At 44.7% G+C, this 115343-nt stretch carries 115 protein-coding genes, 1 tRNA gene, 1 riboswitch and 4 other annotated features (2 of these 121 running past the window's edge); of the genes, 98 read left to right on the top strand and 18 right to left on the bottom strand.

Going from position 1 to position 115343, the window contains the following annotated elements; all coding sequences use genetic code 11:
• The 5 genes from dnaB to thrS form a co-directional block, all read left to right on the top strand.
• On the top strand, window positions 1-302 hold the 3' end of the coding sequence (dnaB, locus tag bslm_RS14050) for a replicative helicase loading/DNA remodeling protein DnaB (RefSeq protein WP_003229464.1). The gene continues 1117 nt to the left of window position 1, outside the view; only the last 302 of its 1419 coding nucleotides appear in the window; its start codon lies beyond the left edge, outside the window; it ends in the stop codon at window positions 300-302.
• 27 nt (window positions 303-329) lie between these two features.
• Entirely contained in the window at window positions 330-1265 is a 936-nt protein-coding gene (gene dnaI, locus bslm_RS14045) for a primosomal protein DnaI (RefSeq protein WP_003229466.1), read from the top strand.
• A 33-nt stretch (window positions 1266-1298) separates the two neighbouring features.
• Window positions 1299-1940 (top strand): TVP38/TMEM64 family protein, encoded by a 642-nt coding sequence (locus bslm_RS14040; RefSeq protein ID WP_003229468.1) that lies wholly within the window; start codon window positions 1299-1301, stop codon window positions 1938-1940.
• A 78-nt stretch (window positions 1941-2018) separates the two neighbouring features.
• A complete protein-coding gene (ytxC, locus tag bslm_RS14035) occupies window positions 2019-2864 on the top strand; it encodes a putative sporulation protein YtxC (RefSeq protein ID WP_003229471.1) in 846 nt (281 codons plus the stop codon).
• A 397-nt stretch (window positions 2865-3261) separates the two neighbouring features.
• Window positions 3262-5193, top strand: coding sequence for a threonine--tRNA ligase (thrS, locus tag bslm_RS14030; protein ID WP_003229473.1), 1932 nt, complete (start codon window positions 3262-3264; stop codon window positions 5191-5193).
• Between the two features lie 40 nt (window positions 5194-5233).
• On the opposite strand, the gene bslm_RS14025 is transcribed toward thrS, so the two are convergent.
• Entirely contained in the window at window positions 5234-6016 is a 783-nt protein-coding gene (locus bslm_RS14025; RefSeq protein ID WP_004398978.1) for an HAD family hydrolase, read from the bottom strand.
• A 166-nt stretch (window positions 6017-6182) separates the two neighbouring features.
• Here bslm_RS14025 and lytS point away from each other — a divergent pair, with 166 nt between their 5' ends.
• From lytS to lrgB, 4 genes are all read left to right on the top strand, one after another.
• On the top strand, window positions 6183-7964 hold the full coding sequence (lytS, locus tag bslm_RS14020; RefSeq protein ID WP_003229477.1) for a two-component system sensor histidine kinase LytS: 1782 nt from the start codon (window positions 6183-6185) through the stop codon (window positions 7962-7964).
• Window positions 7942-8667, top strand: a complete 726-nt coding sequence (gene lytT / locus bslm_RS14015; RefSeq protein ID WP_003229479.1) for a two-component system response regulator LytT — start codon at window positions 7942-7944, stop codon at window positions 8665-8667. The genes lytS and lytT overlap by 23 nt, the downstream gene beginning before the upstream one ends.
• A gap of 133 nt (window positions 8668-8800) precedes the next feature.
• On the top strand, window positions 8801-9241 hold the full coding sequence (lrgA, locus tag bslm_RS14010; protein WP_014477620.1) for an antiholin-like murein hydrolase modulator LrgA: 441 nt from the start codon (window positions 8801-8803) through the stop codon (window positions 9239-9241).
• Between the two features lie 21 nt (window positions 9242-9262).
• Window positions 9263-9958: an antiholin-like protein LrgB gene (gene lrgB / locus bslm_RS14005; RefSeq protein ID WP_003229482.1), complete on the top strand. Its 696-nt coding sequence runs from the start codon at window positions 9263-9265 to the stop codon at window positions 9956-9958.
• A gap of 31 nt (window positions 9959-9989) precedes the next feature.
• Here lrgB and bslm_RS14000 read toward each other — a convergent pair whose 3' ends face one another.
• Window positions 9990-10652, bottom strand: a complete 663-nt coding sequence (locus bslm_RS14000) for a hypothetical protein (protein ID WP_041851081.1) — start codon at window positions 10650-10652, stop codon at window positions 9990-9992.
• A 257-nt stretch (window positions 10653-10909) separates the two neighbouring features.
• Window positions 10910-11040 (top strand) — a sequence feature (ribosomal protein L20 leader region).
• Between the two features lie 58 nt (window positions 11041-11098).
• Between bslm_RS14000 and infC the strand changes: the two genes are divergently transcribed.
• From infC to bslm_RS13980, 4 genes are read left to right on the top strand one after another with little or no spacing between them, the layout of a single operon-like run.
• Entirely contained in the window at window positions 11099-11620 is a 522-nt protein-coding gene (infC, locus tag bslm_RS13995) for a translation initiation factor IF-3 (protein WP_010886591.1), read from the top strand.
• Window positions 11621-11632: 12 nt separating this feature from the next.
• Complete coding sequence (gene rpmI, locus bslm_RS13990) at window positions 11633-11833, top strand: 50S ribosomal protein L35 (protein ID WP_003222418.1); 201 nt, start codon at window positions 11633-11635, stop codon at window positions 11831-11833.
• A 31-nt stretch (window positions 11834-11864) separates the two neighbouring features.
• A complete protein-coding gene (gene rplT / locus bslm_RS13985; RefSeq protein ID WP_003222420.1) occupies window positions 11865-12224 on the top strand; it encodes a 50S ribosomal protein L20 in 360 nt (119 codons plus the stop codon).
• 56 nt (window positions 12225-12280) lie between these two features.
• Window positions 12281-12550: a DUF1294 domain-containing protein gene (locus bslm_RS13980; protein WP_003229490.1), complete on the top strand. Its 270-nt coding sequence runs from the start codon at window positions 12281-12283 to the stop codon at window positions 12548-12550.
• Window positions 12551-12565: 15 nt separating this feature from the next.
• Here bslm_RS13980 and ysdB read toward each other — a convergent pair whose 3' ends face one another.
• Window positions 12566-12958, bottom strand: coding sequence for a sigma W pathway protein YsdB (gene ysdB / locus bslm_RS13975; RefSeq protein ID WP_003229493.1), 393 nt, complete (start codon window positions 12956-12958; stop codon window positions 12566-12568).
• 183 nt (window positions 12959-13141) lie between these two features.
• Between ysdB and bslm_RS13970 the strand changes: the two genes are divergently transcribed.
• The 14 genes from bslm_RS13970 (at window position 13142) to bslm_RS13910 (ending at window position 28482) form a co-directional block, all read left to right on the top strand.
• Window positions 13142-14227, top strand: coding sequence for a M42 family metallopeptidase (locus tag bslm_RS13970; protein ID WP_003229495.1), 1086 nt, complete (start codon window positions 13142-13144; stop codon window positions 14225-14227).
• A 198-nt stretch (window positions 14228-14425) separates the two neighbouring features.
• Window positions 14426-15397 (top strand): arabinan endo-1,5-alpha-L-arabinosidase AbnA, encoded by a 972-nt coding sequence (abnA, locus tag bslm_RS13965; RefSeq protein ID WP_003229496.1) that lies wholly within the window; start codon window positions 14426-14428, stop codon window positions 15395-15397.
• A 177-nt stretch (window positions 15398-15574) separates the two neighbouring features.
• Window positions 15575-17065 carry an L-arabinose isomerase gene (araA, locus tag bslm_RS13960; RefSeq protein WP_003229499.1) on the top strand — a complete coding sequence of 497 codons (1491 nt, stop codon included), beginning with the start codon at window positions 15575-15577 and terminating at the stop codon, window positions 17063-17065.
• A gap of 13 nt (window positions 17066-17078) precedes the next feature.
• Window positions 17079-18761, top strand: coding sequence for a ribulokinase (gene araB, locus bslm_RS13955; RefSeq protein ID WP_003229500.1), 1683 nt, complete (start codon window positions 17079-17081; stop codon window positions 18759-18761).
• A gap of 16 nt (window positions 18762-18777) precedes the next feature.
• Window positions 18778-19467: an L-ribulose-5-phosphate 4-epimerase gene (gene araD, locus bslm_RS13950; RefSeq protein ID WP_003229501.1), complete on the top strand. Its 690-nt coding sequence runs from the start codon at window positions 18778-18780 to the stop codon at window positions 19465-19467.
• A complete protein-coding gene (araL, locus tag bslm_RS13945; RefSeq protein ID WP_015251501.1) occupies window positions 19445-20263 on the top strand; it encodes a sugar-phosphatase AraL in 819 nt (272 codons plus the stop codon). The genes araD and araL overlap by 23 nt, the downstream gene beginning before the upstream one ends.
• The gene (gene egsA, locus bslm_RS13940; protein ID WP_046160723.1) at window positions 20260-21444 is read left to right on the top strand and encodes a sn-glycerol-1-phosphate dehydrogenase; all 1185 of its coding nucleotides are present in this window, start codon (window positions 20260-20262) and stop codon (window positions 21442-21444) included. The genes araL and egsA overlap by 4 nt, the downstream gene beginning before the upstream one ends.
• A 30-nt stretch (window positions 21445-21474) precedes the next feature.
• Window positions 21475-22776 (top strand): arabinooligosaccharides ABC transporter substrate-binding protein AraN, encoded by a 1302-nt coding sequence (locus tag bslm_RS13935; RefSeq protein ID WP_046160722.1) that lies wholly within the window; start codon window positions 21475-21477, stop codon window positions 22774-22776.
• A 35-nt stretch (window positions 22777-22811) separates the two neighbouring features.
• Entirely contained in the window at window positions 22812-23753 is a 942-nt protein-coding gene (locus bslm_RS13930) for an arabinooligosaccharides ABC transporter permease AraP (protein ID WP_014480514.1), read from the top strand.
• Window positions 23754-24599, top strand: a complete 846-nt coding sequence (gene araQ, locus bslm_RS13925) for an arabinooligosaccharides ABC transporter permease AraQ (RefSeq protein WP_014480513.1) — start codon at window positions 23754-23756, stop codon at window positions 24597-24599.
• 18 nt (window positions 24600-24617) lie between these two features.
• A complete protein-coding gene (gene abfA, locus bslm_RS13920; protein ID WP_046381261.1) occupies window positions 24618-26120 on the top strand; it encodes an alpha-L-arabinofuranosidase AbfA in 1503 nt (500 codons plus the stop codon).
• Between the two features lie 151 nt (window positions 26121-26271).
• Window positions 26272-28068: a carbon starvation protein CstA gene (gene cstA, locus bslm_RS13915; RefSeq protein ID WP_046381260.1), complete on the top strand. Its 1797-nt coding sequence runs from the start codon at window positions 26272-26274 to the stop codon at window positions 28066-28068.
• A complete protein-coding gene (locus tag bslm_RS21705; protein WP_080262655.1) occupies window positions 28011-28199 on the top strand; it encodes a hypothetical protein in 189 nt (62 codons plus the stop codon). Before cstA ends, bslm_RS21705 begins: the two co-directional genes overlap by 58 nt.
• Window positions 28114-28482 carry a VOC family protein gene (locus tag bslm_RS13910; RefSeq protein WP_225510034.1) on the top strand — a complete coding sequence of 123 codons (369 nt, stop codon included), beginning with the start codon at window positions 28114-28116 and terminating at the stop codon, window positions 28480-28482. The genes bslm_RS21705 and bslm_RS13910 overlap by 86 nt, the downstream gene beginning before the upstream one ends.
• A 38-nt stretch (window positions 28483-28520) precedes the next feature.
• On the opposite strand, the gene bslm_RS13905 is transcribed toward bslm_RS13910, so the two are convergent.
• From bslm_RS13905 to sspI, 4 genes are all read right to left on the bottom strand, one after another.
• The gene (locus tag bslm_RS13905) at window positions 28521-29855 is read right to left on the bottom strand and encodes a (Fe-S)-binding protein (protein WP_046381259.1); all 1335 of its coding nucleotides are present in this window, start codon (window positions 29853-29855) and stop codon (window positions 28521-28523) included.
• On the bottom strand, window positions 29852-31264 hold the full coding sequence (gene glcD / locus bslm_RS13900) for a glycolate oxidase subunit GlcD (protein ID WP_046381258.1): 1413 nt from the start codon (window positions 31262-31264) through the stop codon (window positions 29852-29854). Before glcD ends, bslm_RS13905 begins: the two co-directional genes overlap by 4 nt.
• A 102-nt stretch (window positions 31265-31366) precedes the next feature.
• Window positions 31367-32473 (bottom strand): CdaR family transcriptional regulator, encoded by a 1107-nt coding sequence (locus tag bslm_RS13895; RefSeq protein WP_046381257.1) that lies wholly within the window; start codon window positions 32471-32473, stop codon window positions 31367-31369.
• A gap of 68 nt (window positions 32474-32541) precedes the next feature.
• On the bottom strand, window positions 32542-32757 hold the full coding sequence (gene sspI / locus bslm_RS13890; RefSeq protein ID WP_021480275.1) for a small acid-soluble spore protein SspI: 216 nt from the start codon (window positions 32755-32757) through the stop codon (window positions 32542-32544).
• Window positions 32758-32875: 118 nt separating this feature from the next.
• Here sspI and bslm_RS13885 point away from each other — a divergent pair, with 118 nt between their 5' ends.
• On the top strand, window positions 32876-33622 hold the full coding sequence (locus bslm_RS13885) for a TrmH family RNA methyltransferase (protein WP_015714484.1): 747 nt from the start codon (window positions 32876-32878) through the stop codon (window positions 33620-33622).
• Between the two features lie 66 nt (window positions 33623-33688).
• Here the strand turns inward: bslm_RS13885 and bslm_RS13880 are convergent, their stop codons facing one another.
• Entirely contained in the window at window positions 33689-33895 is a 207-nt protein-coding gene (locus bslm_RS13880) for a hypothetical protein (RefSeq protein ID WP_015714483.1), read from the bottom strand.
• 82 nt (window positions 33896-33977) lie between these two features.
• Between bslm_RS13880 and pheS the strand changes: the two genes are divergently transcribed.
• Both pheS and pheT read left to right on the top strand, forming a co-directional pair.
• A complete protein-coding gene (pheS, locus tag bslm_RS13875; RefSeq protein WP_046381256.1) occupies window positions 33978-35012 on the top strand; it encodes a phenylalanine--tRNA ligase subunit alpha in 1035 nt (344 codons plus the stop codon).
• 15 nt (window positions 35013-35027) lie between these two features.
• Entirely contained in the window at window positions 35028-37442 is a 2415-nt protein-coding gene (gene pheT, locus bslm_RS13870) for a phenylalanine--tRNA ligase subunit beta (RefSeq protein WP_046381255.1), read from the top strand.
• Between the two features lie 191 nt (window positions 37443-37633).
• On the opposite strand, the gene rnhC is transcribed toward pheT, so the two are convergent.
• Window positions 37634-38575, bottom strand: coding sequence for a ribonuclease HIII (rnhC, locus tag bslm_RS13865; RefSeq protein WP_003245949.1), 942 nt, complete (start codon window positions 38573-38575; stop codon window positions 37634-37636).
• Window positions 38576-38708: 133 nt separating this feature from the next.
• Between rnhC and zapA the strand changes: the two genes are divergently transcribed.
• The 14 genes from zapA (at window position 38709) to bslm_RS13795 (ending at window position 55084) form a co-directional block, all read left to right on the top strand.
• Window positions 38709-38966, top strand: a complete 258-nt coding sequence (gene zapA, locus bslm_RS13860) for a cell division protein ZapA (RefSeq protein WP_003229534.1) — start codon at window positions 38709-38711, stop codon at window positions 38964-38966.
• Window positions 38967-38972: 6 nt separating this feature from the next.
• Entirely contained in the window at window positions 38973-39506 is a 534-nt protein-coding gene (locus bslm_RS13855) for a CvpA family protein (RefSeq protein WP_003229537.1), read from the top strand.
• Between the two features lie 73 nt (window positions 39507-39579).
• Complete coding sequence (gene polX / locus bslm_RS13850; protein ID WP_003229538.1) at window positions 39580-41292, top strand: DNA polymerase/3'-5' exonuclease PolX; 1713 nt, start codon at window positions 39580-39582, stop codon at window positions 41290-41292.
• 20 nt (window positions 41293-41312) lie between these two features.
• The gene (locus bslm_RS13845) at window positions 41313-43670 is read left to right on the top strand and encodes an endonuclease MutS2 (protein WP_003229541.1); all 2358 of its coding nucleotides are present in this window, start codon (window positions 41313-41315) and stop codon (window positions 43668-43670) included.
• Window positions 43671-43684: 14 nt separating this feature from the next.
• Window positions 43685-44089: a DUF350 domain-containing protein gene (locus bslm_RS13840; protein ID WP_003237674.1), complete on the top strand. Its 405-nt coding sequence runs from the start codon at window positions 43685-43687 to the stop codon at window positions 44087-44089.
• Window positions 44090-44277: 188 nt separating this feature from the next.
• Entirely contained in the window at window positions 44278-45960 is a 1683-nt protein-coding gene (lcfA, locus tag bslm_RS13835) for a long-chain-fatty-acid--CoA ligase LcfA (RefSeq protein WP_004399166.1), read from the top strand.
• 104 nt (window positions 45961-46064) lie between these two features.
• Window positions 46065-46649, top strand: a complete 585-nt coding sequence (gene fadR, locus bslm_RS13830) for a fatty acid metabolism transcriptional regulator FadR (protein ID WP_003229547.1) — start codon at window positions 46065-46067, stop codon at window positions 46647-46649.
• Between the two features lie 14 nt (window positions 46650-46663).
• The gene (locus bslm_RS13825) at window positions 46664-47440 is read left to right on the top strand and encodes an enoyl-CoA hydratase (RefSeq protein WP_003229549.1); all 777 of its coding nucleotides are present in this window, start codon (window positions 46664-46666) and stop codon (window positions 47438-47440) included.
• A 14-nt stretch (window positions 47441-47454) separates the two neighbouring features.
• Window positions 47455-48228, top strand: a complete 774-nt coding sequence (etfB, locus tag bslm_RS13820) for an electron transfer flavoprotein subunit beta (protein ID WP_014480500.1) — start codon at window positions 47455-47457, stop codon at window positions 48226-48228.
• A 35-nt stretch (window positions 48229-48263) separates the two neighbouring features.
• Entirely contained in the window at window positions 48264-49241 is a 978-nt protein-coding gene (gene etfA, locus bslm_RS13815) for an electron transfer flavoprotein subunit alpha (RefSeq protein WP_003229553.1), read from the top strand.
• A 214-nt stretch (window positions 49242-49455) separates the two neighbouring features.
• Entirely contained in the window at window positions 49456-50943 is a 1488-nt protein-coding gene (gene abfB / locus bslm_RS13810) for an alpha-L-arabinofuranosidase AbfB (RefSeq protein ID WP_026009861.1), read from the top strand.
• Between the two features lie 322 nt (window positions 50944-51265).
• Entirely contained in the window at window positions 51266-51580 is a 315-nt protein-coding gene (gene trxA / locus bslm_RS13805; protein ID WP_003222500.1) for a thioredoxin, read from the top strand.
• A gap of 135 nt (window positions 51581-51715) precedes the next feature.
• Complete coding sequence (gene uvrC, locus bslm_RS13800) at window positions 51716-53488, top strand: excinuclease ABC subunit UvrC (RefSeq protein ID WP_044052482.1); 1773 nt, start codon at window positions 51716-51718, stop codon at window positions 53486-53488.
• A 64-nt stretch (window positions 53489-53552) separates the two neighbouring features.
• A riboswitch (Lysine riboswitch) is annotated at window positions 53553-53732 on the top strand.
• Between the two features lie 125 nt (window positions 53733-53857).
• Window positions 53858-55084: an aspartate kinase gene (locus bslm_RS13795; RefSeq protein WP_003229564.1), complete on the top strand. Its 1227-nt coding sequence runs from the start codon at window positions 53858-53860 to the stop codon at window positions 55082-55084.
• 43 nt (window positions 55085-55127) lie between these two features.
• Here bslm_RS13795 and bslm_RS13790 read toward each other — a convergent pair whose 3' ends face one another.
• On the bottom strand, window positions 55128-55574 hold the full coding sequence (locus bslm_RS13790; protein WP_003222508.1) for a YslB family protein: 447 nt from the start codon (window positions 55572-55574) through the stop codon (window positions 55128-55130).
• A 292-nt stretch (window positions 55575-55866) separates the two neighbouring features.
• On the opposite strand from bslm_RS13790, the gene sdhC reads away from it, so the two are divergent.
• The 12 genes from sdhC to bslm_RS13730 all read left to right on the top strand — a co-directional run bounded on the left by sdhC (window position 55867) and on the right by bslm_RS13730 (window position 64788).
• Complete coding sequence (gene sdhC / locus bslm_RS13785; RefSeq protein WP_003222512.1) at window positions 55867-56475, top strand: succinate dehydrogenase cytochrome B558; 609 nt, start codon at window positions 55867-55869, stop codon at window positions 56473-56475.
• 33 nt (window positions 56476-56508) lie between these two features.
• Complete coding sequence (gene sdhA, locus bslm_RS13780) at window positions 56509-58269, top strand: succinate dehydrogenase flavoprotein subunit (RefSeq protein WP_003229567.1); 1761 nt, start codon at window positions 56509-56511, stop codon at window positions 58267-58269.
• A gap of 2 nt (window positions 58270-58271) precedes the next feature.
• A complete protein-coding gene (gene sdhB, locus bslm_RS13775; RefSeq protein WP_003229569.1) occupies window positions 58272-59033 on the top strand; it encodes a succinate dehydrogenase iron-sulfur subunit in 762 nt (253 codons plus the stop codon).
• A 60-nt stretch (window positions 59034-59093) separates the two neighbouring features.
• Window positions 59094-59537 (top strand): acyl-CoA thioesterase, encoded by a 444-nt coding sequence (locus tag bslm_RS13770; protein ID WP_015251520.1) that lies wholly within the window; start codon window positions 59094-59096, stop codon window positions 59535-59537.
• A 115-nt stretch (window positions 59538-59652) separates the two neighbouring features.
• Window positions 59653-59877, top strand: coding sequence for a spore germination transcription factor GerE (gene gerE, locus bslm_RS13765; protein ID WP_003184172.1), 225 nt, complete (start codon window positions 59653-59655; stop codon window positions 59875-59877).
• A 243-nt stretch (window positions 59878-60120) separates the two neighbouring features.
• Window positions 60121-60561 carry a MarR family winged helix-turn-helix transcriptional regulator gene (locus bslm_RS13760; protein WP_003229573.1) on the top strand — a complete coding sequence of 147 codons (441 nt, stop codon included), beginning with the start codon at window positions 60121-60123 and terminating at the stop codon, window positions 60559-60561.
• Between the two features lie 7 nt (window positions 60562-60568).
• Window positions 60569-61387, top strand: coding sequence for a glutamate racemase (racE, locus tag bslm_RS13755; RefSeq protein WP_015251521.1), 819 nt, complete (start codon window positions 60569-60571; stop codon window positions 61385-61387).
• 114 nt (window positions 61388-61501) lie between these two features.
• On the top strand, window positions 61502-62602 hold the full coding sequence (gerM, locus tag bslm_RS13750; RefSeq protein WP_003229578.1) for a spore germination protein GerM: 1101 nt from the start codon (window positions 61502-61504) through the stop codon (window positions 62600-62602).
• 110 nt (window positions 62603-62712) lie between these two features.
• Window positions 62713-63450, top strand: coding sequence for a ribonuclease PH (gene rph / locus bslm_RS13745; RefSeq protein WP_003246039.1), 738 nt, complete (start codon window positions 62713-62715; stop codon window positions 63448-63450).
• A gap of 12 nt (window positions 63451-63462) precedes the next feature.
• The gene (locus tag bslm_RS13740) at window positions 63463-64059 is read left to right on the top strand and encodes an XTP/dITP diphosphatase (protein ID WP_010886588.1); all 597 of its coding nucleotides are present in this window, start codon (window positions 63463-63465) and stop codon (window positions 64057-64059) included.
• 15 nt (window positions 64060-64074) lie between these two features.
• On the top strand, window positions 64075-64584 hold the full coding sequence (locus bslm_RS13735) for a metallophosphoesterase (protein WP_046381254.1): 510 nt from the start codon (window positions 64075-64077) through the stop codon (window positions 64582-64584).
• Between the two features lie 130 nt (window positions 64585-64714).
• Window positions 64715-64788 (top strand) — tRNA-Arg (locus bslm_RS13730).
• Between the two features lie 63 nt (window positions 64789-64851).
• Here bslm_RS13730 and bslm_RS13725 read toward each other — a convergent pair.
• From bslm_RS13725 to cotQ, 3 genes are all read right to left on the bottom strand, one after another.
• A complete protein-coding gene (locus bslm_RS13725) occupies window positions 64852-65673 on the bottom strand; it encodes a YsnF/AvaK domain-containing protein (protein WP_003229586.1) in 822 nt (273 codons plus the stop codon).
• A 183-nt stretch (window positions 65674-65856) separates the two neighbouring features.
• Window positions 65857-66312 carry a GNAT family N-acetyltransferase gene (locus bslm_RS13720; protein WP_004399128.1) on the bottom strand — a complete coding sequence of 152 codons (456 nt, stop codon included), beginning with the start codon at window positions 66310-66312 and terminating at the stop codon, window positions 65857-65859.
• Window positions 66313-66480: 168 nt separating this feature from the next.
• The gene (cotQ, locus tag bslm_RS13715) at window positions 66481-66816 is read right to left on the bottom strand and encodes an inner spore coat protein CotQ (protein WP_004398743.1); all 336 of its coding nucleotides are present in this window, start codon (window positions 66814-66816) and stop codon (window positions 66481-66483) included.
• A 447-nt stretch (window positions 66817-67263) separates the two neighbouring features.
• Window positions 67264-67510, top strand: a binding site (T-box leader).
• Window positions 67511-67631: 121 nt separating this feature from the next.
• Here cotQ and ilvB point away from each other — a divergent pair.
• From ilvB to yihA, 13 genes are all read left to right on the top strand, one after another.
• A complete protein-coding gene (gene ilvB / locus bslm_RS13710; RefSeq protein ID WP_004398643.1) occupies window positions 67632-69356 on the top strand; it encodes an acetolactate synthase large subunit in 1725 nt (574 codons plus the stop codon).
• Complete coding sequence (gene ilvN, locus bslm_RS13705; protein WP_004399096.1) at window positions 69353-69871, top strand: acetolactate synthase small subunit; 519 nt, start codon at window positions 69353-69355, stop codon at window positions 69869-69871. The genes ilvB and ilvN overlap by 4 nt, the downstream gene beginning before the upstream one ends.
• 23 nt (window positions 69872-69894) lie before the next feature.
• Window positions 69895-70923, top strand: a complete 1029-nt coding sequence (ilvC, locus tag bslm_RS13700) for a ketol-acid reductoisomerase (protein ID WP_003222549.1) — start codon at window positions 69895-69897, stop codon at window positions 70921-70923.
• Window positions 70910-72466, top strand: a complete 1557-nt coding sequence (locus tag bslm_RS13695) for a 2-isopropylmalate synthase (RefSeq protein ID WP_009967929.1) — start codon at window positions 70910-70912, stop codon at window positions 72464-72466. Before ilvC ends, bslm_RS13695 begins: the two co-directional genes overlap by 14 nt.
• A 20-nt stretch (window positions 72467-72486) precedes the next feature.
• Window positions 72487-73584: a 3-isopropylmalate dehydrogenase gene (leuB, locus tag bslm_RS13690; protein ID WP_004399139.1), complete on the top strand. Its 1098-nt coding sequence runs from the start codon at window positions 72487-72489 to the stop codon at window positions 73582-73584.
• 49 nt (window positions 73585-73633) lie between these two features.
• Window positions 73634-75052 (top strand): 3-isopropylmalate dehydratase large subunit, encoded by a 1419-nt coding sequence (gene leuC / locus bslm_RS13685; protein ID WP_003229604.1) that lies wholly within the window; start codon window positions 73634-73636, stop codon window positions 75050-75052.
• Window positions 75053-75064: 12 nt separating this feature from the next.
• Entirely contained in the window at window positions 75065-75664 is a 600-nt protein-coding gene (gene leuD / locus bslm_RS13680; protein WP_003229606.1) for a 3-isopropylmalate dehydratase small subunit, read from the top strand.
• Between the two features lie 118 nt (window positions 75665-75782).
• Window positions 75783-76787, top strand: coding sequence for a DNA damage checkpoint antagonist DdcA (gene ddcA / locus bslm_RS13675; RefSeq protein WP_003229609.1), 1005 nt, complete (start codon window positions 75783-75785; stop codon window positions 76785-76787).
• Between the two features lie 227 nt (window positions 76788-77014).
• Window positions 77015-78289, top strand: a complete 1275-nt coding sequence (gene tig, locus bslm_RS13670) for a trigger factor (RefSeq protein ID WP_003229611.1) — start codon at window positions 77015-77017, stop codon at window positions 78287-78289.
• Window positions 78290-78560: 271 nt separating this feature from the next.
• On the top strand, window positions 78561-79823 hold the full coding sequence (clpX, locus tag bslm_RS13665; RefSeq protein ID WP_003229613.1) for an ATP-dependent protease ATP-binding subunit ClpX: 1263 nt from the start codon (window positions 78561-78563) through the stop codon (window positions 79821-79823).
• Window positions 79824-79974: 151 nt separating this feature from the next.
• On the top strand, window positions 79975-81633 hold the full coding sequence (lonB, locus tag bslm_RS13660; protein ID WP_004398923.1) for an ATP-dependent protease LonB: 1659 nt from the start codon (window positions 79975-79977) through the stop codon (window positions 81631-81633).
• A gap of 180 nt (window positions 81634-81813) precedes the next feature.
• Window positions 81814-84138 (top strand): endopeptidase La, encoded by a 2325-nt coding sequence (lon, locus tag bslm_RS13655; RefSeq protein WP_003229618.1) that lies wholly within the window; start codon window positions 81814-81816, stop codon window positions 84136-84138.
• Window positions 84135-84722, top strand: a complete 588-nt coding sequence (gene yihA, locus bslm_RS13650) for a ribosome biogenesis GTP-binding protein YihA/YsxC (protein WP_003229621.1) — start codon at window positions 84135-84137, stop codon at window positions 84720-84722. Before lon ends, yihA begins: the two co-directional genes overlap by 4 nt.
• Before the next feature lie 21 nt (window positions 84723-84743).
• On the opposite strand, the gene bslm_RS13645 is transcribed toward yihA, so the two are convergent.
• Window positions 84744-85241 carry a hypothetical protein gene (locus bslm_RS13645; RefSeq protein WP_003229624.1) on the bottom strand — a complete coding sequence of 166 codons (498 nt, stop codon included), beginning with the start codon at window positions 85239-85241 and terminating at the stop codon, window positions 84744-84746.
• Between the two features lie 228 nt (window positions 85242-85469).
• On the opposite strand from bslm_RS13645, the gene hemA reads away from it, so the two are divergent.
• From hemA to cotN, 8 genes are all read left to right on the top strand, one after another.
• Window positions 85470-86837 (top strand): glutamyl-tRNA reductase, encoded by a 1368-nt coding sequence (gene hemA, locus bslm_RS13640; protein ID WP_004399038.1) that lies wholly within the window; start codon window positions 85470-85472, stop codon window positions 86835-86837.
• Between the two features lie 7 nt (window positions 86838-86844).
• Window positions 86845-87675, top strand: a complete 831-nt coding sequence (locus bslm_RS13635) for a cytochrome c biogenesis protein (RefSeq protein ID WP_003222575.1) — start codon at window positions 86845-86847, stop codon at window positions 87673-87675.
• A gap of 32 nt (window positions 87676-87707) precedes the next feature.
• Complete coding sequence (hemC, locus tag bslm_RS13630) at window positions 87708-88652, top strand: hydroxymethylbilane synthase (protein ID WP_080481013.1); 945 nt, start codon at window positions 87708-87710, stop codon at window positions 88650-88652.
• Window positions 88642-89430 carry a uroporphyrinogen-III synthase gene (hemD, locus tag bslm_RS13625; RefSeq protein ID WP_029727111.1) on the top strand — a complete coding sequence of 263 codons (789 nt, stop codon included), beginning with the start codon at window positions 88642-88644 and terminating at the stop codon, window positions 89428-89430. Before hemC ends, hemD begins: the two co-directional genes overlap by 11 nt.
• The gene (gene hemB, locus bslm_RS13620) at window positions 89427-90401 is read left to right on the top strand and encodes a porphobilinogen synthase (RefSeq protein ID WP_003229631.1); all 975 of its coding nucleotides are present in this window, start codon (window positions 89427-89429) and stop codon (window positions 90399-90401) included. The genes hemD and hemB overlap by 4 nt, the downstream gene beginning before the upstream one ends.
• A gap of 29 nt (window positions 90402-90430) precedes the next feature.
• Window positions 90431-91723: a glutamate-1-semialdehyde 2,1-aminomutase gene (gene hemL / locus bslm_RS13615; protein WP_003229633.1), complete on the top strand. Its 1293-nt coding sequence runs from the start codon at window positions 90431-90433 to the stop codon at window positions 91721-91723.
• A 130-nt stretch (window positions 91724-91853) separates the two neighbouring features.
• Window positions 91854-93581, top strand: a complete 1728-nt coding sequence (spoVID, locus tag bslm_RS13610) for a spore coat morphogenetic protein SpoVID (protein ID WP_046381253.1) — start codon at window positions 91854-91856, stop codon at window positions 93579-93581.
• A 32-nt stretch (window positions 93582-93613) separates the two neighbouring features.
• Complete coding sequence (gene cotN, locus bslm_RS13605; RefSeq protein WP_046381252.1) at window positions 93614-94639, top strand: spore coat protein CotN; 1026 nt, start codon at window positions 93614-93616, stop codon at window positions 94637-94639.
• A gap of 18 nt (window positions 94640-94657) precedes the next feature.
• Here cotN and bslm_RS13600 read toward each other — a convergent pair whose 3' ends face one another.
• Window positions 94658-94849, bottom strand: coding sequence for a hypothetical protein (locus tag bslm_RS13600; protein WP_003222590.1), 192 nt, complete (start codon window positions 94847-94849; stop codon window positions 94658-94660).
• A 165-nt stretch (window positions 94850-95014) separates the two neighbouring features.
• Window positions 95015-95237: a binding site (T-box leader), on the top strand.
• A gap of 59 nt (window positions 95238-95296) precedes the next feature.
• Between bslm_RS13600 and valS the strand changes: the two genes are divergently transcribed.
• From valS to rpmA, 16 genes are all read left to right on the top strand, one after another.
• A complete protein-coding gene (valS, locus tag bslm_RS13595; protein ID WP_046381251.1) occupies window positions 95297-97939 on the top strand; it encodes a valine--tRNA ligase in 2643 nt (880 codons plus the stop codon).
• 59 nt (window positions 97940-97998) lie between these two features.
• The gene (locus bslm_RS13590) at window positions 97999-99291 is read left to right on the top strand and encodes a bifunctional folylpolyglutamate synthase/dihydrofolate synthase (RefSeq protein ID WP_046381250.1); all 1293 of its coding nucleotides are present in this window, start codon (window positions 97999-98001) and stop codon (window positions 99289-99291) included.
• 139 nt (window positions 99292-99430) lie between these two features.
• Window positions 99431-100177, top strand: a complete 747-nt coding sequence (locus bslm_RS13585; RefSeq protein WP_069704049.1) for a prepilin peptidase — start codon at window positions 99431-99433, stop codon at window positions 100175-100177.
• Between the two features lie 133 nt (window positions 100178-100310).
• The gene (gene spoIIB, locus bslm_RS13580) at window positions 100311-101309 is read left to right on the top strand and encodes a stage II sporulation protein SpoIIB (RefSeq protein ID WP_046381249.1); all 999 of its coding nucleotides are present in this window, start codon (window positions 100311-100313) and stop codon (window positions 101307-101309) included.
• A 152-nt stretch (window positions 101310-101461) separates the two neighbouring features.
• Window positions 101462-102031, top strand: coding sequence for a Maf family nucleotide pyrophosphatase (locus tag bslm_RS13575; protein WP_024572904.1), 570 nt, complete (start codon window positions 101462-101464; stop codon window positions 102029-102031).
• Between the two features lie 36 nt (window positions 102032-102067).
• Entirely contained in the window at window positions 102068-102763 is a 696-nt protein-coding gene (gene radC / locus bslm_RS13570; RefSeq protein ID WP_014480455.1) for a RadC family protein, read from the top strand.
• 91 nt (window positions 102764-102854) lie between these two features.
• Window positions 102855-103868 (top strand): cell shape-determining protein MreB, encoded by a 1014-nt coding sequence (mreB, locus tag bslm_RS13565; protein ID WP_003229650.1) that lies wholly within the window; start codon window positions 102855-102857, stop codon window positions 103866-103868.
• 30 nt (window positions 103869-103898) lie between these two features.
• Window positions 103899-104771, top strand: a complete 873-nt coding sequence (mreC, locus tag bslm_RS13560) for a rod shape-determining protein MreC (RefSeq protein WP_009967915.1) — start codon at window positions 103899-103901, stop codon at window positions 104769-104771.
• Window positions 104768-105286 carry a rod shape-determining protein MreD gene (gene mreD / locus bslm_RS13555; RefSeq protein WP_004398811.1) on the top strand — a complete coding sequence of 173 codons (519 nt, stop codon included), beginning with the start codon at window positions 104768-104770 and terminating at the stop codon, window positions 105284-105286. The genes mreC and mreD overlap by 4 nt, the downstream gene beginning before the upstream one ends.
• A 52-nt stretch (window positions 105287-105338) precedes the next feature.
• Window positions 105339-106019 carry a septum site-determining protein MinC gene (gene minC / locus bslm_RS13550; RefSeq protein ID WP_004398901.1) on the top strand — a complete coding sequence of 227 codons (681 nt, stop codon included), beginning with the start codon at window positions 105339-105341 and terminating at the stop codon, window positions 106017-106019.
• A 1-nt stretch (window position 106020) separates the two neighbouring features.
• Entirely contained in the window at window positions 106021-106827 is an 807-nt protein-coding gene (gene minD, locus bslm_RS13545) for a septum site-determining protein MinD (protein WP_014664846.1), read from the top strand.
• Between the two features lie 148 nt (window positions 106828-106975).
• Window positions 106976-107770, top strand: a complete 795-nt coding sequence (gene spoIVFA, locus bslm_RS13540) for a stage IV sporulation protein SpoIVFA (protein ID WP_046381248.1) — start codon at window positions 106976-106978, stop codon at window positions 107768-107770.
• A complete protein-coding gene (gene spoIVFB / locus bslm_RS13535) occupies window positions 107763-108629 on the top strand; it encodes a stage IV sporulation intramembrane metalloprotease SpoIVFB (RefSeq protein WP_004398649.1) in 867 nt (288 codons plus the stop codon). The genes spoIVFA and spoIVFB overlap by 8 nt, the downstream gene beginning before the upstream one ends.
• 57 nt (window positions 108630-108686) lie before the next feature.
• Window positions 108687-108762, top strand: a sequence feature (ribosomal protein L21 leader region).
• 13 nt (window positions 108763-108775) lie between these two features.
• A complete protein-coding gene (rplU, locus tag bslm_RS13530; RefSeq protein WP_003229668.1) occupies window positions 108776-109084 on the top strand; it encodes a 50S ribosomal protein L21 in 309 nt (102 codons plus the stop codon).
• A 2-nt stretch (window positions 109085-109086) separates the two neighbouring features.
• Window positions 109087-109425, top strand: a complete 339-nt coding sequence (locus bslm_RS13525) for a ribosomal-processing cysteine protease Prp (protein WP_046381247.1) — start codon at window positions 109087-109089, stop codon at window positions 109423-109425.
• A 12-nt stretch (window positions 109426-109437) separates the two neighbouring features.
• Window positions 109438-109722, top strand: coding sequence for a 50S ribosomal protein L27 (gene rpmA / locus bslm_RS13520; RefSeq protein WP_003222623.1), 285 nt, complete (start codon window positions 109438-109440; stop codon window positions 109720-109722).
• 120 nt (window positions 109723-109842) lie between these two features.
• Here rpmA and bslm_RS21420 read toward each other — a convergent pair whose 3' ends face one another.
• Window positions 109843-109965 carry a hypothetical protein gene (locus bslm_RS21420; RefSeq protein WP_003229671.1) on the bottom strand — a complete coding sequence of 41 codons (123 nt, stop codon included), beginning with the start codon at window positions 109963-109965 and terminating at the stop codon, window positions 109843-109845.
• A gap of 77 nt (window positions 109966-110042) precedes the next feature.
• Between bslm_RS21420 and spo0B the strand changes: the two genes are divergently transcribed.
• Genes spo0B through pheA form a run of 4 tightly spaced genes read left to right on the top strand, consistent with a single transcriptional unit; the run spans window position 110043 to window position 113319 of the window.
• Window positions 110043-110621 (top strand): sporulation initiation phosphotransferase Sop0B, encoded by a 579-nt coding sequence (gene spo0B, locus bslm_RS13515; protein WP_004399131.1) that lies wholly within the window; start codon window positions 110043-110045, stop codon window positions 110619-110621.
• Window positions 110622-110654: 33 nt separating this feature from the next.
• On the top strand, window positions 110655-111941 hold the full coding sequence (gene obgE / locus bslm_RS13510; RefSeq protein WP_003246161.1) for a GTPase ObgE: 1287 nt from the start codon (window positions 110655-110657) through the stop codon (window positions 111939-111941).
• Between the two features lie 60 nt (window positions 111942-112001).
• The gene (gene thrR, locus bslm_RS13505) at window positions 112002-112445 is read left to right on the top strand and encodes a transcriptional regulator ThrR (protein ID WP_003222630.1); all 444 of its coding nucleotides are present in this window, start codon (window positions 112002-112004) and stop codon (window positions 112443-112445) included.
• Between the two features lie 16 nt (window positions 112446-112461).
• Window positions 112462-113319, top strand: a complete 858-nt coding sequence (gene pheA / locus bslm_RS13500) for a prephenate dehydratase (protein ID WP_014477545.1) — start codon at window positions 112462-112464, stop codon at window positions 113317-113319.
• A gap of 23 nt (window positions 113320-113342) precedes the next feature.
• Here pheA and bslm_RS13495 read toward each other — a convergent pair whose 3' ends face one another.
• Together bslm_RS13495 and nifS are read right to left on the bottom strand one after the other, a co-directional pair.
• Window positions 113343-113885 carry a transcription repressor NadR gene (locus bslm_RS13495; RefSeq protein ID WP_004398582.1) on the bottom strand — a complete coding sequence of 181 codons (543 nt, stop codon included), beginning with the start codon at window positions 113883-113885 and terminating at the stop codon, window positions 113343-113345.
• Window positions 113845-115032 carry a cysteine desulfurase NifS gene (gene nifS, locus bslm_RS13490; RefSeq protein WP_046381246.1) on the bottom strand — a complete coding sequence of 396 codons (1188 nt, stop codon included), beginning with the start codon at window positions 115030-115032 and terminating at the stop codon, window positions 113845-113847. Before nifS ends, bslm_RS13495 begins: the two co-directional genes overlap by 41 nt.
• 102 nt (window positions 115033-115134) lie before the next feature.
• Here nifS and nadB point away from each other — a divergent pair, with 102 nt between their 5' ends.
• Window positions 115135-115343: the 5' end (the start) of an L-aspartate oxidase gene (nadB, locus tag bslm_RS13485; RefSeq protein ID WP_046381245.1), read on the top strand. 1387 nt of this gene lie beyond the right edge of the window; only the first 209 of its 1596 coding nucleotides appear in the window; it begins with the start codon at window positions 115135-115137; its stop codon lies beyond the right edge, outside the window.

The raw sequence follows: 115343 nt of genomic DNA, 5'->3' as shown, positions 1-115343 counted from the left end.
ACTATATCCAAAAAATCGCTTCGCATTGGGCACGCAAAAAGGTGAAAACGGTCAGGGAAGCGATGAAGCTCGCAATAGAAGAAAACCGCCAGTATCTTGAATGGGCTGAGGGAAAAACAAAGTCTTCGAAACGAAACCAAAAAGTGATTCGTGAAGAAAAGCTTCCTGATTGGATGACAGAAAAGGAAACAGCGTCCGATTCAGAATCCGGACAGCAGAAGCTGCATCCGCAGGATTTGGAAGAACAGAAGAAAAAGATGATGGAAGAAATGCAAAAACTGAAAAAATACTCTGCCTATTAAAGACAGAGATGCGGGGTGAAGGAATAGATGGAACCAATCGGCCGTTCCCTGCAGGGCGTAACCGGCAGGCCGGATTTCCAAAAACGTCTTGAACAAATGAAGGAAAAAGTCATGAAAGATCAAGATGTTCAAGCATTTTTGAAGGAAAACGAAGAAGTGATTGACCAAAAAATGATCGAAAAGAGCTTAAATAAGCTTTATGAATATATCGAACAAAGCAAGAATTGCTCCTATTGTTCGGAAGATGAAAACTGCAACAATTTGTTGGAGGGCTACCATCCGAAGCTTGTTGTCAATGGGAGGTCTATTGATATCGAGTATTACGAATGTCCAGTCAAACGGAAGCTCGACCAGCAGAAGAAACAACAGTCTCTTATGAAAAGCATGTATATCCAGCAGGATCTTCTTGGAGCGACGTTCCAGCAAGTTGATATCAGTGACCCAAGCAGACTCGCGATGTTTCAGCATGTTACAGACTTCCTGAAAAGCTATAATGAGACGGGAAAAGGGAAAGGATTATATTTATACGGGAAATTTGGGGTAGGAAAAACGTTTATGCTCGCTGCAATTGCCAATGAGCTGGCGGAAAAAGAGTATTCCTCCATGATTGTTTATGTGCCTGAATTTGTGAGAGAGCTTAAGAATTCGCTGCAAGACCAGACATTGGAAGAGAAGCTCAATATGGTAAAGACCACACCCGTATTAATGCTTGATGACATCGGAGCAGAATCAATGACAAGCTGGGTAAGGGATGAGGTCATCGGAACGGTGCTTCAGCACAGAATGTCCCAGCAGCTGCCAACGTTCTTTTCTTCTAATTTCTCACCTGACGAGCTGAAGCATCATTTTACGTATTCGCAGAGGGGAGAAAAAGAAGAAGTAAAAGCTGCAAGATTAATGGAGCGGATATTATATTTGGCTGCTCCGATCCGCCTTGACGGAGAAAACCGCCGACATCCATAATTGCTGTGGTTCAAAGGGGAAGGAACTGAGGGTATGAAACGAAAAACGGCTGTCAAATGGCTGGCAGTGCTTGCAGGTGCTGGTTTACTCTATTGGGGAAATAAAACGTATTTGAATGTATCGCCGAAAGAAATCAGGGTATGGGTATTGTCGTTCGGAGTCTTTGCACCTCTGATGTTTATCGGGATATCCATCGTCAGGCCACTTGTTTTATTTCCGGTGTCTGTTATTTCAATAGCTGGCGGACTTGCGTTTGGCCCGCTTCTCGGCACGCTTTATACGTTATTCGGTTCGATGTGCGCTTCAGCTGTTTCGTTTTTTGCGGCTGGTTTGTTTTCGGCGAAAAAGAACGGGCATTACGAAAGGCTTGAAGCCATACAGAAGCAAATGGAGGATAACGGATTTTTCTATATCTTTCTTTTGAGAATCCTGCCGATCAATTTTGATTTCGTCAGCTATGCGGCAGGCCTTTCCAATGTCAAAGCGCTGCCGTATTTTGCCGCAACGGCTGTGGGAATCATCCCTGGGACGATTGCGCTTAATGTGCTGGGTGCGAGCTTTTTGGCTGGCAATCTGCCCGCTTTCTTTATGGTGCTCGCTTTGTATATCGTGTTTATCTCATTGCCGTTCATCTTCAGAAAGAAAATGCAAAACTTGTTCCAAGAATCAAATTAAGATTTGCCAATGACCTTTACGTCTATTTTAAAAACATCCCCCATATACTTGTAACAGATGCCGTAAGGGGGGACAAACATGCTTGAAATAATCTTTGAAGATGACCATGATGCAGCCGCTTTTTTACATCTCATTCAGCATTCGGACGATCGGAACAATATCATTGTCCGTGAAGGTATACGAAAAATCGGGATTGAAAAAGCGAATCCGGCTTTTCCTATTCAGCGTTTTATGGAGCCGATTCTGGTCAAATTTTTTTTGGAATGCAAAGAAGACGAGCATATGCTGTCATTGATTGAGGAAACGTATTGTTTCACGGACCAGGATGAACAGCAGCAAATCCTTCAGCTCGCACACAGTATTATTGAAGGTGAAGCAGACGATCTTCCGTTTGAGCCGCTGAAGCTTTCACGGAAACAATCAATTTTGGATGAACTCCAAACGATCTGTTTAGAGGAAGGAGTATTTTACATTCGCTCCTTTCAGACCTTCCGACTTGGATCATACTATAAGCAGCTGAGAGATATTACAGAAGCAGCGATTGATGAATATAAGATGGAACAGGAATATCAAAACTTTATTCAAACACTCAGAGACTATGTGGACGCCAAACAGCCGCGAATCAAAAAAGTGCATATTGTCCATGATGGTTCCTTTACATTATGGGAGCTGCGCTATGTGCCGGAACGGGAAAAAATGAAATACATAGACAGAAGATTTGTCCGGGATCATCCTATGTATATTGATTCTCATTTGCTCGCGCCGCTGATTTCCATTGCGCCTGATGAAGTCGTGCTTTATACCGACCAGCCCGAGCACATGATGGCAAGGACCATTCAAAACGTATTTCAAGAGAGAGTGGAAATGCTCCCGCTGCATGCTTTTACAGATGCAGAAATACCGGTGAAGCACTCGGAAGGATGAGGGCCGGCAGCCTGTCTATTTAAGGCTGTCGGTTTAAAAAAAAGGAAACGCGATCGTGTTGATTTTTTGGATTGAACAATTTATAATACATAGGAGATTAAGAAAGACACACGTATTGATAAGGACACGAAGGAATGATACCGGCTCAAAGAGAGGGAAGCCCTGGCTGCAAGCTTCCCAGCTAAGGACCATTCGCTTTACCGCCTTTGAACTTCAGCTGTGAACCTCTTGAAAAGGAACAGTAATGGCTGACGGGAACTCCCGTTACAGAGCTTAGAGCCGCAGGTGCCGTGTATTGGCTTTGCGGAAAAAAGGGTGGAACCACGATTCCGTTTATTCAACCTCGTCCCTTTCATAGGGGGCGGGGTTTTTATATGCAAAAAAAGGAGTGACAAAGATGTCAGATATGGTAAAAATCACATTTCCTGATGGAGCAGTCAAGGAGTTTGCGAAAGGAACAACAACAGAAGATATCGCGGCATCCATCAGTCCGGGATTAAAGAAAAAGTCATTAGCCGGAAAACTGAACGGAAAAGAAATCGATTTGAGAACGCCGATCAATGAAGACGGTACAGTGGAAATCATTACAGAAGGCTCAGAAGAAGGTCTTCAAATTATGCGCCACAGTGCGGCTCACTTGCTGGCTCAAGCGATTAAACGCATCTACAAGGATGTTAAATTCGGCGTCGGTCCGGTTATCGAAAACGGTTTTTACTACGATGTAGAAATGGACGAAGCGATTACACCGGAGGATCTGCCGAAAATCGAGAAAGAAATGAAAAAAATCGTTAATGCGAACCTTCCGATCGTTCGAAAAGAAGTCAGCCGTGAAGAAGCGAAAGCCCGTTTTGCGGAAATCGGCGACGACCTGAAGCTTGAACTATTGGATGCGATTCCTGAAGGAGAAACCGTTTCGATCTATGAGCAAGGCGAATTCTTTGACCTGTGCCGCGGCGTCCATGTTCCTTCAACCGGAAAAATCAAAGAATTTAAGCTGTTAAGCCTTGCAGGCGCATACTGGCGCGGTGACAGCAAAAACCAAATGCTTCAGCGCGTATATGGTACAGCTTTCTTCAAAAAAGCTGATCTTGAAGAGCATCTTCGTATGCTAGAAGAAGCGAAAGAACGCGACCACAGAAAGCTTGGCAAAGAATTAAAGCTGTTCGCGAACTCTCAAAAAGTCGGACAAGGCCTGCCGCTTTGGCTGCCAAAAGGCGCAACAATCCGCCGCGTCATCGAGCGCTACATTGTCGATAAAGAAATCAGCCTCGGCTATGAGCACGTATACACACCTGTGCTAGGCAGCAAAGAGCTGTATGAAACATCAGGACACTGGGATCATTATCAGGAAGGCATGTTCCCTCCGATGGAAATGGACAATGAAACACTTGTATTGCGTCCGATGAACTGTCCGCACCATATGATGATTTACAAACAAGACATTCACAGTTACCGCGAGCTTCCGATTCGTATTGCAGAGCTTGGAACGATGCACCGCTATGAAATGTCAGGTGCGCTGTCAGGACTTCAACGGGTACGCGGAATGACGTTAAATGATGCACACATCTTTGTGCGCCCGGATCAAATTAAGGATGAGTTTATCCGTACAGTCCGTTTAATCCAGGATGTTTATGAAGACTTCGGTTTAAGTGATTACACATTCCGTCTGTCTTACCGCGATCCGGAAGATACAGAGAAATATTTTGATGACGATGAAATGTGGAACAAAGCGCAATCCATGCTGAAAGAGGCAATGGACGAAATCGGCCACGACTATTACGAAGCAGAAGGTGAAGCGGCATTCTACGGACCTAAACTTGATGTTCAGGTGAAAACTGCGATCGGAAAAGAAGAAACACTGTCTACGGTTCAGCTTGATTTCTTATTGCCGGAACGTTTCGACCTGACATACATCGGTGAGGACGGCAAGCAGCACCGTCCGGTTGTCATTCACAGAGGTGTCGTTTCAACAATGGAACGCTTTGTTGCTTTCTTAATCGAAGAACACAAAGGCGCGCTGCCGACATGGCTTGCACCGGTTCAGTTCCAAGTCATCCCGGTTTCTCCGGCTGTGCATTTAGACTACGCGAAAAAAGTGCAGGAACGCCTGCAATGTGAAGGCCTGCGTGTTGAAGTCGACAGCCGCGATGAAAAAATCGGCTACAAAATCCGTGAAGCGCAAATGCAAAAAATCCCGTACATGCTGGTGGTCGGTGACCAAGAAGCAGAAAACGGAGCGGTAAACGTGCGTAAATACGGAGAACAGAACTCTGAAACCATTTCACTTGATGAGTTTGTGAAAAAGGCAGTAGCTGAAGCGAAAAAATAAAATAAAAAAGCATGATCTCATTGAAGAGATCATGCTTTTTTTATTTCTCTAATATAGGAAACAAATCATGAAGGCTGCTGATGATGTAATCAGGCTTTACGTCAGTTTCGTTTTTCTTATCAGTCCGGTTGATCCAAACGGTTTTGATTCCGGCTCTTGAAGCGCCTAAAATATCAGTATTCAAATTATCGCCGACCATGATGGCATCGTCTTTTTCAATATTCATCAGCTTAAGGCAGTGTTCAAAAATTGAAACATCCGGCTTGCCCTTGCCGAATGCGCCCGAGATGACGATTTCATTGAAGTAAGGAGCGAGCTCAGGCACGCCGGCAAGCTTCTCCTTTTGCAGACTAGGATCGCCATTTGTCAAAAGCAATAATTCATACTTGCCTTTTAATTGATCGAGTACAGCAAAAGTTTCATCATATACAAACGGGCGCTTTCTGCGCTCTGCCGCAAAAAACTCTCCCAAGTATTCGCCATATGCAGGATCATCGATCCCAAGCGCTTTCAGTCCGTTGGTCCATGCATTTCTTCTGTACTCCGGCACAATCTTGTTCAGCTTTTGAAAGCCTTCACTGATTGGCTCTGAGAAATTGGACCACAGTCCTTCAAACGGGTTAATGCCGATCATCACTGTATATGGATACGTCTCATATGACATGTACAATTCTCTCGCCGCTTCGCGAACAGCTGCTTCGAATTCCTCAGGGGCAAGGCCATATTTTTTCTCCGCCTGTAAGCAAGTTTCTGCAAATGTTGTTCTGACGCTTTTTTCGTCCCAAAGTAGTGTATCATCTAAATCAAAAAATACGGCTTTCATGATCTTCTCCTCTGCTTCAGATTCAAATCTTTCTGCCAAAAGGCTCATGTTTTATTTTACAATAGATAAAAGCCTTGTGAAATATGTTTTCAGACGATTTTAAAAAAACAGTCAGCCGCAAAACGAAAACATGCTAGAATGAAAACGGAAAGAACAGGTGACATGAATGATTCATTTAATGATTATGATGCTGGAGAGAGTGGGGATTATTGTTATATTAGGGTTCATTCTCGCCCATACGAAACTTTTCAGACAAGCTCTTCAGAATCAGGACGGCTATAAAGGAAAAGCGATTTTAATTTCTATTTTTTCTCTTTTCAGCATCATCAGCAATTATACAGGCATCGAAATTCAAAGAAATATGATTGTAAACAATGACTGGGTGTTTACGATAGATCCATCGGGCTCTATCGCGAATACCCGTATTTTGGGCGTGGAAATCGGGGGCCTTCTCGGAGGTCCTTTTGTAGGGGCTGGGATCGGCATACTTGCGGGCCTGCATCGTTTTTCACTCGGTGGCAGCACGGCCTTAAGCTGTGCCGTCTCATCTATTTTAGCGGGTGTTCTTGCAGGCTTGATCGGCAGGTATTTTACGAAGCGATATCGAATGCCGACACCGCGCATCGCCGCTCTTGTGGGAATCGGCATGGAGTCACTGCAAATGATCATTATTTTGCTGATGGCAAAGCCGTTCAGTGACGCTTGGGAGCTTGTCAGCATGATCGGAATTCCGATGATACTCATCAATGGAACAGGCAGTTTTATTTTTCTGTCTATTATTCAAGCGATCATTCGCAAGGAAGAACAGGCAAGGGCTCTCGAAACGCATCGAGTGCTTACGATTGCTGATCAGACACTTCCATTTTTCCGCCAAGGATTAAATGAAAACTCCTGTAAAAGTGTAGCGGCTATTATCCATAAGCTGACAGGAACAGATGCGGTGTCTCTCACTGACAAAGAAAAGATCCTTGCGCATGTCGGTGCGGGAATGGATCACCACATCCCATCGAAAAGCTTGATCACCGGCCTGTCCAAAAAGGTGATTAAAACAGGGCATATTATGAAGGCGATTTCGCAGGAAGAGATTGAATGCACGCATGCTGAATGCCCTTTGCACGCTGCAATTGTCCTACCGCTGACATCGAACGGCAATACAATCGGCACCTTAAAAATGTACTTTAAAAGCCCGGCAGGCCTGAGTCAGGTAGAGGAGGAACTTGCCGAGGGGCTGGCCATGCTGTTTTCGACACAGCTTGAGCTTGGGGAAGCAGAGCTGCAAAGCAAACTTCTCAAGGATGCTGAAATTAAAGCGCTTCAAGCACAGGTGAATCCGCATTTTTTATTTAATGCGATCAACACGATTTCTGCGTTATGCCGTACAGATGTTGAAAAAACCCGTAAGCTCCTATTGCAGCTCAGTGTTTATTTTCGTTCAAACCTTCAAGGAGCGAGACAGCTGCTGATTCCGCTCTCAAAGGAGCTGAACCATCTTAACGCCTATTTGTCATTAGAACAGGCGCGTTTTCCCGGGAAATATAAAATTGAGCTTAATATCGACAGCAGACTGGAGCAGATTGAAATCCCTCCGTTTGTTTTGCAGGTGCTTGTCGAGAACGCGCTTCGGCACGCGTTTCCGAAAAAACAAGACATATGCAAGGTTACAGTCTGTGTCTTATCTGATGATGCATCCGTCTATATGAAGGTGGCGGATAACGGACGCGGAATTCCGCCGGACGTCTTGCCGGAACTGGGGAAGAAACCGTTTCCGTCTAAGGAGGGAACCGGTACAGCGCTTTATAACCTAAATCAGCGGCTGATCGGTTTATTCGGACAGCAGGCTGCACTGCATATCAGCAGTGAGGTTCATAAAGGGACAGAGGTTTCCTTTCAAGTGCCAATGCAACAGATGAAAGAGGGAGAAGAACATGCTCAGGGTGTTAATAGTTGATGATGAGATGCTGGCAAGGGATGAACTGGCTTACTTGCTTAAGCGGACCAATGATGAAATGGAAATCAATGAAGCGGAAAATATCGAATCCGCTTTTGACCAAATGATGGATCAAAAACCTGATTTGCTGTTTTTAGACGTTGATTTATCCGGAGAAAACGGTTTTGATATCGCAAAGCGATTGAAGAAAATGAAGCATCCTCCTGCTATTGTGTTTGCGACAGCGTATGACCAGTATGCGCTCAAAGCGTTTGAGGTGGACGCTCTTGATTATTTAACCAAGCCTTTCGATGAAGAAAGAATTCAGCAAACGCTGAAAAAATATAAAAAAGTCAATCGGGATATTGTAGAAACAGAGCAAAACAGCCATGCCGGCCAGCACAAGCTCGCGCTATCTGTGGGGGAATCGATTGTGATTGTGGATACGAAGGACATTATCTATGCCGGAACAGAAGATGGTCATGTCAATGTAAAAACCTTCGATCATTCTTATACGGTCAGCGATACACTCGTTGTGATTGAGAAAAAGCTGCCGGATTCTGATTTTATCCGCGTCCATCGGAGCTTTGTCGTGAATACCGAATATATTAAAGAAATTCAGCCATGGTTTAATTCAACGTATAATCTGATCATGAAAGACGGATCGAAAATACCGGTCAGCCGGACATATGCGAAGGAATTGAAAAAGCTGCTCCATATTTGATGGGCGGCTTTTTGCATTTCACCCATTTGATTCTGCAACTCAGACCCGCTATTCGGCATGTTATCTTGTAAGCGCTTTATAACAGGGGATTCTTATTTATAATGAGGGTACCAAAGAGAAAGAGGTGAAGAAAATGAGTGCTAAAAAAGTGTACGGGTTTTTAACACAAGCATTTATTTTTGCCGTCATTATGCTGGTTTCAAATATGATTGCCGCTATTGTCCCAATACCTATCCCGGCATCGGTTGTAGGGTTGGTCTTATTATTTCTCCTATTATGTTTGAAAGTCATTAAACTGGAACAAGTGGAGACGCTCGGAACGTCTTTAACCTCTCTGATCGGATTTTTATTTGTTCCGTCAGGTATATCTGTTATGAATTCGCTTGGTGTGATGCAGCAATACGGCCTGCAAATTGTTCTTGTCATTCTGCTCGCAACGATTATTCTGCTGGGGGCTACGGGATTGTTTTCTCAGCTGATTCTTTCGCTGAGCGGAAAACGCAAAACCGCAGCGGACATGAAAACAAAAACAGTGCAAAGCCCGCAGAACAATAACGAACTCGTTCACCATTAAGGGAAACAGGAGGTTCTTCACATGGAAAGCACAATGAGTCCTTATTTTGGGATTGTCGTATCACTTGCTGCATTCGGCATCGGCACCTTTTTATTTAAGAAAACGAAAGGCTTCTTCCTTTTCACTCCTTTGTTTGTTGCCATGGTGCTGGGGATCGCATTTTTAAAAATCGGCGGTTTTTCCTACGCGGATTATAATAACGGGGGAGAGATCATTAAGTTTTTCCTTGAACCGGCAACGATCGCATTTGCAATTCCTTTGTACAAACAAAGAGATAAGCTTAAAAAATACTGGTGGCAAATCATGGCCTCCATTATTGCCGGCTCTATCTGCTCTGTCACGATTGTTTATCTGCTCGCTAAAGGCATTCATCTCGATTCGGCCGTAATGAAAAGCATGCTTCCGCAGGCGGCTACAACGGCAATTGCGCTTCCTTTATCAAAAGGCATCGGGGGCATCAGCGACATCACAGCCTTTGCGGTCATCTTTAACGCTGTCATCGTATATGCGCTCGGAGCATTGTTCTTGAAGGTGTTTAAAGTGAAAAATCCGATTTCTAAAGGATTGGCTCTTGGAACATCCGGACATGCACTTGGTGTAGCGGTCGGGATTGAGATGGGAGAAGTTGAAGCTGCGATGGCAAGTATTGCTGTTGTCGTAGTAGGAGTGGTAACGGTTCTGGTCATCCCTGTGTTCGTGCAGCTGATCGGAGGATAAGCCAAGGCTGAATGCCTTGGCTTTTTTTATTTTATGGTGCGTCTTCGGGATCGATATACCCTTGTTTAATGCCCCATTCTACTTGATCGTCATGCCACTTTTTTCGTTCTTCATAACCATAACCATCGTCATCAGGAAGCTCTGAAGCTGGCTGTTGAATGGTTTTATCTGTCTGACTCGAGGAAGATGGTGGATTTTTACTATTAGATGAGGGTGCCTCAGTCTGCTGCCGTTGTGCCTGTGATTGCCGCTTTTTCTCAGCGTTCGCTTTCTGCTCTTTTTGGATTGCTGCCTGCCGCTGTCTTTCAAGTTCAGCTTGTCTTTTTGCTTCCGCTAATCGCTGATTCTCCGCCGCCTGCTGCTCTGCTAATCGCTGTCTCTCCGCTTTTTCCTCCTGCTGTTTCTTTCGTTTCGCCTCCCGCTCTTTTTCAAGCTTTTTCTCGGCGGCGATTTGTCTTTGCTTTTCAGCTTCTTCTTTTGCCTTCCGCTTTCCTAACTCAGTAGCAAGTGGACTCTCGAACTTCATGTCCAATGAAACGGGTTTTAGTTTTTTTAGCTCTTTCTCCAGCCCCTTTTGAGGAAATGCTGCAGTTGTCTTAACAGTTTCGACTTTTGATTCGGAAGATGTGCTGCTATTCGAGCAACCGGTTAATATCAATGTGAAAAATAAAGCAAGCTGTATCAGTTTGTTCATGTGTCAGGCTCCCTTCTGCTTCTTATATCGGTCAGAGATTAACTTTGTTTTACATTTCTTCCTGTCGGTGGTTTTGTTGTAAATTGCGAAATAAGGGGGGAATTGTTGGTTCTTTGTATTCTGGGTGGGGATGAAAGATTTTCTTTTTCTCTCTTGCGCTCATAGAAAACCCATGTTACAATGTAAAAGTTGTTCCGGATAAGTCGTCCTTGACTAAAGATCCGGTATTGTGTAGAATAGTTATTGAATTGAATATAAATCACAAGCAGAAGCACCCGCTTCTCACCTGATTGACACATGCATGTAGTTGGCAGGTTGACCGTACATTTTTATTGATACAGATGTTCGTAGTGTGGGTGTTTTATAATGCCCACACTTTTTGTTTGCCTGCAAAATGCATTCAAAATGAGTTGTGAATCAATTCGAAGAAACTATGGAGGTGGCTCATTATTAGCAAAGATCAATTGGTTAATGAGGGTATCCGTGCACGTGAGGTCCGTTTAATCGGACAAAATGGCGACCAGCTTGGAATCAAGTCCCGTCAGGAAGCACTTGAAATCGCCGGCCGCGCAAATCTTGACCTTGTGTTAGTTGCAGCGAATGCAAAACCGCCTGTCTGCCGAATCATGGACTACGGTAAGTTCCGATTTGAGCAGCAGAAAAAGGAAAAAGAAGCACGCAAGAATCAAAAAATCATTAACTTAAAAGAAGTTCGGTTAAGTCCGACAATCGATGAGCATGACTTTAACACGAAATTGCGCAATGCGATTAAATTCCTTGAAAAAGGCGATAAAGTGAAAGCTTCTATCCGCTTTAAAGGACGCGCAATCACTCATAAAGAAATCGGTCAGCGTGTATTAGACCGTTTCTCCGAAGCATGTGCTGAGGTTGCGACAGTCGAAACAAAACCAAAAATGGACGGCCGCAGCATGTTCTTAATGCTCGCACCGAAAAACGAAAAGCAATAAGGAGGAAATCCCATGCCAAAAATGAAAACTCACCGCGGATCTGCTAAACGTTTTAAAAAGACAGGTTCTGGGAAGTTAAAACGTTCTCACGCGTACACAAGTCACTTATTCGCCAACAAATCTCAAAAGCAAAAGCGTAAGCTTCGCAAGAGTGCTGTTGTAAGCGCAGGAGACTTCAAACGTATCAAACAAATGCTTGCTAACATCAAGTAATCGGATAAGGAACAATTAGGAGGGAAATTCAATGCCAAGAGTAAAAGGCGGAACTGTTACACGTAAGCGTCGTAAAAAGGTTCTTAAATTAGCAAAAGGTTATTTCGGTTCAAAACATACATTATACAAAGTAGCTAACCAGCAGGTCATGAAATCTGGAAACTATGCTTTCCGTGACCGTCGTCAGAAAAAACGTGATTTCCGTAAACTTTGGATCACTCGTATCAACGCAGCTGCTCGCATGAACGGCCTTTCTTACAGCCGTTTAATGCACGGTCTTAAGCTTTCTGGTATCGAAGTAAACCGTAAAATGCTTGCTGATCTTGCTGTAAACGATCTTACTGCATTCAATCAGCTTGCTGATGCTGCTAAAGCTCAATTAAACAAGTAATCATATAGAGCCGCTCTCCAGCAGAGCGGCTTTTTCTATATAAAGGATGAGGCAACATGATTATTGCTGCTTATTTGGTGTTGATTAATCTGTGCGGTTTTTGGGTGATGGGCATTGACAAACGCAAAGCGCAGCAGCACAAGTGGAGAATTTCTGAAGACCGGCTGTGGCTGATAGCCATCGTGTTTGGAGCGCTCGGTGTCTGGCTTGGCATGCAAACCTTCAGACATAAAACGAAACACGCTTCTTTTAAGTACGGAGTACCGCTTCTTCTGGTAATAGAAGCGATTCTCATCGCTATTTACTACAGCCCGTTTGATTTATAAAAAGCAGAAAAGCGTTTAACGCTCTTCTGCTTTTTTTGCGAGTTTAATGGGCTGGTCCCAGTCAATCTTACAATTTGGATATCGTTCCAGCACTTTTTCTTCAATGTTCTCAAAATCTTTTGCAGAGAAATGTTTCAGCTTCTCAGGAGATTCTGTCCAGACAAAGATCGTGTGAATAAACAGCGGATGATCCTTGGAAGGAATATGCTTTTCTCCCTCAAAAAGCACGCCTTTATACGTCAGCTGAAAATTCTTCCGGGTATTGTTTTGTTCATCAATAATATAAAAATGTTCTTTTGATTGGGCCAGCTTAAGCCTTCTCTTAGGATTCGCGACATATTTGACCACGGCATAAATACAATAAGCAAAAAGTGCAAGCAAAATAATCCTTAGAACCATGACAAACATTGTGTGAAGGCACCTCCCTTATGGTGATGATCTGATGTAATACGAAAAGCATAGAAAAAGGTTTCACTTTTTCTAAAAGAAAGCTGTAAAAACATATACCCGATTTTCAAGTGAAATAGTCGTATGGTTAGCGCCATGTTTTGTATAATAAGAATGCAGGACTGATGAAGGAGGGTTTGGAACATGGCAAAATTAGATGAAACATTGACCATGCTGAAAGATTTAACAGATGCAAAAGGCATACCGGGCAATGAAAGAGAAGTAAGGCAAGTGATGAAATCATACATAGAACCATTTGCTGATGAGGTGACAACAGATCGCCTGGGCAGTTTAATTGCCAAAAAAACTGGTGCAGAAAACGGCCCGAAAATTATGATCGCCGGACATTTGGATGAAGTCGGCTTTATGGTGACACAAATCACAGATAAAGGCTTTATCCGTTTTCAAACCGTTGGCGGCTGGTGGGCTCAGGTTATGCTTGCTCAGCGCGTCACCATTGTCACAAAAAAAGGAGAAATCACAGGGGTTATCGGATCTAAGCCGCCTCATATTTTGTCTCCTGAAGCAAGAAAAAAATCAGTGGAAATAAAAGACATGTTTATTGATATTGGAGCTTCAAGCCGGGAAGAAGCCTTGGAGTGGGGTGTACTTCCGGGAGATATGATCGTTCCGCATTTTGAATTTACGGTCATGAACAATGAAAAATTCCTACTCGCAAAGGCCTGGGACAACCGCATCGGCTGTGCGATTGCTATTGATGTGTTAAGAAACTTACAAAACACAGATCATCCAAATATAGTGTATGGCGTCGGAACCGTGCAGGAGGAAGTCGGGCTGAGGGGAGCGAAAACGGCTGCACACACCATTCAGCCTGATATTGCGTTTGGCGTTGATGTAGGGATAGCAGGAGACACGCCTGGCATTTCCGAGAAGGAAGCGCAGAGCAAAATGGGCAAAGGCCCGCAGATTATCGTTTACGATGCATCCATGGTCTCTCACAAAGGTTTGCGCGATGCAGTTGTAGCCACTGCGGAGGAAGCCGGCATTCCGTACCAATTTGATGCCATTGCCGGCGGCGGAACTGATTCGGGTGCCATCCATTTGACGGCAAATGGCGTTCCTGCGCTGTCCATTACCATTGCAACCCGCTACATTCATACGCACGCGGCCATGCTGCATCGTGATGATTATGAAAACGCGGTAAAGTTAATTACAGAAGTCATTAAGAAGTTAGACCGAAAAACGGTTGACGAAATTACGTACCAATAAAAGATACGGAAGAATCCGCCTATTGAGGCGGATTCTATTTTTTTGTCTGTACAAATTACAGCATAGTGACTACAATAAAGGGGATACCGAAAATTTCCTGAACATGACGATATACGATACGCAGCTCGATTTGACAGGAAGGGAGGATAAATAATCTAATTTGTAAGCGCTTTCTAAAATAAAGGAGGTTGAACAAAATTGAAAAAGAAAAAAACATGGAAACGCTTCTTACACTTTTCGAGTGCAGCTCTGGCTGCAGGTTTGATATTCACTTCTGCTGCTCCCGCAGAGGCAGCGTTTTGGGGTGCATCCAATGAGCTGCTTCATGACCCGACTATGATTAAAGAGGGGAGCTCATGGTATGCGCTCGGAACAGGGCTTACTGAAGAACGGGGACTGCGGGTTTTGAAGTCTTCAGACGCTAAAAATTGGACCGTACAAAAATCCATTTTCACTACACCGCTATCGTGGTGGTCCAATTATGTGCCGAATTATGGCCAAAACCAGTGGGCGCCGGACATCCAATACTATAACGGCAAGTACTGGCTATATTATTCCGTTTCTTCTTTTGGAAGCAATACATCTGCCATTGGCCTGGCATCTTCAACAAGCATCAGTTCGGGGGGCTGGAAGGACGAGGGCTTGGTGATCCGTTCGACAAGCTCAAATAATTATAACGCCATTGATCCGGAGCTGACATTCGATAAGGATGGCAACCCGTGGCTTGCATTCGGCTCGTTTTGGAGCGGCATTAAGCTGACTAAGCTCGATAAGAGTACAATGAAGCCTACAGGCTCGCTCTATTCGATTGCAGCTAGACCGAATAATGGAGGTGCCTTAGAAGCTCCTACTCTTACGTATCAAAATGGATATTACTATTTAATGGTTTCATTTGATAAATGCTGTGACGGGGTAAACAGTACGTACAAAATTGCTTACGGAAGATCCAAAAGCATTACAGGCCCTTATCTTGATAAAAGCGGAAAAAGCATGCTTGAAGGCGGAGGCACCATTTTGGATTCGGGCAATGACCAATGGAAAGGACCTGGAGGCCAGGATATTGTGAACGGAAACATTCTTGTTCGCCATGCCTATGATGCCAATGACAACGGCATTCCAAAGCTTCTCATCAATGATTTGAATTGGAGCTCGGGCTGGCCGTCCTATTGAATTAAAAAGCCGGGCTCTGCCCCCGGCTTTTTTTAAAAGAAAAGATTGACAGTATAATAGTCAATTACTATAATAAAATTGTTCGTACAAATATTTATTTATAGGTTTATTTTCTATCATTAGTACGTATCTTTTGTATTTGAAAGCGTTTTATTTTATGAGAAAGGGGCAGTTTACATGCTTCAGACAAAGGATTATGAATTCTGGTTTGTGACAGGAAGCCAGCACCTATACGGGGAAGAGACGCTGGAACTCGTAGATCAGCATGCTAAAAGCATTTGTGAGGGGCTCAGCGGGATTTCTTCCAGATATAAAATCACTCATAAGCCCGTCGTCACTTCACCGGAAACCATTAGAGAGCTGTTAAGAGAAGCGGAGTACAGTGAGACATGTGCTGGCATCATTACATGGATGCACACATTTTCCCCTGCAAAAATGTGGATAGAAGGCCTTTCCTCTTATCAAAAACCGCTTATGCATTTGCATACCCAATATAATCGCGATATCCCGTGGGGTACGATTGACATGGATTTTATGAACAGCAACCAATCCGCGCATGGCGATCGAGAGTACGGTTACATCAACTCGAGAATGGGGCTTAGCCGAAAAGTCATTGCCGGCTATTGGGATGATGAAGAAGTGAAAAAAGAAATGTCCCAGTGGATGGATACGGCGGCTGCATTAAATGAAAGCAGACATATTAAGGTTGCCAGATTTGGAGATAACATGCGTCATGTCGCGGTAACGGACGGAGACAAGGTGGGAGCGCATATTCAATTTGGCTGGCAGGTTGACGGATATGGCATCGGGGATCTCGTTGAAGTGATGGATCGCATTACGGACGACGAGGTTGACACGCTTTATGCCGAGTATGACAGACTATATGTGATCAGTGAGGAAACAAAACGTGACGAAGCAAAGGTAGCGTCCATTAAAGAACAGGCGAAAATTGAACTTGGATTAACCGCTTTTCTTGAGCAAGGCGGATACACAGCGTTTACGACATCGTTTGAAGTGCTGCACGGAATGAAACAGCTGCCGGGACTTGCCGTTCAGCGCCTGATGGAGAAAGGCTATGGGTTTGCCGGTGAAGGAGATTGGAAGACAGCGGCCCTTGTACGGATGATGAAAATCATGGCTAAAGGAAAAAGAACTTCCTTCATGGAAGATTACACGTACCATTTTGAACCGGGAAATGAAATGATTCTGGGCTCTCACATGCTTGAAGTGTGTCCGACTGTCGCTTTGGATCAGCCGAAAATCGAGGTTCATTCGCTTTCGATTGGCGGCAAAGAGGACCCTGCGCGTTTGGTATTTAACGGCATCAGCGGTTCTGCCATTCAAGCTAGCATTGTTGATATTGGCGGGCGTTTCCGCCTTGTGCTGAATGAAGTCAACGGCCAGGAAATTGAAAAAGACATGCCGAATTTACCGGTTGCCCGTGTTCTCTGGAAGCCGGAGCCGTCATTGAAAACAGCAGCGGAGGCATGGATTTTAGCCGGCGGTGCACACCATACCTGCCTGTCTTATGAACTGACAGCGGAGCAAATGCTTGATTGGGCGGAAATGGCGGGAATCGAAAGTGTTCTCATTTCCCGTGATACGACAATTCATAAACTGAAACACGAGTTAAAATGGAACGAGGCGCTTTACCGGCTTCAAAAGTAGAGGGGGATGTCACATGGCTTACACAATAGGGGTTGATTTTGGAACTTTATCAGGAAGAGCAGTGCTCGTTCATGTCCAAACAGGGGAGGAACTTGCGGCTGCTGTAAAAGAATACAGGCATGCTGTCATTGATACCGTCCTTCCAAAAACGGGTCAAAAGCTGCCGCGTGACTGGGCGCTGCAGCACCCTGCTGATTACCTCGAAGTCTTGGAAACAACCATTCCGTCTTTACTCGAACAGACGGGCGTTGACCCGAAAGACATTATCGGGATTGGAATTGATTTCACGGCATGTACGATCCTTCCTATTGACAGCAGCGGGCAGCCGTTATGCATGCTGCCTGAATATGAAGAGGAGCCGCACAGCTATGTGAAGCTCTGGAAGCATCATGCGGCCCAAAAACATGCTGATCGGCTCAATCAAATCGCGGAAGAAGAAGGAGAGGCTTTTTTACAGCGGTACGGAGGAAAAATTTCATCAGAATGGATGATTCCAAAGGTCATGCAAATTGCCGAGGAAGCGCCTCACATTTATGAAGCGGCTGACCGGATCATCGAGGCTGCGGACTGGATCGTGTACCAGCTGTGCGGCTCGCTCAAGCGAAGCAATTGTACCGCAGGGTATAAAGCGATGTGGAGTGAAAAAGCGGGGTATCCGTCAGATGATTTCTTTGAGAAATTAAATCCTTCAATGAAAACGATTACAAAGGACAAATTGTCAGGTTCTATTCATTCAGTAGGAGAAAAAGCCGGCAGTCTGACTGAAAAAATGGCAAAGCTGACAGGGCTTCTCCCGGGAACGGCTGTTGCGGTTGCCAATGTGGACGCTCATGTTTCGGTACCGGCGGTCGGCATTACAGAGCCAGGGAAAATGCTGATGATTATGGGAACCTCGACGTGCCATGTTCTACTTGGTGAAGAGGTGCATATCGTTCCAGGAATGTGCGGCGTTGTGGACAACGGAATTCTCCCGGGCTATGCGGGATATGAAGCCGGGCAGTCCTGTGTCGGCGATCATTTTGACTGGTTTGTGAAAACATGTGTCCCGCCAGCTTATCAAGAGGAAGCAAAGGAAAAAAACATTGGCGTTCATGAGCTGCTGAGTGAGAAAGCAAACCATCAAGCGCCTGGTGAAAGCGGCTTGCTTGCTTTAGATTGGTGGAATGGAAACCGTTCAACTCTTGTTGATGCAGATTTAACAGGGATGCTGCTTGGCATGACACTGCTGACGAAGCCTGAAGAGATTTATAGAGCGTTAGTTGAAGCGACAGCTTACGGAACCCGGATGATTATCGAAACATTCAAAGAAAGCGGTGTTCCGATTGAGGAACTGTTCGCAGCCGGCGGAATAGCTGAGAAAAACCCGTTTGTCATGCAGATTTATGCGGATGTGACAAACATGGACATTAAAATCTCTGGTTCACCGCAAGCCCCAGCCTTAGGATCTGCCATTTTCGGCGCGCTTGCAGCAGGCAAAGAAAAAGGCGGCTACGATGATATCAAAAAGGCAGCGGCGAACATGGGAAAACTGAAAGATATAACTTATACGCCAAATGCCGAAAACGCCGCGGTTTATGAAAAATTGTACGCTGAATATAAAGAGCTGGTTCATTATTTCGGAAAAGAAAACCATGTCATGAAGCGTCTGAAAACGATCAAAAATCTTCAATTTTCATCTGCCGCCAAAAAGAATTGATAAAGGGTGATGGAGCATGCTTGAAACATTAAAAAAAGAAGTGCTGGCTGCCAACCTGAAGCTTCAAGAGCATCAGCTGGTAACCTTTACGTGGGGAAATGTCAGCGGCATTGACCGTGAAAAAGAAAGAATTGTCATCAAACCTAGCGGAGTCGAATACAGCGACCTGACAGCCGATGACTTGGTTGTTTTGAACCTTGATGGAGAGGTCGTCGAAGGCTCGCTTAAACCTTCTTCAGATACACCTACCCATGTTTATCTATATAAAGCCTTTCCGAATATCGGGGGAATTGTCCATACCCATTCTCAATGGGCGACAAGCTGGGCGCAATCGGGCAGAGACATCCCTCCGTTAGGCACGACCCATGCTGATTATTTTGACAGTGCGATTCCATGTACTCGAGAAATGTACGATGAAGAAATCATTCATGACTACGAACTGAATACAGGAAAAGTCATAGCGGAAACCTTTCAGCATCATAATTACGAACAGGTGCCGGGTGTGCTCGTGAATAATCACGGACCGTTCTGCTGGGGCACTGACGCCTTAAATGCCATTCATAACGCAGTTGTATTAGAAACGGTTGCCGAAATGGCCTATCACTCCATTATGCTGAACAAGGATGTAACCCCAATCAATACAGTCCTGCATGAAAAGCATTTTTATCGAAAACACGGAGCAAATGCGTATTATGGCCAGTCATGATACGCCTGTGTCACCGGCTGGCATTCTGATTGACTTGGACGGTACTGTATTCAGAGGAAATGAGTTGATCGAAGGAGCAAGAGAAGCGATCAAAACGCTTAGGAGAATGGGAAAGAAAATCGTCTTTTTAAGCAACCGGGGGAATATCTCCCGTGCCATGTGCAGAAAAAAACTTCTTGGCGCGGGGATTGAAACGGACGTAAACGACATTGTTCTGTCATCAAGCGTGACAGCGGCTTTTCTGAAAAAACATTATCGTTTTTCAAAGGTATGGGTGCTTGGGGAGCAAGGCTTGGTTGACGAGCTGAGGCTGGCCGGTGTGCAGAACGCGAGCGAACCGAAGGAAGCGGATTGGCTCGTGATCTCCCTTCATGAAACGCTCACGTACGACGATTTAAATCAAGCCTTTCAAGCGGCTGCCGGCGGCGCTCGTATTATCGCTACAAACAAAGACCGCTCTTTTCCGAACGAAGACGGAAATGCCATTGATGTGGCTGGAATGATTGGGGCGATAGAGGCTTCCGCACAAGCGAAGACTGAACTTGTTGTCGGAAAACCGTCATGGCTGATGGCGGAGGCTGCCTGTACAGCAATGGGGCTGTCCGCACATGAATGCATGATTATAGGAGACAGCATTGAATCTGACATTGCGATGGGGAAGCTTTATGGCATGAAAAGCGCCTTAGTGCTAACTGGTTCTGCGAAACAGGGTGAACAGCGTTTGTACACGCCGGATTATGTGCTGGATTCTATTAAGGATGTAACCAAATTGGCTGAGGAGGGGATTCTGATATGAATCGTATCGCAGCTGACGTTCAGCGTGCTTTTGAAAACGCCGGAGAAAAGACGTTACCTATAAAAGTTGAAGAAATTGTTCTCGGTAAACAAGCAGCTGATTCGCTTTTGGATTATGTAAAACGAAAAAACAATCAACATATTGTCCTTGTCTGCGACGCGAATACACACCGCATTGCAGGAATTGATCTGGAAAATCAGCTGAATCAAGCAGGATTTCAGGCCGAGTGCCTGATCATTCCAGAAAATGAAGCTGGAGATGTGACAGCTGATGAACGATCGCTCATTCATGTGCTGATCCATACGAAACAAACAACGGATGTCATGATCGCAGTCGGTTCGGGCACGATTCATGATATCGTCCGCTTTGCAGCGTTTCAAAGAGATTTGCCGTTTATTTCTTATCCGACTGCTCCATCTGTAGACGGTTTTACATCAGCAGGGGCGCCGATTATTTTATACGGTACGAAAACAACCATTCAAACGAAGGCCCCGTCTGCACTGTTCGCTGATCTGGATCTATTAAAAGCGGCACCGCAGTCAATGGTGGCGGCTGGATTTGGTGACATGCTCGGTAAAATAACGTCTTTAGCAGATTGGGAAATATCCCGGAATCTTGCCGGTGAGCCTTATTCGCCTGCAGGAGCTAAGATTGTTCAGGAGGCGCTTGCTGCCTGCATTGAACACACAGAAGACATTGCGATGAAAACGGAAACAGGCATACGGGTTTTGATGGAGTCTTTACTTTTATCGGGGCTTGTCATGCTGGCATTAGATCATTCCCGCCCGGCATCAGGCGGAGAGCATCATATTTCACATTGGATTGAGATGGAATTAATGGAGAAAAAACGGCCGCAGATTCTTCATGGGGCAAAGGTGGGCTGTGCAGCTGTTTTATTAACTGACACATACAGAAAGCTCGCTAAGGATGAGGGATTGAACGAATTTTCACCGAGCCGGCGGCAAGCCATCCAATCGGCTTATCAAACTCTCCCGGAAGGAGAAGTGCTGGCTGATTGGCTGAGATCAGCCGGAGGCCCTGCGTATTTTGACGAAATCGGTGTCGGGCAGGATTCTGTCAAGAATGCCTTCAGACACGCGCATACCTTAAGAGACCGCTGCACCGGATTAAGAATCATTAATGAAAACAAAACACTGATCAACCATGGTCTATATGAATAGCCCGCACCTCGAATGGAAGGGGTAACGCAGATGAAAAAAATGACTGTCTGTTTTCTTGTGCTCATGATGCTGCTGACATTAGTCATTGCTGGGTGTTCAGCAGAAAGATCATCCGGGAAGTCGGGTGAAACCGAGCTGACCTTTTGGACATTTAACGGACTTCATGAGCAGTTCTATGTAGAAATGGTGAAGGAATGGAATGAAAAGCATCCTGACCGCAAAATTAAGCTGAATACGGTCGTTTATCCGTATGGACAAATGCACGATAACTTATCTATCTCCCTAATAGCGGGAGAAGGCGTCCCTGATATTGCCGATGTCGAATTGGCCCGTTTTTCAAACTTTTTGAAGGGCTCTGACATACCGCTTGCCGACTTGACTCCGCTGATTGAAAAGGACCGTGATAAATTCGTTGAGGCGCGGCTGACCCTGTACAGCAAAAACGGCAAGCTTTACGGACTCGATACGCATGTAGGAACAACAGTCATGTTTTATAACATGGATGTTATGAAGAAAGCCGGCGTCAATCCTGACGATATTAAAACATGGGATGATTACCATAAAGCCGGACAGAAAGTGCGCAAAGTGACCGGGAAGCCGATGGGAACGGTGGAAACAAATGATTCCGGAACGTTCTTATCTATGATTTCACAGCAAAACTCAGGCTATTTTGATAAAAACGGCAAGCTGATCCTCAATAATGACACCAACGTAAAAACACTTCAATATTTAAAAGACATGATCAATGATAAAACGATGATTCCTGCGCCGGGCGGCGGGCATCACAGTGAAGAATACTACGGCTTTATGAACCAAGGAGGAGCTGCTTCAGTCCTCATGCCGATTTGGTATATGGGAAGATTTATCGACTATATGCCTGATCTGAAAGGGAAGATTGCCATCAGGCCGCTCCCGGCATGGAAAGAGGGGGGCGACCGCTCGGCAGGCTTGGGCGGTACGGCAACCGTTGTGCCGAAGCAATCCAAGCATGTTGAGTTAGCAAAAGAGTTTTTGGCCTTTGCGAAGGGCTCTGAAGAAGGAAATAAAAAACTCTGGAGCGTACTCGGCTTTGACCCGCTTCGCTGGGATGTTTGGAGCTCCAAGGAATTGAAAGAGAAAAACAAATACACGGATTACTTCCAAAACGGAACAGGCATTTTTTCTGTGCTGCTCGATATCAAGGATGAAATCAATCCAATTTATTTACATGAGGATTTTGCCAAGGCTTCAGACCTTGTCAACAGAAGCGTATTGTTCGACGCGCTTAAATCTCAGCAAAAAACGCCTAAACAAGCCTTGGACAGAGCGGCAGGTGAACTGAAACAGAAATAGAATCCCATTCAAAAAGTGAAAGCGGGGAGGTTCTCATGAAACCTGTGAAAACAGGAACGGTTCATCCCGTTCCTTCAGCTGCGAAACAATCAGGCTGGCGAGATGTATTTTATTCGAAAAAAGCGGCGCCCTATCTGTTTACAGCGCCATTCGTTTTATCCTTTCTCGTATTTTTTCTATACCCCATCATTAGTGTCTTCATCATGAGCTTTCAAAGAATATTGCCGGGAGAGGTGTCCTTTGTCGGATTGTCTAATTATACAGCGCTAAACAACCCGACGTTCTATACCGCCCTTTGGAATACGCTGGAATACACCTTTTGGACGCTGATCGTGCTGATTCCTGTTCCATTGCTTCTGGCCATATTCCTGAATTCAAAGCTGGTCAAATTTAGAAATATATTTAAATCAGCACTATTCATCCCGGCATTGACCTCCACCATTGTCGCGGGGATCATTTTTCGGCTGATCTTCGGAGAAATGGAAACGTCTCTGGCCAATTCCATCCTACTCAAACTCGGCTTTTCACCTCAGAACTGGATGAACAATGAACATACCGGCATGTTTTTGATGGTGCTGCTTGCTTCATGGAGATGGATGGGAATCAACATCCTTTACTTTTTAGCTGGTTTGCAAAATGTGCCGAAAGAGCTGTACGAAGCCGCTGATATAGACGGCGCGAATACAATGAAAAAATTTCTGCACATCACGCTGCCGTTTCTCAAGCCTGTAACCGTATATGTGCTGACCATCAGCATCATCGGCGGCTTCAGGATGTTTGAGGAAAGCTACGTCCTTTGGCAGAATAATTCCCCGGGTAATATTGGTCTGACGCTTGTCGGATATTTGTATCAGCAGGGGCTTGCCTACAACGAAATGGGGTACGGAGCAGCCATCGGCATCGTGCTTTTGATTGTGATCCTTGTTGTCAGCCTGATTTCATTAAAGCTGTCAGGCTCGTTTAAGGGGGAGGGATAAATGTTGCGGCACAGTCCTCAGTTCAGCGTTTATAGAATTGCGCTAACCCTGTTTTTTATTATGCTGAGCCTATTGTATCTTTTTCCGATTTTCTGTTTGCTTTTAGGATCATTAAAGCCGTCATCTGAGCTTTTGCGTGTGGGGCTCAATCTCGACATTGATCCTAAAGTAATGAGTCTTGATAATTATACATTTCTGTTTAACGGCGGAAGCATTTATTTCAAATGGTTTTTTAACAGTCTTGTACTTGGGCTTTTCACAACCATGCTCACCCTGTTTTTTTCTTCGATGATCGGGTACGGGCTTGCGGTTTATGATTTTAAGGGAAGAAATATCATCTTTGTTCTTGTGCTGATTATTATGATGGTTCCGCTGGAAGTGATGATGCTTCCTCTGTTTAAGCTTACTGTCGGACTGCATTTGATCGATTCATATACGGGTGTCATATTGCCGTTTATCGTTTCACCTGTTGCCGTTTTCTTTTTCAGGCAATATGCTCTTGGCCTTCCAAGAGATCTGCTGGACTCTGCAAGGATGGACGGCTGTACGGAATTCGGCATCTTTTTCAGGATTATGGCACCGCTGATGAAACCGGCTTTCGGTGCGATGATTATCCTTCAGTCCTTAAACAGCTGGAACAACTTCTTGTGGCCGCTGATTGTGCTTCGGTCGAAAGAAATGTTTACGCTTCCAATAGGGCTGTCCAGCTTGCTGAGCCCTTATGGAAATAATTACGACATGCTTATATCCGGCTCAGTATTTGCGATTTTGCCGGTGATTATCATTTTCTTGTTTTTCCAAAAGTACTTTATCTCCGGCCTGACGGTAGGGGGAGTCAAAGGTTAATGAAGGAGGAAACGTGTGATGAAAAAAGCGCGAATGATTGTAGACAAAGAATATAAAATCGGTGAAGTAGATAAACGGATTTATGGCTCGTTTATCGAACATATGGGTCGTGCGGTATATGAAGGCATATACGAGCCTGATCACCCTGAAGCGGATGAAGATGGGTTTAGAAAAGATGTTCAGTCGCTGATCAAAGAATTACAGGTTCCCATCATCCGCTATCCGGGCGGAAACTTTTTATCCGGATACAACTGGGAGGACGGTGTCGGACCAGTCGAAAACCGCCCGAGACGGCTTGACTTGGCATGGCAAACGACAGAAACCAATGAAGTGGGAACAAATGAATTTTTATCTTGGGCCAAAAAGGTGAACACTGAGGTCAATATGGCCGTCAACCTCGGCACAAGAGGCATAGATGCCGCCCGTAATCTCGTTGAATACTGCAACCACCCGAAAGGCTCTTACTGGAGTGATTTAAGAAGATCGCATGGCTATGAACAGCCGTATGGCATCAAAACATGGTGCTTAGGAAACGAAATGGATGGACCGTGGCAGATCGGCCACAAAACAGCTGATGAATACGGACGGCTTGCCGCAGAGACAGCAAAGGTCATGAAGTGGGTTGACCCATCAATTGAACTCGTTGCCTGCGGCAGCTCAAACAGCGGCATGCCGACCTTTATCGATTGGGAAGCGAAGGTGCTGGAGCATACGTATGAGCATGTCGACTATATCTCTCTTCACACCTACTACGGAAACCGGGATAACAATCTGCCAAACTACTTGGCACGTTCTATGGATTTGGATCATTTTATCAAATCAGTCGCTACGACCTGTGACTATGTAAAAGCAAAAACACGCAGCAAGAAAACAATTAATCTTTCTCTGGATGAATGGAACGTCTGGTACCACTCAAATGAGGCTGATAAAAAAGTCGAGCCGTGGATCACTGCGCGTCCGATTTTAGAGGATATTTACAATTTTGAAGATGCCTTATTAGTCGGCTCTCTGCTCATTACGATGCTGCAGCACGCAGACCGTGTGAAAATTGCGTGTCTTGCACAGCTTGTCAATGTCATCGCGCCGATCATGACGGAAAAAGGCGGAGAAGCATGGAGACAGCCGATTTTCTATCCATACATGCATGCTTCTGTTTACGGAAGGGGCGAGTCACTGAAACCGCTTATTTCCTCTCCTAAGTACGATTGTTCTGATTTCACTGATGTGCCATATGTTGATGCTGCTGTTGTGTACTCTGAAGAGGAAGAAACACTCACTATTTTTGCGGTAAACAAGGCTGAGGATCAGATGGAGACGGAGATTTCGCTCAGAGGCTTTGAATCCTACCAAATCGCAGAGCACATCGTACTTGAGCATCAGGATATCAAAGCGACAAACCAGCATAACAGAAAAAATGTCGTTCCGCATTCCAACGGATCATCGTCTGTCAGCGAAAATGGCTTAACTGCTCATTTCACGCCGCTTTCCTGGAATGTGATACGCCTGAAAAAACAGTCATAAGAGAAGCGAAGCCGGAGATTTCTCTCCGGCTTGTCTTTCAACTGCCACGAGCCGGCCCGTTCAAGCCGGCTTTTTGTATAGGAAAAAATGACCGCTTTTCACCATGAAATTATGATATATTTATGAAAAACAGCAAAGGGGATGGGAGAAAATGAATGCGGTTACAATTGTGATAGCGTCAATGTGTATTTTGGCTATTGCCTATCGTTTATACGGAACATTTATGATGGTGAAGGTTCTCAAAGTAAATGATGACAAGCCGACACCTGCTCACGTGCTTGAGGATGGAAAAGACTATGTGCCTACAAATAAATGGGTTTCGTTCGGCCACCATTTTGCCGCGATCGCAGCGGCCGGACCGCTGGTCGGACCAATTCTGGCGGCGCAGTTTGGCTATTTGCCGGGATTATTGTGGCTGTTAATCGGGGCGGTAATTGGGGGAGCCGTCCATGATATTGTGGTGTTGTTTGCATCGATGCGCAAAAACGGAAAATCGCTGTCGGAAGTGGCAAAGGATGAGCTTGGCCCTGTTGCAGGATTTTGTACAGGACTGTCCATGCTGTTTATCATCACGATCACAATGGCGGGCCTGTCGATGGTTGTCTTGCATGCGCTTGAACGTAATCCATGGGGAACATTTGCGGTAGGGATTACGATTCCGATTGCGATGGGTGTGGGCTTATTTTATAAGAAAACGGGAAATTTAAAGCTCGCTTCAACGGTCGGCTTTCTCTTTTTAATGGCAGGAGTCTTTATCGGTCCATGGGTACAGACTACCGCGCTCGGTGACTTTTTAACGCTAGATACGAAAACGCTTGCAATCGCGCTTCCTGTTTACGCGTTTTTTGCGGCTGCGCTTCCCGTTTGGCTGCTTCTGGCTCCGCGTGATTATTTAAGCAGCTTTATGAAAATCGGTGTTTTTATCGCTTTGATTGTTGGTGTGTTTGTCGTCAATCCGTCCATTCCGTTCCCTGCGTTTACAGAATTCGTAAAAGGCGGCGGGCCGGTGCTGGCAGGACCTGTCTGGCCGTTCATCTCAATAACCATCGCCTGCGGGGCGATCTCTGGGTTCCATGCCTTTGTCGGTTCAGGAACGACACCGAAAATGCTGAATAAATGGAGTGATATGAAGCCGGTTGCGTTTGGCGCAATGCTTGTTGAGTGTCTTGTCGGCATCATGGCGCTGATTGCAGCGACCGCTTTACAGCCTGCTGATTACTTTGCGATTAACAGCACGCCTGAGGTTTTCCGTACGCTTGGCATGAATGTCGTACATTTGCCTGAATTGAGCAGGGAAATCGGTTTGGACTTAGAAGGAAGAACAGGGGGAGCCGTTACGCTTGCGGTGGGGATGACTTATATTTTTACCGGAATGCCGTTTTTCAGCCATTTGGCCTCATACTTTTTCCAATTTGTCATTATGTTTGAAGCGGTCTTTATTTTAACAGCGATTGACGCCGGCACACGTGTCGCCCGTTATTTGATCCAGGATTTCTTCGGGGAGGTGTATAAACCGCTGAAGAAAACAGACTGGATTCCGGGCTCTATATTTGCCAGCGCGCTTGCCTGTTTGATGTGGGGGTACTTGCTGTATTCAGGAGATATCGGTTCCATTTGGGCGCTGTTCGGCGTTTCTAATCAGCTGATGGCTTCAGTGGGGCTGATTATCGGAGCGACCATCGTGCTGAAAATCGCTGATAAACGCCGGTACATTCTGACTTGCCTTATCCCGCTTGCCTATTTATATGTCACTGTCAATTATGCGGGCTATTGGATGGTGCGCAATGTGTATCTCAATCCTGAAGCAGCAGGATATAGTGTATTGAATGGCGTATTATCTATCATCATGCTGGTGTTAGGCTTCATCATTATTGTGGCGGCTGTGAAAAAATGGGCGCAGATGTGGAAAGATCCGAGCTTAAGGATGGAAGCATCTATACCGGGCTAGAAGGACTATTGAAAATGCTGAGGGGGGTTGGCAATGAATCTATCAATGAAATATCTTATTCTATACGTATCGGACAGCAAGCGGGCTATTCATTTTTACCGGGATATTTTAGGACTGCCGATTCGTGCTGAACACGGCACGTATGTCGAATTTGATACAGGGTCTACGATATTGGCGCTTAATACGCGGGAAAGCGCCAGAGACATCACGGCGCTGGACATTCCGGATACATCTGCTTCAAACACATTTGAAATCGGGTTTGTTACTGAAAATGTAGAAGCGGTCATCAAAAGGATGAGAGAACAAGGCGTATCGATTATCGGGGAGCCGAAAGTGAAACCATGGGGGCAGACGGTCGCCTATATCGCTGATCCGGATGGACATTATATCGAAATTTGCAGTCCGATGGAATAACGCACAAAAGCCCAAAACAATATCTGTTTTGGGCTTTCTCATGATGTTTTGTGCCCGGCTGCTTCCAATAGCAAATCAGCCAGGTGAACGGCTCTGACTTTACCGCTTAGTCCTTCGCGTTCAATGCCGAGCTTCATTTGCAGCAGGCAGCCGGGATTTGCTGTTACAATGAGGATCGCTTCGGTTGCTTTGACGGCAGCCATTTTACTGTCCAGTATTCTCATAGACATTTCAGCTTCGACGATGTTGTAAATTCCCGCTGATCCGCAGCAGCTGTCTGCTTTCTCCATTTCTTTGAATTCCGCCCCTTTGATGCTTTTAAGAAGCTGGCGGGGCGCAAGCGACGTATGCATTACATTTCTTAGGTGGCATGAATCTTGGTAGGTAACGACCTGAGGCGTCTCGAGCGCTAAGTCCATTTGATGGAAATCGAGTTCAACCAAAACAGAAGAAAAATCCTTCAGCTTTTGAACAAAAGCGGCGGCCCGCTCCGACCATTCCGGGTCATCCTTCAGCAAATGATCATATTCGGTCAGAAAGGCTCCGCATCCTCCTGCGTTTGTAATGACTGCATCCACGTCTAATGCTTCGAAAGCAGCGATATTTTGTTTCGCGAGCTCTTTCCCTGTGTTTTTTTCACCGCTGTGTCCATGCAGCGCCCCGCAGCAAGCCTGTTCAGGCGGAATGACAATGTCGCAGCCTGCCAGCTGTAAAAGCTTCAATGTGGCATTGTTAGTCGGTAAAAACATCGTATCCATTAAGCAGCCCGAAAAAAAGGCGACCCGTTTTTTCATGGGGCCAATTGACGGCAGGAAACGCGGCCGATGTTTCATGTCTTTGCTTTTTGGAACATCAGGAAGAACAGCTTCCATCGTTCGCAAATGCTCAGGCAGGACGCGAAGCATACCGGTTTTACGCACAGCGGTTTGCAGCCCTGACCGCTGATACAAACCGATAAGGCTTACAGCTGAGCGCATGCGGTTTTGATGCGGAAACAGCTCGTGAAAAGCCGCCTTTCGCATGACACGTGCGCCGAGCGAGTGTTTTTTGTTTTGGTGGATAATATCTCTGGCTTCCTCAAGCAGCTGTCCGTATTTCACGCCTGACGGGCATACAGGTTCACAGGCGCGGCAGCCGAGGCAAAGTGACAGCGACCGTTCGACATCTTCATCCGGTTCAATCATACCGTCGGCTACGGCTTTCATTAAGGCGATACGCCCGCGCGGAGAGTGTGTTTCCTGAAATCCCGATTCGATATAGGTCGGACAGGAAGGAAGACAGAAGCCGCAGCGCATACAATTTAATAACTCGCCTTCATCCATACGCTCTTTAAATTCATTTTGGATCTGTTTCATTTCTTTTTCTGTTGTCATCTTTCCGCCACCACACGTTTTCTGGCATCTTTCGCAAACACTTTGCCCGGATTTAATATGTTCCGGGGGTCAAATGCCGCTTTCAACGCTTTCATCGCATCAATGCCTTCTTTTTTCAGCTTCATTTCCAAGTAAGGCGCTTTCATTTCCCCGACTCCGTGCTCTCCGGTTATCGTCCCGCCAAGTTCAATCGCTTTCTCAAAAATCTCGGCAAAAGCCTGTTCGACACGTTCCATTTCATCCTCATTTCTTATGTCTGTCGTGCATGTCGGGTGAAGGTTCCCGTCTCCCGCATGGCCAAAGGTGCAGATGGAAATATCATATTTAGCAGCAATATCATTAATCGCTTTAACCATATTGGCTATTTCTGAGCGAGGAACGGTCGCATCCTCTAAAATCGTCGTCGGTTTGAGGCGGGCTAGGGCAGAAAGTGCAGAACGCCGGGCTTCAGTCAGGGCAAACGCTTCCTCCTCTGTTTGTGCGGTCTGAACGGAAACGGCGTCGCCTTTTTTGCAAATCGCCTCAATCTTTTCCATATCCCGTGCCACGATTTCAAGCGGTCCGTCTTGCTCAATTAATAAAACCGCCTTTGCGTTTGTCGGCAGTCCGATTTTGGCATAATCCTCAATCACCAAAAGTGTAGGCTGGTCGAGAAATTCAAGCGTGGCGGGTATGATTTTTGCGGCAATGATGTCCGATACCGTTTGAGCAGCGGCATCGATGTTTTCATAAAGGGCAAGCAGCGTCTTCTTTGTTTCCGGCTTTGGAACGAGTTTGACGATTGCCTCTGTCACAATGCCGAGTGTTCCTTCTGAGCCGACAAAAAGACGTGTGAGGTCGTATCCGGCCACATCCTTTGCGAGTTTTCCGCCGGTGCGGATGATGTCACCATTTGCGAGAACAACCTCCAGTCCAATAACATAGTCGCGGGTGACGCCGTATTTTAATCCGCGGAGCCCGCCGGAATTTTCATTGATGTTTCCGCCCATGGTTGATATTTTCATAGAACTCGGGTCAGGCGGATAAAACAAGCCTTTGCTTTCAACCGCGCGGATCATATCCAGCGTAATGACGCCCGGCTGAACTGTGGCAGTTAAATTTTCTTCATCAATTTCAAGAATCTGGTTCATGTGCTTAAAGAGAAGCACAAGTCCGCCTTCAGTCGGGCACGTGCCGCCGCACAGGTTTGTCCCTGATCCTCTTGGAACGATCGGCACTCGATGTTCGCTGCAAATTGTTAAAATGCGTGATATTTCATCAGTATTCCTCGGAGCAATCACGGCATCAGGCATAGACTGATACTGAGGCGTCGCATCATATGAATAGACGAGACGGCCGGCATTCGAGTCATCAAAGTTTTCTGGTCCGGAGACCTGAATCAGCTGCTCCTTTACATCCTTGGTGATCATTTCACCCATCCCCCTGTCAAAAAACGCTTTCAATCTATTGTAAAAGAAAAAAAGCAAAGCCTTCCATGGAGAAACATACAAAAAATGAAACTGAAACTCTCTCTATTTTGTATCTTGATCTAAAAAATAGAGTGCGACGTACATCGTGACGACGTCCTCGGTACGGTCAAAACGTAATCCCGTCAGCTGTTCAGCCTTAGCCAGACGATAACGCAATGTATTGATGTGTATATGCATGTCTTCAGCGGTTTGTTTCAAAGACAAATCGTGATGAAAGAAAGTCCGTATCGTATTCATAAGTTCCTGATGCTCTAGCGCCTTTCCTAATACTCTTTGCGGAAATTCGTTTCGGGTTCCCGGGCTGATCTCCGTCAGACACATATCAAGCTTCAGATCCTCTTCAAATATGGGCGTTTTTCGCTTAAGGCTGACAGCCAGCGCTTTTTCCGCTTGCTCGTATGAATCTGTCAGGCTGGAGCTTGCGACAGCCCTTCCGGCGCCAGCTGCTGTATATTGGCTGCTTGCGGTATTGGCAAACGAACAAATGTGAAGGATTTTCCGTAAAAGCCGATCCCTTTGTTCATGCTGCGGCACTTCATGATTAATCAAAATCCGTTCATTTCCCCACCTGATGAACAAATCCGCAGGGTACGATGATTTCCAGATGCGTGCCATTTTTTCAATATCATGACGTGACCACTCATACCCCTGAATAAGAATCATTTGGCGCCGGGAGGAAAGGTCAACACCAAGAAGCTGAGCTTTCTCAAGAAAACTGGGAGACCACTCCTTTAGTTGCAGCCAATCGATCATAAAGGACTCCAGCATTCTCTCACGCCACTGGGATTGCTCTAAGTGCCGCGATTCCTTAATGAACAGCTCTGTCATTTTTCGAAGCAGTTCTCCGAATGGCTGAATCTCTGCAGGCTCACCTGTCAGCCCGAAGACGGCGATCACATCATGGTCAAAAAATACAGGGAGGTTTATGCCTGCTTTCACTCCTTTTAACCTTGTTTCATCTTCTTTTGTAATAATCACGCTGCGTCTTTCTTTTGCGCAGATAAGCGCTCCCTCATGAAATTGTCCGACACGCTCATCGTTTGTGCCTGCCATAATAAGACCGTCCGTGTTTACAATAATGACTTCACGTTCGTACATTTTTTTAACTTCAGCAATAATTTTTTTCGCTAATAACGGCTGTAAAAACATGGCGTTCCCCCTCATCATGTTTTTATAATATAAGAAAAAAACCGGGCGCTGTCACCCGGTTTCATGTCTTATTCGGCGGGTTTTAATCCGCCTTCAAGCGTTTTCAGCATTTCGTTTTTCTCACTTTCGGATGCGTGCTGCCAAATGACTTCGAATAAAACGCCGAGCCCTGGAAGCATTTTTTCTTCACCGCTTTGAATCGCATCTACGATTGTATGCTCAAGCTGCTCCTGATTATTGCCGGTGACATTGGAGATGACGGCATGACGTAAATTAAGATCCATGTAAAACGCTCCTTTTTCTAAAATGTAATACGTATATTCTAACCCTGCACCTGGTTTATTATGTGCTGTTCTTGCGATATAATAACATCATGTTAAAAAAAGGAGCGCCACATAGACAGTGAAACAAATAGAATCGGCAAAAAATCAAAAAGTGAAGGATTGGAAAAAGCTTCACACAAAAAAAGAACGAACAAAAACAAATACATTTCTGATAGAGGGAGAACACCTCGTTGAAGAGGCGTTGAAAAGCCCGGGCATTGTGAAAGAAATCCTTGTAAAGGATGAAACGAAGATTCCTTCAGATCTTGAGACTGGTATCCAGTGCTATATGCTGAGTGAAGATGCGTTTTCAGCTGTGACTGAAACCGAAACGCCGCAGCAGATTGCCGCTGTGTGCCATATGCCTGAAGAAAAGCTGGCAACGGCACGCAAGGTGCTGCTGATTGACGCTGTTCAAGATCCGGGAAACCTTGGCACAATGATTCGAACGGCTGATGCGGCCGGTTTGGATGCGGTTGTACTCGGTGACGGCACGGCGGACGCCTTTAACGGAAAAACACTGCGATCTGCTCAAGGATCTCACTTCCATATTCCTGTTGTGAGAAGAAACCTGCCTTCATATGTGGACGAATTGAAGGCAGAGGGCGTAAAAGTATACGGCACGGCGCTGCAAAACGGAGCGCCTTACCAAGAGATTCCTCAGTCTGAATCCTTTGCGCTCATTGTAGGAAATGAAGGTGCAGGGGTGGATGCTGCATTGCTGGAAAAAACGGATTTGAACCTGTACGTGCCGCTTTACGGACAGGCTGAATCACTAAACGTTGCGGTTGCGGCTGCCATCCTCGTGTATCACTTGCGAGGATAGTGTTGCGCCAAGCGTTGGATTTCACTATAATAGAACATAATATTTCAAAAACCGTGACAGAGGACCTCAATTTCTGATCAACTGTTTTCCAGGGAGAAAATGCCGCTGACTGAGAGCATTTTTAATGCAGCCGGAAATTGGCTTCACCTCTTGAGTTGTCGCCGGGACCGCGTACACTGCGCGTAAAGGTGAACCGGAATCTGATTCCGTTATGTCAATGAAGCTGACGACAGCATCAGTCTGTCTGAAATAAGGGTGGTACCGCGGCCACAACTCGTCCCTTGTACAAGGGACGGGTTTTTTTTATTTTCCAAAGACATATGAACGGTTTGTTTACATAAAAGGAGGATGCAAAATGGAAGAAAAGCTAAAACAGCTGGAACAAGAAGCTTTAGAACAAGTAGAAGCGGCAAGCTCATTGAAGGTTGTCAATGATATTCGGGTGCAATATCTCGGAAAAAAAGGGCCGATTACAGAAGTGCTGCGCGGAATGGGCAAGCTTTCTGCTGAGGAACGTCCAAAAATGGGGGCGCTCGCGAACGAAGTAAGGGAGCGTATTGCCAATGCGATTGCTGACAAAAACGAGAAGCTTGAAGAAGAGGAAATGAAACAGAAGCTTGCAGGACAGACAATTGACGTCACGCTGCCGGGGAACTCTGTTGCAGTCGGCGGCCGCCATCCGCTCACTGTTGTCATTGAAGAAATTGAAGATTTATTTATCGGGATGGGCTACACAGTCGAGGAAGGGCCAGAGGTTGAAACGGATTACTACAACTTCGAATCGCTCAATCTTCCGAAAGAACACCCTGCGCGCGATATGCAGGACAGCTTTTACATCACAGAGGAAACTTTGATGAGAACGCAAACTTCTCCTGTCCAAACACGGACGATGGAAAAGCATGAAGGCAAAGGTCCCGTTAAAATCATTTGCCCGGGTAAAGTATATCGCCGTGATAACGATGATGCGACGCACTCTCACCAATTTATGCAAATTGAAGGGCTTGTCGTTGACAAAAACATCAGCATGAGTGATTTAAAAGGAACGCTTGAACTCGTTGCGAAAAAAATGTTCGGGCAAGACCGCGAAATCAGACTCCGCCCAAGCTTCTTCCCGTTTACTGAGCCTTCAGTAGAAGTGGATGTGACATGCTTTAAATGTGGTGGGAACGGCTGCTCAGTATGTAAAGGAACAGGCTGGATTGAAATCCTCGGCGCCGGCATGGTTCACCCGAACGTGCTTAAAATGGCTGGCTTTGATCCGAAGGAATATCAGGGCTTCGCATTCGGAATGGGTGTTGAGCGCATCGCGATGCTGAAATACGGCATTGATGATATCCGCCACTTCTATACAAACGATGTCAGATTTATTTCGCAGTTTAAACAGGCGTAAGAGGAGGATGCAAGGATGTTTGTTTCTTATAAATGGTTAGAGGATTATGTTGATTTAAAAGGCATGGACCCGGCTGTTCTTGCTGAAAAAATTACAAGAGCCGGTATTGAGGTTGAAGGAATTGAATACAAAGGAGAAGGCATCAAAGGCGTTGTCATCGGCCATGTGCTGGAGCGCGAGCAGCACCCGAATGCTGATAAGCTGAATAAGTGCCTTGTGGATATCGGAGCTGAAGCCCCTGTACAAATCATTTGCGGTGCGCCGAATGTGGATAAGGGACAAAAAGTCGCAGTTGCAACAGTCGGAGCGGTGCTGCCGGGCAATTTCAAAATCAAAAAAGCTAAGCTTCGCGGTGAAGAATCAAACGGCATGATCTGTTCCTTACAGGAGCTTGGTATTGAAAGCAAACTTGTGGCGAAGGAGTATGCAGAAGGCATTTTCGTATTCCCGAATGACGCTGAAACAGGAAGCGATGCCTTAGCGGCTTTACAGCTTGACGATGCGATTCTTGAGCTGGGTTTAACGCCAAACCGCGCGGATGCCATGAACATGCTTGGTGTTGCTTACGAGGTTGCGGCGATTTTAGACACTGAGGTAAAGCTTCCGCAAACGGATTACCCGGCTGCTTCAGAACAAGCGTCTGATTACATTTCAGTCAAAATTGAAGATCAAGAAGCGAACCCGCTGTACACTGCAAAAATCATTAAAAATGTCACGATTGCTCCGTCACCGCTTTGGATGCAGACAAAGCTGATGAATGCAGGCATTCGTCCGCACAACAACGTCGTTGACATCACAAATTTTGTCCTGTTGGAATACGGACAGCCGCTTCATGCGTTTGATTATGACAGATTTGGCTCTAAGGAAGTCGTAGTAAGAAAAGCAGCTGAGAATGAAATGATCGTAACACTTGATGATCAAGAACGTAAGCTGTCTGCCGATCACCTTGTCATTACAAACGGAACGAAAGCGCAGGCCGTTGCCGGTGTCATGGGAGGAGCAGAGTCAGAGGTTCAGGAAGATACGAAAACGATTTTGCTTGAGGCTGCGTATTTCAACGGGCAGACGGTTCGCAAGGCTTCCAAAGATCTTGGTTTGAGAAGTGAATCAAGCGTAAGATTTGAAAAAGGAATTGATCCGGCGCGCGTACGTCTTGCAGCAGAACGGGCTGCGCAGCTGATCCATCTGTATGCCGGCGGTGAGGTGCTTGCAGGAACAGTTGAGGAAGATCACCTGACAATCGAAGCAAATAACATTCACGTATCTGCTGACAAAGTGAGCAGCGTTCTAGGCCTGACGATCAGTAAAGAAGAACTGATCAGCATTTATAAACGTCTCGGTTTTACGGTCGGTGAAGCGGGTGAACTTCTCGTTGTGACCGTCCCATCACGCCGCGGTGACATTACAATAGAAGAGGATTTAATCGAAGAAGCGGCAAGACTGTACGGCTACGATAACATTCCGTCTACGCTTCCTGAGACAGCGGGAACTACAGGCGGATTAACGCCATACCAGGCAAAACGCCGTAAAGTCAGACGCTTCCTTGAAGGCGCAGGCTTATCACAAGCCATCACTTACTCATTGACAAACGAGAAGAAAGCGGCAGCGTTTGCGATTGAAAAATCACTGAATACTGTGCTTGCGCTTCCAATGAGTGAAGAAAGAAGCATTCTCAGACACAGTCTTGTTCCGAATCTGCTTGATTCTGTTTCTTACAACCTTGCGAGGCAGACTGACTCAGTTGCACTGTACGAAGTTGGCTCCGTTTTCCTGACGAAGGAAGAGGACACAAAACCTGTTGAAACTGAACGCGTAGCAGGAGCTGTTACCGGATTATGGCGCAAGCAGCTATGGCAGGGTGAAAAGAAACCAGTTGATTTCTTTGTTGTCAAAGGAATTGTGGAAGGGCTGTTAGACAAACTCAACGTTCTAGACAGCATTGAATTTGTACAGTCTGAACGCAAACAGCTGCATCCGGGCAGAACAGCGAACATTTTATTGAATGGTTCTCTGATCGGCTTCATCGGCCAAGTCCACCCTTCATTGGAAAAAGAACTGGATATAAAGGAAACATACGTATTTGAGCTCGATCTTCATGCGTTGCTCGCAGCAGAAACAGCACCGCTTGTTTACACGGCGATTCCAAAATATCCGTCTGTGACACGTGATATCGCTCTTGTAACAGATAAAACCGTCACGAGCGGCCAGCTCGAGAGCGTCATCAAAGAGGCTGGCGGCAAGCTTCTGAAAGAGGTAACCGTCTTTGACGTATACGAAGGCGAACATATGGAGGAAGGCAAGAAGTCAGTCGCTTTCTCACTCCAGTATGTCAATCCTGAACAAACACTGACTGAAGAAGAAGTGACAAAGGCGCACAGCAAAGTGCTGAAAGCGTTGGAAGACACATATCAAGCTGTTTTAAGAGGCTGATAAAAAAGCTTGCAGAGAAATGCAAGCTCAGCGTGTCGGCAAACCCCCGCATTCGTTGTCAGGTCTGCGCGTTGGTGCTCACGAATTAGAACATTCGCTGTGCTCCAATGCTCGCCTTTCCTAGACTTCAAGGGTTTTCAATCACGCTGAAAAGATGAAAAAAGCTTGCAGAGAAATCTGCAAGCTTTTTTCTATGAACGTTTTTTATCAGCAAGGCGCTGCGCTTTTTGCGTATTGGCGAAATGGAGTTTTGTAAAGGTTCTGAGTGCAGATGCCCCTTTTTTGAGGATTAGCTTGGCGGCCGCTTCATCGACGTGCGGACCGGCGCCTTTTGGAAGCGTCATTCCTGCCGCGCGTGATAGTTTATCCATTTCCATTAAAAACGAATATCTTGCAATGATTGAAGCAGCGGCGACAGCCAGGTGAATGCCTTCAGCTTTTGTGCTAAAATAGGTCCGCTCCTTCACAATGTCTCTGCCCTTTAAATGATTGAAGTAGACGCCTGGCTCAGCGAATTGGTCAATCAAAATGGCTTCAGGCTTTACTCCATCCAATTTTCTTAATAAATGTGTGATCGCCTGATTGTGCAGCAAAGCTTTCATTTTCCCTTGGCTCATGCCTTTTTCCTGCATGCTGTTATACTTTTCATTTTTTAAAACCAGGAGGCTATATGGAATAGTTTTGATCAGGTTTCGGGCAATCTCGATGATTTGCGGATCTTTTAAATCTTTAGAATCCTTAACACCGAGTTCCTTCATTAAAGGAAGCATGGTTTTGTCGACGTACGCGCATACAACCGTCATTGGGCCAAAGTAATCTCCGGTTCCGACTTCGTCAGAACCGATAACAGACATTCCGGCGATATCTGCCGGAGGGGCATAGCGGGGATCAGCCGGCTTTTTGGCCGTTTTCTTCTTTTCCTGAGGCTCTGCTGTTCCCCAGCGCGCGGATTCTGCCGCAGCGTTTTTTCCTTGAAACAAGACCTTACCTGATTGATATGCTGTAATGGTACAGCCGGGCGGTTTTGCCTGAAAAACGGCTCCCTGCGGAACAGAGGCTGTAAGTGAACCGCTGTACGTCATTTTCATTTGGTCAATAGCAGACAACGATACTTTTATCACTGAATGGGACACGTAATAATCTCCTTTTTTTACACTTTTCGCTGTATATACCAGTGTATCATAACAGCGGGAGGCTCGTCTTTCCATTCATTTAATAAACGTGTTATGATAAGAACTAGGATTCTCGCGGAATGGAGGAGAAACGTTGTCTGACGGCAAAAAAACAAAAACAACCGTTGACATTTACGGCCAGCACTTCACGATTGTCGGTGAAGAAAGCAGAGCCCATATGAGGTATGTCGCCGGAATTGTTGATGATAAAATGAGAGAAATCAATGAAAAAAATCCATACCTTGATATAAATAAACTTGCAGTGCTGACAGCGGTAAATGTGGTGCACGATTATGTCAAATTACAAGAGAAATGTGAAAAACTGGAGCGTCAGCTTAAAGAAAAGGATTGAACAACTATGCTAGATATCATCATCTTAATCTTGCTCCTGATGGGGACTTTACTGGGGTTAAAACGCGGTTTTATCCTGCAGTTTATCCGCTTGACGAGCTTTATTTTATCAATTGCCTTTGCGGCTTTATTCTATAAAAACGTGGCACCGCATTTACATTGGATTCCCGCACCCGATTTTTCAGCGGGACAGCCGGCTCTTTCTTTTTTTACGGGGAATTTGGAAGCAGCGTACTATAATGCGATTGCGTTTATCGTTTTATTTATCATTGCTAAAATCTTACTGAGAATCATCGGCTCGTTCCTGAGTATTGTAGCCGGCATTCCGGTGATTAAACAAATCAACCAGATGCTGGGAGCCGTTCTCGGTTTTCTAGAAGTCTATTTATTTACATTTGTGCTGCTGTATGTCGCATCCGTTCTGCCGGTAGACGCGTTGCAGCAAATGATGGGGCAATCGTCTCTCGCAAATGTGATCATTAACCATACACCGTACTTGTCAGGGCTTTTACAAGAGCTGTGGACACAGTACGGGGCATAAAAAAACTTCTCTTGTCCGGAGAAGTTTTTTTCAAGTATGATGGAAACATATGTGAACGTCTGGGGGTTATGATATGCATAAAAAAGATATTATCCGGCTGCTTGAAACCATTGCAGTCTATATGGAACTCAAAGGGGACAACCCGTTTAAAGTATCCGCCTTCCGAAAAGCGGCGGCAGCTCTGGAACAGGACGACCGAAGCTTATCAGAAATGGACGATATGATGTCGCTGTCCGGCATTGGAAAAGGAACGTACAGCGTCATTAAAGAGTATATAGATGAAGGAAAGTCAAGCACGCTCGAATCGCTTCAGAAAGAAGTGCCGGAAGGACTCGTGCCTTTATTGAAGCTGCCGGGGCTCGGCGGCAAAAAAATCGCAAAGCTGTATAAAGAGCTCGGCGTACACGATGCAGAATCTCTGAAGGAAGCCTGTGAGCAGCAAAAGGTCCAGGGTCTTGCGGGCTTCGGCAAAAAATCGGAAGAAAAAATATTACAGGCGCTCGGGGAAGCCGGAAAACAGCCTGAACGGTTCCCGATCGGCTACGCCCTCCGGATCGCGCGGGAAATTGAGGAGCATCTTTCTCAATTTACGCATATCATCAAATTTTCTCGTGCCGGAAGTCTCCGCAGAGCGCGGGAAACGGTGAAGGATCTGGATTATATCATTGCTACAGATCATCCGGCTGAAGTAAGAGAGCAGCTTCTTGAGCTGCCAAACATCAAAAGCGTGATCGCAAGCGGAGATACGAAGGTGTCCGTCATCCTTTCCTTTGAATATGAAACAAGCGTCGATTTCCGTCTTGTGACGGAAGAGCAGTTTCCGACAACACTCCATCATTTTACGGGATCAAAGGATCACAATATTAAGATGCGCCAAATCGCCAAAGAACGCGGCGAGCGGATCAGTGAATACGGCGTTGAGACAGTTGAAACCGGAGAGATCAAAACATTTCCGAGTGAACGTGAATTTTATGCGCACTTCGGCCTGCCGCTGATTCCGCCGGAAATTCGTGAAAGCGGACAGGAAGTGGAAACCTACAGCGACAGCATTGAACTGATAGAGCTCGGGCAAATCAAAGGTGATCTCCACATGCACTCAACGTGGAGCGATGGCGCATTTTCGATCAGAGAGATGGCTGAAGCCTGCATCAAAAAAGGCTATCAATACATGGCGATCACCGATCACTCACAATATTTAAAGGTCGCCAACGGGCTTACTGCAGAAAGACTTAAGCAGCAGGCAAAAGAAATTGACGCGCTGAATGCAGAGTTTGAAAACTTCCGTATTTTGAAAGGCGTTGAGATGGATATCCTGCCTGACGGTACGCTCGATTATGATGACGATGTGCTTGCGGAAATGGATATCGTTATTGCATCGATTCATTCCAGTTTTAATCAGCCGGAACACGTGATTATGAAACGGCTTGAGACGGCACTGACAAACAAGCATGTTGACATTATCGCACACCCGACCGGGCGCCTTATCGGCAGACGGGCCGGTTACGAAATCGATATTGATCAGCTGATTGAGCTTGCGAGGAAAACAAATACGGCGCTTGAACTCAATGCCAACCCTGCGCGCCTTGATCTGCGCACAGAGCATTTAATGAAAGCAAACGAACAAGGGGTTACATTGGTGATTAATACTGATGCCCATAATATTGAGATGTTAGACGATATGAAAACTGGCGTTACTGCCGCGCGCAAAGGATGGACGGAAACGAAAAACGTTCTGAATGCCCGGTCGCTTAAAGACGTAGAGGCATTTCTGAAGCGCAACGATTAAGTAAGGAGGCTCACACAATCGTGCAGCAAAAAGTATTATCAGCTCTTGAATTTCATAAAGTGAAAGAACAGGTTATTGGGCATGCCGCTTCATCGCTCGGAAAAGAAATGCTTCTCGAGCTTAAGCCTTCTGCTTCTATAGACGAAATCAAAAAACAGCTGGATGAAGTAGACGAAGCTTCTGACATTATCCGGCTGAGAGGCCAAGCGCCATTTGGCGGCCTTGTAGATATCAGAGGAGCGTTAAGACGGGCGGAAATCGGCAGCGTTCTCAGTCCTTCTGAATTCACTGAAATCTCAGGCCTGCTTTATGCAGTTAAACAAATGAAACATTTTATCACGCAAATGGCTGAAGACGGTGTCGACATTCCGCTGATCCATCAGCATGCTGAACAGCTTATCACGCTGTCCGATTTAGAGCGGGACATTAATTCCTGCATCGATGATCACGGAGAAGTGCTTGATCATGCATCGGAAACATTAAGAGGAATCCGCACACAGCTCAGAACACTCGAATCAAGAGTCAGAGACCGGTTAGAGTCGATGCTGCGTTCCTCTTCCGCATCGAAAATGCTGTCTGATACGATTGTTACGATTCGGAATGACCGCTTTGTGATCCCGGTCAAACAGGAGTACAGATCCAGCTATGGAGGAATTGTGCACGACACCTCATCCTCTGGTGCGACACTATTCATTGAACCGCAGGCAATTGTAGATATGAACAATTCCCTTCAGCAGGCGAAAGTGAAAGAAAAGCAAGAAATTGAACGGATTTTGCGTGTGCTGACAGAGAAAACGGCAGAGTATACAGAGGAGCTATTTCTAGATTTGCAAGTGCTGCAGACGCTTGACTTTATTTTTGCAAAAGCTAGATATGCAAAAGCGGTTAAAGCGACAAAACCGATTATGAACGACACCGGCTTTATCCGTTTGAAAAAAGCCCGCCATCCATTGCTTCCGCCTGATCAGGTTGTTGCCAATGACATCGAGCTTGGCCGCGATTTTTCAACCATTGTCATCACAGGGCCAAACACCGGGGGGAAAACAGTCACCCTTAAAACGTTAGGCCTGCTAACCTTAATGGCGCAATCAGGTCTTCATATCCCGGCAGATGAAGGGTCAGAAGCGGCAGTATTTGAGCACGTATTCGCTGATATCGGTGATGAACAGTCGATTGAGCAAAGTTTAAGTACGTTCTCATCCCATATGGTGAATATTGTCGGCATTTTAGAACAGGTCAATGAAAACAGCCTTGTGCTTTTCGATGAACTTGGTGCAGGGACAGATCCGCAGGAGGGGGCGGCCCTCGCCATGAGCATCTTGGATGACGTGCATCGCACCAATGCACGAGTGTTAGCTACGACGCATTATCCGGAATTGAAGGCGTACGGCTATAACAGAGAAGGCGTCATGAATGCCAGCGTTGAATTTGACATCGAAACGCTGTCACCGACCTATAAACTTTTAATTGGTGTGCCGGGTCGAAGCAATGCTTTCGAAATTTCAAAACGCCTCGGGCTCCCGGACCATATCATCGGGCAGGCGAAGTCAGAAATGACGGCCGAGCATAACGAAGTCGATACGATGATTGCGTCGCTGGAACAAAGCAAAAAACGTGCGGAAGAAGAGCTTTCTGAGACAGAATCAATCAGAAAAGAAGCGGAAAAACTGCATAAAGAGCTGCAGCAGCAAATCATCGAGCTTAACAGCAAAAAAGACAAAATGCTTGAAGAGGCAGAACAGCAGGCTGCTGAAAAAGTAAAAGCGGCAATGAAAGAAGCCGAGGACATTATTCATGAATTGCGCACCATAAAAGAAGAACACAAATCCTTCAAGGATCACGAGCTGATTAACGCGAAGAAACGGTTAGAAGGCGCTATGCCTGCTTTTGAAAAGTCCAAGAAACCGGAAAAGCCGAAAACGCAAAAACGCGACTTTAAGCCTGGCGACGAGGTGAAAGTCCTCACTTTCGGGCAAAAAGGAACATTGCTCGAAAAAACAGGCGGCAATGAATGGAACGTTCAAATCGGTATTTTAAAGATGAAAGTAAAAGAAAAAGATCTGGAGTTTATCAAATCAGCTCCGGAGCCAAAAAAAGAAAAAATGATTACAGCGGTCAAAGGAAAGGACTATCACGTATCGCTTGAACTTGATCTTCGCGGCGAACGCTATGAAAATGCCCTCAGCCGGGTTGAAAAATACTTGGATGATGCGGTGTTAGCCGGATATCCAAGAGTGTCAATCATCCACGGAAAAGGAACCGGCGCTTTAAGAAAAGGCGTACAGGATCTTCTGAAAAACCACCGCAGCGTCAAAAGTTCCCGTTTCGGTGAAGCAGGTGAGGGAGGATCAGGCGTTACGGTTGTTGAACTAAAATAAAAGGGAGTATGGCCATGAGTGATTTTTGGGAAAACGAGCTTGTGGAAATCGCGGCATATTACAGTGTCGCGGTTCTCTGCCTCGTCCTCTTTTTGACTGTGTTTGAGCTGGTGACGGCTTATAAAAACTGGGAAGAGATTCAAAAAGGAAATCTTGCGGTGGCAATGGCGACCGGCGGAAAAATTTTGGGAATCGCAAACGTATTTCAGCATTCCATCTCCCAGCATAATTCGCTGCTGCAAATGATCGGCTGGGGCGTTTACGGGTTTGTTATGCTTCTGATCAGCTACTTTATTTTTGAGTTTTTGACTCCGCGGTTTAAAATTGATCAGGAAATCGAAAATGATAACCGGGCTGTCGGCTTTATTTCATTTGTCATTTCTGTCGGGCTTTCTTTTGTGGTGGCAGCCGGAATATAAGGGGACGGAGAATAGATGGAAAAGCTTGCGAAAATACTGCTCGCCGCAGCGGGAATCTTTTTGTTAATTGGTCTTATATATCTGTTCATATTATGAGAAAAAGAAAGATTTACCTTTCTTTTTCTTTTTTTTGCCGTCCATCTGCTATAATGATAAGGTGGATCTCTAAAATCGAAAGGGGAGGTTTTATGCAGTCTCAAAAGCCGTGGCTTGCCGAGTATCCCAACGATATCCCGCATGAGCTTCCGTTGCCGAATAAAACCCTGCAATCCATCCTGACAGACTCCGCCGCACGATTCCCTGATAAAACCGCAATATCGTTTTATGGAAAAAAACTCACCTTTCATGACATTCTGACGGATGCTCTTAAACTTGCAGCTTTTTTGCAGTGCAATGGCCTGCAAAAAGGAGACAGAGTGGCTGTTATGCTGCCCAATTGCCCGCAAACAGTGATTTCTTATTATGGCGTCTTGTTTGCCGGTGGCATCGTGGTGCAGACGAATCCGCTTTATACCGAGCATGAGCTTGAATACCAGCTTAGAGATGCTCAGGTAAGTGTAATCATCACCTTAGATTTGCTTTTCCCGAAGGCAATAAAAATGAAAACGTTATCAATAGTCGACCAGATTTTGATAACCAGTGTAAAAGACTATTTGCCTTTTCCGAAAAATATTCTTTACCCGCTGACGCAAAAACAAAAAGTGCATATCGACTTTGACAAAACAGCTAACATTCACACGTTCGCTTCCTGTATGAAGCAGGAAAAAACTGAACTCCTGACAATCCCGAAGATCGATCCTGAGCATGATATCGCTGTCCTCCAGTATACCGGAGGAACAACCGGAGCTCCAAAAGGGGTCATGCTCACGCACCAAAATATTTTGGCAAATACTGAAATGTGCGCCGCTTGGATGTATGACGTGAAAGAAGGCGCTGAAAAAGTGCTGGGCATCGTTCCATTTTTTCATGTCTACGGACTGACGGCAGTCATGAACTATTCGATTAAACTAGGCTTCGAAATGATTCTTCTTCCTAAGTTTGATCCGCTCGAAACACTTAAAATCATCGACAAACACAAACCGACGCTCTTTCCTGGCGCACCGACAATTTACATTGGCCTTTTGCATCACCCTGAATTGCAGCATTATGATCTGTCATCCATTAAAAGCTGTCTTAGCGGATCAGCCGCGCTCCCCGTGGAGGTAAAGCAGAAATTTGAAAAGGTGACTGGTGGAAAGCTTGTGGAAGGCTATGGTTTGTCTGAGGCATCCCCAGTGACGCACGCCAACTTTATCTGGGGAAAAAACAAGCCGGGCAGTATCGGCTGTCCTTGGCCGAGTACGGACGCTGCGATCTATTCTGAAGAGACGGGTGAGCTTGCCGCTCCGTATGAGCATGGAGAAATCATTGTAAAAGGTCCGCAAGTCATGAAAGGATACTGGAATAAACCAGAGGAAACCGCCGCAGTGCTGAGAGATGGCTGGCTGTTCACCGGGGACATGGGCTATATGGATGAAGAAGGCTTTTTCTATATTGCTGACAGGAAGAAGGATATCATCATTGCCGGCGGTTACAATATTTACCCGCGTGAGGTAGAAGAAGCGCTTTATGAACATGAAGCCATCCAGGAAATTGTTGTCGCAGGCGTTCCCGATTCCTACAGGGGAGAAACAGTAAAAGCATTTGTCGTATTAAAGAAAGGCGCAAAAGCCGATACAGAAGAACTGGACGCTTTTGCGAGATCACGTCTAGCTCCCTATAAGGTGCCCAAAGCCTATGAGTTCAGAAAGGAGCTGCCGAAAACGGCGGTGGGAAAAATTTTAAGAAGGCGTTTACTTGAAGAAGAAACCGAAAATCATCATATCAAATAAAAAAAGAGAACGCCTATGAATAAACTTGACAAACCTGAAAATCCTTCTTATCATGAAATTATGAATGAATAGTCATTCATTTCTATAGGAAGGAACGATGAACATTGAAGCAAAAACGGCCAAAGTATATGCAGATTATTGATGCAGCAGTAGAAGTCATTGCAGAAAACGGCTACCACCAGTCACAGGTATCCAAAATTGCCAAACAAGCCGGGGTAGCGGACGGCACCATCTATCTCTATTTTAAAAACAAAGAAGATATTTTAATTTCTCTTTTCAAAGAAAAAATGGGTCAATTTATTGAGCGGATGGAAGAGGACATTAAAGAAAAAGCAACAGCGAAAGAGAAATTGGCGCTTGTGATTTCAAAGCATTTTTCCCTTTTAGCGGGTGACCATAATCTCGCCATTGTCACGCAGCTTGAGCTCCGCCAATCCAACTTGGAGCTGCGCCAAAAAATCAACGAAATATTAAAAGGCTACTTAAATATTTTGGATGGCATTTTGACGGAAGGTATACAATCAGGCGAAATAAAAGAAGGCCTCGATGTCCGCCTCGCCCGGCAGATGATTTTTGGAACGATTGACGAAACTGTGACAACTTGGGTGATGAATGACCAAAAGTACGATCTCGTTGCGCTTTCAAACAGCGTTTTAGAATTATTGGTATCCGGAATTCACAATAAGTAAAGGAGTTCTGTCCTATGAATGCAATTTCACTTGCGGTTGATCAATTTGTGGCAGTCTTGACGATTCACAATCCGCCGGCAAACGCGCTTTCAAGCCGGATATTAGAAGAGCTGTCTTCCTGTCTTGATCAATGTGAGACAGATGCAGGCGTACGAAGCATTATCATTCACGGCGAGGGAAGATTTTTCTCAGCCGGCGCTGATATTAAAGAATTTACATCGCTTAAAGGCAATGAGGATTCCTCATTGCTCGCTGAGCGCGGCCAGCAGTTAATGGAGAGAATCGAAAGTTTTCCAAAACCGATTATCGCAGCGATTCACGGCGCTGCTCTCGGAGGCGGGCTGGAGCTTGCAATGGCCTGTCACATCAGAATCGCGGCAGAAGATGCTAAGCTGGGGCTCCCGGAGCTTAATCTCGGTATCATTCCAGGTTTTGCGGGGACACAGCGCCTTCCGAGATATGTCGGTACAGCCAAAGCACTGGAGCTCATCGGATCAGGAGAACCGATATCCGGAAAAGAAGCGCTTGATCTCGGACTTGTCTCAATTGGAGCGAAAGATGAGGCAGAAGTGATTGAAAAAGCAAAAGCACTTGCCGCTAAGTTTGCAGAGAAAAGCCCGCAAACGCTGGCATCTTTGCTTGAACTTCTTTATTCCAACAAGGTGTATTCCTATGAAGGCAGCTTAAAGCTTGAAGCAAAGCGATTTGGGGAAGCATTTGAGTCAGAGGACGCCAAGGAAGGCATCCAGGCATTTCTCGAAAAAAGAAAGCCTCAGTTCAAAGGCGAATAAAAGGGGATATGATCATGAATCTATTTGTACTGATGAAACGGACGTTTGACACAGAAGAAAAAATCGTCATTGAAACAGGAAAGATTCAGGATGACGGAGCGGAATGGATCATTAATCCATATGATGAGTACGCGATAGAAGAAGCCATCCAGCTGAAGGAAAAGCATGGCGGCACGATCACCGCTGTCACGGTCGGCGGTGAAGAAGCGGAGAAAGAATTGCGTACGGCGCTTGCCATGGGTTGTGACCAAGCTGTTTTAATCAACATAGAAGATGATCTTGAAGAACCCGACCAATATTCCATTTCTCAAGTTTTATACCACTATATGAAGGATCAGGAGTTTGATTTGATTCTCGGCGGAAATGTTGCCATTGACGGAGGATCAGGACAAGTGGCGCCTCGGCTTGCCGAGCTACTGGACATTCCGTGTATCACTACGATCACCAAACTCGAAATCAACGGCACTGATGCAGAAGCAGAAAGGGACGTCGAAGGGGATGTTGAAAAAATCAAAACGACGCTCCCATTGCTTGTCACAGCTCAGCAGGGCTTAAACGAGCCGCGCTATCCATCGCTTCCGGGAATTATGAAGGCTAAGAAAAAGCCGCTTGAAGAGCTTGAACTTGATGATCTTGATCTGGACGAAGAGGATGCTGAACCAAAGCTGAAAACCATTGAACGTTTTCTGCCGCCGAAAAAAGAAGCCGGGAAGCTTCTCCAAGGTGAGCCTGCTGAACAGGCAAAAGAGCTTGTTTCATTGCTCCGCAGCGAAGCTAAAGTCATTTAAAACTTGGACATTCAAAGAAACAGGGGGATGTTAGAATGGGAAAAAAAGTGATCGTGCTTGGAGAAATACGCGATGGGGAATTGCGAAATGTCACCTTTGAAGCAATAGCTGCAGGAAGAACCATTTCAGGAGATGGGGAAGTCATCGGTGTTCTCATCGGTGAAAATGTACAAAGCATTGCACAAGAGCTTATTCATTACGGAGCAGATAAAGTTCTTACCGCTGAGGACCCGAAGCTGAAAACATACACGGCAGACGGGTACAGCCAGGTCATGAGAGGTGTTATCGAGCAAGAAAATCCTGATTCAGTCATCTTCGGGCATACGGCAATGGGCAAGGATCTTTCACCGAAGCTTGCTGCCCGGCTGCAAACAGGCTTAATTTCTGATGCTATAGATGTAAGCGTTACCGGAGGAAATGTTGTGTTCACACGGCCGATTTACTCGGGGAAAGCTTTTGAACGTGTCATTTCAACCGATCCGATGATCTTTGCAACAATTCGCCCCAATAACATTCAAGCTTCAGAAAAAGACACCAGCAGGTCGGGAAGCATCGAAAGCATAAATGTCTCTCTTACTGACCTTCGCACCGTGATTCAAGAGGTCGTGAAAAAAACGGCGGACGGTGTTGATCTCTCCGAAGCGAAAATTATCGTTGCGGGCGGCCGAGGAGTCAAAAGCAAGGAGGGATTTCAGCCTCTGCAGGAGCTTGCAGAGGTGCTAGGGGCCGCAGTCGGGGCTTCTCGCGGGGCATGTGACGCTGATTATTGCGATTACGCTCTTCAAATCGGGCAGACGGGGAAAGTCGTCACTCCGGATTTGTACATTGCATGCGGCATTTCCGGTGCCATCCAGCATTTGGCCGGCATGTCAAACAGCAAGGTGATCGTCGCCATCAATAAAGATCCCGAAGCCGATATCTTTAAAATAGCGGATTACGGCATCGTCGGTGATTTATTTGAAGTTGTCCCGTTATTAACTGAGGAATTCAAACAGTTGAATATACACTCATAAAGGAAATCCCGGACTTTAAAAGTCCGGGTTTTTATATTTGTAAATACATACGCACAAATATAAATGAGATAGAAAATGTCGTTGACATGTACGAACATATATAATATGGTTACTTTAAAAGCGCTTACATTCATGCTGACTCCTCAGGCAAAAGACAGATCACATATTTGACTGTGGTGCTTTTCATATCCGTATGAAAGGAATGATCAGAGGCATGTCTGAACATCAAGCAGTGATTCAAACAGATATCGTAAAAGGAACCATTAACAAAAATATATACGGTCATTTTGCTGAGCATTTAGGAAGAGGGATTTATGAGGGGATCTGGGTTGGAACGGACTCAGACATCCCCAATATCAACGGGATACGAAAGGACGTGCTGGAGGCGCTCAAACAGCTGCACATTCCTGTCCTCAGGTGGCCGGGCGGGTGTTTTGCGGACGAATACCATTGGGCAAACGGTGTCGGTGACCGTAAGACAATGCTGAACACTCACTGGGGCGGTACAATTGAATCAAATGAATTCGGAACGCATGAATTTATGATGCTTTGCGAGCTGCTTGAATGCGAGCCATATATTTGCGGCAATGTCGGAAGCGGAACCGTTCAGGAAATGTCGGAGTGGATTGAGTATATGACATTTGAAGAAGGCACGCCGATGTCAGACTGGAGAAAGCAAAATGGAAGAGAAGAGCCTTGGAAGCTGAAATATTTCGGCGTGGGCAATGAAAACTGGGGCTGCGGCGGCAACATGCATCCCGAATACTACGCAGATCTGTACCGGCGTTTTCAGACTTATGTCCGCAATTACAGCGGGAATGACATTTATAAAATTGCAGGCGGCGCAAATGTGGATGATTTTAATTGGACGGACGTGCTTATGAAAAAAGCCGCTGGCCTGATGGACGGGTTGAGTCTTCATTATTACACGATTCCGGGGGATTTCTGGAAGGGCAAAGGATCAGCCACAGAATTCACGGAAGATGAGTGGTTTATTACGATGAAAAAAGCCAAATACATCGATGAATTGATTCAAAAACACGGCACGATCATGGACCGGTACGATCCGGAGCAGCGGGTCGGGCTGATTATTGATGAATGGGGCACTTGGTTTGATCCCGAGCCAGGCACGAATCCCGGTTTCTTATATCAGCAAAACACCATTCGTGATGCACTGGTGGCGGCTTCTCATTTCCACATTTTCCATCAGCATTGCCGCCGGGTGCAAATGGCCAACATCGCCCAAACAGTAAACGTTCTACAAGCGATGATTTTGACTGAGGGCGAGCGGATGCTTTTGACACCGACGTACCATGTATTCAATATGTTTAAGGTGCACCAGGACGCTTCTCTTTTAGCAACAGAGACAATGTCTGCCGACTATGAATGGAAGGGTGAAACGCTTCCGCAAATCAGCATTTCAGCGTCGAAACAAGCTGAAGGTGATATCAATATCACTATTTGCAACATCGATCACCAAAACAAAGCGGAGGCGGAAATCGAGCTGAGAGGCCTACACAAGGCAGCGGACCATTCCGGAGTCATTCTTACGGCAGAAAAAATGAATGCGCATAACACGTTTGACGATCCTCATCATGTCAAACCGGAATCCTTCAGACAATACACGCTCAGCAAAAACAAACTGAAAGTAAAACTCCCGCCAATGTCAGTCGTCTTACTTACGCTGCGTGCTGATTCTTAATCGCGCAAGAGCGCCGGAGCTTCATGCCGGCGCTCTTTTTCAGGTTTTAAAACAGCTCCGGCAGGGCATGGTAAAGTACATGACAGTGAAGAGGAGATGTGATCTTATGCTTCGTACCATTTTAATGATTATTGGGGCAATTGTAGTGATCGGGGCCATTATCAGATTTGTGTTTTAAAAAAAGAGCATATCCCATTCAACCATATAAAAATGAGTAAACCGGCTGTGATCAGGAAAAAATAATTTGTAAGCATTAAAATAGCGTGAACGAATGGGAGATGCTATACTAAAAATCATCATTTCACATTGGAGGAATTCAATAATGGCTATCGTAAAAGCAACTGATCAATCTTTCTCAGCTGAAACAAGCGAAGGCGTCGTACTGGCAGACTTCTGGGCTCCTTGGTGCGGACCTTGTAAAATGATTGCACCTGTTCTTGAAGAATTGGATCAAGAAATGGGAGACAAACTGAAAATCGTAAAAATCGATGTAGACGAAAACCAAGAAACTGCCGGAAAATACGGCGTTATGAGCATCCCGACTCTTCTTGTGTTAAAAGACGGCGAAGTAGTTGAAACTTCAGTCGGCTTCAAACCAAAAGAAGCGCTTCAAGAGCTTGTAAACAAACATCTTTAATTTTCCGCTGCTTACATGCCAGAGCGATTCCGATTGAGGGATCGCTTTTTTTATTCGCCAATTGTGAACCATAGAGAAAAACAAACGTTCGTGTTAAACTGGAAATAAAGGATTAAACATAAGGAAGGGTAACATATGAACAAACAACTGAAAGAAAAACTCGCTCTCCTTCCTGATCAACCGGGTTGTTATCTCATGAAGGACCGGCAGCAGACTGTGATCTACGTAGGGAAAGCAAAAGTGCTGAAAAACAGAGTGCGCTCCTACTTCACCGGTTCTCACGACGCGAAAACCCAAAGGCTTGTGACGGAAATCGAGGATTTTGAATATATCGTGACGTCCTCCAATCTTGAAGCGCTTATTTTAGAAATGAATCTGATCAAAAAGCATGATCCGAAATACAACGTCATGCTCAAAGACGACAAAACCTATCCTTTCATAAAACTCACCCATGAACGCCACCCAAGGCTGATTGTCACCCGCAATGTCAAAAAAGACAAAGGGCGCTATTTCGGGCCGTATCCGAATGTACAGGCAGCAAGGGAAACAAAAAAACTGCTCGACCGTCTGTATCCTCTCAGAAAATGCTCCAAGCTCCCGGACAGAGTGTGCCTTTACTATCATCTGGGCCAATGCCTCGCTCCGTGTGTAAAGGATATTTCCGAAGAGACGAACAGAGAGCTGGTTGAAAGCATTACACGTTTCTTAAGGGGCGGCTATAATGAGGTCAAAAAAGAGCTTGAAGAGAAAATGCATGAAGCTGCTGAGAATCTTGAGTTTGAACGAGCAAAAGAGCTTCGTGACCAAATGGCCCATATTGAATCAACGATGGAAAAACAAAAAATGACGATGAACGATCTAGTCGACCGTGATGTGTTCGCGTACGCGTACGATAAGGGCTGGATGTGCGTGCAGGTCTTTTTCATCCGCCAAGGAAAGCTCATTGAACGCGATGTCAGCATGTTCCCGCTTTATCAGGAAGCAGATGAAGAGTTCCTCACGTTCATCGGGCAGTTCTATTCAAAAAACAACCACTTCCTTCCGAAGGAGATTTTAGTTCCGGACAGCGTAGATCAATCTATGATCGAGCAGCTGCTGGAAACAAACGTTCACCAGCCGAAAAAAGGCCCGAAAAAAGAACTGCTCATGCTTGCCCATAAAAATGCGAAAATCGCATTGAAAGAAAAATTCTCTTTAATCGAACGGGACGAGGAGCGTTCAATCGGGGCAGTGCAGAAACTAGGTGAGGCATTAAATATTTATACGCCGCACAGAATTGAAGCGTTTGATAACTCAAATATACAGGGGACAAACCCGGTTTCCGCGATGATTGTGTTTATCGATGGCAAACCATACAAAAAGGAATACCGCAAATATAAAATCAAAACTGTTACAGGGCCGGATGATTACGGTTCTATGAGAGAGGTTGTCAGAAGACGCTATACGAGAGTGCTTCGTGAGAATCTGCCGCTGCCCGATCTGATTATCATTGACGGAGGAAAAGGGCAGATCAACGCAGCAAGGGATGTCATTGAAAATGAACTCGGCTTGGATATCCCGATCGCCGGTCTAGCGAAAGATGAAAAACACAGAACCTCAAATTTACTGATCGGTGAGCCGCTGGAGGTAGTGTATCTGGAACGAAACAGCCAGGAATTTTACCTCCTGCAGCGCATTCAAGACGAGGTGCACCGTTTTGCAATCAGTTTTCACAGGCAAATCCGCGGAAAAAGCGCGTTTCAATCCGTTTTGGACGACATCCCGGGTATCGGAGAGAAAAGAAAGAAAATGCTGTTAAAGCATTTCGGTTCCGTTAAAAAAATGAAGGAAGCAAGCCTTGAGGACATCAAAAAAGCCGGTGTTCCCACAGCGGCGGCTCAGCTCCTTTACGACAAATTGCAAAAATAATGTTGTCCTTTTAAATAAGATCTGATAAAATGTGAACTAATTTCATAGTTAGATCGTGTTATATGGTGAAGATAGAGGTGCGAACTTCAAGAGTATGCCTTTGGAGAAAGATGGATTCTGTGAAAAAGGCTGAAAGGGGAGCGTCGCCGAAGCAAATAAAACCCCATCGGTATTATTTGCTGGCCGTGCATTGAATAAATGTAAGGCTGTCAAGAAATCATTTTCTTGGAGGGCTATCTCGTTGTTCATAATCATTTATGATGATTAATTGATAAGCAATGAGAGTATTCCTCTCATTGCTTTTTTTATTGTGGACAAAGCGCTCTTTCTCCTCACCCGCACGAACCAAAATGTAAAGGGTGGTAATACATGGGTCTTATTGTACAAAAATTCGGAGGCACTTCCGTCGGCTCAGTCGAAAAAATTCAAAATGCGGCAAACCGCGCAATTGCAGAAAAACAGAAAGGCCATCAAGTCGTTGTCGTCGTTTCAGCAATGGGAAAATCCACTGACGAATTGGTCAGCCTTGCAAAAGCTATTTCTGACCAGCCGAGCAAACGCGAAATGGATATGCTGCTGGCGACAGGCGAGCAGGTCACGATTTCACTCCTTTCAATGGCATTGCAGGAAAAAGGCTATGACGCTGTGTCTTATACTGGCTGGCAGGCGGGAATCCGTACGGAGGCCATTCACGGAAACGCCAGAATTACAGATATCGACACTTCGGTTTTAGCAGACCAGCTTGAAAAAGGAAAAATTGTCATTGTTGCAGGATTTCAAGGCATGACAGAGGATTGTGAAATTACGACATTGGGCCGGGGCGGTTCAGATACAACAGCAGTTGCTTTGGCTGCCGCTTTAAAAGCTGATAAATGTGACATATACACAGACGTGCCAGGCGTGTTTACAACCGATCCGCGCTATGTGAAATCAGCGAGAAAACTTGAGGGCATCTCATACGATGAAATGCTTGAACTTGCCAATTTAGGCGCCGGTGTTCTTCATCCGAGAGCAGTTGAGTTCGCGAAAAATTACCAAGTGCCGTTAGAAGTGCGTTCAAGTACAGAAACCGAAGCGGGAACATTAATTGAGGAGGAATCATCCATGGAACAGAATTTAATTGTCAGAGGCATTGCATTTGAAGATCAAATCACAAGAGTAACCATTTACGGGCTGACTAGCGGCCTGACAACTTTGTCTACTATTTTTACAACACTTGCCAAAAGAAACATAAACGTGGATATCATTATCCAAACGCAGGCCGAGGACAAGACTGGAATTTCCTTCTCTGTCAAAACAGAAGATGCAGACCAAACCGTTGCGGTGCTTGAAGAGTATAAAGACGCGCTGGAATTTGAGAAAATCGAGACAGAAAGCAAATTGGCTAAAGTATCTATTGTTGGATCCGGCATGGTCTCAAATCCCGGTGTAGCGGCTGAAATGTTTGCTGTACTGGCGCAAAAAAACATTTTAATCAAAATGGTCAGCACATCTGAAATCAAAGTGTCAACAGTCGTAAGCGAAAATGACATGGTGAAAGCAGTCGAGTCGCTTCACGATGCATTTGAGCTTTCAAAACACCCTTCAGCTGTGTAATGACAATCAAAAAGGCGGGACTATGCAGTCACCGCCTTTTTGATTACACTGGGTCTTTCATATCCCATTTCACAGTCAGAACCACTTTATCGGCTCTCTTTTTCACTTGTTCATATGATTCGGCAATCTGATCATTCATCAATTGAATTTGTTCAGCGATAAAACCAGCCTCCAGCTGAAAGCAAGGTTCTTTCTGATGTTTAAGCCGGTTGGAAATGATCGGCCCTTCAAGTTCAAATTCAAGCTCCTGTTTTTTAGCGCTTACGTTGGTGAGGGTTCCCCAGCCCGCTTCTTCAAAGAAGGCCGGAAATTCCTCCCATGATTCAAGAGGAAACTTACGGGCGAGATGTTTTCCTGCCCAATACATCATGGAAGAGTAATCTTGGCCAAGCATATCTGGGAGAACGATCTCTCGTATTAGTTCGTAGGCATAGGCGTTCATTTCAATTTCTTTTAGGTTGTCAATAGATGCTTCAAATTTAGACTTCATATCTGTCTCCCCTCTCTCCTGCGTATATTATAGCTTAAACAGGGGGGAGGATTACAGAATGATCCTGTAATTCTTATGAAAAATTAAGCAAGAAATATATATTGATAAAATAAAATTTTTCAATCAACTAATCAATTCGGAAAATTATAATTTATGTACGCGTTTTCTTGACGCCCTTTTGAGGGAGGAGTAAAATGAAATTGTCAATAAATCTTAATAAAGTGCTTACAATTGAAAGAAGTGGGGGAAGAGATTTAGCACATTTCGCACTTATCAAACAGGGGGTAAAGTAATGTCTGGGAACAGAGAGTTTTATTTTCGAAGATTGCATTCCTTGCTTGGCGTCATACCGGTCGGCATCTTTCTTATTCAGCATTTAGTCGTCAACCAGTTTGCCGCAAGGGGCGCTGAAGCATTCAATAGCGCTGCTCATTTTATGGATAGCCTGCCTTTCAGGTATGCCTTGGAAATTTTTATTATCTTCTTACCATTAATTTATCATGCAGTTTATGGTGTGTACATAGCGTTTACTGCGAAAAATAACGCAGGCCAATACAGCTACATGAGAAACTGGCTATTCGTCCTGCAGCGTGTAACCGGTATCATCACCCTCATTTTTGTCAGCTGGCACGTGTGGGAAACCCGCATTGCCGCACAAATGGGCGCTGAGGTCAATTTCGACATGATGGCGAATATTTTGAGCTCTCCGGCTATGCTTGGTTTTTACATTGTCGGTGTTTTATCAACAATTTTCCACTTCTCGAACGGTTTATGGTCTTTCGCTGTTACTTGGGGCATCACGGTAACGCCTCGTTCTCAAAGAATTTCGACATACGTTACGCTGATTATTTTTGTTGCACTGTCATACGTAGGCTTAAAAGCGATTTTTGCATTTGTTTAAGAGTACTAGATTACTAGAGGGAGAGGGGCTATCATGAGTCAATCAAGCATTATCGTAGTCGGCGGGGGTCTTGCCGGCCTCATGGCGACAATTAAAGCAGCGGAATCAGGAATGGCGGTTAAGTTGTTTTCCATCGTTCCTGTCAAACGTTCTCATTCGGTTTGTGCGCAAGGCGGCATAAACGGAGCGGTCAATACAAAAGGGGAAGGTGACTCTCCGTGGGAACATTTTGATGACACGGTATACGGGGGAGACTTTCTTGCCAACCAGCCGCCGGTCAAGGCGATGTGTGAAGCGGCGCCTTCAATCATCCACTTATTAGACCGGATGGGCGTCATGTTTAACCGGACGCCTGAAGGCCTGCTTGATTTCCGCCGATTCGGGGGTACACAGCACCACAGAACTGCTTATGCTGGTGCGACAACGGGACAGCAGCTGCTTTACGCACTGGACGAGCAAGTGCGCAGATACGAAGTTGCGGGTCTGGTCACAAAATACGAAGGCTGGGAATTCCTTGGCGCTGTTTTAGATGATGACAGAACCTGCCGTGGAATTGTTGCACAAAACCTGACAAACATGCAAATTGAATCCTTCCGTTCAGACGCTGTCATTATGGCGACGGGCGGACCGGGAATCATCTTTGGAAAATCAACGAACTCCATGATTAATACAGGATCTGCTGCGTCAATCGTTTATCAGCAGGGAGCGTATTATGCAAACGGAGAATTCATTCAAATCCACCCGACAGCCATACCGGGCGATGACAAATTAAGACTGATGAGTGAATCAGCGCGTGGTGAAGGCGGGCGCGTGTGGACATATAAAGACGGCAAACCATGGTATTTCCTGGAGGAAAAATATCCGGCATACGGAAACCTGGTGCCGCGTGATATTGCGACACGCGAAATATTTGATGTGTGTGTGAACCAGAAGCTCGGCATTAACGGTGAAAACATGGTATATCTCGATCTGTCTCATAAAGATCCGAAAGAGCTTGATATTAAGCTTGGCGGCATCATTGAGATTTATGAGAAATTCATGGGAGACGACCCGCGTAAGCTCCCAATGAAAATCTTCCCGGCGGTCCATTATTCTATGGGCGGTTTATGGGTAGATTACGATCAAATGACAAACATCCCTGGACTGTTTGCGGCTGGGGAATGTGATTATTCTATGCACGGCGGCAACCGCTTGGGAGCGAACTCCCTGCTGTCTGCGATTTACGGAGGCATGGTGGCCGGTCCGAATGCGGTGAAATATGTAAACGGCTTAGAATCTTCAGCGGAAGACATGTCTTCATCTTTATTCGACGCTCACGTTAAGAAAGAAGAAGAAAAATGGGCTGATATTATGAGTATGGACGGAACCGAAAATGCCTATGTTCTTCACAAAGAGCTCGGTGAGTGGATGACGGCGAACGTAACGGTTGTCCGCCATAATGACAAGCTTTTGAAAACGGATGACAAAATTCAGGAGTTAATGGAGCGCTTCAAAAAGATCAACATCAATGACACGACAAAATGGAGCAACCAGGGAGCGATGTTCACACGCCAGTTCTCGAACATGCTTCAGCTTGCGAGGGTGATTACCCTTGGCGCATACAACCGTAATGAAAGCCGGGGCGCCCATTATAAACCGGATTATCCTGAACGTAATGATGACGAATGGCTCAAAACAACAATGGCTAAACATGTAAGCCCGTATGAAGCGCCGGAATTTGAGTATCAGGATGTCGATGTATCACTGATAACGCCTCGGAAACGGGATTACTCGAAGAAGAAGGTGGCGAAATAATCATGAGTGAACAAAAAACCATACGATTTATTATCACACGTCAAGATACAGCCGACAGCACGCCTTACGATGAAGAATTTGAGATTCCATACCGCCCGAATCTGAACGTCATTTCCGCTCTGATGGAAATCCGCCGGAATCCGGTTAATGTCAAAGGTGAGAAGACAACCCCTGTCACATGGGATATGAACTGTCTTGAGGAAGTATGCGGCGCATGTTCAATGGTCATAAACGGAAAACCCCGCCAGTCTTGCACGGCGCTTATCGACCAGCTTGAACAGCCGATCCGTTTAAAACCAATGAAAACATTCCCAGTTGTTCGTGATTTGCAGGTTGATCGCAGCAGAATGTTTGATTCATTGAAAAAAGTAAAAGCGTGGATACCGATTGACGGTACGTACGATTTAGGACCGGGGCCGAGAATGCCGGAAAAACGCCGTCAATGGGCATATGAATTATCAAAATGCATGACATGCGGCGTCTGCCTCGAAGCTTGCCCGAATGTGAACAGCAAATCGAAGTTCATGGGGCCTGCACCGATGTCGCAAGTCCGCCTGTTTAACGCGCATCCGACAGGCGCCATGAATAAATCTGAACGATTAGAAGCATTAATGGATGAAGGCGGCCTTGCAGATTGCGGCAACTCGCAAAACTGTGTTCAATCCTGTCCGAAGGGGATTCCGCTTACCACTTCGATTGCAGCCTTGAATAGAGATACAAACTTACAAGCGTTCCGCAATTTCTTCGGAAGCGACAGAGTATAAGAAGAAAAAACCTCTTCCGCATGGGAGAGGTTTTTTTAAACAATAAGGAGATGAAAAAAGATGAAGCTTCCCGCTTATATTGATATGCCGTTTCAAGAATGGAAAACATCCTTTTCTTTTTTCAATGAGGTATCCGTAAGATTTTCGGAGACAGACATGTTTGGGCATATGAATAATGTAACCCCTTTTATATATTTTGAGGAGGCGCGGATTTCTTATTTTAAAAAGTTGAATATGATGAGTGAAAACAAACAGACCATGACAGTCGTGGCAAGCCAGCAATGCGATTATTTGCGCCAAGTCATGCCTTATGAAGAGTTGCGCATCTATGTGAAAACAAGCGCAGTCGGCAGTTCATCTCTTACCTTGCACTATCTCGGAGAGAACCTCGAAGGCGAGCCCTGCTTCACCGGGGCAGTCGTGATGGTTCAAGTCTCAAAGGAAAGCGGCAAAGCTGTCAGCTGGACAGATGAGGAGAAAGAAACGCTTCTTCATACACGATAAACTAATTATCTTGTAAACGTCACCTCCTGCGCCCTTCTTACATATGATATCTCGACTATATCAAAACCCATTCGTTTCTGATTCGCTCTCACCTTAGCAAGGAGGGTTACAATACTTGAAGGAGAAAGAATTTCAATCGAAGCCGCTGCTAACGAAAAGAGAAAGAGAAGTGTTCGAATTGCTCGTTCAAGATAAGACAACAAAGGAGATTGCAAGCGAGCTATTTATCAGTGAGAAAACCGTTCGAAACCATATTTCAAATGCCATGCAGAAATTGGGTGTGAAAGGGCGTTCGCAAGCCGTTGTTGAGCTTCTTAGAATGGGTGAGCTAGAGCTTTAATCCTTGCCGGTATTCCTTCTTTTGGAAGGAGCCGGTTATTGCTGTTTGTTTGGAACATTCGAAACCATATTTGGAATGCTGTGCAAAACGTAGGCAAGTCATAAATTAAATTTTATTTCTTGATGTTGTTTGACTAAAGTCCTCTATTTCTCTCCTGCGAGTCTTGCATTTTCTTCAAAAAAGAAGGAAAATAGACACGGAACGCTTTTGTGCGTAAGAGATCCTTGAGTGAGGGATGGACAAATGACATCAAAACCTTTGGAGCATGTTGCGGATATTGAAAAGTCACTCCGCCACATTGCCGCGATCATTAAGCAAAAAGGACGAGAAATCCTTAATCAATATGCGATTACGCCGCCGCAATTTGTCGGCTTGCAATGGCTTTATGAATTAGGAGATATGACAATCGGTGAATTATCGGGCAAAATGTATCTGGCATGCAGCACGACAACGGACTTAATCGACCGCATGCAAAAAAATGAGCTTGTTGAGCGGGTCAAGGACCCGGCGGACAGACGTGTCGTCCGGATACATCTGCTGCCTGAAGGAGAACGGATTATCCAAGAGGTCATTACAAAAAGACAGGAATATCTGCGTGATATGTTCGAATCGTTTACAGATGAAGAAATAGCCATCTTCGAAAAATCTTTGATGAAACTGCAGCATGAAATGAAGAGAAAATGAGGCGATTTTGTTGGAACAACCAATAGGAGTCATTGATTCCGGGGTTGGCGGTTTAACCGTTGCGAAGGAAATCATGAGACAGCTACCTAAAGAAAATATTATCTACGTCGGGGATACGAAACGGTGTCCTTATGGGCCGCGCCCTGAAGAAGAGGTGCTTCAATATACGTGGGAGCTGACGAATTATTTACTCGAAAACCACCACATCAAAATGCTCGTGATCGCCTGTAACACAGCAACAGCGATCGCATTGGATGACATCCAGCGAAGCGTCGGTATACCGGTGGTCGGAGTGATCCAGCCTGGTGCGAGAGCAGCGATAAAAGTGACGGATAATCAGCATATCGGTGTCATCGGCACAGAGAATACGATTAAGAGCAATGCATACGAAGAGGCGCTTTTGGCATTAAACCCTGATCTGAAGGTTGAAAACCTTGCCTGCCCGCTGCTTGTGCCTTTTGTAGAAAGCGGGAAGTTTCTCGACAAAACAGCAGACGAGATTGTCAAAACCTCGCTGTATCCGTTAAAAGACACATCGATTGATTCGCTGATTTTAGGCTGCACCCACTATCCCATTTTGAAAGAAGCCATTCAAAGATATATGGGAGAACACGTTAACATTATTTCGTCCGGCGATGAAACAGCCCGGGAAGTCAGCACGATTCTCTCGTATAAAGGGCTGCTGAACCAGTCTGCGAATGCCCCGGATCATCAATTCCTGACAACAGGGGCGCGTGATCAGTTTGCAAAAATCGCAGACGATTGGTTTGGCCATGAAGTCGGCCATGTGGAATGCATCTCACTGCAAGAACCGATTAGAAGATAGTTTTCCCCGCAACGGTATGTTGCGGGTTTTTTTCTGTTTTGCCGGAATTCTTCGGTCTATTTCCTAAAGAGGCTCGTATACATAATAGTACAAACATCCTTAGGAGGGAAAAGTATGCTGAAAAAAGGACCTGCAGTCATTGGTGCCACTTGTCTCACCTCTGCCTTGCTTTTATCCGGATGCGGTTTGTTTCAATCTGATAAGGCAGCCGAGGAAATTGATCCGCCTCAAGATGTTACATTCGTGAACGATGAAGCGGGTGCCAATTCAAATACAACAGCAGCCAAAAAAACAGAAAGCGAAAAAAGCGATACAGCAAAAGCGGATCAAGCCTCATCTACTGTTATGAGGGAGCTTTATCTCATTGATAAAAACGGGTATGTTGTTGCGCAAACGCTGCCTCTCCCTAAAAGTGAGAGCACGGCTAAGCAGGCGCTTGAATACCTCGTACAGGGCGGGCCTGTGTCTGAAATTCTTCCGAATGGCTTCAGAGCTGTATTGCCGGCTGACACCACCGTTAACGTTGACATCAAAAAAGATGGAACCGCGATAGCTGATTTCTCTAATGAGTTCAAAAATTATAAGAAAGAAGACGAACAGAAAATCGTTCAATCTGTGACGTGGACGCTGACGCAATTTAGTTCGATAGATAAAGTGAAGCTGAGAATAAACGGGCATGAACTGAAGGAGATGCCTGTAGGAGGGACGCCGATCTCAGATGATTTAAGCCGCAAAGACGGCATTAATTTGGAGACAGCCGGTGTAAATGATCTCACTGCTACCCATCCGCTGACAGTCTACTACTTGGCGGAAAACGAAGACAGTGAATACTACGTGCCGGTGACCAAACGAATCGACAATTCGGAAAAAGACGACATTACGGCAGCCATTAATGAATTGGCTAAAGGGCCAAGCAAGGTGAGCGGGCTGTTAACAGACTTCAGTGAAGATGTAAAGCTGGTCAGCAAACCGAAAATCAAAGACGGGCGCGTGACGTTGGATTTCAATCAATCTATATTCGGCAGCGCCGATGAGAAGACGAAAATGATTTCTTCAGAAGTGCTGAACAGCATTGTGCTGACGTTAACGGAGCAGCCGGATGTAAAAAGCGTCTCTGTTAAAGTGAACGGAAAATCAGAGCTTGTAAATGAAAAAGGCGAAAAGCTCACAGAACCGGTCTCCAGACCTTCTCAAGTGAATACGGGTAGTTTTTAAATTGGGATTTTTGATATACTAGGAAGAAAGAGGTTAGCGTTCCGGCTGCCTCTTTCTTTATTCAATTCCGGGACAAAAATGGTTTATGTACATACAATCGGAGGTAAAACATGAGACATGACGGAAGACAACACGATGAGCTGCGTCCAATCACATTCGATTTGGATTTTATCAGCCATCCGGAAGGTTCTGTTCTAATAACAGCGGGAAATACAAAGGTAATCTGCAACGCGTCTGTTGAGGACCGCGTACCGCCGTTTTTGCGGGGCGGAGGGAAAGGCTGGATTACAGCAGAGTACAGCATGCTGCCGCGGGCAACAAACCAAAGAACAATCAGAGAATCTTCTAAGGGGAAAATTTCCGGCAGAACAATGGAGATCCAACGCCTGATCGGCCGCGCGCTTCGAGCTGTTGTAGATCTGGAAAAGCTCGGTGAACGGACGATTTGGATTGACTGTGATGTCATTCAAGCTGATGGAGGAACTAGAACAGCTTCCATTACAGGCGCATTTCTTGCTATGGCGATTGCGATTGGCAAGCTGATCAAAGCAGGAACAATCAAGACAAATCCGATCACTGATTTTCTTGCTGCAATCTCTGTTGGAATTGATAAGGAACAGGGAATTTTGTTAGATTTAAATTATGAAGAAGATTCCTCTGCTGAAGTTGACATGAATGTCATCATGACAGGCAGCGGCCGTTTTGTGGAATTGCAGGGAACCGGGGAAGAGGCAACTTTTTCTAGAGAGGATCTGAACGGTCTTCTGGGTCTTGCGGAAAAAGGAATCCAAGAGCTGATTGACAAGCAAAAAGAAGTGCTGGGTGATTCTCTGCCAGAACTGAAATAAAGACAGAAAGGCTTGATCATCATGAAAGAAGCAATTATTGCAACACATAATCCGGGAAAAGTGAAGGAATTCAAAGAAATTCTTGAGCCAAGAGGCTATGATGTCAAATCTTTAGCTGAAATTGGATTCACAGAGGAAATTGAAGAAACAGGCCATACATTTGAAGAAAATGCCATTATGAAAGCGGAAGCTGTTGCCAAAGCAGTGAACAAAATGGTGATTGCGGATGACTCCGGACTATCCATCGATAATCTTGGCGGCAGACCCGGGGTTTATTCAGCCCGCTATGCAGGGGAACAGAAAGACGACCAGGCAAATATCGAAAAAGTGCTCAGCGAGCTGAAAGGTATCGAAAAAGAACAGCGCACCGCCCGTTTCCGCTGCGCACTGGCCGTGAGTATTCCCGGAGAGGAAACAAAAACAGTCGAAGGCCATGTTGAAGGGTATATTGCTGAAGAACCGAGAGGAGAATATGGCTTTGGCTATGACCCAATTTTTATCGTGAAAGATAAAGATAAGACGATGGCTGAACTGACAAGTGATGAAAAAAATAAAATCAGCCATAGGGCTGACGCGCTTAAAAAGCTGTCTAAGCTTTTGGAGGCATAAGGAGGAAGCTTGTACATGAACGTGCTGATTATCAGTGACAGCCATGGGCTTGAAGAAGAACTCCAAACCATTGCGAAATGGCATGAGGCAGAAGTTGATCTCATGATTCATTGCGGGGACTCTGAGCTTGAGACGAGGCATCCTGCATTGGAGCCTTATGCGGTTGTAAAAGGCAATTGCGATTTTGCCGGCGATTTTAAGGACGAGCTTCTTCTGACTGCCGGCTCAAGAAAAATACTAGTCACACACGGCCACCTTCACGGTATAAAACAGACCTTGTTAAACGTATACTATCGTGCAGAGGAGCTCGGGGCGGATGTTATCTGCTTCGGGCATTCGCACATCGCGGGAAGCGAAGTGCTGCGCGGAAAACTGATGATTAACCCAGGCAGCATCCGGCTTCCGAGGGTGCGCAGGACAGAAAGCTATGCTATACTGACATTAGAAAATGATGCTGCGACAGTCCGTTTTTACGACCAAGCAGGCAATGAAATTGAGGATCTGCAAAATCGAGTCACACTATGAAAATGTCATGAGGAAGAAAATTTTCTTCCTCATGAAAAAAATTCTAAAAAACCGTTGACTTATTATTGCATCCCATATATAATAAATCTTGTCGCTGATAGTTAAAGCGAAAAACAAAAAAACAAAACGTGTCCCAGTAGCTCAGCTGGATAGAGCAACGGCCTTCTAAGCCGTCGGTCGGGAGTTCGAATCTCTCCTGGGACGTACCAAAAGAAAAACCTCAAATCCATTTAGGATTTGAGGTTTTTTGTTGTCGGTCTATGATTTTCATTTGTTATTTAACGGATCATCATCCAAGCCGTCAACTTTTCCTTCTTTATTCAGACGAGGTTCTTCTTTTTTCACAGTTTCAGAAATATGTTCATTTTCTTCAACAGTGCGTTTGCCGACAACCACTTCATCAGTGACAACCGGTTTTTTAGTCACTTCCAGCTTTTCCTCAACGATTGGAACTCTGATCTCTTCCGAATCGTTGACGGGAGCAGCGTCCGTTTTATTTTCATCCACTGGACGGCGTTCGACATAAATTTCATCATGTCTCACCGGAATGTCCATATCTCTTTTTTCTGTTTTCACTTCTTTTCCTATTTCTACTTCGCCGGTTTGAACGTCTTCCTTATCGACCTTCAGCTGTTCTTCCCGGAGCGGCATCGTTTTTTCTTCTTTCGTTGTATAATCCAATTCATTTGTGCTTGAAAAGCCGCCTGAAAGGGCATTGCCGTTATCAATAGGAGCAATTACATCTGCATCTGTATCGACGGCTACCAGAAGTTTTCCGTCATCCAAATCTTCTTGATACTTGTCTATTTCATCAGTTTTAATATCCAAGTCGGATAATGCTTTGCTGTGTGTAGCAGTATCATCCATTGTGAAATAATCTTTCAGTTTATCGAAAAAAGATTCAGATTCGTCCTGATGTGCATCGATAGCTTGATTGACTTCTGTTCCTGTACGTGACTCCAAATAATCTGTATCTCGCCGGCTTGTCACAACAGAAATGTCATCAGAATCATAGCCTTTTGTAAGTAAGCCTTCAATCGCTGCGATGGTTTCCTGCGGAGTTTCATATACACCAACTATGCTTTTCATATCAATCTCCTCCTTTATGAATTTGCATGATATCGTTCATGTCGTTTGTAATTCCCGCTGTTCTTTGAATTAAACAAAATTGAAAACATTGGCGTGTATCATAAAGGTGAAAAATGTGTGAATATAAAAAAAGATAGATAAGACAGACCTTCCCCTGCACTTATCTATCCTTATAAAGCCGTCTCACAATTTCTTCGTCATAAACACACTGTTTGGATCTTCACCGTAGTCTGCAAACGGTTCACAATACTGGAAACCGAAGCTTTCATACAATTTTCTTGCCGGCTCAAATGAAGCCATTGAACCCGTTTCTAAGCTTAACCGCTCATAGCCTCGCTTCTCGGCTTCTTCAATGATGTGCTGGAGAACTTGTTTGGCAACGCCTTTTCTTAAATGTGATGCAGATGTTCGCATTGATTTGATTTCTCCATGCCGGGTGTCCAGTTCTTTTAGCGCTCCGCAGCCAGCTAGTTCATCACCTTCCCATGCGCTCCAAAATGTTATTTCAGGCCCTCTTAGTTTTTCTAGACCTAAGGCATGAATGCTTTCTGGCGGGGACATAAGCGTCATGCTATGTAAATGCTCATTCACCAGTGAAACCACCTGACGTCCAGTTAAATCGTCTATTTTTATATGCAATTTTATTCCTCCTCGAAAACTTACGGATTGTGCAGAATATCGTTCAATTCATCTTAATCATATTCCATCCTGTTTCCAAATATAAAGACAGAAAATGTGACTGTACTTGTGAAGTCGTTTTAAAACAATAAAAGGACCGCAATAGATGTTCGGCCCTTGTGGTATTCTTTAATATCTAAAGCCTCCGTGTACGCCTGGCGCCCCGCTGAATCCGCCGGCATGTATCGCTGGAGCACTTAAGCTGCCGCCATGGCCGCTAAAGCCTGCACCTGAAAATTGCTGTCCGTAAAATCCTGAAGCGTATGGGAATGAGGAGTACATTCCAGAGGGAGTGGTTAACGGGCTGTATGCCTGACTGAACGGCTGTCCGTATCCGTAGCCTCCAAATGGCTGCTGGCTTTGCTGGTAAAAGGGAGGGACAGCAGGATAGTACTGCTGCGGAAAGTTGGGGAAGCTTGGAAAGCCCGCAGGAAATCCTTGCATGTCTGCAAATGATTTATTCATCGTATCACCTTTTCTTTGCAAGATATCATTAATGTATGCCGAGGGAACAAGAGAAGTGCCTATCCGAAATTGAAATGGATTGCAAGATGATCTGTCAGACTCAATCCATATACGAACCATATCGTGTTATAAAATCTTCCATGTTTATATAAAATTAAATAATTCTGGTGTATTCTTGATAGATTAATAAAAAAATTATAAAAACTTTTAACATTTGCAATTCCTTTTGTACCAATAATGAAAGCGTATACAATATAGATTGATTAATCAAAATTGTCTAATAATTTTAAAAAATGCTGTTGACACTGCGTCCAAAGCGGCGTAATATGAGTTCAACAAAAGATAAATGCAAGCTTCACAAGCGAAAATCATCGCAGTATGATTCTAAAAAAATGAAAAACAAACGACCTTCTTGAACAGCTGGAAAGCCGTTCCGAAGGCTGAATATGAAAAGCGCAGATGAGGATAAGTAGCCTTGATAAAGTTTTCCACAGAGAACCGGGTTAGCTGAGAACCGGCGAAGCTTTACAAGGTGAACTCGCCTCAGAGTGCCAGTCTGAAATGACAGTAGGACTTGGCCGGGTGAACTTGATTCACTCGTTACTAAAGCGGATAGAAATATCCATGAGACGGCCGATTAACAGGCCGTAAACAAGGGTGGTACCGCGGAAAGAAAAGCCTTTTCGCCCCTTTTAGCTATCGCAGTTACTGCGCGGCTGATTGTGGGCGGAAGGGCTTTTTTTATTGAATAATCAGCTATCTAGCTAATGAAAAGATGATCTTTAAAGGATGAAAATCCAAAAGGAGGAACTAAAATGGGGACTAATGTACAGGTGGATTCAGCATCTGCCGAATGTACACAGACGATGAGCGGAGCATTAATGCTGATTGAATCATTAAAAAAAGAGAAAGTAGAAATGATCTTCGGTTATCCGGGCGGGGCTGTGCTTCCGATTTACGATAAGCTATACAATTCAGGGTTGGTACATATCCTTCCCCGTCACGAACAAGGAGCAATTCATGCAGCGGAGGGATACGCAAGGGTCTCCGGAAAACCGGGTGTCGTCATTGCCACGTCAGGGCCGGGAGCGACAAACCTTGTTACAGGCCTTGCTGATGCCATGATTGATTCATTGCCGTTAGTCGTCTTTACAGGGCAGGTAGCAACCTCTGTAATCGGGAGCGATGCATTTCAGGAAGCAGACATTTTAGGGATTACGATGCCAGTAACAAAACACAGCTACCAGGTTCGCCAGCCGGAAGATCTGCCGCGCATCATTAAAGAAGCGTTCCATATTGCAACAACTGGAAGACCCGGACCTGTATTGATTGATATTCCGAAAGATGTAGCAACAATTGAAGGAGAATTCAGCTACGATCATGAGATGAATCTCCCGGGATACCAGCCGACAACAGAGCCGAATTATTTGCAGATCCGCAAGCTTGTGGAAGCCGTGAGCAGTGCGAAAAAACCGGTGATCCTGGCGGGTGCGGGCGTACTGCACGGAAAAGCGTCAGAAGAATTAAAAAATTATGCTGAACAGCAGCAAATCCCTGTGGCACACACCCTTTTGGGGCTCGGAGGCTTCCCGGCTGACCATCCGCTTTTCCTAGGGATGGCGGGAATGCACGGTACTTATACAGCCAATATGGCCCTTCATGAATGTGATCTATTAATCAGTATCGGCGCCCGTTTTGATGACCGTGTCACAGGAAACCTGAAACACTTTGCCAGAAACGCAAAGATAGCCCACATCGATATTGATCCAGCTGAAATCGGAAAAATCATGAAAACACAGATTCCTGTAGTCGGAGACAGCAAAATTGTCCTGCAGGAGCTGATCAAACAAGACGGCAAACAAAGCGATTCAAGCGAATGGAAAAAACAGCTCGCAGAATGGAAAGAAGAGTATCCGCTCTGGTATGTAGATAATGAAGAAGAAGGTTTTAAACCTCAGAAATTGATTGAATATATTCATCAATTTACAAAAGGAGAGGCCATTGTCGCAACGGATGTAGGCCAGCATCAAATGTGGTCAGCGCAATTTTATCCGTTCCAAAAAGCAGATAAATGGGTCACGTCAGGCGGACTTGGAACGATGGGATTCGGTCTTCCGGCGGCGATCGGCGCACAGCTGGCCGAAAAAGATGCTACTGTTGTCGCGGTTGTCGGAGACGGCGGATTCCAAATGACGCTTCAAGAACTCGATGTTATTCGCGAATTAAATCTTCCGGTCAAGGTAGTGATTTTAAATAACGCTTGTCTCGGAATGGTCAGACAGTGGCAGGAAATTTTCTATGAAGAACGTTATTCAGAATCTAAATTCGCTTCTCAGCCTGACTTCGTCAAATTGTCCGAAGCATACGGCATTAAAGGCATCAGAATTTCATCAGAAGCGGAAGCAAAGGAAAAGCTGGAAGAGGCATTAACATCAAGAGAACCTGTTGTCATTGACGTGCGGGTTGCCAGCGAAGAAAAAGTATTCCCGATGGTGGCTCCGGGGAAAGGGCTGCATGAAATGGTGGGGGTGAAACCTTGAAAAGAATTATCACATTGACTGTGGTGAACCGCTCCGGGGTGTTAAACCGGATCACCGGTCTATTCACAAAAAGGCATTACAACATTGAAAGCATTACAGTTGGACACACAGAAACAGCCGGCGTTTCCAGAATCACCTTCGTCGTTCATGTTGAAGGTGAAAATGATGTTGAACAGTTAACGAAACAGCTCAACAAACAGATTGATGTGCTGAAAGTCACAGACATCACAAATCAATCGATTGTCCAGAGGGAGCTGGCCTTAATCAAGGTTGTCTCCGCACCTTCAACAAGAACAGAGATTAATGGAATCATAGAACCGTTTAGAGCCTCTGTCGTTGATGTCAGCAGAGACAGCATCGTTGTTCAGGTGACAGGTGAATCTAACAAAATTGAAGCGCTTATTGAGTTATTAAAACCTTATGGCATTAAAGAAATCGCGAGAACAGGTACAACGGCTTTTGCGAGGGGAACCCAGCAAAAGGCGTCATCCAATAAAACAATATCTATTGTATAAAACATAACAAGGGAGAGATTGAAATGGTAAAAGTATATTATAACGGTGATATCAAAGAGAACGTATTGGCTGGAAAAACAGTAGCGGTTATCGGGTACGGTTCGCAAGGCCACGCACATGCCCTGAACCTTAAAGAAAGCGGAGTAGACGTGATCGTCGGTGTTAGACAAGGAAAATCTTTCACTCAAGCCCAAGAAGACGGACATAAAGTATTTTCAGTAAAAGAAGCGGCAGCCCAAGCCGAAATCATCATGGTTCTGCTTCCGGATGAGCAGCAGCAAAAAGTATACGAAGCTGAAATCAAAGATGAATTGACAGCAGGAAAATCATTAGTATTCGCTCATGGATTTAACGTGCATTTCCATCAAATTGTTCCTCCGGCGGATGTAGATGTATTCTTAGTGGCCCCTAAAGGCCCGGGACACTTGGTAAGAAGAACATATGAGCAAGGAGCTGGCGTACCTGCATTGTTCGCAATCTATCAAGATGTGACTGGAGAAGCAAGAGACAAAGCCCTCGCTTATGCTAAAGGAATCGGCGGCGCAAGAGCGGGCGTATTAGAAACGACATTTAAAGAAGAAACAGAAACAGATTTGTTCGGTGAGCAAGCAGTTCTTTGCGGCGGATTAAGCGCGCTTGTCAAAGCCGGATTTGAAACCTTAACTGAAGCAGGTTATCAGCCTGAACTTGCATACTTCGAGTGTCTTCATGAGCTGAAATTAATCGTAGACCTTATGTACGAAGAAGGACTTGCAGGAATGAGATATTCAATCTCTGACACAGCACAGTGGGGAGATTTCGTATCAGGCCCTCGCGTTGTGGACGCTAAAGTAAAAGAATCTATGAAAGAAGTATTAAAAGATATCCAAAACGGTACATTCGCAAAAGAGTGGATCGTCGAAAACCAAGTAAACCGTCCTCGTTTCAACGCTATCAATGCAAGCGAGAACGAACATCAAATCGAAGTAGTGGGAAGAAAGCTTCGTGAAATGATGCCGTTTGTGAAACAAGGCAAGAAGAAGGAAGCGGTGGTCTCCGTTGCGCAAAATTAATTTTTTCGATACGACGCTTCGTGATGGTGAACAGTCCCCTGGAGTGAACTTGAATACACAGGAGAAACTTGCCATAGCTAAGCAGCTCGAAAGACTCGGGGCAGACATCATTGAAGCGGGATTTCCCGCTTCGTCCCGAGGTGACTTTTTAGCTGTTCAGGAAATCGCAAGAACCATTAAAAATTGTTCAGTAACTGGTCTGGCCCGTTGTGTAAAAGGTGATATTGATGCTGCTTGGGAAGCGTTAAAGGATGGCGCTCAACCAAGAATTCATGTATTTATCGCGACATCGGACATTCATTTGAAGCACAAGCTGAAAATGACACGTGAACAAGTCATTGAAAGAGCAGTTGGAATGGTGAAATACGCAAAAGAACGTTTTCCGATTGTGCAATGGTCAGCTGAAGATGCCTGCCGCACTGAACTGCCGTTTCTAGCAGAAATCGTCGAGAAAGTGATTGACGCAGGCGCCAGTGTTATCAATCTTCCGGACACTGTCGGCTACCTGGCCCCGGCGGAATACGGAAATATCTTTAAATATATGAAAGAAAACGTTCCGAACATTCACAAAGCAAAGCTTTCAGCCCACTGTCATGATGATTTGGGAATGGCAGTCGCAAACTCTCTTGCTGCGATTGAAAATGGCGCTGATCAAATCGAATGCGCTGTGAACGGGATCGGTGAAAGAGCCGGAAACGCGGCATTAGAGGAAATTGCCGTAGCCCTCCATACCAGAAAAGATTTCTACCAAGTCGAAACAGGTATTACGCTGAACGAGATTAAGAGAACAAGTGATTTAGTAAGCAAACTGACAGGCATGGCTGTCCCGCGCAACAAAGCGGTTGTTGGAGATAATGCATTTGCTCATGAATCAGGCATCCATCAGGACGGCTTTTTAAAGGAAAAATCGACTTATGAAATTATTTCACCGGAGCTTGTCGGCGTAACCGCAGATGCGCTTGTCCTAGGTAAACATTCCGGACGCCACGCATTTAAAGACCGGCTGACTGCTTTAGGATTCCAATTTGACAGTGAAGAGATTAATAAATTCTTTACGATGTTCAAAGAGTTGACTGAGAAGAAAAAAGAAATCACTGATGAGGATCTTGTTTCTCTTATTTTAGAAGAAAAAGTAACAGATCGCAAGATTGGGTATGAATTTCTTTCTCTGCAAGTACATTACGGAACAAGTCAGGTCCCTACGGCTACTCTATCTTTGAAAAATCAAGAAAACGCACAGCTTATTCAGGAAGCTGCAACTGGAGCTGGAAGCGTGGAAGCAATCTACAATACGCTTGAGCGCTGCATCGATAAGGATGTGGAGCTCTTAGACTACCGCATTCAGTCTAATAGAAAAGGCGAAGATGCATTTGCCCAGGTGTATGTAAGAGTTTTGGTGAACGGAAAAGAATCAGCAGGGCGGGGCATAGCGCAAGACGTATTAGAAGCATCAGCGAAAGCCTATTTGAACGCAGTAAACCGTCAATTGGTTTTCCAGTCGAATATGAGCGGATTGAAAAACCACACAGCTGTCGGATCATAAAAGAAAGGAGAACGGTTAACTTGAAGAAACGTATTGCTCTATTGCCCGGAGACGGGATCGGCCCTGAAGTATTAGAATCAGCGACAGACGTACTGAAAAGTGTTGCCGAACGCTTTAACCATGAATTTGAATTTGAATATGGCCTGATTGGAGGGGCGGCTATTGATGAACATCATAACCCCCTCCCGGAGGAAACCGTTGCTGCTTGTAAAAATGCAGACGCGATATTGCTTGGTGCTGTCGGCGGACCGAAATGGGATCAAAATCCTTCGGAACTGAGACCGGAAAAAGGGCTGCTCAGCATCAGAAAACAGCTTGATTTGTTTGCGAATTTGCGGCCTGTGAAGGTATTTGAAAGCCTTTCTGACGCTTCGCCTTTGAAAAAAGAATATATAGATAATGTTGATTTCGTTATCGTTCGTGAGCTCACAGGCGGCTTGTATTTCGGCCAGCCGAGCAAACGTTATGTAAACACTGAAGGTGAGCAGGAAGCAGTAGATACACTGTTTTATAAGCGAACGGAAATTGAACGAGTGATCAGAGAGGGCTTCAAAATGGCGGCAGCCAGAAAAGGCAAAGTGACCTCTGTAGATAAAGCGAATGTTCTTGAATCAAGCCGGCTGTGGCGTGAAGTGGCTGAGGACGTTGCACAAGAATTTCCTGATGTGAAGCTTGAGCACATGCTTGTGGATAACGCGGCCATGCAGCTAATTTATGCACCGAATCAATTTGATGTCGTGGTGACTGAAAATATGTTCGGTGATATTTTAAGCGATGAAGCGTCCATGCTTACAGGCTCGCTCGGAATGCTCCCGTCAGCCAGCCTATCAAGCTCTGGCCTTCATCTGTTTGAACCTGTTCATGGCTCCGCGCCTGATATTGCCGGTAAAGGGATGGCAAATCCGTTCGCAGCCATATTGTCAGCGGCAATGCTTTTGAGAACATCTTTCGGGCTTGAAGAGGAAGCGAAAGCTGTAGAAGATGCGGTAAACAAAGTCTTGGCTTCTGGAAAAAGAACAAGAGACTTGGCACGGAGTGAAGAGTTCAGCAGCACTCAGGCCATTACAGAGGAAGTTAAGGCAGCAATCATGAGTGAAAATACAATTTCTAATGTGTGACAGCTTACGTTAAGCGGTCTTAGCTCTAGGTAGAGGGAGGAAATAAAAGATGATGCCTCGAACAATCATCGAAAAGATTTGGGATCAGCATATTGTAAAACATGGTGAGGGAAAGCCGGATCTTCTCTATATTGATTTGCACCTCATTCATGAGGTGACGTCTCCTCAGGCATTTGAAGGCTTGAGACAAAAGGGAAGAAAGGTCAGAAGACCCCAAAACACATTTGCGACAATGGACCACAACATCCCGACTGTCAATCGTTTTGAGATAAAGGATGAAGTTGCGAAACGCCAGGTAACGGCGCTTGAAAGAAACTGTGAGGAATTTGGCGTGCGCCTTGCCGATCTTCACAGTGTGGATCAAGGGATTGTCCATGTCGTCGGACCTGAACTAGGCTTAACGCTTCCAGGGAAAACGATTGTGTGCGGTGACAGTCATACATCAACACATGGCGCTTTCGGCGCTCTTGCATTTGGAATCGGGACGAGTGAAGTTGAACATGTCCTTTCCACACAGACACTTTGGCAGCAGCGTCCAAAAACACTTGAAGTGCGCGTAGATGGAACGCTTCAAAAAGGGGTAACGGCAAAGGATGTCATCCTTGCTGTCATCGGCAAATACGGTGTGAAATTCGGCACAGGCTACGTCATTGAATACACTGGGGAAGTATTCAGAAATATGACGATGGATGAACGAATGACTGTTTGTAACATGTCAATTGAAGCAGGAGCAAGAGCAGGTTTGATTGCACCTGACGAGGTGACGTTTGAATATTGCAAAAATCGCAAGTACACGCCAAAAGGCGAAGAATTTGACAAGGCCGTAGAGGAATGGAAGGCGCTGCGCACAGACCCGGGCGCTGTTTACGATAAATCTATCGTCCTTGACGGCAACAAAATTTCCCCTATGGTGACATGGGGCATTAACCCGGGAATGGTTCTTCCTGTCGATTCTGAAGTTCCTGCGCCGGAAAGCTTTTCTGCAGAAGACGATAAAAAAGAAGCGATTCGTGCTTATGAATATATGGGATTGACTCCTCACCAAAAAATTGAAGACATTAAAGTGGAGCACGTATTTATCGGTTCCTGCACAAATTCCCGCATGACTGACCTTCGACAGGCTGCTGACATGATCAAAGGGAAGAAGGTAGCTGACAGCGTAAGGGCCATCGTCGTGCCCGGATCCCAAAGCGTGAAGCTTCAGGCTGAAAAAGAAGGGCTTGACCAGATTTTCTTGGAAGCTGGATTTGAATGGAGAGAGTCAGGCTGCAGCATGTGTTTGAGTATGAATAATGATGTTGTTCCTGAGGGAGAGCGCTGTGCATCAACCTCTAACCGCAACTTCGAGGGCAGACAAGGAAAAGGTGCAAGAACACATCTCGTCAGCCCGGCAATGGCTGCGATGGCTGCCATTCACGGACACTTCGTTGATGTCAGAAAGTTTTATCAGGAAAAAACAGTTGTGTAAGGAGTGCGCGAGATGGAACCTTTGAAATCACATACGGGGAAAGCAGCCGTATTAAATCGGATCAATGTGGATACAGACCAGATTATTCCTAAGCAATTTTTGAAGAGGATTGAAAGAACAGGCTACGGACGTTTTGCATTCTTTGACTGGAGATATGATGCGAATGGTGAACCGAACCCTGAATTTGAATTAAACCAGCCTGTTTATCAAGGAGCTTCCATTTTAATAGCAGGAGAAAACTTCGGCTGCGGGTCATCGCGTGAACACGCTCCGTGGGCACTTGATGATTATGGGTTTAAAATTATCATTGCGCCGTCATTCGCTGATATTTTCCATCAGAACTGCTTTAAAAACGGCATGCTTCCGATCCGCATGCCATATGACAATTGGAAACAGCTTGTCGGCCAGTATGAAAACCAGTCATTGCAAATGACTGTTGACCTTGAAAATCAGCTGATTCATGACAGTGAAGGCAATCAAATTTCATTTGAAGTTGATCCGCATTGGAAAGAGATGCTGATCAACGGATATGATGAAATTTCATTAACGCTGCTGCTGGAAGATGAAATCAAGCAATTTGAATCACAAAGAAGCTCTTGGCTTCAAGCCTGAAAAAGCGGCCGGTATTTGTCCGGCGGCTTTTTTTGCCTGGTGAAACCTTTCATTTCTTGTTTTTGTTCACAGGTGTTGATACACTTGAACAAAATAAATGCCTGAAAGGAATATAGGTATGACGCATGACAAGAAAAACGCAAAAATTATTCCTTTTCCTCATCTGAAAGACCGCCTTGTGGAAAAAGGGATGTCATCACTCAAGGAAAAAAAGTATCAAGAAGCGCTTGAACTGTTTTCAGAAGCGATGAAATATGATGATACTGAATCCGATCTTCACTTAGGGATGGCCATCTGCTTTTTAGAGCTGGGCGAGCTGGAAGAGGCAGAAAGCGTGTGCGAGAAGATGCTCAAAGAAGGTTATGGCCATTATTTTACGGTTTTGCAGGTGTACATGACCATCTTAATTCAGCTCAAAAAGTACGAAGAAGTCAAAAGCACCATTGAAGCCGTTTTGGAAGAAAATCAGCTGCCGGCAGAAAGTGCCGAGCAATTTTATAAGCTGCTGGATTTCAGCCGGAAAATGACCGATCCGGATCGTGAGGACGAGGCTTGGGCCGAAGAATATGAGGATACAATTGACACCGAGAAAGTGCTGGCAAGCCCTGAGGAGCAAATGAATCTCATTCATTCCTTAAAAGACCGTAACGTAGCAAAGTATACAGGATTGCTCAAAACAATCCTCCAAGACCCCTCAGCCCATCCGATTATCAAAACGATGATTGTCATGCTGTTGGCTGAGCATGAGTACAGTAAACCTGTACACATTAGTAAATTTGGCGAGTCGTTGACAATTGAACCGTCAGAGATTGTTCCGCCTGATGCCGCGCCGATTCTTCACCGTGTTCTCAGGGTGCTAGATGAGACACTTGGAAATGAAAATCCAACCTTATATGCAGCAGTAGAAGAATTGTGGAGAAGACATTTGTACGTTTTATATCCGTTCCAGCCGAAATTGCTGTCGGCTGACCTTTGGGCGGCTGCCCTTCATAAAGTCGGTTACGAGATGCACGGGATTGAAATTGAAAGCGAAGAACTTCATATGATGTATGAATTTACAGACAGAGAACTCGATGAAGCTTGCACAATGTTAAAAGATATTGAAGAAATTTCTTATTTGTAAATCGCGCCATATAGTTGAAAGCGCTATGTGTTATGTTATAATATAGTGGTTGTATTTGTGTATAACGGGTTATAAGAAATACGGTTGGACAGGCTTTGCAGTTCATTATTAACATCTATACATAATGATTCTGATCTTTGGCAGCTTTGTTTTTGTTGGACGAAGCCGAATGATTGCTTTAGAATGGAAGACCGACACAACCTGAATAGATTTTTGGAGGGAAACACATGTCTGTAAAATGGGAAAAACAAGAAGGCAACGAAGGCGTTTTAACGGTTGAAGTTGATGCTGAAACGTTTAAAACAGCACTTGATGATGCATTTAAAAAAGTAGTAAAACAAGTTTCAATTCCTGGATTCCGTAAAGGTAAAATTCCTCGCGGATTATTCGAACAGCGCTTTGGCGTAGAAGCTCTTTACCAAGATGCTTTGGATATTCTTCTTCCTGTAGAATACCCTAAAGCGGTTGAAGAAGCTGGAATCGAGCCTGTAGACCGTCCTGAAATCGATGTTGAAAAAATCGAAAAAGGCGAAAGCTTAATCTTCACTGCGAAAGTAACAGTAAAACCTGAAGTGAAGCTTGGCGAATACAAAGGCCTGGGCATTGAAAAAGACGACACAACTGTAACTGACGAAGATGTTCAAAACGAACTAAAAGCCCTTCAAGAGCGTCAAGCTGAGCTTGTTGTAAAAGAAGAAGGCGCCGTTGAAGAAGGAAACACAGTTGTTCTTGATTTCGAAGGATTCGTTGACGGCGAAGCTTTCGAAGGCGGAAAAGCTGAAAACTACTCTCTAGAAGTAGGTTCTGGTTCATTCATCCCTGGCTTCGAAGATCAATTAGTTGGCCTTGAAGCAGGTGCTGAGAAGGATGTTGAAGTGACATTCCCTGAGGAGTACCACGCTGAAGATCTTGCAGGCAAACCAGCTGTGTTTAAAGTGAAAATTCACGAAATCAAAGCGAAAGAGCTTCCTGAGCTTGACGATGAATTCGCAAAAGATATCGATGAAGAAGTGGAAACACTTGCTGAATTAACTGAAAAAACAAAGAAACGTTTAGAAGAAGCAAAAGAAAACGAAGCTGACGCTAAATTGCGTGAAGAGCTTGTTCTGAAAGCTTCTGAAAATGCTGAAATCGATGTGCCTCAAGCAATGGTCGACACTGAGCTTGACCGCATGCTGAAAGAATTCGAACAGCGTCTGCAAATGCAAGGCATGAACCTTGAGCTTTACACTCAATTCTCAGGCCAAGATGAAGCTGCGCTTAAAGAGCAAATGAAAGAAGATGCTGAAAAACGCGTAAAATCTAACCTGACTCTTGAGGCGATTGCGAAAGCGGAAAACCTTGAAGTATCAGATGAGGAAGTTGATGCTGAGCTTACAAAAATGGCTGAAGCATACAACATGCCTGTTGAAAATATTAAACAAGCCATCGGTTCTACTGACGCGATGAAAGAAGATTTAAAAGTTCGCAAAGCAATTGATTTTCTTGTAGAAAACCGTTAATATGGTGCATAATAATAGTACTAATAAAACAGGGCGCGAATCATTCGTGCCTTGTTTTGTACAATTATGAGTTATCTCTTTTTCTTGGGGCAATATAGTTAATGCAGGGCTGTTTTTTGTCATACATATAGAATGTGCAAGTCAGAAACACATTGTTACCGTCTTTTTGGAAAGTATGGTAAAATGCAATACATACTCGTTCGTTTCAAGAATCATTTTCTTTTGCTCTGCCGGTAAAAGAAAAAGTGAGACAAGATTAAGGGGTGAAAGAATGTTTAAATTTAACGAGGAAAAAGGACAATTAAAATGCTCGTTCTGTGGAAAAACACAAGATCAGGTTCGTAAGCTTGTAGCTGGACCTGGTGTATATATATGTGACGAATGTATCGAACTCTGCACTGAAATTGTAGAGGAAGAACTCGGAACAGAAGAAGAAGTAGAATTTAAAGACGTACCAAAGCCTCAGGAAATTCGCGAAATTTTGAATGAATATGTCATCGGCCAAGATCAAGCGAAGAAATCACTTGCTGTTGCTGTGTATAACCACTATAAGCGCATTAACTCCAACAGCAAAGTTGATGATGTTGAGCTTTCAAAAAGTAATATTTCATTAATCGGCCCTACGGGAAGCGGTAAAACCCTTCTGGCGCAAACATTGGCTCGCATTTTAAATGTGCCGTTTGCGATTGCGGACGCTACATCTTTGACTGAAGCTGGATATGTGGGTGAAGATGTAGAGAATATTCTCTTGAAGCTCATCCAAGCTGCTGATTATGATGTGGAAAAAGCCGAAAAAGGCATTATCTATATTGATGAAATCGATAAAGTGGCTAGAAAATCTGAAAACCCGTCTATCACACGTGATGTGTCAGGTGAGGGTGTACAGCAGGCATTGCTTAAAATTCTTGAGGGTACAGTGGCAAGCGTACCGCCTCAAGGTGGACGTAAGCATCCTCATCAAGAATTCATTCAAATTGACACAACAAATATTTTGTTCATTTGCGGCGGAGCTTTCGATGGTATCGAACAAATCATCAAACGCCGTTTAGGCCAAAAAGTGATTGGATTCGGTGCCGACAATAAAGCTGCTGATCTTGAGAAAGAAGATCTTCTTTCAAAAGTGCTTCCAGAAGATTTGCTCCGTTTCGGGTTAATTCCTGAATTTATCGGACGTCTTCCGGTTATTGCAAGCCTTGAAAAGCTTGACGAAGAAGCATTGGTTGCGATCTTAACAAAACCGAAAAACGCTCTTGTTAAGCAATTCAAGAAAATGCTTGAGCTTGACAACGTTGAGCTTGAGTTTGAAGAAGAAGCGCTTTCTGAAATTGCTAAAAAAGCAATTGAACGCAAGACTGGAGCACGCGGACTCCGTTCTATCATTGAAGGCATCATGCTTGATGTGATGTTTGAGCTGCCTTCTCGTGATGACATTGAAAAATGTGTAATCACCGGGGCAACTGTGACACACGGAGAGCCTCCTCGCCTCTTATTAAAAGACGGCACTGAGGTAAGCCAAGATAAAACATCTGCATAAAGATAAGCACAAACCTCCTGAGTGGTAACACTCAGGAGGTTTTTTTGCATGCAACTCTTCCGGAAAAACGTTTATTCCCGTCTTCTATGGGAGATACTAGCAATCAGAGGAATGAATTGGATACATAAATTGTTTTTCAGGAGGGACCACCATGAGTTGGACAGGGATCGCGTTATTTATTCAGCTGTTTTTTGGGATCATCATCGGTTTGTATTTTTGGAATTTGCTTAAAAATCAAAGGACACAAAAGGTCACGATAGATAAAGAATCAAAGAAGGAAATGGAGCAGCTTCGGAAAATGCGCGCTATCAGCTTGTCCGAGCCATTATCTGAGAAGGTCCGCCCCAAAAGCTTTAAAGATATCGTCGGACAGGAAGACGGCATTAAAGCATTAAAGGCGGCTTTATGCGGGCCAAATCCTCAGCATGTGATTGTCTATGGGCCACCGGGAGTTGGGAAAACGGCTGCTGCGCGGCTTGTGTTGGAAGAAGCAAAAAAACATAAACAATCACCGTTTAAAGAGCAGGCTGTCTTTGTGGAACTCGATGCGACAACAGCCCGTTTTGATGAAAGAGGAATTGCCGATCCGCTCATCGGCTCTGTCCATGACCCGATATACCAAGGGGCCGGAGCGATGGGACAGGCTGGGATTCCGCAGCCGAAGCAGGGAGCTGTCACCCATGCCCATGGCGGTGTGCTGTTTATTGATGAAATAGGGGAGCTGCATCCTATTCAAATGAATAAAATGCTGAAGGTGCTTGAGGACAGAAAAGTCTTTTTAGACAGTGCGTATTACAGTGAGGAAAATACACAAATTCCGAATCATATTCATGATATTTTTCAAAATGGGCTGCCGGCTGATTTTCGCTTGATTGGCGCGACCACGAGAATGCCAAACGAAATTCCGCCAGCTATCCGGTCCCGCTGTTTGGAGGTTTTTTTCCGCGAGCTTGAAAAGGACGAGCTGAAAACGGTTGCCAAAACAGCAGCGGATAAAATTGAAAAAAATATCTCCGAAGAAGGACTGGATCTTTTGACCAGCTACACGCGGAACGGGCGGGAAGCCGTCAATATGATTCAAATCGCAGCGGGGATGGCTGTAACGGAGAATCGAAAGGACATTACGATTGAGGATATTGAATGGGTCATTCACTCCAGTCAGCTTACTCCAAAGCACGAGCAAAAAATCGGTGTTGAACCACAGGTTGGCATTGTAAATGGGCTTGCAGTCTATGGGCCTAACAGCGGATCGCTTCTGGAAATCGAAGTAAGTGTAACCGCGGCTCAAGATAAAGGATCAATTAACATCACAGGAATAGCTGAAGAAGAAAGCATCGGCAGCCAATCAAAATCGATCAGGCGAAAAAGCATGGCGAAGGGTTCGGTTGAAAATGTATTAACCGTGCTCCGGACAATGGGAATGAAGCCTTCTGATTATGATATTCACATCAATTTCCCAGGAGGGATTCCGATTGATGGGCCGTCAGCAGGCATTGCGATGGCGGCGGGGATTTTCTCGGCGATACACAAAATTCCTATTGACAATACCGTTGCGATGACGGGCGAAATCAGCCTGAACGGTCTTGTGAAACCCATCGGAGGCGTCATTCCGAAAATAAAAGCGGCCAAGCAGTCCGGTGCGAAAAAGGTGATTATCCCATATGAAAATCAGCAGGCCATCTTAAAGCAGATTGACGGGATCGAGATTATTGCAGTGAAGACGTTCCAAGAAGTGCTTGATGAAATTTTGGTGAATCCGCCAACGGAACAAAAACCGTTTCATATCGAAATCAATAAAGAATCCGTTTAAACCCTATTTTGATAATAGGGTTTTTTTCATGAAGGACATCTTTTCCTTTTTCATATCAGAAAGAAAGGGTATACTACGAGGAGACTGTTTTATAGAAAATGGAACCATGCCGTTTATTGTACAAGGATGAAAAAGTTGTATTATAATGGTTCATACTAAAGTCACGGAGGTGTCAGTCACATGGCAGAAGAATTAAAACGCAGCATCCCGCTCCTCCCTTTAAGAGGTTTATTAGTGTACCCGACGATGGTTTTGCATTTAGATGTAGGACGTGACAAGTCGGTTCAGGCTCTTGAACAGGCAATGATGCATGATCATATGATATTTTTAGCCACTCAGCAGGATATTTCGATAGACGAACCTGGTGAAGACGAGATTTTCACTGTCGGCACCTATACAAAAATTAAGCAAATGCTGAAGCTTCCGAACGGTACGATTCGTGTGTTGGTGGAGGGCCTCAAGCGCGCCCATATCGTCAAATACAATGAACACGAGGATTACACGTCGGTTGACATTCAACTTATTCATGAAGATGATTCAAAAGATACAGAAGACGAAGCATTGATGCGGACTTTGCTAGACCACTTTGATCAGTACATAAAAATTTCTAAAAAAATCTCGGCCGAAACGTACGCTGCGGTTACTGATATCGAAGAGCCGGGGAGAATGGCAGACATCGTTGCTTCTCATCTGCCCCTTAAACTAAAGGATAAGCAGGATATTTTAGAAACGGCTGATGTCAAAGACAGGCTGAACAAGGTCATTGATTTTATTAATAATGAAAAAGAAGTGCTGGAGATTGAGAAAAAAATCGGCCAGCGCGTCAAACGTTCGATGGAGCGTACGCAGAAGGAATACTACTTGCGTGAACAAATGAAGGCGATCCAAAAAGAGCTTGGCGATAAAGAAGGCAAAACTGGCGAAGTTCAGACGCTGACGGAAAAAATCGAAGAAGCAGGCATGCCTGATCATGTGAAAGAAACAGCGCTTAAAGAATTGAACAGATATGAAAAAATTCCGTCAAGTTCTGCGGAAAGCTCTGTGATCCGCAACTATATCGACTGGCTGGTTGCTCTTCCGTGGACGGATGAAACAGATGATAAGCTTGATTTGAAAGAAGCAGGACGTCTCTTGGACGAAGAGCACCACGGGCTTGAAAAAGTAAAAGAACGTATTTTAGAATATTTGGCTGTCCAGAAGCTGACAAAATCCCTGAAAGGCCCGATTCTCTGTTTGGCAGGACCTCCAGGTGTCGGAAAAACGTCTTTAGCCAAATCAATTGCAAAAAGCTTGGGACGCAAATTCGTCAGAATCTCACTCGGAGGAGTTCGGGATGAATCAGAGATACGCGGACACAGACGGACCTATGTCGGAGCAATGCCTGGACGTATTATTCAAGGGATGAAAAAAGCGGGCAAGCTGAATCCGGTCTTCTTATTAGACGAAATTGACAAAATGTCATCTGATTTTAGAGGAGACCCATCATCCGCTATGCTTGAAGTGCTTGATCCAGAGCAAAACAGCAGCTTCAGTGATCACTATATTGAAGAAACCTTTGATTTATCCAAAGTGCTGTTTATCGCAACGGCGAACAATTTGGCCACAATCCCGGGCCCGCTCAGAGACAGAATGGAAATTATTAATATCGCAGGCTACACAGAAATAGAAAAACTTGAAATTGTAAAGGATCACTTGCTTCCAAAGCAAATCAAAGAACACGGGCTGAAGAAAAGCAATCTTCAGCTGCGTGATCAGGCGATTCTTGATATTATTCGTTACTATACGAGAGAAGCGGGTGTAAGAAGCCTTGAACGCCAGCTTGCCGCAATTTGCCGTAAAGCTGCAAAAGCCATTGTTGCTGAAGAGCGAAAACGAATTACGGTTACTGAGAAGAACCTTCAAGATTTTATCGGAAAACGCATTTTCAGATATGGACAAGCTGAAACAGAGGATCAAGTTGGTGTAGTGACAGGGCTTGCGTATACAACCGTTGGCGGAGATACGCTTTCGATTGAAGTATCGCTTTCACCGGGAAAAGGGAAATTAATCCTGACAGGAAAGCTCGGAGATGTTATGAGAGAGTCTGCTCAGGCTGCATTCAGCTATGTGCGATCCAAAACAGAAGAACTTGGCATTGAACCTGACTTTCATGAGAAGTATGATATTCATATACATGTACCAGAGGGTGCGGTGCCAAAAGATGGTCCGTCAGCCGGTATTACGATGGCAACAGCGCTTGTTTCTGCTTTAACGGGACGGGCGGTTTCGCGTGAAGTCGGCATGACTGGGGAAATCACGCTTCGCGGGCGCGTGCTGCCGATCGGCGGCTTAAAGGAAAAAGCGCTTGGCGCACATAGAGCGGGATTAACGACCATTATTGCGCCTAAAGATAATGAAAAAGATATAGAGGATATTCCGGAAAGCGTCAGGGAGGGGCTGACATTTATATTGGCGTCCCACTTAGACGAGGTTTTGGAACATGCCTTAGTAGGAGAGAAGAAATGAAAGTCACAAAGTCAGAAATCGTGATCAGTGCAGTAAAACCGGAACAGTACCCTGAAGGGGGGCTTCCGGAAATCGCATTGGCCGGAAGATCGAACGTAGGAAAATCGTCTTTTATCAATTCATTAATCAATCGCAAAAATCTTGCGAGAACGTCATCAAAGCCGGGAAAAACACAAACGCTTAATTTCTACATTATCAATGATGAGCTGCATTTTGTGGATGTGCCGGGCTACGGTTTTGCCAAAGTGTCAAAGTCTGAGCGTGAAGCATGGGGCAGAATGATTGAAACCTATATCACGACACGCGAGGAATTAAAAGCTGTGGTGCAGATCGTTGATTTGCGGCATGCGCCATCTAATGATGATGTACAGATGTATGAATTTTTAAAGTATTACGGCATTCCTGTTATTGTTATCGCTACAAAGGCGGATAAGATCCCGAAAGGTAAATGGGACAAACACGCGAAGGTTGTCCGACAAACATTAAATATTGATCCGGAAGACGAGCTGATCCTCTTTTCTTCAGAAACGAAAAAGGGAAAAGACGAAGCTTGGGGAGCGATCAAAAAAATGATAAACCGGTAGAGGATCCTCTACCGGTTTTATTTATCGTATAGATTTTTTTCGTTTTATCAATAATAACAATAAACTGATTCCAATAAAGACAAACGGCCAATACTCCTTCAGAAGCGCTGTTGGAATATGCGCAGACTCAAGCCATGCCATAATTTGTTTGAAAAAGTACAAAAACAGGGAAAAACAAATCATCGACACAGCTTCATATACATATTCTTTTTTTTGAACGGTTGAAACGAGAAGTGAGAAGCCGATCATAAAGAGGAGCATTTCAAAATCATCCGGCCACCATACCCACTTCGGCTTGGCAAAAAAGTGTAAACCGATCCCGAAGAGAAGCAAACCGATAAAAAAATGGGGTGTAACGGCTTCTTTTTTTCCTTGATATACAAAGGCTGCGCCTAACAGCATGAGGAGAACAGGCCATTGATCCTGCCCTGAAAACAGTTCGGCTTGGCCGCTTTCTAGCCATGCATATACAGAAGCGGCAAGCAGCAGACAAGGGAATAAAATTGATTTTTGTTTCATGATATCACCTTCTTGTTTTTTAGAGCTGATGTGTAGTAAATTTCTGCTGTTTTTGGTATTGTCAATAGGAATGCTTCTTTTCCCTGAAGCTTTTTCTAATATAGCATAAGAATTTTAAAATCTGTTCACATTTTGTGAAAGAAACTATGTTATAATTATTATAAATAATGAGTTCTATGTTAGAATGATTATAAATTAAGATTGGGTGTTGGGGGTGTAATTAGAGCGATGCATATACTTGTTGTGGGAGTAGATTATAAATCCGCCCCTATTGAGATACGTGAAAAAGTAAGTTTTCAGCCGAATGAGCTGGCAGAAGCAATGGTGCAGCTGAAAGAAGAGAAAAGCATTCTTGAAAACATCATTGTCTCAACCTGCAACCGCACTGAAATTTATGCGGTAGTCGACCAGCTCCATACCGGCCGTTATTATATAAAAAAGTTTTTAGCTGATTGGTTTCAATTAAGCAAAGAAGAGCTGTCACCGTTCTTAACGTTTTATGAGAGCGATGCCGCTGTTGAGCATTTATTCCGTGTAGCCTGCGGACTTGACTCTATGGTGATTGGCGAAACGCAGATTCTCGGACAGGTACGCGACAGCTTTAAAACAGCTCAGCAAGAAAAAACGATCGGGACTATTTTTAATGAGCTGTTTAAGCAGGCAGTTACAGTGGGCAAACGGACTCACGCCGAAACAGACATTGGCTCAAATGCGGTGTCAGTAAGCTATGCTGCAGTTGAACTTGCCAAAAAAATCTTCGGAAATCTTTCAAGCAAGCACATATTGATTCTCGGTGCGGGAAAAATGGGCGAGCTTGCTGCGGAAAACCTGCACGGACAGGGAATCGGCAAGGTCACTGTCATTAACCGAACATACTTGAAAGCGAAGGAGCTTGCAGACCGTTTTTCAGGTGAAGCGAGAAGCTTGAATCAGCTTGAAAGCGCGCTTGCGGAGGCTGATATTTTAATCAGTTCAACCGGTGCAAGTGAATTTGTCGTGTCCAAAGAGATGATGGAAAACGCGAATAAGCTTCGCAAGGGACGTCCGCTGTTTATGGTCGACATTGCCGTGCCTAGAGATCTTGATCCGGCGCTGAATGATCTTGAAGGTGTTTTTCTTTATGATATCGACGATCTGGAAGGCATTGTAGAAGCGAACATGAAAGAGCGGAGAGAAACAGCTGAAAAAGTTGAACTGTTAATTGAAGAAACCATTGTGGAATTTAAACAATGGATGAATACACTTGGTGTTGTGCCGGTTATTTCTGCATTGCGCGAAAAGGCGCTTGCTATCCAGTCAGAAACGATGGACAGCATTGAGCGTAAGCTGCCTCACTTAAGCACAAGAGAGAAAAAACTGTTGAACAAACACACCAAAAGTATTATTAACCAAATGCTTCGTGATCCGATTTTAAAGGTGAAAGAGCTTGCGGCAGATGCTGATTCGGAAGAAAAGCTCGCGTTGTTTATGCAGATTTTTGATATTGAAGAAGCTGCGGGCCGTCAAATGATGAAAACCGTTGAAAGCAGCCAAAAGGTCCACTCTTTTAAGAAGGCTGAATCAAAAGCGGGCTTTAGCCCACTTGTAAGTGAGTGAAAGCTGAATGATTGATACTGCAATGGCAAGACTTAATGAGGGGACAATCGTCATTTACGCGTTAAGTGTACTCTTTTATTTTATAGATTTTCTTCAACACAACCGGAAGGCTGGAAAAATGGCCTTCTGGTTGCTTTCTATTGTCTGGACTCTGCAAACCGTGTATTTGGCCTATTTTATGTGGGTGACGGGGCGGTTTCCGGTATTAAATGTGACAGAGGCGCTTTATTTTTATGCCTGGGTGCTTGTCACGCTGTCACTTGTACTGACAAAGCTTTTACGTGTTGACTTTATCGTGTTTTTTACAAATGTTATAGGATTTTCTATGATCGCCATTCACACATTTTCACCGACAGAGCAGCAGTCAGCTGCTTTTTCCGGGCAGCTTGTATCCGAGCTTTTGGTGATTCATATTACAATGGCGATTCTTTCATACGGCGCTTTTTCCCTTTCTTTCGTTTTTTCTGTGCTATATATGTTTCAATATCATCTGCTGAAAAAGAAAAAGTGGGGAAAATGGCTGTTGAGAATAGAAGATTTATCTAAGCTTGATTATATGGCGTATGTTTTAAATGTCATTGGGGTTCCGATGCTGCTGCTGAGTTTGATTCTCGGCGTCATTTGGGCATATGTCTCACTAGAAACGCTGTATTGGTTTGACGCCAAAGTGCTTGGTTCGTTTGTCGTCCTGCTGCTGTACAGCTATTATCTTTATATCAGGCTGATTAAAGAGCTGCAAGGAAAGGTCGCTGCACTGTGGAATACGGCTTGTTTTCTGGTGCTGATGATCAATTATTTCCTGCTTGGAAGCCTGTCGCAATTCCATTGGTTCAGTTAAACGATGTCCCAAGCAGATTCGGGAGGAAAGAAATGATGAGAACGATTAAAGTAGGTTCCAGACGGAGCAAACTCGCTATGACTCAAACAAAATGGGTTATTCAAAAACTGAAGGAAATCAATCCTTCGTTTGCTTTTGAAATTAAAGAGATCGTGACAAAGGGCGACCGGATTGTCGATGTTACACTCTCAAAAGTGGGTGGAAAAGGGCTGTTTGTCAAAGAAATTGAACAGGCGCTTTTAAACGAAGAGATTGATATGGCAGTGCACAGCATGAAGGACATGCCTGCTGTTTTGCCTGAAGGCCTTGTGATCGGCTGTATTCCTGAACGGGAGGACCCGCGTGATGCCCTTATTTCAAAGAATCGCGTAAAGCTTTCAGAAATGAAGGAAGGTGCTGTCATTGGCACAAGCAGTTTAAGAAGAAGCGCGCAGCTTTTGATTGAGCGCCCTGACCTTACAATTAAATGGATTAGAGGTAATATAGATACAAGACTTCAAAAGCTGGAAACAGAGGATTATGACGCGATTATTTTAGCGGCTGCCGGCCTTTCCAGAATGGGGTGGAAACAAGATGTCGTAACCGAATTCCTTGAGCCTGAGCGCTGTTTGCCTGCTGTGGGGCAGGGAGCCCTGGCGATTGAGTGCCGAGAATCGGATGAAGAGCTGTTGGCGTTGTTTTCTCAGTTTACAGATGAATATACAAAACGGACTGTCTTAGCAGAACGTGCTTTTTTAAACGCGATGGAGGGCGGCTGCCAGGTTCCGATCGCGGGCTACTCCGTGTTAAATGGACAGGCTGAAATTGAAATGACAGGTCTTGTCGCTTCACCTGACGGCAAAATCATTTTTAAAGAAACCGTCACCGGAAACGATCCGGAGGAAGTAGGAAAGCGCTGTGCCGCTCTTATGGCTGACAAAGGAGCAAAAGATTTAATTGATCGTGTAAAACGGGAGCTTGATGAGGATGGAAAATGATTTTCCGTTGAAAGGAAAAACAGTGCTTGTCACCCGGAATAAGGCACAAGCAACATCATTTCAGCAAAAAGTGGAGGCGCTTGGCGGTAAAGCGGTTTTAACCTCTTTGATTACGTTTCGCCGCGCTTTGCCGAATGATGTTGCGGAACAGGTAAGGGAGGATCTAACCGCGCCAGGCTGGCTTGTTTTTACAAGTGTGAACGGGGCAGACTTCTTTTTTTCTTATCTGAAGGAAAATCAGCTTATTCTCCCTGCGCATAAAAAAATTGCAGCCGTCGGTGAAAAAACCGCCCGCCGTTTAAAAACGCATAACGTATCGGTTGATGTGATGCCACAGGAGTATATTGCTGAACAATTGGCTGACGCTCTTAAGCAGCATGCTGAACCGGGGGAGCCCATTACCGTGATGAAAGGGAATTTGTCACGTGATGTGATAAAACAAGAGCTTGTCCCGCTCGGTTTTGAAGTAAAGGAATGGGTTCTCTACGAAACGATTCCGGATGAAGAAGGCATTGAGGCATTGAAAGACGCTGCGGGTCAATATTCCTTTGACTATGTAACATTTACGAGTTCATCAACCGTACATACGTTTATGCATGTCTTGGGAGAAGAATTAAAAAAGTGGAAGGCGAATGGGACGGCCTGTATCAGCATTGGGCCTTTAACAAATGATGCCCTTCTGACGTACGGCATCACATCGCATACGCCTGATACATTTACAATAGATGGCATGCTTGAGTTAATGTGCAGCATGTCAAGAGAGGAAGAGAGAATATGAGTCAATCATTTAATAGACACCGCCGCCTGCGGACATCAAAAGCAATGAGAGAAATGGTAAAGGAAACACGTTTGCATCCATCAGATTTTATATATCCGATTTTTGTCGTTGAAGGGCTGGAAGGCAAAAAAGCTGTTCCGTCAATGCCTGATGTTCACCATGTATCATTAGATTTATTGAAGGATGAAGTAGCGGAGCTGGTCAAACTGGGCATTCAATCTGTTATCGTGTTCGGCATCCCGGAAGAAAAAGATGATTGCGGAACACAAGCGTACCATGATCACGGAATTGTCCAAAAAGCCATCACAGAAATTAAAGAACACTTCCCTGAAATGGTTGTTGTCGCTGACACGTGCCTGTGCGAATATACAGACCACGGCCATTGCGGACTTGTCAAAGACGGAGTCATTCTCAATGATGAATCGCTGGAGCTTTTGGCGCAGACAGCTGTCAGCCAAGCGAAAGCAGGTGCGGATATCATTGCGCCATCAAACATGATGGACGGATTTGTTACAGTGATCAGAGAAGCACTTGATAAAGAAGGATTCGTCAATATTCCCATCATGTCTTACGCTGTTAAATATTCAAGTGAGTTTTACGGTCCGTTCCGTGATGCAGCAAACAGCACACCGCAATTCGGAGACCGCAAAACATATCAGATGGACCCTGCCAACCGTATGGAGGCACTCCGCGAAGCACAATCAGATGTTGAGGAAGGCGCGGACTTTTTGATTGTCAAACCTTCGCTTTCTTATATGGATATCATGCGTGACGTAAAAAATGAGTTTACTTTGCCGCTCGTCGCTTATAATGTAAGCGGAGAGTATTCAATGGTGAAGGCTGCAGCGCAGAACGGCTGGATCAAAGAAAAAGAAATTGTGTTGGAAATTTTGACAAGCATGAAGCGCGCGGGTGCCGACCTGATTATTACGTATCATGCGAAAGACGCAGCGAAATGGCTTGCGGAGTAATTTTATTCAGTTGACAGGAGTTGAGGCAGATGAGAAGCTATGAAAAATCAAAAACGGCTTTTAAAGAAGCGCAAAAACTCATGCCGGGCGGTGTGAACAGTCCCGTTCGCGCATTTAAATCGGTAGACATGGACCCGATTTTTATGGAGCGCGGAAAAGGCTCGAAAATCTTTGATATTGACGGGAATGAATATATTGACTACGTCTTGTCATGGGGGCCTTTAATTTTAGGGCATACAAATGACCGCGTCGTAGAAAGCCTCAAAAAAGTGGCTGAATACGGGACAAGCTTTGGTGCTCCGACTGAAGTAGAAAATGAACTGGCTAAGCTCGTCATTGATCGTGTGCCATCTGTAGAAATTGTACGAATGGTAAGCTCCGGAACAGAGGCTACAATGAGTGCCCTCCGTTTGGCAAGGGGCTATACGGGCCGCAACAAGATTTTAAAATTTGAGGGCTGCTACCACGGACACGGCGATTCTCTCTTGATTAAAGCTGGTTCAGGTGTTGCCACTCTCGGTCTGCCTGACAGCCCGGGGGTGCCTGAAGGCATTGCGAAAAACACCATCACCGTTCCGTACAATGATTTAGAAAGTGTAAAGCTTGCTTTCCAGCAATTCGGTGAAGACATTGCGGGAGTCATTGTAGAGCCAGTTGCCGGAAATATGGGTGTTGTTCCGCCGCAAGAAGGTTTCCTTCAGGGTCTGCGTGATATCACTGAGCAGTACGGCTCCCTGCTGATTTTTGATGAAGTGATGACTGGCTTCCGGGTCGATTATAACTGCGCTCAAGGCTACTTCGGCGTAACGCCTGATCTGACTTGTTTAGGAAAAGTAATCGGGGGCGGACTTCCTGTCGGCGCTTATGGCGGAAAGGCAGAAATCATGGAGCAGATCGCTCCAAGCGGTCCGATCTATCAAGCTGGTACATTGTCAGGCAACCCGCTTGCGATGACGGCTGGCTTAGAGACATTGAAACAGCTGACACCTGAATCCTACAAGAATTTCATCAAAAAAGGCGACAGACTGGAAGAAGGAATTTCAAAAGCCGCCGGGGCTCATGGCATTCCGCATACCTTTAACCGTGCAGGTTCGATGATCGGTTTCTTCTTTACAAACGAACCAGTCATCAATTATGAAACAGCGAAATCATCTGATTTGAAGCTGTTCGCAAGCTATTATAAAGGGATGGCAAATGAAGGGGTATTCCTTCCGCCATCACAATTCGAAGGTCTTTTCCTCTCAACGGCCCATACTGATGAAGATATTGAAAACACAATCCAGGCAGCTGAGAAAGTATTTGCTGAGATCAGCCGCAGATAAGAGTGAAAACCGGTATCAAGGACTCCTTGTGCCGGTTTTTTCGTGCTCTCCCACTCATATTTTCTCCAGTTCATACATACACCTTTAGTGACATCTAATTTTAAGGATTAGATGAAAGGAGGATATGAACTTGCCGCAAAATCATCGATTGCAATTTTCTGTAGAAGAATCGATCTGTTTCCAAAAAGGACAGGAAGTTTCTGAACTGCTTTCTATTTCATTAGATCCTGATATTAGGGTTCAGGAAGTAAATGATTATGTATCAATCATAGGATCGCTTGAACTTACAGGTGAGTACAACATAGATCAAAACAAACATACCGAAGAGATTTATACAGATAAGCGGTTTGTTGAACAAGTCAGAAAGAGAGAGGATGGAAGTGCGGAACTGACTCACTGTTTTCCTGTGGATATTACCATTCCGAAAAATAAAGTGAGCCATTTACAGGATGTCTTCGTCTTTATTGACGCATTTGACTATCAATTGACGGATTCGCGCATTTTAACAATTCAAGCTGATTTAGCGATCGAAGGGCTTTTGGACGATACGCAAGACAAAGAGCCGGAGATACCTTTATATGAAGCTCCTGCGGCATTCAGGGAGGAAGAGCTTTCAGAGCCGCCGGCACATAGTGTAGTAGAAGAACCGGGTGCATCATCGGCAGAGGAAGCAGTTCTTCAGCATGAACCGCCAGCCGAACCGCCAGAACTTTTTATCTCGAAAGCGGGGCTCCGTGAAGAACTGGAGACAGAAAAAGCAGAATCTGAGCCGCCTGAATCGGTTGCTTCAGAACCAGAGGCCAGAGAAGATGTGAAAGAGGAAGAAGAGTCAGAAGAGCTTGCTGTGCCGGAAACGGAGGTTCGTGCTGAATCGGAAACAGAAGAATCTGAGCCAGAACCTGATCCTTCAGAAATAGAGATTCAAGAGATCGTTAAAGCAAAAAAAGAAACGGCAGAGCCGGCAGCTGCAATAGCGGATGTTCGTGAAGAAGCAGACTCTCCAGCGGAGACTGAGCTTCGTGAACACGTTGGAGCAGAAGAATCGCCTGCTTTGGAAGCTGAGCTTCATTCAGAGACTGTGATTGCAGAGGAAAAAGCGGAAACAACAGTGTCTCCTAATCATGAATATGCGCTGCGCCAAGAGGCTCAAAATGAAGAAGCAGCTCAATCGGATCAGGCTGATCCTGCGCTTTGCCAAGAAGAGGCGGAACCGGATGAAGCTTTGGAGAGTGTATCAGAGGCCGCTCTCTCCATAGAAGATAGCAGAGAAACAGCTTCAGCTGTATATATGGAGAATGACAATGCCGATTTACATTTCCATTTCAATCAAAAAACAAGCTCGGAGGAGGCATCTCAAGAAGAATTGCCTGAACCGGCATACCGTACCTTCCTGCCTGAACAAGAAGAGGAGGATTCTTTTTATTCAGCGCCTAAGCTGCTGGAGGAGGAAGAACAAGAGGAAGAGAGCTTCGAAATTGAAGTGAGAAAAACACCATCAGCTGAAGAGCCTAAGGAAGAAACACCTTTTCAATCCTTCCAGATGCCTGAATCTTCTGAGACTGAAAGGAAGGAAACGGATGCTGTTCCTAGGGTTGCTCCTGCTCCTGAAACGAAGGAACCTCAAACAAAGGAAAGTGATAATTCTCTTTATTTAACAAAACTCTTTACAAAAGAAGCGGATGAGTTTTCGAGAATGAAAATTTGTATTGTGCAGCAGGAAGATACGATCGAGCGTTTATGCGAACGGTATGAAATTACATCCCAGCAGCTGATCAGGATGAATTCTTTAGCCTTGGATGATGAATTAAAAGCAGGACAGATTCTCTATATTCCTCAATATAAAAATAGCCATGCGTAAACCGTAAGCGATCGGAAAATGTGGTGAATGAAATGGAAGATACCCAATCGGTTCTTCAGGAATACGGACTGACTGCTCAATTTATTGAGCCTGTCAGTCCTCTTGTTTGGAAAGTGTATACAGACTACGGCATATTTGCCCTGAAAAAATTGAAAGAGGGGCGCGGCAAGCATTTTACAGATCATATGGTGGCGATTGAGGAAAAAGGCTATCGTTCATTCGTTCCCGTTTACAGAACAAATAGCGGTGAGTTTTTCTCAGCAGGCATACAATACGGAGATACCTACTATTTAATGCCTTGGCTCCAATTTGACCAAGAGGAAGAACGGGATCAGAAACATGCTTATTTATTTAGAGAAACAGCCCGTCTTCACGAGAGAACCGCGCAGGAACTAAAGGTTAGACGTGATGAGATTGAACGTTATTACGGGCAAACGAAAAAAAAGTGGGAACAAGATAAAATTTTCTATGAGCAGTTTGTGGATAGAGCGGAGAAGGAGTGGTACCTTTCTCCTTTTGAACTCCAGGCCATAACCTATTTTTCAGAAACCATTTCCGCGGTGAACTTTGCGCTGGAACGGCTGGAGGACTGGTATGAGTCGGCAAAGGAAAAGGACGTTTCAAGGGTTGTAATGAACCACGGCAGCCTGTCTATACACCATTTTCTGTATAATGATGCTGGGACCGGATATTTTACAAACTTCGAAAGAGCATCTGTCGGTCCGCCGCAAAACGACCTGCTCGGCTTTTATACAAAAATGTTCAGAGGCTTTCCGAAAGCTTGTCCGGAATGCGTCGAATGGTTTTATGGATATACGAAATCATTCCCTTTGCGTGAAGCGGAAGTCAGCCTTTTTCTCAGCTATATGGCATATCCGGCAGCCATGTACAAGGTGCTGAACGGTTATCAAACTGGGAAAAGACAGCATGAAAAAGAGGAATGTACACAATTATTAAAGGCTTATTGGCAAATGAAAAATATAGAGCCGTTTGTGATGAAAATTCATCAGATTGAACAAGAGAAAAAATTTCAGGCTGAAAACGAGTCCACGTCTTAATGGCGCGGACTTGTTTGTTTATATCCATTCTAAATGAAGGGCGCAAGCTAAAAAGATTAGGATTGCGAGCAGCAAAACATCAAAGGTTGTCGGAAAGAAAATGGTTCTGATTCCTTGAAAAATCGTAATGGGAATAATCACTTGTGCGGATACAAGCCGAATTTGCCTTACCCATGGCGGCAGCGAATAAGAGCTGAAACGTTTCTTCACGGTGCATCCTCCTCTACGCATTTACAAGCATCATATGTAAACTTGGGCAATAGGTGCCTGCCCATCTGTATAGAAAGCGGTGTTTTTGGAAAAGATGATTGACGAATCAAAAACACTTTTACTATAATAAAGAACATAAATAATGTATACAATGAGCTGATAAATACACCTGCTTAGAACGGGAAGAGTACAAAAAAGGCGCATGCAGAGAGAGAAGCCGTTTGCTGAAAGGCTTCTTATGTTGTCTGATTGGAAGGTCGCCCGGGAGCATAATTTCTTGAAAGAAGAGTAGAGAAATTCGGGAAACACCCGTTATCCGTTATAAGTGCATGAACTGATAGAGTTCATGAAAAAAGGTGGTACCGCGAAAGAGCTTTTCGTCCTTTTACAGGGATGAAGAGCTCTTTTTTCGTTCTCAGCCATTTTTAAACATGCTGGAGGGTTATGATGGAAACGAATGAACAAACAATGCCGACGAAATATGATCCGGCAGCGGTTGAAAAAGACCGATATGATTTTTGGCTAAAAGGCAAATTTTTTGAAGCGGGCAGTGACCAGACAAAAGAGCCATACTCTGTTGTCATCCCGCCGCCAAACGTAACAGGAAGACTTCACCTTGGCCACGCATGGGACACAACGCTGCAAGACATTGTAACAAGAATGAAACGCATGCAGGGCTATGATGTGCTGTGGCTTCCTGGCATGGACCACGCCGGCATCGCGACACAGGCTAAAGTAGAGGCGAAACTTCGTGAAGAAGGCAAATCCCGCTACGATTTAGGCCGTGAAAAATTCCTCGAAGAAACGTGGAAGTGGAAGGAAGAATATGCTGACTTTATTCGCAGCCAGTGGGCGAAATTAGGTCTTGGCCTAGATTATTCCCGTGAACGTTTTACGCTGGATGAAGGCTTGAGCAAAGCGGTAAGAGAAGTATTCGTTAAGCTTTATGAAAAAGGCCTGATCTACAGAGGCGAATATATTATTAACTGGGACCCAGCGACAAAAACAGCCCTATCCGACATTGAGGTGATTTACAAGGATGTTCAAGGCGCGTTCTATCATATGAGCTATCCGCTTGCTGACGGTTCAGGCTCAATTGAAATTGCGACGACACGTCCTGAAACAATGCTCGGTGATACAGCTGTTGCCGTTCACCCTGAAGACGAGCGCTATAAACACCTTATCGGAAAAACGGTGATCCTGCCGATTGTAAATCGTGAAATTCCGATTGTCGGTGATGACTATGTTGATATGGAATTTGGTTCAGGTGCCGTGAAAATTACGCCTGCTCATGATCCGAACGACTTCGAGCTTGGCAACCGCCACAAATTAGAACGCATTCTTGTCATGAATGAAGATGGCACGATGAATGAAAATGCTCTGCAATATCAAGGCATGGATCGTTTTGAATGCCGCAAAAAGCTCGTGAAAGATTTACAGGAAGCGGGAGTTCTCTTCAAGATCGAGGATCATATGCACTCTGTCGGCCATAGTGAACGAAGCGGAGCTGTTGTGGAGCCTTATCTTTCTACACAATGGTTTGTGCGCATGCAGCCGCTTGCTGATGCAGCGATTGAGCTGCAAAAGAAAGAAGAAAAGGTCAACTTTGTGCCTGACCGTTTCGAAAAAACGTATTTACATTGGATGGAAAATATCCGCGACTGGTGTATCTCCCGTCAATTGTGGTGGGGCCATCGTATTCCTGCCTGGTACCATAAAGAAACAGGCGAGCTATATGTCGGGCTTGAAGCGCCGGAAGACAGCGAAAATTGGGAACAGGATACAGACGTACTGGATACATGGTTCAGTTCTGCGCTATGGCCTTTCTCCACAATGGGCTGGCCTGATGTAACGGCTGAAGACTTTAAACGCTACTATCCGACAGATGTTCTCGTGACAGGGTACGATATCATTTTCTTCTGGGTATCACGCATGATTTTCCAAGGCATTGAATTTACAGGCGAGCGCCCGTTCAAAGATGTTTTAATCCACGGCTTAATCCGTGACGAGCAAGGCCGGAAAATGAGTAAATCTCTTGGCAACGGTGTCGACCCGATGGATGTGATTGACAAGTACGGAGCCGATTCTCTACGTTATTTCCTTGCGACTGGAAGCTCTCCTGGCCAGGATCTGCGCTTCAGCTATGAAAAAGTGGAATCGACCTGGAATTTTGCCAATAAAATTTGGAACGCCTCCCGTTTTGCATTAATGAATATGGATGGCATGACGTACGATGAGCTTGATCTGTCAGGCGAAAAATCAGTCGCTGACAAGTGGATTTTAACGCGATTAAATGAAACGATCGAGCACGTGACCCAGCTTGCTGATCGATATGAATTTGGTGAAGTAGGACGCCATTTATATAACTTTATTTGGGATGATTTCTGTGATTGGTATATTGAAATGGCGAAGCTTCCACTTTATGGGGAAGACGAAGCGGCTAAGAAAACTACCCGTTCCATCCTTGCTTACGTACTTGATCAAACGATGCGTCTGCTCCATCCGTTTATGCCATTCTTAACGGAGGAAATTTGGCAGCACCTTCCTCACCAAGGGGAATCGATTACAGTAAGTCAATGGCCTGTAGTAGTGCCGGAGCATACCGATACTGAAGCGTCAGCTGACATGAAGCTTCTTGTTGAGCTGATCCGTTCTGTGCGCAATATCCGCAGTGAAGTCAATACGCCAATGAGCAAGCAGGTTGAACTGTACATTAAAACAAGCACAGACGAAATAGCAGCCCGCCTCGAAGCGAACCGTTCATATGTTGAACGCTTTACGAATCCGAGCGTGCTTAAAATCGGCACCGATATTGAGGCTGTTGATAAGGCGATGACGGCCGTTGTCTCAGGAGCAGAGGTTATTCTTCCGCTTGAAGGCTTAATCAATATTGATGAAGAAATTGCCCGTCTGCAAAAAGAATTTGATAAACTGACAAAAGAAGTTGAGCGTGTCCAAAAGAAACTTGGAAATGAAGGATTTATGAAAAAAGCGCCTGCACACGTAATTGATGAAGAACGTGAAAAAGAAAAAGATTATGTGGCGAAGCGTGACGCTGTTCAAAAACGAATGGCTGAGCTGAAGGGTTAATGAAAAGCCGGGGCGGTTTCTAGAGAAACCGCCTTGTCTTATAAAAGAGGGGATTATCATTGTTTACTGCATATCAAGATGCGCGCAGCTGGATTCACGGGAGGCTAAAATTCGGGGTGAAGCCCGGACTTGGTCGAATGAAACAGCTGATGGCGCGGTTAGGACATCCTGAAAAAAAAATCCGAGCGTTCCACGTCGCAGGAACAAACGGTAAAGGATCAACTGTCGCTTTTATCCGTTCTATGCTGCAGGAAGCCGGATATACGGTTGGAACATTTACATCGCCTTATATTATTACGTTTAATGAACGGATCAGCGTAAACGGGATACCGATTTCAGATGAGGAATGGACAGCACTCGTCAATCAAATGAAACCGCACGTTGAAGCCCTTGATCAAACGGAATACGGACAGCCGACAGAATTTGAAATTATGACGGCCTGTGCATTTTTATATTTTGCAGAATTTCATAAGGTCGATTTTGTTATTTTTGAAACAGGTCTGGGCGGTAGATTCGATTCTACTAATGTGGTTGAACCGCTCTTAACTGTGATTACAAGCATTGGACACGATCATATGAATATTTTGGGAAACACCATTGAAGAAATTGCAGGAGAAAAGGCCGGTATTATTAAAGAAGGTATTCCAATCGTTACAGCAGTTACCCAGCCGGAAGCTTTACAGGTCATCCGCCATGAAGCCGAACGGCATGCTGCGCCGTTCCAGTCATTGCATGATGCATGTGTTATTTTCAATGAAGAGGCTCTGCCTGCAGGAGAACAGTTTTCATTCAAAACGGAAGAGAAATGCTATGAAGATATTCGGACATCTCTGATTGGCACCCATCAAAGACAAAATGCTTCTTTGTCCATTTTGGCTGCGGAGTGGCTCAATAAGGAGAATATCGCCCATATCAGTGACGAAGCGTTAAGGAGCGGGCTTGTGAAGGCTGCTTGGCCGGGACGGTTAGAGCTTGTTCAGGAACATCCTCCGGTATATTTAGACGGTGCGCATAACGAAGAAGGTGTTGAAAAGCTGGCGGAAACGATGAAGCAGCGTTTCGCCAATTCACGCATTTCTGTGGTGTTTAGCGCGTTAAAGGACAAACCGTATCAGAACATGATTAAAAGACTGGAAACCATTGCTCATGCGATTCATTTTGCTTCTTTTGATTTCCCGCGTGCTTCTCTTGCAAAAGATCTCTATGATGCAAGTGAAATCAGCAATAAAAGCTGGAGTGAAGATCCAGACGATGTGATCAAATTCATAGAAAGCAAAAAGGGCTCAAATGAAATTGTGCTGATTACCGGATCTCTTTACTTTATTTCTGACATTCGAAAAAGGTTGAAATAAAAGCATCCGGCTCGGCAGAATCAAAAAAAAGATTCTGCCGTTTTTTTTATGTGTAAAATTGAATATTCCCAATTGGAGCTCAGGATGTCCATTTTGCTACAATCCATACCAGAACTCAATGAGTAAAGGTGTGTTGTCTATGCTATCCATTCTTTTTATCTTTGGGCTGATCCTTGGTTCTTTTTACTATACGGCCGGGTGCCGTATCCCCTTACATCTATCTATTATTGCGCCCCGTTCATCATGCCCGTTTTGCCGGCGGACATTAACTCCTGCAGAATTAATTCCCATCCTGTCATTCCTATTTCAAAAAGGTAAATGTAAAAGCTGCGGGCATAAGATTTCTTTTATGTATCCCACAGCAGAGCTTGTGACAGCGTGTTTATTTGCTGCCGCAGGAATACGCTTTGGCACATCGCTGGAACTGTTTCCCGCTGTGGTGTTTATCTCTCTTCTCATTATTGTTGCAGTGACAGATCTTCATTTTATGCTGATTCCAAATCGAATATTGATTTTCTTTCTTCCCTTTTTGGCGGCCGCGAGATTGATTTCTCCGCTTGATTCCTGGTATGCAGGCCTGCTAGGTGCGGCAGCCGGATTTCTATTTCTGGCTGTAATTGCCGCAATCACCCATGGTGGAGTAGGGGGAGGAGATATTAAATTATTTGCGGTGATTGGCTTTGTGCTTGGTGTGAAAATGCTGGCAGCTGCCTTTTTCTTTTCAGTTTTGATAGGTGCATTATATGGAGCGACAGCTGTTCTGACTGGTAGGCTCGCTAAAAGGCAGCCGCTTCCCTTCGCCCCCGCTATAGCCGCAGGGAGCATTTTAGCCTATTTATACGGTGACTCTATCATTTCTTTTTATATCAAAATGGCATTGGGCTGACTGCTGAAAAATTTGACGAACGTTTTTTGGACAAGGCGACAAAAGTCTTGTTCTTTTTTTCTTTGCCTGTGCTAAAGTGTGTAGCATGAAAAGCCGACAAGAACGGTCAAGCAAATGAAGGGAGGAAGCGGAATTGAAAAAAAGAAAGAATAAAAAAAACAGTAAAGCCGCAGAAAAAGCCCTCAAGGTGACGATTAATGGAAAAGAAGAGACGGTTTACGAACAAGAGACACCAGATACAGAGGCAGATAAAAGCATGACATTTTCAAATTGGGAGGAAAAAAGACAGGCAGAACAAGAGGTTGCGGCATCCCAGGAACACCCTGATGAAGATGAATTCAATTGGGATTCCGAGGAGGACAAGGTGTTTAAAGAGGACCCTAAAGTTGTTCCTCCTTATCAAAAGAAAAAAACAAAGCTTTATGCAAAAGGAAAGACCGGGGCTGCCAAACCGGTAAAAAGAGTGGCCGCGACGATTGCCTTCGCGGCTATCATTGGCACTGGATTAGGGTTATTCGCGTTAAACATATCGGGGAATAAAGAAGCGTCAGCACCGGCCTCTTTAGAGGATTCTCTAGGCAGCCAAACGGCAAAAGCAGGGGATACTTCTGCTGATAAACAAACCTCAGACGCAGAAAAACAAGCAGCACAAACTGAAGGTACATACAAAACATACGCTGTGCAAGCCGGAAAATTTTCAAATGAAAAGGGCGCCGAAACGTTAACAGAACAATTGACCGAAAAAGGATATTCCGCCGTGTCACTGTCAAAGGATGACGGGTATACGTATGTTATTGCAGGCTTAGCAAGTGAAAAGGATGTCTCACAGCAGTTAGGACAGGTTTTAATCGACAGTGATTTTGAAGCCTGGGGAGGCAAGGAGCTTTCCTTATCAATAGAGTCAGATATGACAGATTCTTTTAAGGAAACAGCGGAGCTTGCAGCAAAGGCGATTCTCGGCGAAGACATTACAAAAGCGAGTGTAGAGAAAATAGAAAAGTCGCTTGGTGAAACAAAAGCGTCAGAAACAGGAGAGAAAAAAGCGATTTTGCAGGCTTTAAAGGAATTAGAAGATCCAAGTGCTGAAGCCGGGTGGAAGGCTCAGCAGGAGCTGTTAGCCGTCGTAAAATAAGAGATAGTGCCCTGAGCCTTCGTCCTTTAGTGACAGGCTTTTTTTATTTTGTCATGAAAAAGTTATTTTTCTGAAATTGTGACAAGCCTCGTGATTTGGTAGGATAAACGAGTATCTTTTTTTCTTAAGCAAACCCTGAAAGGATGACGAACATGACAAAACCGCTAATACTTGCATCACAATCTCCGCGCAGGAAAGAACTCCTCGATCTTCTCCAGCTGCCCTACTCCATTATTGTCAGTGAAGTAGAAGAAAAATTAAATCGAAACTTTTCACCAGAAGAAAACGTCCAATGGTTGGCAAAACAAAAAGCTAAGGCTGTAGCTGATCTCCACCCGCATGCAATCGTTATCGGTGCTGATACAATGGTATGCCTTGACGGCGAATGTCTTGGCAAACCGCAGGATCAAGAAGAAGCTGCTTCTATGCTGCGGAGGCTTTCAGGCCGAAGTCACTCAGTAATAACCGCGGTCAGCATTCAAGCTGAAAATCACAGCGAGACTTTTTATGATAAGACAGAAGTTGTGTTTTGGTCCCTCAGTGAAGAAGAGATTTGGACGTATATTGAAACAAAAGAGCCGATGGATAAAGCAGGTGCATACGGCATCCAAGGAAGAGGCGCGCTTTTTGTAAAGAAAATAGACGGAGATTATTATTCAGTCATGGGCCTTCCTATATCAAAAACAATGAGAGCTCTTCGCCATTTTGATATAAGGGCATGACGGTTCTATAAACGGGAAGGGAAAGAAAAGGAGTGCTTGGTCATACACGATCTGCCATTAAAACTCAAAGATTTCCCAATCAAAGAAAAGCCAAGAGAACGGCTCCTGAAAGTCGGAGCCGAGAACTTAGCGAATCATGAACTTTTGGCTATATTATTGCGGACAGGGACTAAACACGAATCTGTTTTGGACCTGTCAAACAGGCTGCTGCGCTCATTTGACGGGCTGCGCCTGCTCAAGGAAGCATCGGTTGAAGAGCTGTCAAGCATCCCGGGAATCGGTATGGTAAAAGCGATTCAAATACTGGCTGCAGTTGAGCTTGGAAGCCGGATTCATAAATTAGCCAACGAAGAACATTTCGTTATTCGCTCCCCGGAAGACGGCGCTAATCTTGTCATGGAGGATATGCGCTTTTTAACCCAGGAGCATTTTGTCTGTTTATACTTAAATACAAAAAATCAAGTCATCCATAAACGCACCGTATTTATCGGAAGCCTGAATTCATCTATTGTCCACCCGCGAGAGGTGTTTAAAGAAGCGTTTAAACGATCTGCCGCTTCCTTTATCTGTGTTCATAATCATCCTTCTGGAGATCCGACGCCGAGCAGGGAAGATATTGAAGTGACAAGACGGCTGTTTGAATGCGGAAACCTGATTGGCATCGAGCTGCTTGACCATTTGGTGATCGGGGATAAAAAATTTGTGAGTTTAAAGGAAAAAGGATATTTGTAACACTTTTTTTTTCGTCGAATTAAGCTATAATAGAGTTTATGAGTTTTTCCCTTTAGGGTATTTTTGCTTTAAGAAAGGAAGATACATACATATGTTTGGAATTGGTGCTAGAGACCTTGGTATAGATCTTGGAACTGCGAATACGCTTGTTTTTGTAAAAGGAAAAGGAATTGTTGTGAGAGAGCCGTCAGTTGTCGCTTTGCAGACGGATACGAAATCGATTGTCGCTGTCGGAAATGATGCGAAAAATATGATTGGACGGACACCGGGCAACGTGGTGGCTCTTCGCCCGATGAAAGACGGCGTTATCGCTGATTATGAAACAACGGCGACGATGATGAAATATTACATCAATCAGGCCATAAAAAATAAAGGCATGTTTGCCAGAAAACCATATGTAATGGTATGTGTCCCATCAGGCATTACAGCTGTTGAAGAACGCGCTGTTATCGATGCGACAAGACAGGCGGGAGCGCGTGACGCGTATCCAATTGAAGAGCCTTTTGCCGCAGCAATCGGGGCCAATCTGCCAGTTTGGGAACCGACTGGAAGCATGGTTGTTGATATCGGGGGCGGTACGACAGAAGTTGCGATTATTTCCCTCGGAGGCATCGTAACGTCTCAGTCAATCCGTGTAGCCGGTGATGAGATGGATGACGCGATTATCAACTACATCAGAAAAACGTACAATCTGATGATCGGTGACCGTACAGCTGAAGCGATTAAAATGGAAATCGGATCTGCAGAAGCTCCTGAAGAATCCGACAACATGGAAATCCGCGGCCGCGATTTGCTGACAGGTTTGCCGAAAACAATTGAAATTACAGGAAAAGAGATTTCTAACGCTCTGCGCGACACTGTATCTACAATTGTCGAAGCAGTGAAGAGCACACTCGAAAAAACACCGCCTGAGCTTGCAGCAGATATCATGGACAGAGGTATAGTGTTAACCGGCGGCGGAGCGCTTTTGCGCAATTTGGACAAAGTCATCAGCGAAGAAACAAAAATGCCGGTCCTTATCGCCGAAGATCCGCTTGATTGTGTAGCGATCGGAACAGGGAAAGCACTGGAGCACATCCATCTTTTCAAAGGGAAAACTAGATAATCGGGAGTTCAATAGAAGAGGTGTAACACGATGCCGAATAAGCGGTTAATGCTATTACTTCTGTGTATTATCATATTGGTGGCTATGATTGGATTTTCGCTGAAGGGCGGCCGCAATACCACCTGGCCTGAGAAAGTGATCGGCGATACGACGGGAGTATTTCAAAATATTTTTCATACGCCTGCCGAATTTTTTGCAGGAATATTTGAGAACATCAATGATTTAAAAAACACATACAAAGAAAACGAGCGTCTAAGAGAAAAACTTGACGGACAGACACAATATGAAGCCAAGCTTCAAGAGCTTGAAGAAGAAAACAAATCCTTGCGTGACGAGCTTGGCCATGTCAAATCGATTAAAGATTACAAGCCGATTTTAGCAACGGTCATCGCCAGAAGCCCTGATAATTGGGCGAAACAGGTCACCATTAACAAGGGGACTCAGCAAAACGTAGCGAAAGATATGGCCGTTACAAACGAAAAAGGCGCATTAATCGGCAAGATCAAAAGCTCCGGACTTAACAATTTTACGTCTGCTGTTCAGCTTTTAAGCGATACTGACCGCAATAACAGAGTCGCGACAAAAATTTCCGGAAAAAAAGGCAGCAAAGGCTACGGCTTGATCGAAGGATATGACAAAGAGAAAAAACGTCTTAAGATGACAATTATTGAGCGTAAGGATAAACAAGACGTGAAAAAAGGCGATCTTATTGAAACATCAGGGACAGGCGGTGTTTTCCCAGAAGGGCTGACAATCGGTGAAGTGACTGATATCGAGTCAGATTCCTATGGATTAACGAAGGTTGCTTATGTAAAACCTGCGGCTGACCTTACAGATTTAAATAATGTGATCGTTGTTAACCGTGACGTGCCGACTGTCGATACAGAGGAGGAAGGATCGTGAAACGTTTCCTTCTCCCTTTCGTTATGATGCTTGTTTTTTCTGCGGAAAGCATTTTTACAGATTTGGTGCATTTTCCTTTCGTTACAGATGACCAAGTGCTCGCCCCGCGTTTTTTGATGCTTGTATTGATATTCATGTCGGCTTTTATCAACCAAAAACACGCGATGATTTACGGATTTATTTTTGGTTTTCTATATGACATGAACTATACAAGTCTATTAGGCGTTTACATGTTTGGTTTTGCAGGGCTATGCTATTTGGCTTCAAAAGCGTTTAAAGTGTTACATACAAACGCATTTGTAGTGATATTGATAGCGGTTCTGGCTGTCTGTCTGCTCGAATTTTATGTATTCGGCATTCAGTCTTTGATTCATAAAGATATTATGACGTTTAACGGATTTGTGCTTGACCGGTTTATACCGACAATTTTATTAAATATTGCAGCAGCTCTTATTCTTGTTCTGCCATTTAGATTGTTTTTTATGAGTCTAAAGAAAGAATTGAGAGATGAGTAAAAAGGATTTTATCTTTTTTTGACGAAATGAGTATGTTGTTGAGGTGAATATTGTGAAGACCAAAAAGCAGCAATATGTAACAATAAAAGGAACAAAGAATGGACTAACATTGCATCTGGATGATGCGTGTTCTTTTGATGAGCTTCTCGATGGTCTTCAGAATATGCTGTCAATTGAACAATATACCGATGGAAAAGGCCAGAAAATCAGCGTTCATGTTAAGCTGGGAAATCGCTTTTTATATAAGGAGCAAGAGGAACAGCTAACCGAATTAATTGCGTCAAAGAAAGATTTGTTTGTTCATTCTATTGACAGTGAAGTCATTACTAAAAAAGAAGCACAGCAGATAAGAGAGGAAGCCGAAATTATTTCTGTTTCAAAAATTGTCCGTTCAGGCCAAGTGCTGCAGGTAAAAGGCGACTTGCTCCTGATCGGTGACGTGAATCCCGGCGGAACAGTCAGGGCCGGAGGGAACATTTTTGTTCTGGGCTCACTGAAAGGAATCGCGCATGCCGGATTTAATGGAAATAATCAAGCGGTCATCGCCGCCTCTGAAATGCTTCCGACACAATTAAGAATCAATCATGTGTTAAATCGCTCCCCAGACCACATTCAAAAAGGGAACGAAATGGAATGTGCTTATTTAGATACAGACGGAAATATGGTCATTGAACGCCTTCAACATTTGGCTCATTTAAGACCTGATCTAACAAGGCTTGAGGGAGGAATGTGAATTGGGTGAGGCTATCGTAATAACTTCGGGAAAAGGCGGAGTAGGTAAGACAACAACATCTGCGAACCTCGGTACCGCCTTAGCCATTTTAGGGAAGCGCGTATGCTTAGTAGATACTGATATAGGACTGCGCAACCTTGATGTTGTAATGGGTCTTGAAAATAGAATTATTTACGATCTGGTAGACGTTGTAGAGGGCAGATGCAAAATGCATCAGGCGCTCGTAAAAGACAAACGTTTCGATGATCTGCTCTATTTAATGCCCGCTGCTCAAACGAGCGATAAGACAGCTGTTGCTCCTGAACAAATTAAAAACATGGTCCAAGAGCTCAAACAGGAATTTGACTATGTCATCATAGACTGTCCTGCCGGAATCGAGCAAGGGTACAAAAATGCCGTTTCCGGAGCTGATAAAGCGATTGTGGTCACTACGCCTGAAATCTCAGCTGTTCGTGATGCTGACCGTATTATAGGGCTGCTGGAGCAAGAAGAAAATGTTGAATCGCCGCGGCTTGTTGTAAACAGAATCAGAAATCACCTGATGAAAAATGGTGACACGATGGATATCGACGAAATCGTACAGCATCTGTCGATCGATTTGCTCGGAATCGTGGCTGATGATGATGAAGTCATCAAAGCTTCCAACCATGGTGAACCGATTGCGATGGACCCGAAAAATCGCGCTTCTATTGCATATCGCAATATTGCCCGCCGCATCTTAGGTGAATCTGTTCCTTTACAGGTGCTTGAAGAGCAAAATAAAGGAATGATGGCTAAGATTAAGTCATTTTTCGGAGTAAGATCTTAATGTGATAGAATCAAAGAGAAGAATCTGACAAAGCATATGCTGTGTCAGGTTTTTTTGTTTTTGCCTGCTTTGTTCTTGACTAAACCGAATATTTGCCATGGACAAGACATATGATGTACAAACCCAACGAATGCAAAGGATGATGGCAATGAGTCACAGAGCAGATGAAATCAGAAAACGATTAGAGAAAAGAAGAAAGCAGCTTTCCAGCTCAAAGCGTTTCTCTACTCAGACAGTTTCTGAAAAGCAGAAACCCCCGTCCTGGGTGATGGTAACAGATCAGGAAAAACACGGAACACTCCCGGTATATGAAGATAACATGCCAACATTCAACGGAAAACACCCATTGGTGAAAACAGATTCAATTATCCTGAAATGTCTTCTGTCGGCCTGCCTTGTTCTCGTTTCAGCTATAGCCTATAAAACAAACATTGGACCCGTCAGTCAGATTAAACCCGCCGTAGCCAAAACCTTTGAAACTGAATTTCAATTTGCTTCAGCAAGCCATTGGTTCGAAACCAAATTCGGAAATCCGCTTGCTTTCCTGGCTCCTGAACACAAAAATAAGGAACAGCAGATTGAAGTAGGCAAAGATCTGATCGCGCCTGCATCCGGGAAAGTACAGCAGGATTTTCAGGACAATGGGGAAGGAATTAAAGTCGAAACAAGCAGCGATAAGATTGATAGTGTAAAAGAAGGCTATGTGGTTGAAGTCAGCAAAGACAGCCAGACGGGACTGACGGTTAAGGTGCAGCATGCTGACAACACCTATAGTATCTATGGCGAGCTCAAAGATGTGGATGTTGCTTTATATGATTTTGTGGATAAAGGCAAAAAGCTCGGTTCGATTAAGCTTGATGATCATAATAAAGGGGTCTATTATTTTGCCATGAAAGACGGCGATAAATTTATTGATCCAATTCAGGTGATTACATTTGAATAAATGGCTCGACCTTATCTTAAAGATCCATGTGCATCCTTTTCTTTGGATTATCGCGGCGCTGGGCTTGCTCACAGGCCATATGAAAGCATTATTATGTCTGCTCCTGATTGTATTGATTCATGAGCTGGGGCATGCTGCTCTGGCCGTATTTTTTTCTTGGAGAATCAAGCGTGTTTTTTTGCTGCCGTTTGGGGGAACGGTCGAAGTGGAAGAGCACGGGAATCGGCCGTTAAAGGAAGAGTTTGCGGTCATTATTGCCGGCCCTCTTCAGCACATCTGGCTTCAGTTTGCCGCCTGGATGCTTGCAGAAGTCTCAGTGATTCATCAGCATACCTTTGAACTCTTCACCTTTTATAATCTTTCTATCTTATTTGTCAATTTACTGCCGATCTGGCCGCTGGATGGAGGAAAACTGTTATTTTTGTTGTTTTCCAAACAGCTGCCTTTTCAAAAGGCTCACCGGCTTAATCTAAAAACGTCGCTCTGCTTCTGCCTGTTGCTCGGGTGCTGGGTTTTATTCGTGATTCCTCTGCAAATCAGCGCATGGGTTTTGTTTGTCTTTCTGGCTGTTTCCTTGTTTGAGGAATATCGGCAAAGGCACTATATCCATGTGAGATTTCTCCTCGAAAGGTATTACGGAAAAAACAGGGAGCTTGAGAAACTTCTGCCGCTGACAGTAAAGGCGGAGGATAAAGTCTATCATGTGATGGCCGAGTTCAAACGTGGCTGTAAGCATCCGATTATTATAGAAAAATCAGGCCAAAAGCTCAGCCAGCTTGACGAGAATGAAGTGCTGCACGCTTACTTTGCCGATAAGCGGACGAATTCTTCCATGGAGGAACTGCTTCTGCCCTACTAAAACTGATTGACAAACGCCTTGTATTTTGGTATATTTTTTAATGTTATGGATGTAGCACCATTGCTACAACCGCTCAGTACAGGTGTTAAGAGCTTTTACAGCCCCCTGGTATCTGGCGAGTCTTAGTCTAATAGGAGGTGCAGAGAATGTACGCAATCATTAAAACAGGCGGTAAACAAATCAAAGTTGAAGAAGGCCAAACTGTTTACATCGAAAAACTTGCTGCTGAAGCAGGTGAAACAGTTACTTTTGAAGACGTTTTGTTTGTTGGCGGAGACAACGTGAAAGTCGGCAACCCTACAGTTGAAGGCGCAACAGTAACGGCTAAAGTTGAAAAACAAGGCCGCGCGAAAAAAATCACTGTTTTCAGATACAAACCAAAGAAAAACGTTCATAAAAAACAAGGTCATCGTCAGCCTTACACTAAAGTAACGATCGAAAAAATCAACGCGTAAGCATGATTCAGGCAACAATCAGAAGGTCTCATGATAAAGGCATATTGTCTTTTGAAATGACGGGCCATGCGAATTTTGCTGAATATGGACAAGATCTTGTTTGTGCCGGAGTGACAGCCGTTGTGTTTGGAGCCGTTAACGCGGTCATTGTGCTCGCGGGCTTCGAGCCGCTTCTTGATATAGGGGAGGACGGGGGTTATTTTTATTTTGAATTCCCTGAATCTCTTGATCCAGAGGCACGCCAAAAAGCTCAGCTGCTGATTGAAGGCATGATTGTTTCGCTGGAGACAATCGAACGGGATTACAAAGACAACTTGCGTGTGACCACAAACATAATATAGGAGGTGAGCTACATGCTTAGATTAGATCTTCAGTTTTTCGCTTCTAAAAAAGGAGTAGGTTCTACAAAGAACGGACGTGACTCTGAGGCTAAACGTTTAGGTGCTAAACGTGCTGACGGTCAATTCGTAACAGGCGGTTCTATCCTTTACCGTCAACGCGGAACAAAAATTTACCCAGGTGAAAACGTGGGCCGCGGCGGAGATGACACTCTATTTGCGAAAATCGACGGAACTGTTAAATTCGAACGTTTCGGCCGTGACCGCAAAAAAGTGAGCGTATATCCTGTAGCTCAATAATGATTCAAAAAACTCCGGTCGATGATGACTGGAGTTTTTTTTGCAATATGCGGAGTAAACACCTAGAATGAAATGCAGAGTATGTGCGAGCAGACCCCGCCAAGAATGAGAATAAACATCTCAAACCCACTGGATATGTTCCCCAAGCAGTAATACATAAAATGTTCTGCCTGGCTGCAAATCAACCAAAGCCAGAAAAAAGGAACATGATATTTCTGGGAAAAACAATTGTTTTTCTAACAAAGCCTTCTCTGTTATAATTCATAATACACACTTATACAGACTCCTAAATAAGAAATTAAATGATTGGGAGTGCGAAAATGAAGGATGTTTCAAAAAATCAAGAAGAAAATATAAGCGACACGGCATTAACAAACGAACTGATTCATCTGCTTGGCCATTCCCGGCATGATTGGATGAATAAGCTGCAGCTGATTAAAGGAAACTTAAGCTTACAGAAGTATGACCGTGTCTTTGAAATGATTGAAGAAATGGTTATAGACGCAAAGCACGAATCAAAGCTCTCAAACCTGAAAACACCGCATTTGGCGTTTGATTTTCTTACGTTTAATTGGAAAACCCATTATATGACGCTTGAATATGAAGTTCTCGGAGAAATTAAGGATTTGTCGGCTTATGATCAAAAGCTGGCGAAACTGATGAGAAAGCTGTTTCATCTGTTTGATCAAGCAGTCAGCAGAGAGAGTGAAAATCATTTAACGGTTTCGCTTCAAACGGATCATCCTGACAGACAGCTGATTCTGTACCTTGATTTTCACGGCGCCTTTGCCGATCCATCTGCTTTTGATGATATTCGGCAGAATGGATATGAGGACGTTGATATCATGCGTTTTGAAATCACGAGTCACGAATGTCTGATTGAAATTGGGTTGGACTAGCGGAGTTTTTAACGGTTTAGAACGGAGGACATTATGTTTGTAGATCAGGTCAAAGTATATGTAAAAGGCGGCGACGGCGGCAACGGTATGGTTGCGTTTCGCCGTGAAAAATATGTGCCGAAAGGCGGCCCTGCCGGCGGTGACGGAGGAAAGGGAGGAGACGTCGTTTTTGAAGTAGATGAAGGTCTCCGCACCCTGATGGATTTTAGATACAAAAAACACTTTAAAGCGATTCGCGGCGAGCATGGCATGTCCAAAAACCAGCACGGGCGAAATGCTGATGATATGGTCATTAAAGTTCCGCCGGGCACCGTTGTGACAGACGATGATACAAAACAGGTCATTGCTGATTTAACAGAGCACGGACAGCGGGCTGTCATTGCAAGAGGCGGAAGAGGCGGAAGAGGAAATAGCCGCTTTGCTACACCGGCTAATCCCGCGCCTCAGCTTTCAGAAAACGGCGAGCCGGGAAAAGAACGCTACATTGTTCTTGAATTAAAAGTGCTTGCAGATGTCGGACTTGTCGGGTTCCCGAGTGTGGGAAAATCTACTTTGCTGTCTGTTGTCTCATCTGCAAAACCGAAAATTGCGGACTATCACTTTACAACGCTTGTCCCGAATCTCGGCATGGTTGAAACGGATGACGGACGCAGCTTTGTCATGGCTGATTTGCCGGGGCTGATTGAAGGCGCACACCAAGGCGTCGGACTGGGCCACCAGTTTTTGCGCCATATTGAACGGACGAGGGTTATTGTTCATGTCATTGACATGTCAGGCTTAGAAGGCCGTGATCCATATGATGATTATCTTACGATTAACCAGGAGCTGAGCGAGTACAATCTGCGTCTCACTGAGCGTCCGCAAATTATCGTTGCAAATAAAATGGACATGCCGGAGGCTGCGGAAAATCTCGAAGCCTTTAAAGAAAAGCTGACGGATGATTATCCGGTATTCCCGATCAGTGCGGTGACAAGAGAAGGTCTGCGTGAGCTTCTGTTTGAGGTTGCCAATCAGCTTGAGAACACACCGGAATTCCCGCTGTATGACGAGGAAGAGCTTACACAAAACCGTGTCATGTACACGATGGAAAATGAAGAAGTGCCATTTAACATTACACGCGATCCAGACGGTGTATTTGTGCTTTCAGGAGACAGCCTTGAGCGGTTATTCAAGATGACTGATTTCTCACGTGATGAATCGGTTAAACGGTTTGCAAGACAGATGCGCGGAATGGGTGTTGATGAAGCACTCAGAGAACGCGGAGCCAAGGATGGAGATATAATCAGGCTTCTGGAATTTGAATTTGAATTTATTGATTAATGAATGTTGGCTGAAAAGAGAGCCTGGTGCCAGGCTCTCTATTTTAAAGGGGGGATGCAAATGAAAGAGGAGACATTTTATCTTGTCCGTGAAGATGTATTGCCCGATGCAATGAGAAAAACATTAGAAGTCAAAAAGCTGCTTGATCGAAAAAAAGCAGATTCAGTAGCAGATGCCGTTCAAAAGGTCGATTTAAGCAGAAGTGCGTTTTATAAATACAGGGATGCTGTTTTTCCATTCTACACCATGGTAAAAGAACAAATTATCACACTTTTCTTTCATTTGGAGGATAGGTCAGGTGCGTTATCTCAGCTTCTTCAGGCGGTAGCTGATTCTGGAAGCAACGTTCTTTCCATTCACCAGACCATTCCGCTTCAAGGCAGAGCAAATGTGACACTGTCTATCAGTACGTCGGCAATGGAAGAAGACATTCATACATTAATGAATAAACTCAGGAAGTTTGATTTTGTAGAAAAGGTTGAAATATTAGGTTCAGGTGCATAAGGGAGAGAAAATCGTCATGAAAGTCGGTTATTTAGGTCCAGCAGCTACATTTACACATCTAGCAGTCAGTTCTTGTTTTCAAAACGGCGCCGAACATGTTGCTTACCGCACCATTCCGGAGTGTATAGATGCAGCCGTTGCAGGCGAAGTTGATTTTGCTTTTGTTCCTTTGGAAAATGCATTAGAAGGATCTGTTAATCTAACAATAGACTATTTAATACATGAACAGCCCTTGCCAATCGTGGGTGAAATGACGTTGCCGATTCATCAGCACTTGCTCGTCCATCCCTCTAGAGAGAATGCATGGAAAGAGCTCGACAAAATTTACTCACATTCACACGCGATTGCGCAATGCCATAAATTTCTTCATCGACATTTTCCTTCCGTTCCATATGAATACGCCAATTCTACCGGGGCGGCAGCAAAGTTTGTCAGTGACCATCCCGAGCTGAATATCGGGGTCATTGCCAATGATATGGCAGCTTCTACATACGAATTAAAAATCGTGAAACGGGATATACAGGATTATAGGGACAATCATACAAGATTTGTTATCCTGTCTCCTGATGAAAACATATCTTTTGAAGTGAATTCAAAATTGAGTTCTAGGCCCAAAACGACCTTAATGGTCATGCTGCCGCAGGATGATCAGTCCGGGGCGCTGCATAGAGTGCTGTCTGCATTTTCTTGGAGGAATTTAAACTTGTCAAAAATTGAGTCACGTCCGACTAAAACCGGATTAGGCCATTATTTCTTTATTATTGATATTGAGAAAGCGTTTGATGATGTATTGATTCCAGGGGCCATGCAGGAGCTTGAAGCGCTCGGCTGCAAAGTGAAGCTCCTGGGTGCATACCAGTCTTACCAATTATAAAAAAGCCCTCTAGAGGGCTTTTTTTAGTCTTTAATTAAAATGCCGGCTTCTTCGAGGGCTTGGCAAGCTTGATCGATGCGATGTTCATCAGGTGCTGTCAGTGTATGCAGGTGCACGCCGTCGGTCAGCTGTGATAAGTAGGCAGCATTCGTAGAATTGATTTTTTTAATGAAATGGCTAACTTCCTTCCGGGTGCCTACTTGGATGGCTGCAGTTAAATCTCCATACACGGGATGCTCGATTTTTACGTCTTTTACTGTAACGCCTTCGTCGACGATGAGCTGCAGTTCCTCTTCTGTCCGTTCAGGACCGTGCAGACATGCTATGATTCTTTCTGCCTGCTGGTGCTGCTGAGCGGCTGCATCCATGTATACATATCCTTGGCTTGTGGCGATAATCGGTACATTTTTCGCTTTCAAGAGCGATATATCCTGTACAATAACCTGTCTTGAGACGTTCGCTTTTTTTGCGAGTTCTCCTCCTGTCAGCGGTGATTTAGATTCCTTCAGCCACAGAAGAAGCTGGTCACGCCTGTTGGCGCCCATTAGCTTTAATTCTTCGGTCAATATCAAATTCTCCTTTCTTTTGTTCCCAAAGCACTGTAAACGTATGTAATAACTGTTCCAGCTGTTCAGCTGTTGTATGCCTGCCAAAAGAGATGCGGATAAATTGCAGAGCTTCTTGTTCGGTTTTTCTTAATGCTTTCATTGTTTCAGACGGACCGTGGTAACCTGCAGAACAAGCGCTGCCGGTTGAAATGCAAATATTACTCCGATTACATTCTAACATAACATATTGTCCTTCAAATGAGTGAAAAAAACACCCTATAATATGCGGAAGACATTCTGCTTGCGAAGTGTTTGCCGCAAGGGTTACAGGGAGAGACCGAATACGGATTTGGTCTAGAAAGTAAGTTCTTAATGCCTCATTGCGGGATATCTGTTTTTCCATTTCGCTTACGATCAATTCTGCAGCGGCAGTGAAGGCACCGATCCCGGGAACATTTACGGTGCCGGCTCTGAATCCGTATTCGTGAGTAGTCAGAGGGTAAACGGGTTTCCAAGGGACATCCGGACGGATATAGACCGCCCCTACTCCTTTAGGACCGTGGATTTTATGGCTGGACATTGAGAGTGCATCTACTCCCAGATTTTTTGTATTGATCGAGATCTTTCCAAACGTTTGAACAGCGTCGCAATGAAGAAGAATCCCCTTATTGTGCAGGTATGAAGACAGGCGTTGAATGGGCTGAATGATCCCGGTTTCAGAATTTGCATGCTGAATAGATACAAGGCCTGTTTCCGGCCGGATATGGGCTAGTAATATTTCCTCGGTAATAAGCCCGTATTCATTCGGTTCAATGACTGTTACATCATATCCCTGCTGTTCCAAAAAAGCAGCGCAATTGTGAATGGACTGATGCTCCATGGCAGTCGTAATAAAATGTCTTTTCGTTTTCGGCAGGCCGTTTAGCAATGATTGAATGGCCAGAAAATTGGATTCAGTGCCGCCACTTGTAAAATAGATGCCGCTTGCTTCTCCGCCAATGATGTTGGCGATTTTTTCACGGCAGTACTCCAGTATGTGCTTTGCTTTTCCTCCTGCATCATGCAGGCTGCTGGCATTTCCGTACATATCCATACTAAGCTTCTGATATACAGTAAGGGCTTCCTCACAAATAGGCGTTGTCGCTGCATAATCTAAATAAATCATCCGGTCTTCCTCCATCCGTTCTCCATAAAAAACTCTTGAGTTTATTTTATCCTTGTGTAAATATAGGTGTCAAGACAGGTGTAAACAACAGGAGGATGGCATATGTCTAAAAAGACGATTGCAGTCATCGGTTCAGGGGCGGCGGCACTTTCCTTAGCTGCAGCTTTCCCGCCCTCATACGAAGTGACTGTTATCACAAAAAAAAGCGTCAAAAACAGCAATTCTGTCTATGCACAAGGCGGGATTGCTGCGGCCTATGCAAAAGATGACTCGATTGAAGCCCATCTGGAGGATACGTTATACGCAGGGTG

The sequence above is a fragment of the Bacillus sp. LM 4-2 genome (assembly GCF_000978495.1).
Lineage (GTDB): Bacteria > Bacillota > Bacilli > Bacillales > Bacillaceae > Bacillus > Bacillus subtilis.
The sequence above is the reverse complement of the archived record's forward strand: the minus strand, read 5'-3'. Positions and strand labels throughout refer to the sequence as shown.

Coding starts and splice junctions, on each gene's coding strand:
- dnaI (WP_003229466.1), top strand. CDS start 330: ATGGAACCAATCGGCCGTTCCCTGCAGGGCGTAACCGGCAGGCCGGAT.
- bslm_RS14040 (WP_003229468.1), top strand. CDS start 1,299: ATGAAACGAAAAACGGCTGTCAAATGGCTGGCAGTGCTTGCAGGTGCT.
- ytxC (WP_003229471.1), top strand. CDS start 2,019: ATGCTTGAAATAATCTTTGAAGATGACCATGATGCAGCCGCTTTTTTA.
- thrS (WP_003229473.1), top strand. CDS start 3,262: ATGTCAGATATGGTAAAAATCACATTTCCTGATGGAGCAGTCAAGGAG.
- bslm_RS14025 (WP_004398978.1), bottom strand. CDS start 6,016: ATGAAAGCCGTATTTTTTGATTTAGATGATACACTACTTTGGGACGAA.
- lytS (WP_003229477.1), top strand. CDS start 6,183: ATGATTCATTTAATGATTATGATGCTGGAGAGAGTGGGGATTATTGTT.
- lytT (WP_003229479.1), top strand. CDS start 7,942: ATGCTCAGGGTGTTAATAGTTGATGATGAGATGCTGGCAAGGGATGAA.
- lrgA (WP_014477620.1), top strand. CDS start 8,801: ATGAGTGCTAAAAAAGTGTACGGGTTTTTAACACAAGCATTTATTTTT.
- lrgB (WP_003229482.1), top strand. CDS start 9,263: ATGGAAAGCACAATGAGTCCTTATTTTGGGATTGTCGTATCACTTGCT.
- bslm_RS14000 (WP_041851081.1), bottom strand. CDS start 10,652: ATGAACAAACTGATACAGCTTGCTTTATTTTTCACATTGATATTAACC.
- rpmI (WP_003222418.1), top strand. CDS start 11,633: ATGCCAAAAATGAAAACTCACCGCGGATCTGCTAAACGTTTTAAAAAG.
- rplT (WP_003222420.1), top strand. CDS start 11,865: ATGCCAAGAGTAAAAGGCGGAACTGTTACACGTAAGCGTCGTAAAAAG.
- bslm_RS13980 (WP_003229490.1), top strand. CDS start 12,281: ATGATTATTGCTGCTTATTTGGTGTTGATTAATCTGTGCGGTTTTTGG.
- ysdB (WP_003229493.1), bottom strand. CDS start 12,958: ATGTTTGTCATGGTTCTAAGGATTATTTTGCTTGCACTTTTTGCTTAT.
- bslm_RS13970 (WP_003229495.1), top strand. CDS start 13,142: ATGGCAAAATTAGATGAAACATTGACCATGCTGAAAGATTTAACAGAT.
- araA (WP_003229499.1), top strand. CDS start 15,575: ATGCTTCAGACAAAGGATTATGAATTCTGGTTTGTGACAGGAAGCCAG.
- araB (WP_003229500.1), top strand. CDS start 17,079: ATGGCTTACACAATAGGGGTTGATTTTGGAACTTTATCAGGAAGAGCA.
- araD (WP_003229501.1), top strand. CDS start 18,778: ATGCTTGAAACATTAAAAAAAGAAGTGCTGGCTGCCAACCTGAAGCTT.
- araL (WP_015251501.1), top strand. CDS start 19,445: ATGCGTATTATGGCCAGTCATGATACGCCTGTGTCACCGGCTGGCATT.
- egsA (WP_046160723.1), top strand. CDS start 20,260: ATGAATCGTATCGCAGCTGACGTTCAGCGTGCTTTTGAAAACGCCGGA.
- bslm_RS13935 (WP_046160722.1), top strand. CDS start 21,475: ATGAAAAAAATGACTGTCTGTTTTCTTGTGCTCATGATGCTGCTGACA.
- bslm_RS13930 (WP_014480514.1), top strand. CDS start 22,812: ATGAAACCTGTGAAAACAGGAACGGTTCATCCCGTTCCTTCAGCTGCG.
- araQ (WP_014480513.1), top strand. CDS start 23,754: ATGTTGCGGCACAGTCCTCAGTTCAGCGTTTATAGAATTGCGCTAACC.
- abfA (WP_046381261.1), top strand. CDS start 24,618: ATGAAAAAAGCGCGAATGATTGTAGACAAAGAATATAAAATCGGTGAA.
- cstA (WP_046381260.1), top strand. CDS start 26,272: ATGAATGCGGTTACAATTGTGATAGCGTCAATGTGTATTTTGGCTATT.
- bslm_RS21705 (WP_080262655.1), top strand. CDS start 28,011: ATGGGCGCAGATGTGGAAAGATCCGAGCTTAAGGATGGAAGCATCTAT.
- bslm_RS13910 (WP_225510034.1), top strand. CDS start 28,114: ATGAAATATCTTATTCTATACGTATCGGACAGCAAGCGGGCTATTCAT.
- bslm_RS13905 (WP_046381259.1), bottom strand. CDS start 29,855: ATGACAACAGAAAAAGAAATGAAACAGATCCAAAATGAATTTAAAGAG.
- glcD (WP_046381258.1), bottom strand. CDS start 31,264: ATGATCACCAAGGATGTAAAGGAGCAGCTGATTCAGGTCTCCGGACCA.
- bslm_RS13895 (WP_046381257.1), bottom strand. CDS start 32,473: ATGTTTTTACAGCCGTTATTAGCGAAAAAAATTATTGCTGAAGTTAAA.
- sspI (WP_021480275.1), bottom strand. CDS start 32,757: ATGGATCTTAATTTACGTCATGCCGTCATCTCCAATGTCACCGGCAAT.
- pheS (WP_046381256.1), top strand. CDS start 33,978: ATGGAAGAAAAGCTAAAACAGCTGGAACAAGAAGCTTTAGAACAAGTA.
- pheT (WP_046381255.1), top strand. CDS start 35,028: ATGTTTGTTTCTTATAAATGGTTAGAGGATTATGTTGATTTAAAAGGC.
- bslm_RS13855 (WP_003229537.1), top strand. CDS start 38,973: ATGCTAGATATCATCATCTTAATCTTGCTCCTGATGGGGACTTTACTG.
- polX (WP_003229538.1), top strand. CDS start 39,580: ATGCATAAAAAAGATATTATCCGGCTGCTTGAAACCATTGCAGTCTAT.
- bslm_RS13840 (WP_003237674.1), top strand. CDS start 43,685: ATGAGTGATTTTTGGGAAAACGAGCTTGTGGAAATCGCGGCATATTAC.
- lcfA (WP_004399166.1), top strand. CDS start 44,278: ATGCAGTCTCAAAAGCCGTGGCTTGCCGAGTATCCCAACGATATCCCG.
- bslm_RS13825 (WP_003229549.1), top strand. CDS start 46,664: ATGAATGCAATTTCACTTGCGGTTGATCAATTTGTGGCAGTCTTGACG.
- etfB (WP_014480500.1), top strand. CDS start 47,455: ATGAATCTATTTGTACTGATGAAACGGACGTTTGACACAGAAGAAAAA.
- etfA (WP_003229553.1), top strand. CDS start 48,264: ATGGGAAAAAAAGTGATCGTGCTTGGAGAAATACGCGATGGGGAATTG.
- abfB (WP_026009861.1), top strand. CDS start 49,456: ATGTCTGAACATCAAGCAGTGATTCAAACAGATATCGTAAAAGGAACC.
- trxA (WP_003222500.1), top strand. CDS start 51,266: ATGGCTATCGTAAAAGCAACTGATCAATCTTTCTCAGCTGAAACAAGC.
- uvrC (WP_044052482.1), top strand. CDS start 51,716: ATGAACAAACAACTGAAAGAAAAACTCGCTCTCCTTCCTGATCAACCG.
- bslm_RS13795 (WP_003229564.1), top strand. CDS start 53,858: ATGGGTCTTATTGTACAAAAATTCGGAGGCACTTCCGTCGGCTCAGTC.
- bslm_RS13790 (WP_003222508.1), bottom strand. CDS start 55,574: ATGAAGTCTAAATTTGAAGCATCTATTGACAACCTAAAAGAAATTGAA.
- sdhC (WP_003222512.1), top strand. CDS start 55,867: ATGTCTGGGAACAGAGAGTTTTATTTTCGAAGATTGCATTCCTTGCTT.
- sdhA (WP_003229567.1), top strand. CDS start 56,509: ATGAGTCAATCAAGCATTATCGTAGTCGGCGGGGGTCTTGCCGGCCTC.
- sdhB (WP_003229569.1), top strand. CDS start 58,272: ATGAGTGAACAAAAAACCATACGATTTATTATCACACGTCAAGATACA.
- bslm_RS13770 (WP_015251520.1), top strand. CDS start 59,094: ATGAAGCTTCCCGCTTATATTGATATGCCGTTTCAAGAATGGAAAACA.
- bslm_RS13760 (WP_003229573.1), top strand. CDS start 60,121: ATGACATCAAAACCTTTGGAGCATGTTGCGGATATTGAAAAGTCACTC.
- gerM (WP_003229578.1), top strand. CDS start 61,502: ATGCTGAAAAAAGGACCTGCAGTCATTGGTGCCACTTGTCTCACCTCT.
- rph (WP_003246039.1), top strand. CDS start 62,713: ATGAGACATGACGGAAGACAACACGATGAGCTGCGTCCAATCACATTC.
- bslm_RS13735 (WP_046381254.1), top strand. CDS start 64,075: ATGAACGTGCTGATTATCAGTGACAGCCATGGGCTTGAAGAAGAACTC.
- bslm_RS13725 (WP_003229586.1), bottom strand. CDS start 65,673: ATGAAAAGCATAGTTGGTGTATATGAAACTCCGCAGGAAACCATCGCA.
- cotQ (WP_004398743.1), bottom strand. CDS start 66,816: ATGAATAAATCATTTGCAGACATGCAAGGATTTCCTGCGGGCTTTCCA.
- ilvB (WP_004398643.1), top strand. CDS start 67,632: ATGGGGACTAATGTACAGGTGGATTCAGCATCTGCCGAATGTACACAG.
- ilvC (WP_003222549.1), top strand. CDS start 69,895: ATGGTAAAAGTATATTATAACGGTGATATCAAAGAGAACGTATTGGCT.
- leuC (WP_003229604.1), top strand. CDS start 73,634: ATGATGCCTCGAACAATCATCGAAAAGATTTGGGATCAGCATATTGTA.
- leuD (WP_003229606.1), top strand. CDS start 75,065: ATGGAACCTTTGAAATCACATACGGGGAAAGCAGCCGTATTAAATCGG.
- ddcA (WP_003229609.1), top strand. CDS start 75,783: ATGACGCATGACAAGAAAAACGCAAAAATTATTCCTTTTCCTCATCTG.
- tig (WP_003229611.1), top strand. CDS start 77,015: ATGTCTGTAAAATGGGAAAAACAAGAAGGCAACGAAGGCGTTTTAACG.
- clpX (WP_003229613.1), top strand. CDS start 78,561: ATGTTTAAATTTAACGAGGAAAAAGGACAATTAAAATGCTCGTTCTGT.
- lonB (WP_004398923.1), top strand. CDS start 79,975: ATGAGTTGGACAGGGATCGCGTTATTTATTCAGCTGTTTTTTGGGATC.
- lon (WP_003229618.1), top strand. CDS start 81,814: ATGGCAGAAGAATTAAAACGCAGCATCCCGCTCCTCCCTTTAAGAGGT.
- yihA (WP_003229621.1), top strand. CDS start 84,135: ATGAAAGTCACAAAGTCAGAAATCGTGATCAGTGCAGTAAAACCGGAA.
- bslm_RS13645 (WP_003229624.1), bottom strand. CDS start 85,241: ATGAAACAAAAATCAATTTTATTCCCTTGTCTGCTGCTTGCCGCTTCT.
- hemA (WP_004399038.1), top strand. CDS start 85,470: ATGCATATACTTGTTGTGGGAGTAGATTATAAATCCGCCCCTATTGAG.
- bslm_RS13635 (WP_003222575.1), top strand. CDS start 86,845: ATGATTGATACTGCAATGGCAAGACTTAATGAGGGGACAATCGTCATT.
- hemC (WP_080481013.1), top strand. CDS start 87,708: ATGATGAGAACGATTAAAGTAGGTTCCAGACGGAGCAAACTCGCTATG.
- hemD (WP_029727111.1), top strand. CDS start 88,642: ATGGAAAATGATTTTCCGTTGAAAGGAAAAACAGTGCTTGTCACCCGG.
- hemB (WP_003229631.1), top strand. CDS start 89,427: ATGAGTCAATCATTTAATAGACACCGCCGCCTGCGGACATCAAAAGCA.
- hemL (WP_003229633.1), top strand. CDS start 90,431: ATGAGAAGCTATGAAAAATCAAAAACGGCTTTTAAAGAAGCGCAAAAA.
- cotN (WP_046381252.1), top strand. CDS start 93,614: ATGGAAGATACCCAATCGGTTCTTCAGGAATACGGACTGACTGCTCAA.
- valS (WP_046381251.1), top strand. CDS start 95,297: ATGGAAACGAATGAACAAACAATGCCGACGAAATATGATCCGGCAGCG.
- bslm_RS13585 (WP_069704049.1), top strand. CDS start 99,431: ATGCTATCCATTCTTTTTATCTTTGGGCTGATCCTTGGTTCTTTTTAC.
- bslm_RS13575 (WP_024572904.1), top strand. CDS start 101,462: ATGACAAAACCGCTAATACTTGCATCACAATCTCCGCGCAGGAAAGAA.
- mreB (WP_003229650.1), top strand. CDS start 102,855: ATGTTTGGAATTGGTGCTAGAGACCTTGGTATAGATCTTGGAACTGCG.
- mreC (WP_009967915.1), top strand. CDS start 103,899: ATGCCGAATAAGCGGTTAATGCTATTACTTCTGTGTATTATCATATTG.
- spoIVFA (WP_046381248.1), top strand. CDS start 106,976: ATGAGTCACAGAGCAGATGAAATCAGAAAACGATTAGAGAAAAGAAGA.
- rplU (WP_003229668.1), top strand. CDS start 108,776: ATGTACGCAATCATTAAAACAGGCGGTAAACAAATCAAAGTTGAAGAA.
- bslm_RS13525 (WP_046381247.1), top strand. CDS start 109,087: ATGATTCAGGCAACAATCAGAAGGTCTCATGATAAAGGCATATTGTCT.
- rpmA (WP_003222623.1), top strand. CDS start 109,438: ATGCTTAGATTAGATCTTCAGTTTTTCGCTTCTAAAAAAGGAGTAGGT.
- spo0B (WP_004399131.1), top strand. CDS start 110,043: ATGAAGGATGTTTCAAAAAATCAAGAAGAAAATATAAGCGACACGGCA.
- obgE (WP_003246161.1), top strand. CDS start 110,655: ATGTTTGTAGATCAGGTCAAAGTATATGTAAAAGGCGGCGACGGCGGC.
- thrR (WP_003222630.1), top strand. CDS start 112,002: ATGAAAGAGGAGACATTTTATCTTGTCCGTGAAGATGTATTGCCCGAT.
- pheA (WP_014477545.1), top strand. CDS start 112,462: ATGAAAGTCGGTTATTTAGGTCCAGCAGCTACATTTACACATCTAGCA.
- nifS (WP_046381246.1), bottom strand. CDS start 115,032: ATGATTTATTTAGATTATGCAGCGACAACGCCTATTTGTGAGGAAGCC.